General features: G+C 72.8%; 93 protein-coding genes, 4 tRNA genes and 1 pseudogene (1 of these 98 running past the window's edge). 51 read left to right on the top strand and 47 right to left on the bottom strand.

Annotated elements, in window-relative coordinates; all coding sequences use genetic code 11:
• The 6 genes from ACIA8Q_RS09770 to ACIA8Q_RS09795 form a co-directional block, all read left to right on the top strand.
• On the top strand, positions 1-803 hold an 803-nt coding region (locus ACIA8Q_RS09770; RefSeq protein ID WP_360212938.1), incomplete at its 5' end, for a beta-ketoacyl reductase.
• Complete coding sequence (gdnH, locus tag ACIA8Q_RS09775; RefSeq protein WP_396316972.1) at positions 800-6,973, top strand: guadinomine polyketide synthase module 4 GdnH; 6,174 nt, start codon at positions 800-802, stop codon at positions 6,971-6,973. The genes ACIA8Q_RS09770 and gdnH, both read left to right, overlap by 4 nt.
• Positions 6,970-7,995: a 2-oxoglutarate and iron-dependent oxygenase domain-containing protein gene (locus tag ACIA8Q_RS09780; protein ID WP_360212934.1), complete on the top strand. Its 1,026-nt coding sequence runs from the start codon at positions 6,970-6,972 to the stop codon at positions 7,993-7,995. The genes gdnH and ACIA8Q_RS09780 overlap by 4 nt, the downstream gene beginning before the upstream one ends.
• Before the next feature lie 100 nt (positions 7,996-8,095).
• On the top strand, positions 8,096-9,178 hold the full coding sequence (locus tag ACIA8Q_RS09785; RefSeq protein ID WP_360212946.1) for a glycine amidinotransferase: 1,083 nt from the start codon (positions 8,096-8,098) through the stop codon (positions 9,176-9,178).
• A gap of 22 nt (positions 9,179-9,200) precedes the next feature.
• Entirely contained in the window at positions 9,201-10,928 is a 1,728-nt protein-coding gene (locus ACIA8Q_RS09790) for a carbamoyltransferase C-terminal domain-containing protein (RefSeq protein ID WP_360212932.1), read from the top strand.
• A 51-nt stretch (positions 10,929-10,979) separates the two neighbouring features.
• Positions 10,980-12,167: a YqcI/YcgG family protein gene (locus tag ACIA8Q_RS09795; protein WP_360212930.1), complete on the top strand. Its 1,188-nt coding sequence runs from the start codon at positions 10,980-10,982 to the stop codon at positions 12,165-12,167.
• Positions 12,168-12,303: 136 nt separating this feature from the next.
• On the opposite strand, the gene ACIA8Q_RS09800 is transcribed toward ACIA8Q_RS09795, so the two are convergent.
• Genes ACIA8Q_RS09800 through ACIA8Q_RS09810 form a run of 3 tightly spaced genes read right to left on the bottom strand, consistent with a single transcriptional unit; the run spans position 12,304 to position 14,927 of the window.
• Positions 12,304-13,188 (bottom strand): ABC transporter permease, encoded by an 885-nt coding sequence (locus tag ACIA8Q_RS09800; protein WP_360212928.1) that lies wholly within the window; start codon positions 13,186-13,188, stop codon positions 12,304-12,306.
• A gap of 13 nt (positions 13,189-13,201) precedes the next feature.
• Positions 13,202-14,029, bottom strand: coding sequence for an ABC transporter permease (locus ACIA8Q_RS09805; protein WP_360212926.1), 828 nt, complete (start codon positions 14,027-14,029; stop codon positions 13,202-13,204).
• A 1-nt stretch (position 14,030) separates the two neighbouring features.
• The gene (locus ACIA8Q_RS09810; RefSeq protein ID WP_360212924.1) at positions 14,031-14,927 is read right to left on the bottom strand and encodes an ABC transporter ATP-binding protein; all 897 of its coding nucleotides are present in this window, start codon (positions 14,925-14,927) and stop codon (positions 14,031-14,033) included.
• Positions 14,928-15,370: 443 nt separating this feature from the next.
• Between ACIA8Q_RS09810 and ACIA8Q_RS09815 the strand changes: the two genes are divergently transcribed.
• Both ACIA8Q_RS09815 and ACIA8Q_RS09820 read left to right on the top strand, forming a co-directional pair.
• Entirely contained in the window at positions 15,371-16,642 is a 1,272-nt protein-coding gene (locus ACIA8Q_RS09815) for an ATP-grasp domain-containing protein (protein WP_360212922.1), read from the top strand.
• 257 nt (positions 16,643-16,899) lie between these two features.
• Positions 16,900-17,859: an RsmB/NOP family class I SAM-dependent RNA methyltransferase gene (locus ACIA8Q_RS09820; protein WP_360212920.1), complete on the top strand. Its 960-nt coding sequence runs from the start codon at positions 16,900-16,902 to the stop codon at positions 17,857-17,859.
• 48 nt (positions 17,860-17,907) lie between these two features.
• Here ACIA8Q_RS09820 and ACIA8Q_RS09825 read toward each other — a convergent pair whose 3' ends face one another.
• Genes ACIA8Q_RS09825 through ACIA8Q_RS09835 form a run of 3 tightly spaced genes read right to left on the bottom strand, consistent with a single transcriptional unit; the run spans position 17,908 to position 20,732 of the window.
• Positions 17,908-19,152, bottom strand: a complete 1,245-nt coding sequence (locus ACIA8Q_RS09825; RefSeq protein ID WP_360212918.1) for an ATP-grasp domain-containing protein — start codon at positions 19,150-19,152, stop codon at positions 17,908-17,910.
• Positions 19,153-19,170: 18 nt separating this feature from the next.
• On the bottom strand, positions 19,171-19,953 hold the full coding sequence (locus ACIA8Q_RS09830; RefSeq protein ID WP_360212916.1) for a 4'-phosphopantetheinyl transferase superfamily protein: 783 nt from the start codon (positions 19,951-19,953) through the stop codon (positions 19,171-19,173).
• Positions 19,950-20,732 carry a thioesterase II family protein gene (locus ACIA8Q_RS09835; RefSeq protein WP_396316973.1) on the bottom strand — a complete coding sequence of 261 codons (783 nt, stop codon included), beginning with the start codon at positions 20,730-20,732 and terminating at the stop codon, positions 19,950-19,952. The genes ACIA8Q_RS09830 and ACIA8Q_RS09835 overlap by 4 nt, the downstream gene beginning before the upstream one ends.
• A gap of 123 nt (positions 20,733-20,855) precedes the next feature.
• Between ACIA8Q_RS09835 and ACIA8Q_RS09840 the strand changes: the two genes are divergently transcribed.
• Complete coding sequence (locus ACIA8Q_RS09840; protein WP_360212914.1) at positions 20,856-22,100, top strand: biotin carboxylase; 1,245 nt, start codon at positions 20,856-20,858, stop codon at positions 22,098-22,100.
• A gap of 126 nt (positions 22,101-22,226) precedes the next feature.
• Here ACIA8Q_RS09840 and ACIA8Q_RS09845 read toward each other — a convergent pair.
• Positions 22,227-22,310: transfer RNA gene (locus ACIA8Q_RS09845), tRNA-Leu, on the bottom strand.
• A 419-nt stretch (positions 22,311-22,729) separates the two neighbouring features.
• Here ACIA8Q_RS09845 and ACIA8Q_RS09850 point away from each other — a divergent pair.
• From ACIA8Q_RS09850 to pknB, 6 genes are all read left to right on the top strand, one after another.
• A complete protein-coding gene (locus ACIA8Q_RS09850; RefSeq protein WP_396316974.1) occupies positions 22,730-23,593 on the top strand; it encodes an FhaA domain-containing protein in 864 nt (287 codons plus the stop codon).
• Between the two features lie 46 nt (positions 23,594-23,639).
• Entirely contained in the window at positions 23,640-24,200 is a 561-nt protein-coding gene (locus tag ACIA8Q_RS09855; protein WP_360212910.1) for an FHA domain-containing protein, read from the top strand.
• 53 nt (positions 24,201-24,253) lie between these two features.
• A complete protein-coding gene (locus ACIA8Q_RS09860; RefSeq protein WP_396316975.1) occupies positions 24,254-25,888 on the top strand; it encodes a PP2C family protein-serine/threonine phosphatase in 1,635 nt (544 codons plus the stop codon).
• A gap of 160 nt (positions 25,889-26,048) precedes the next feature.
• Positions 26,049-27,425 carry an FtsW/RodA/SpoVE family cell cycle protein gene (locus tag ACIA8Q_RS09865; protein WP_387900756.1) on the top strand — a complete coding sequence of 459 codons (1,377 nt, stop codon included), beginning with the start codon at positions 26,049-26,051 and terminating at the stop codon, positions 27,423-27,425.
• Complete coding sequence (locus ACIA8Q_RS09870) at positions 27,422-28,879, top strand: penicillin-binding protein 2 (RefSeq protein WP_360212906.1); 1,458 nt, start codon at positions 27,422-27,424, stop codon at positions 28,877-28,879. Before ACIA8Q_RS09865 ends, ACIA8Q_RS09870 begins: the two co-directional genes overlap by 4 nt.
• Before the next feature lie 257 nt (positions 28,880-29,136).
• Positions 29,137-31,272, top strand: coding sequence for a Stk1 family PASTA domain-containing Ser/Thr kinase (gene pknB, locus ACIA8Q_RS09875; RefSeq protein ID WP_396316976.1), 2,136 nt, complete (start codon positions 29,137-29,139; stop codon positions 31,270-31,272).
• Positions 31,273-31,405: 133 nt separating this feature from the next.
• Here pknB and ACIA8Q_RS09880 read toward each other — a convergent pair whose 3' ends face one another.
• The 5 genes from ACIA8Q_RS09880 to ACIA8Q_RS09900 all read right to left on the bottom strand — a co-directional run bounded on the left by ACIA8Q_RS09880 (position 31,406) and on the right by ACIA8Q_RS09900 (position 35,150).
• Positions 31,406-32,224, bottom strand: a complete 819-nt coding sequence (locus ACIA8Q_RS09880) for a class E sortase (protein ID WP_360212902.1) — start codon at positions 32,222-32,224, stop codon at positions 31,406-31,408.
• Positions 32,225-32,261: 37 nt separating this feature from the next.
• Positions 32,262-33,401, bottom strand: a complete 1,140-nt coding sequence (locus ACIA8Q_RS09885; protein WP_360212900.1) for a class E sortase — start codon at positions 33,399-33,401, stop codon at positions 32,262-32,264.
• 5 nt (positions 33,402-33,406) lie between these two features.
• Positions 33,407-34,072: an aminodeoxychorismate/anthranilate synthase component II gene (locus tag ACIA8Q_RS09890; protein ID WP_360212898.1), complete on the bottom strand. Its 666-nt coding sequence runs from the start codon at positions 34,070-34,072 to the stop codon at positions 33,407-33,409.
• A gap of 63 nt (positions 34,073-34,135) precedes the next feature.
• Positions 34,136-34,315: a hypothetical protein gene (locus ACIA8Q_RS09895; RefSeq protein WP_280673909.1), complete on the bottom strand. Its 180-nt coding sequence runs from the start codon at positions 34,313-34,315 to the stop codon at positions 34,136-34,138.
• Positions 34,316-34,385: 70 nt separating this feature from the next.
• On the bottom strand, positions 34,386-35,150 hold the full coding sequence (locus ACIA8Q_RS09900) for a DUF881 domain-containing protein (RefSeq protein WP_360212896.1): 765 nt from the start codon (positions 35,148-35,150) through the stop codon (positions 34,386-34,388).
• A gap of 172 nt (positions 35,151-35,322) precedes the next feature.
• On the opposite strand from ACIA8Q_RS09900, the gene crgA reads away from it, so the two are divergent.
• A complete protein-coding gene (gene crgA / locus ACIA8Q_RS09905) occupies positions 35,323-35,574 on the top strand; it encodes a cell division protein CrgA (protein WP_360212894.1) in 252 nt (83 codons plus the stop codon).
• A gap of 339 nt (positions 35,575-35,913) precedes the next feature.
• Here the strand turns inward: crgA and ACIA8Q_RS09910 are convergent, their stop codons facing one another.
• Positions 35,914-36,792, bottom strand: coding sequence for a rhomboid family intramembrane serine protease (locus tag ACIA8Q_RS09910; RefSeq protein WP_360212892.1), 879 nt, complete (start codon positions 36,790-36,792; stop codon positions 35,914-35,916).
• Between the two features lie 194 nt (positions 36,793-36,986).
• On the opposite strand from ACIA8Q_RS09910, the gene ACIA8Q_RS09915 reads away from it, so the two are divergent.
• A complete protein-coding gene (locus tag ACIA8Q_RS09915; protein ID WP_360212890.1) occupies positions 36,987-37,787 on the top strand; it encodes a DUF5324 family protein in 801 nt (266 codons plus the stop codon).
• A 106-nt stretch (positions 37,788-37,893) separates the two neighbouring features.
• On the opposite strand, the gene ACIA8Q_RS09920 is transcribed toward ACIA8Q_RS09915, so the two are convergent.
• From ACIA8Q_RS09920 to dnaA, 13 genes are all read right to left on the bottom strand, one after another.
• Positions 37,894-37,966 (bottom strand) — tRNA-Ala (locus ACIA8Q_RS09920).
• A gap of 211 nt (positions 37,967-38,177) precedes the next feature.
• Positions 38,178-38,306 carry a DLW-39 family protein gene (locus ACIA8Q_RS09925; protein ID WP_014137031.1) on the bottom strand — a complete coding sequence of 43 codons (129 nt, stop codon included), beginning with the start codon at positions 38,304-38,306 and terminating at the stop codon, positions 38,178-38,180.
• Positions 38,307-38,609: 303 nt separating this feature from the next.
• Positions 38,610-38,683: transfer RNA gene (locus ACIA8Q_RS09930), tRNA-Ile, on the bottom strand.
• Between the two features lie 126 nt (positions 38,684-38,809).
• Positions 38,810-38,886, bottom strand: a tRNA-Ile gene (locus ACIA8Q_RS09935).
• Between the two features lie 16 nt (positions 38,887-38,902).
• Positions 38,903-40,300, bottom strand: a complete 1,398-nt coding sequence (locus ACIA8Q_RS09940) for a cyclopropane-fatty-acyl-phospholipid synthase family protein (protein WP_360212888.1) — start codon at positions 40,298-40,300, stop codon at positions 38,903-38,905.
• 261 nt (positions 40,301-40,561) lie between these two features.
• On the bottom strand, positions 40,562-41,221 hold the full coding sequence (locus ACIA8Q_RS09945; protein WP_360212886.1) for a DUF3566 domain-containing protein: 660 nt from the start codon (positions 41,219-41,221) through the stop codon (positions 40,562-40,564).
• Positions 41,222-41,446: 225 nt separating this feature from the next.
• Positions 41,447-43,984 (bottom strand): DNA gyrase subunit A, encoded by a 2,538-nt coding sequence (gene gyrA / locus ACIA8Q_RS09950; protein ID WP_387900758.1) that lies wholly within the window; start codon positions 43,982-43,984, stop codon positions 41,447-41,449.
• Between the two features lie 133 nt (positions 43,985-44,117).
• Positions 44,118-46,133, bottom strand: a complete 2,016-nt coding sequence (gene gyrB / locus ACIA8Q_RS09955; protein ID WP_360212882.1) for a DNA topoisomerase (ATP-hydrolyzing) subunit B — start codon at positions 46,131-46,133, stop codon at positions 44,118-44,120.
• A gap of 257 nt (positions 46,134-46,390) precedes the next feature.
• Positions 46,391-46,933, bottom strand: a complete 543-nt coding sequence (locus ACIA8Q_RS09960) for a DciA family protein (protein ID WP_360212880.1) — start codon at positions 46,931-46,933, stop codon at positions 46,391-46,393.
• Between the two features lie 215 nt (positions 46,934-47,148).
• Entirely contained in the window at positions 47,149-48,282 is a 1,134-nt protein-coding gene (gene recF, locus ACIA8Q_RS09965; RefSeq protein ID WP_360212878.1) for a DNA replication/repair protein RecF, read from the bottom strand.
• A gap of 72 nt (positions 48,283-48,354) precedes the next feature.
• Positions 48,355-49,230 (bottom strand): phosphogluconate dehydrogenase (NAD(+)-dependent, decarboxylating), encoded by an 876-nt coding sequence (gene gnd / locus ACIA8Q_RS09970; protein WP_360212876.1) that lies wholly within the window; start codon positions 49,228-49,230, stop codon positions 48,355-48,357.
• 181 nt (positions 49,231-49,411) lie between these two features.
• Positions 49,412-50,542, bottom strand: a complete 1,131-nt coding sequence (gene dnaN, locus ACIA8Q_RS09975; protein ID WP_360212874.1) for a DNA polymerase III subunit beta — start codon at positions 50,540-50,542, stop codon at positions 49,412-49,414.
• Between the two features lie 941 nt (positions 50,543-51,483).
• Positions 51,484-53,346 (bottom strand): chromosomal replication initiator protein DnaA, encoded by a 1,863-nt coding sequence (gene dnaA / locus ACIA8Q_RS09980; RefSeq protein ID WP_396316977.1) that lies wholly within the window; start codon positions 53,344-53,346, stop codon positions 51,484-51,486.
• A 462-nt stretch (positions 53,347-53,808) separates the two neighbouring features.
• Between dnaA and rpmH the strand changes: the two genes are divergently transcribed.
• From rpmH to ACIA8Q_RS10025, 9 genes are all read left to right on the top strand, one after another.
• A complete protein-coding gene (rpmH, locus tag ACIA8Q_RS09985; RefSeq protein WP_030059672.1) occupies positions 53,809-53,946 on the top strand; it encodes a 50S ribosomal protein L34 in 138 nt (45 codons plus the stop codon).
• Positions 53,947-53,964: 18 nt separating this feature from the next.
• Complete coding sequence (gene rnpA, locus ACIA8Q_RS09990; RefSeq protein WP_360212870.1) at positions 53,965-54,393, top strand: ribonuclease P protein component; 429 nt, start codon at positions 53,965-53,967, stop codon at positions 54,391-54,393.
• The gene (gene yidD, locus ACIA8Q_RS09995; RefSeq protein WP_360212868.1) at positions 54,390-54,761 is read left to right on the top strand and encodes a membrane protein insertion efficiency factor YidD; all 372 of its coding nucleotides are present in this window, start codon (positions 54,390-54,392) and stop codon (positions 54,759-54,761) included. The genes rnpA and yidD overlap by 4 nt, the downstream gene beginning before the upstream one ends.
• On the top strand, positions 54,758-55,930 hold the full coding sequence (yidC, locus tag ACIA8Q_RS10000; RefSeq protein ID WP_360212866.1) for a membrane protein insertase YidC: 1,173 nt from the start codon (positions 54,758-54,760) through the stop codon (positions 55,928-55,930). The genes yidD and yidC overlap by 4 nt, the downstream gene beginning before the upstream one ends.
• 67 nt (positions 55,931-55,997) lie before the next feature.
• Entirely contained in the window at positions 55,998-56,528 is a 531-nt protein-coding gene (locus ACIA8Q_RS10005) for a R3H domain-containing nucleic acid-binding protein (RefSeq protein ID WP_360212864.1), read from the top strand.
• A 176-nt stretch (positions 56,529-56,704) separates the two neighbouring features.
• Complete coding sequence (gene rsmG / locus ACIA8Q_RS10010; protein ID WP_360212862.1) at positions 56,705-57,538, top strand: 16S rRNA (guanine(527)-N(7))-methyltransferase RsmG; 834 nt, start codon at positions 56,705-56,707, stop codon at positions 57,536-57,538.
• A gap of 200 nt (positions 57,539-57,738) precedes the next feature.
• Positions 57,739-58,791: a ParA family protein gene (locus ACIA8Q_RS10015; protein WP_396317042.1), complete on the top strand. Its 1,053-nt coding sequence runs from the start codon at positions 57,739-57,741 to the stop codon at positions 58,789-58,791.
• Positions 58,788-59,870, top strand: a complete 1,083-nt coding sequence (locus ACIA8Q_RS10020; protein ID WP_360212858.1) for a ParB/RepB/Spo0J family partition protein — start codon at positions 58,788-58,790, stop codon at positions 59,868-59,870. The genes ACIA8Q_RS10015 and ACIA8Q_RS10020 overlap by 4 nt, the downstream gene beginning before the upstream one ends.
• Positions 59,871-59,996: 126 nt before the next feature.
• Entirely contained in the window at positions 59,997-60,614 is a 618-nt protein-coding gene (locus ACIA8Q_RS10025) for a GNAT family N-acetyltransferase (RefSeq protein WP_360212856.1), read from the top strand.
• 134 nt (positions 60,615-60,748) lie between these two features.
• Here ACIA8Q_RS10025 and trxA read toward each other — a convergent pair whose 3' ends face one another.
• The 7 genes from trxA to ACIA8Q_RS10060 form a co-directional block, all read right to left on the bottom strand.
• Complete coding sequence (trxA, locus tag ACIA8Q_RS10030; protein WP_360212854.1) at positions 60,749-61,075, bottom strand: thioredoxin; 327 nt, start codon at positions 61,073-61,075, stop codon at positions 60,749-60,751.
• Between the two features lie 136 nt (positions 61,076-61,211).
• Positions 61,212-62,177 (bottom strand): thioredoxin-disulfide reductase, encoded by a 966-nt coding sequence (gene trxB, locus ACIA8Q_RS10035; protein WP_360212852.1) that lies wholly within the window; start codon positions 62,175-62,177, stop codon positions 61,212-61,214.
• A 250-nt stretch (positions 62,178-62,427) separates the two neighbouring features.
• The gene (locus tag ACIA8Q_RS10040) at positions 62,428-63,381 is read right to left on the bottom strand and encodes a hypothetical protein (RefSeq protein WP_360212850.1); all 954 of its coding nucleotides are present in this window, start codon (positions 63,379-63,381) and stop codon (positions 62,428-62,430) included.
• Positions 63,378-64,097 (bottom strand): RNA polymerase sigma factor SigM, encoded by a 720-nt coding sequence (sigM, locus tag ACIA8Q_RS10045; RefSeq protein WP_360212848.1) that lies wholly within the window; start codon positions 64,095-64,097, stop codon positions 63,378-63,380. Before sigM ends, ACIA8Q_RS10040 begins: the two co-directional genes overlap by 4 nt.
• Before the next feature lie 46 nt (positions 64,098-64,143).
• A complete protein-coding gene (locus tag ACIA8Q_RS10050; RefSeq protein ID WP_360212846.1) occupies positions 64,144-66,117 on the bottom strand; it encodes a serine/threonine protein kinase in 1,974 nt (657 codons plus the stop codon).
• A 305-nt stretch (positions 66,118-66,422) separates the two neighbouring features.
• Positions 66,423-68,888, bottom strand: coding sequence for a murein biosynthesis integral membrane protein MurJ (gene murJ / locus ACIA8Q_RS10055; protein ID WP_387900519.1), 2,466 nt, complete (start codon positions 68,886-68,888; stop codon positions 66,423-66,425).
• 57 nt (positions 68,889-68,945) lie between these two features.
• A complete protein-coding gene (locus ACIA8Q_RS10060) occupies positions 68,946-71,468 on the bottom strand; it encodes a DUF6049 family protein (RefSeq protein WP_396316978.1) in 2,523 nt (840 codons plus the stop codon).
• A 370-nt stretch (positions 71,469-71,838) separates the two neighbouring features.
• Between ACIA8Q_RS10060 and ACIA8Q_RS10065 the strand changes: the two genes are divergently transcribed.
• The gene (locus tag ACIA8Q_RS10065; RefSeq protein WP_387900762.1) at positions 71,839-73,245 is read left to right on the top strand and encodes a CCA tRNA nucleotidyltransferase; all 1,407 of its coding nucleotides are present in this window, start codon (positions 71,839-71,841) and stop codon (positions 73,243-73,245) included.
• 60 nt (positions 73,246-73,305) lie between these two features.
• On the opposite strand, the gene ACIA8Q_RS10070 is transcribed toward ACIA8Q_RS10065, so the two are convergent.
• From ACIA8Q_RS10070 to ACIA8Q_RS10090, 5 genes are all read right to left on the bottom strand, one after another.
• Positions 73,306-74,319, bottom strand: coding sequence for a hypothetical protein (locus ACIA8Q_RS10070; protein ID WP_360212840.1), 1,014 nt, complete (start codon positions 74,317-74,319; stop codon positions 73,306-73,308).
• A gap of 53 nt (positions 74,320-74,372) precedes the next feature.
• Positions 74,373-75,005, bottom strand: coding sequence for a hypothetical protein (locus ACIA8Q_RS10075; RefSeq protein ID WP_360212838.1), 633 nt, complete (start codon positions 75,003-75,005; stop codon positions 74,373-74,375).
• A gap of 96 nt (positions 75,006-75,101) precedes the next feature.
• The gene (locus ACIA8Q_RS10080) at positions 75,102-76,439 is read right to left on the bottom strand and encodes an MFS transporter (protein ID WP_360212836.1); all 1,338 of its coding nucleotides are present in this window, start codon (positions 76,437-76,439) and stop codon (positions 75,102-75,104) included.
• 134 nt (positions 76,440-76,573) lie between these two features.
• Complete coding sequence (locus ACIA8Q_RS10085) at positions 76,574-77,656, bottom strand: inositol-3-phosphate synthase (RefSeq protein WP_313764715.1); 1,083 nt, start codon at positions 77,654-77,656, stop codon at positions 76,574-76,576.
• A gap of 126 nt (positions 77,657-77,782) precedes the next feature.
• On the bottom strand, positions 77,783-78,484 hold the full coding sequence (locus ACIA8Q_RS10090; protein WP_360212834.1) for a PadR family transcriptional regulator: 702 nt from the start codon (positions 78,482-78,484) through the stop codon (positions 77,783-77,785).
• A gap of 353 nt (positions 78,485-78,837) precedes the next feature.
• On the opposite strand from ACIA8Q_RS10090, the gene ACIA8Q_RS10095 reads away from it, so the two are divergent.
• Both ACIA8Q_RS10095 and ACIA8Q_RS10100 read left to right on the top strand, forming a co-directional pair.
• Positions 78,838-81,498 (top strand): transglycosylase domain-containing protein, encoded by a 2,661-nt coding sequence (locus ACIA8Q_RS10095; protein WP_360212833.1) that lies wholly within the window; start codon positions 78,838-78,840, stop codon positions 81,496-81,498.
• 157 nt (positions 81,499-81,655) lie between these two features.
• Positions 81,656-83,233: a glycosyltransferase 87 family protein gene (locus ACIA8Q_RS10100; protein WP_360212831.1), complete on the top strand. Its 1,578-nt coding sequence runs from the start codon at positions 81,656-81,658 to the stop codon at positions 83,231-83,233.
• 19 nt (positions 83,234-83,252) lie between these two features.
• On the opposite strand, the gene ACIA8Q_RS10105 is transcribed toward ACIA8Q_RS10100, so the two are convergent.
• The 3 genes from ACIA8Q_RS10105 to ACIA8Q_RS10115 all read right to left on the bottom strand — a co-directional run bounded on the left by ACIA8Q_RS10105 (position 83,253) and on the right by ACIA8Q_RS10115 (position 85,898).
• Positions 83,253-84,287: an alanine racemase gene (locus ACIA8Q_RS10105; RefSeq protein ID WP_360212829.1), complete on the bottom strand. Its 1,035-nt coding sequence runs from the start codon at positions 84,285-84,287 to the stop codon at positions 83,253-83,255.
• Between the two features lie 13 nt (positions 84,288-84,300).
• A complete protein-coding gene (locus ACIA8Q_RS10110) occupies positions 84,301-85,419 on the bottom strand; it encodes a peptidoglycan bridge formation glycyltransferase FemA/FemB family protein (protein WP_360212827.1) in 1,119 nt (372 codons plus the stop codon).
• A 179-nt stretch (positions 85,420-85,598) separates the two neighbouring features.
• Positions 85,599-85,898: a hypothetical protein gene (locus tag ACIA8Q_RS10115; protein WP_360212825.1), complete on the bottom strand. Its 300-nt coding sequence runs from the start codon at positions 85,896-85,898 to the stop codon at positions 85,599-85,601.
• A 316-nt stretch (positions 85,899-86,214) separates the two neighbouring features.
• On the opposite strand from ACIA8Q_RS10115, the gene rpsF reads away from it, so the two are divergent.
• The 4 genes from rpsF to rplI all read left to right on the top strand — a co-directional run bounded on the left by rpsF (position 86,215) and on the right by rplI (position 87,983).
• Positions 86,215-86,505, top strand: coding sequence for a 30S ribosomal protein S6 (rpsF, locus tag ACIA8Q_RS10120; RefSeq protein WP_063348486.1), 291 nt, complete (start codon positions 86,215-86,217; stop codon positions 86,503-86,505).
• 96 nt (positions 86,506-86,601) lie between these two features.
• Entirely contained in the window at positions 86,602-87,204 is a 603-nt protein-coding gene (locus ACIA8Q_RS10125) for a single-stranded DNA-binding protein (RefSeq protein ID WP_360212823.1), read from the top strand.
• Between the two features lie 78 nt (positions 87,205-87,282).
• Positions 87,283-87,519, top strand: coding sequence for a 30S ribosomal protein S18 (gene rpsR, locus ACIA8Q_RS10130; protein ID WP_030304537.1), 237 nt, complete (start codon positions 87,283-87,285; stop codon positions 87,517-87,519).
• Positions 87,520-87,536: 17 nt separating this feature from the next.
• Complete coding sequence (gene rplI / locus ACIA8Q_RS10135; protein ID WP_360212821.1) at positions 87,537-87,983, top strand: 50S ribosomal protein L9; 447 nt, start codon at positions 87,537-87,539, stop codon at positions 87,981-87,983.
• A 132-nt stretch (positions 87,984-88,115) separates the two neighbouring features.
• Here the strand turns inward: rplI and ACIA8Q_RS10140 are convergent, their stop codons facing one another.
• Positions 88,116-89,456, bottom strand: coding sequence for an MATE family efflux transporter (locus ACIA8Q_RS10140; protein WP_360212819.1), 1,341 nt, complete (start codon positions 89,454-89,456; stop codon positions 88,116-88,118).
• 452 nt (positions 89,457-89,908) lie between these two features.
• Between ACIA8Q_RS10140 and dnaB the strand changes: the two genes are divergently transcribed.
• Positions 89,909-91,546: a replicative DNA helicase gene (dnaB, locus tag ACIA8Q_RS10145; RefSeq protein ID WP_360212817.1), complete on the top strand. Its 1,638-nt coding sequence runs from the start codon at positions 89,909-89,911 to the stop codon at positions 91,544-91,546.
• Positions 91,547-91,806: 260 nt separating this feature from the next.
• Positions 91,807-93,216 (top strand): acyltransferase, encoded by a 1,410-nt coding sequence (locus ACIA8Q_RS10150; protein WP_360205970.1) that lies wholly within the window; start codon positions 91,807-91,809, stop codon positions 93,214-93,216.
• A gap of 75 nt (positions 93,217-93,291) precedes the next feature.
• On the opposite strand, the gene manA is transcribed toward ACIA8Q_RS10150, so the two are convergent.
• Entirely contained in the window at positions 93,292-94,491 is a 1,200-nt protein-coding gene (manA, locus tag ACIA8Q_RS10155) for a mannose-6-phosphate isomerase, class I (protein WP_360205968.1), read from the bottom strand.
• Positions 94,492-94,815: 324 nt separating this feature from the next.
• Here manA and ACIA8Q_RS10160 point away from each other — a divergent pair, with 324 nt between their 5' ends.
• Complete coding sequence (locus ACIA8Q_RS10160) at positions 94,816-95,580, top strand: polyprenol monophosphomannose synthase (protein WP_360205965.1); 765 nt, start codon at positions 94,816-94,818, stop codon at positions 95,578-95,580.
• A 105-nt stretch (positions 95,581-95,685) separates the two neighbouring features.
• On the opposite strand, the gene ACIA8Q_RS10165 is transcribed toward ACIA8Q_RS10160, so the two are convergent.
• On the bottom strand, positions 95,686-96,081 hold the full coding sequence (locus ACIA8Q_RS10165; RefSeq protein WP_360205962.1) for a helix-turn-helix domain-containing protein: 396 nt from the start codon (positions 96,079-96,081) through the stop codon (positions 95,686-95,688).
• A gap of 107 nt (positions 96,082-96,188) precedes the next feature.
• Between ACIA8Q_RS10165 and ACIA8Q_RS10170 the strand changes: the two genes are divergently transcribed.
• The 11 genes and pseudogenes from ACIA8Q_RS10170 (at position 96,189) to ACIA8Q_RS10220 (ending at position 107,782) form a co-directional block, all read left to right on the top strand.
• Positions 96,189-96,824 carry an NAD(P)H-dependent oxidoreductase gene (locus ACIA8Q_RS10170; RefSeq protein WP_360205959.1) on the top strand — a complete coding sequence of 212 codons (636 nt, stop codon included), beginning with the start codon at positions 96,189-96,191 and terminating at the stop codon, positions 96,822-96,824.
• A 130-nt stretch (positions 96,825-96,954) separates the two neighbouring features.
• The gene (locus ACIA8Q_RS10175) at positions 96,955-97,911 is read left to right on the top strand and encodes an MBL fold metallo-hydrolase (RefSeq protein ID WP_360205957.1); all 957 of its coding nucleotides are present in this window, start codon (positions 96,955-96,957) and stop codon (positions 97,909-97,911) included.
• Positions 97,912-97,941: 30 nt separating this feature from the next.
• On the top strand, positions 97,942-98,523 hold the full coding sequence (locus tag ACIA8Q_RS10180) for a molybdenum cofactor guanylyltransferase (RefSeq protein ID WP_396316979.1): 582 nt from the start codon (positions 97,942-97,944) through the stop codon (positions 98,521-98,523).
• Between the two features lie 160 nt (positions 98,524-98,683).
• A pseudogene (locus ACIA8Q_RS10185) lies at positions 98,684-98,941 on the top strand (DUF6457 domain-containing protein); the annotation flags it as partial.
• Positions 98,942-98,964: 23 nt separating this feature from the next.
• Positions 98,965-100,179 carry a molybdopterin molybdotransferase MoeA gene (locus ACIA8Q_RS10190; protein ID WP_360205954.1) on the top strand — a complete coding sequence of 405 codons (1,215 nt, stop codon included), beginning with the start codon at positions 98,965-98,967 and terminating at the stop codon, positions 100,177-100,179.
• Positions 100,180-100,201: 22 nt separating this feature from the next.
• The gene (locus ACIA8Q_RS10195) at positions 100,202-101,248 is read left to right on the top strand and encodes a potassium channel family protein (protein WP_360205952.1); all 1,047 of its coding nucleotides are present in this window, start codon (positions 100,202-100,204) and stop codon (positions 101,246-101,248) included.
• 88 nt (positions 101,249-101,336) lie between these two features.
• Positions 101,337-102,314 (top strand): NAD(P)H-quinone oxidoreductase, encoded by a 978-nt coding sequence (locus ACIA8Q_RS10200; RefSeq protein ID WP_360205950.1) that lies wholly within the window; start codon positions 101,337-101,339, stop codon positions 102,312-102,314.
• 125 nt (positions 102,315-102,439) lie between these two features.
• Entirely contained in the window at positions 102,440-103,387 is a 948-nt protein-coding gene (locus ACIA8Q_RS10205; protein WP_360205947.1) for a hypothetical protein, read from the top strand.
• A gap of 257 nt (positions 103,388-103,644) precedes the next feature.
• Entirely contained in the window at positions 103,645-104,256 is a 612-nt protein-coding gene (locus ACIA8Q_RS10210; protein ID WP_360205944.1) for a bacterial proteasome activator family protein, read from the top strand.
• A 266-nt stretch (positions 104,257-104,522) separates the two neighbouring features.
• On the top strand, positions 104,523-105,959 hold the full coding sequence (locus ACIA8Q_RS10215; protein ID WP_360205942.1) for a protein kinase: 1,437 nt from the start codon (positions 104,523-104,525) through the stop codon (positions 105,957-105,959).
• Positions 105,960-106,072: 113 nt separating this feature from the next.
• Positions 106,073-107,782: a protein kinase gene (locus ACIA8Q_RS10220; RefSeq protein ID WP_360205940.1), complete on the top strand. Its 1,710-nt coding sequence runs from the start codon at positions 106,073-106,075 to the stop codon at positions 107,780-107,782.
• Between the two features lie 6 nt (positions 107,783-107,788).
• Here ACIA8Q_RS10220 and ACIA8Q_RS10225 read toward each other — a convergent pair whose 3' ends face one another.
• Positions 107,789-108,832: a phosphotransferase enzyme family protein gene (locus ACIA8Q_RS10225; RefSeq protein ID WP_387900764.1), complete on the bottom strand. Its 1,044-nt coding sequence runs from the start codon at positions 108,830-108,832 to the stop codon at positions 107,789-107,791.
• A gap of 126 nt (positions 108,833-108,958) precedes the next feature.
• Positions 108,959-109,618 carry a response regulator transcription factor gene (locus tag ACIA8Q_RS10230; RefSeq protein ID WP_360205934.1) on the bottom strand — a complete coding sequence of 220 codons (660 nt, stop codon included), beginning with the start codon at positions 109,616-109,618 and terminating at the stop codon, positions 108,959-108,961.
• A 426-nt stretch (positions 109,619-110,044) separates the two neighbouring features.
• Here ACIA8Q_RS10230 and pdhA point away from each other — a divergent pair, with 426 nt between their 5' ends.
• From pdhA to ACIA8Q_RS10245, 3 genes are read left to right on the top strand one after another with little or no spacing between them, the layout of a single operon-like run.
• Entirely contained in the window at positions 110,045-111,199 is a 1,155-nt protein-coding gene (pdhA, locus tag ACIA8Q_RS10235) for a pyruvate dehydrogenase (acetyl-transferring) E1 component subunit alpha (protein ID WP_360205931.1), read from the top strand.
• A complete protein-coding gene (locus ACIA8Q_RS10240) occupies positions 111,199-112,173 on the top strand; it encodes an alpha-ketoacid dehydrogenase subunit beta (protein ID WP_387900548.1) in 975 nt (324 codons plus the stop codon). Before pdhA ends, ACIA8Q_RS10240 begins: the two co-directional genes overlap by 1 nt.
• Positions 112,174-112,187: 14 nt before the next feature.
• Positions 112,188-113,621: a dihydrolipoamide acetyltransferase family protein gene (locus ACIA8Q_RS10245; RefSeq protein ID WP_396316980.1), complete on the top strand. Its 1,434-nt coding sequence runs from the start codon at positions 112,188-112,190 to the stop codon at positions 113,619-113,621.
• Positions 113,622-113,720: 99 nt separating this feature from the next.
• Here ACIA8Q_RS10245 and ACIA8Q_RS10250 read toward each other — a convergent pair whose 3' ends face one another.
• A complete protein-coding gene (locus ACIA8Q_RS10250) occupies positions 113,721-114,659 on the bottom strand; it encodes a hypothetical protein (protein ID WP_396316981.1) in 939 nt (312 codons plus the stop codon).
• 205 nt (positions 114,660-114,864) lie between these two features.
• Between ACIA8Q_RS10250 and ACIA8Q_RS10255 the strand changes: the two genes are divergently transcribed.
• Positions 114,865-115,343, top strand: partial view of a benzoate/H(+) symporter BenE family transporter gene (locus ACIA8Q_RS10255; protein WP_360205924.1) — the beginning only. The gene runs 745 nt beyond the window's last position; only the first 479 of its 1,224 coding nucleotides appear in the window; it begins with the start codon at positions 114,865-114,867; its stop codon lies off the right edge, out of view.

A 115,343-nucleotide genomic window follows, 5' to 3' on the forward strand; every position in this document is an offset into this window, starting at 1 on the left:
AGGTCGACGGCGCCCACGCCCTCGACCGCATCACCCGCGAACGCGGCATCCACCTCGACTTCTTCACCGCCTTCTCCTCCGTCGCCGCCCTGCTGGAGGACGGCGGCCAGGGCAACTACGCGGCCGCCAACGCCTACCTGGACGGCCTGATGGCCCGCCGCCGCTCCCTCGGACTGCCCGGACTCGCCGTCAACTGGGGCCCCTGGGCCGAGGTCGGCATGGCCGCGGACCTGGCGGACCGGATGACCCGCAGCGGCGTGGCGATGATCCCGGTCGAGCAGGGCCTGGCGGCGCTCACCGCGCTGCTCGGGGCGCCGGTCGCCCAGATCGGCGTCATGCCCACGCTCCGCCCGGCCCGGCCGCGGGCCGACGCCGCGGCCCCGCCCGCCGCGGCCGAACCGTGGCGCACCCGGCTGGCGCAGGCCCCGGCCGCCGAACGCGACGGGCTGCTCCGCCAGTACCTGGAGCAGCAGCTCACCGCGCTGCTCGAACTGCCCTCCGGGTACCGGGTCGACGGGCACACCGCCTTCTCCGAACTGGGCATGGACTCGCTGATGGTGGTCGAGTTCAGCAACCGCCTGCAGCGCGACCTGGACGTGGTGCTCGGTTCCACCATCGCCTTCAACCACCCCACGGTCGAGCAGCTCCAGGCCCACCTGGTCCGGGAGCTCGGCCTGGAGACCGCCACCGGATCCGACCCCGAGTCCGACACCCCGGACGAGTTCGAGCTGGACGACCTGCGCGCCAGCGTCGACCGCGAGCTCGACCTCCTGCTGAACGACGACGAGGACACCACGCCGTGACCGACCGACATGACAGCCCCGACGCGCTCAGGCTGCGGAAGGCCCTCACCGCCATCCGGACCCTGAAGACCCGGGTCAAGGAGCTGGAGCGCGACCGGGCCCAGCCGATCGCCGTCATCGGCATGGGCTGCCGCCTGCCCTCCGCCCCCGACCCGGACGCCTACTGGGAGCTGCTGCGCTCCGGCGGCGAGGCGATCCGCGACATCCCCGCCGACCGCTGGGACGTGGACGCCCACTACGACCCCGACCCCGCGGCCGAGGACCGGATGTACTGCCGCCGGGGCGGCTTCCTCGACGACGTCGCCGGGTTCGACGCGACCTTCTTCGGGATCTCGCCGCGCGAGGCCAAGCGCCTCGACCCGCAGCAGCGGCTGCTGCTGGAGGTGGCCTGGGAGGCGCTGGAGGACTCCGGACGCGACCCACGCTCGCTCACCGGCTCGCGCACCGGCGTGTTCGTCGGCATCTCGGAGGCCGAGTACCTGCAGCAGATGCAGGTCCGCGGCGCGGAGTCGGTGGAGATGCACGACGTCACCGGCACCGCGCTGAGCGTGGCCAGCGGCCGGCTCTCCTACCACCTGGGCCTGCGCGGCCCCAACCTGGCGCTGGACACCGCCTGTTCGTCGGCGCTGGTGGCCGTGCACCTGGCGGTGCAGAGCCTGCGCACCGGCGAGTCCGACCTGGCCCTGGCCGGCGGCGTCAGCCTGATGCTGTCCCCGGACGCCTTCATCGCCTTCTGCAAGGGCTCGGCCCTCGCCGCCGACGGCCGCTGCAAGACCTTCGACGCCCGCGCGGACGGCTACGCCCGCGGCGAGGGCGGCGGCGTGGTCGTCCTCAAGCGGCTCGACGACGCGCTCGCCGACGGGGACACCGTCCACGCGGTGATCCGGGGCACGGCCGTCAACCAGGACGGCCGCACCAACGGCCTGACCGCGCCCAGCGGGACGGCCCAGCAGGAGGTCATCCGGCAGGCGCTGGCGGACGCCGGGCTCGCGCCGCACGAGGTCGGCTACGTCGAGGCGCACGGCACCGGCACCCAGCTCGGCGACCCGATCGAGGTGGACGCCCTCGGCACGGTCTTCCGGGACCGCGGCACGGCCGGTCCGCTGCTGATCGGCGCCGCCAAGACCAACATCGGGCACCTGGAGGCCGCCGCCGGCGTGGCCGGCCTGATCAAGGCCGTGCAGGTGCTGCGGCACGGCGAGGTCCCGCCGAACCTCAACTTCGACCGGCCCAGCCCGCACATCGCGTGGGACCGGCTGCCCGTCGAGGTGCCGACCGAGGTCCGGGCTTGGCCCGAGGGCACCCGGGCGGCCGGCGTCAGCTCCTTCGGCTTCAGCGGCACCAACGCCCACATCGTCCTGGAGGCCGCGCCGACCGGCTCGGACACCCCCGGAGCCACGGACAACCCGGACAACCCGGAGACCACGGGCGCCCCGGACCGGCCGCACCACGTGCTGCCGCTGTCCGCCCGCAGCCCCGAGGCGCTGCGCGAGCTCGCCGGCCGCTACGCCGCGTCGCTGCGCGGCCGGTCCGCGGCGGAGCTCGCCGACACCGCGTTCACCGCGGGCACCGGGCGGACGGCCTTCGCCCACCGGCTCGCGCTGTCCGCCGCCGACGGGACCGCCGCCGCCGAGCTGCTGTCCGCGTTCGCCGAGGGCCGCCGCGCCCGGGTCTCGGTCGGGCACGCCACCGGCCGGCCCGCCGTCGCCTTCCTCTTCACCGGCCAGGGATCCCAGTACCCCGGCATGGGCCGGAAGCTGTTCGAGACCCACCCCGGCTTCCGCCGGACCCTGGAGCGCTGCGACGCGATCCTGCGCGAGCAGGGCCTGCTGGACGCCCCGCTGCTCGACGTGCTGTACCCGGCCCCGGACGGCCCGGGCACGGGACTGCTCGACCGGACCTCGCACGCCCAGCCGGCCATCTTCGCGCTGGAGTACGCCCTGGCCGAGCTGTGGCGGTCCTGGGGCGTCGAGCCCCGGGTGGTCCTCGGGCACAGCACCGGCGAGTACGCGGCCGCCTGCGTCGCGGGCTTCTTCTCCCTGGAGGACGGCCTGCGGCTGGTCGCCGGCCGGGCCCGGCTGATCGAGGCCACCACCACCGGCGGGGCGACCGCCGCCGTCTTCGCCTCGCCCGAGGAGGTCGCGCCGGTCCTCGCGGGGCTCGCCGGCCGGGTGAGCACGGCGGGGATGAACGGCCCCCGCGAGACCCTGATCGCCGGGGTCGCCGACGACGTCTCCCGGGCGCTGGCCGAGCTCAAGGAGCGCGGCCTGGACGGGCGGCCGCTGCGGATCCCGCACGCCCCGCACTCGCCGATGATCGAGCCCGCGCTGGCCGAGTTCGAGGCGCTGGCCGCCACCGTCGCCTACACCGCCCCCCGGATCCGGATGATCTCCAACGTCACCGGGACGCCGATCGACGCGGTGGACGCCGCCTACTGGCGCCGCCACATGCGCGAGCCGGTCCGGTTCTCCGACGGCATGGCGGTGCTCGCCGGCGAGGAGTGCGGCGCGGTGCTGGAGATCGGCCCGCAGCCGGTGCTCCAACTGCTCGGCCGGCAGAGCTGGACCGGCCCCGCGGTGCGCTGGCTGTCCTCCCTGTGGGAGGGCCGCGACGACTGGAAGCAGCTGCTGCACAGCGTCGCCGAACTGCACACCGCCGGGGTGGACGTCGACTGGGCCGCCTTCGACGCGGAGTACGCCCGCAGGCGGGTCCCGGCCCCGACCTACCCCTTCCAGCGCAGCCCCCACTGGTTCACGCAGAGAGAAGAAACCACCGTGCCCCAGCACACCACCCCCCTGGCGCAGGTCCCCGCCCAGGCCGCCCCGGCCACCGCGGCCGCCGCGGCCGGGCGGCGGGAGCTGATCCTGGCCGACCTGCGGGAGCGGGTCGGCGCGGGCCTGGAGTTGGCCCTGCAGGACGTCGAGCCCGGGGCCAGCCTGGTCGACCTCGGCGCCGACTCGCTGCTGATGGTGCGGATCATCCAGGACGTCACCGACCTGTACGGCATCACGCTGACCGTCGGGCGGCTCTTCGACGACCTGGACACCCCGGAGGCCCTCGCCGCCCACCTGGACGCCGAGCTCCCGGCCGGGCACCCGGTGCCCGGCGACCGGCCGGCCCCGGCCGCCGTCGCCGTCCCGGCACCCGTGGAGGCCCAGGCCGCCCCGGTGACCCCTCCGGCCGCCCGGCCGCTCACCGTCCAGGGCTCCGTCGGCGACCAGGGCTCGATCGGCGCGCTGATGGCCGCCCAGCTGGAGGTGATGTCCCGGCAGCTGGAGGTCCTCGCCCAGCACGGCGCCGCCCCGGCCGCCGCGGCCGTCACCCCGGCCGCGCCGGTGCCCACCGCGCGTCCGGCCCTGCCCGCCGTGCGCCCCGCCGCGCCCGCCGCGAAGCGCCCGGCCTCCGCCGGCGCCCCGCCCCGCGAGCTGACCGCCCGCCAGCAGCAGCACCTCGACGACCTGCTGGAGACCTACAAGAAGCGCACGGCCGGCTCGCTGGCCCGGGCCGTCGACTACCGCGCGCTGCGCGCCGACACCCGGATGCGCTCGGTGCGCCCGGAGACCCGGTCGGTCTCCTACCCGGTCATCGGCGAGCGGGCCAGCGGCGCCCACTTCTGGGACGTCGACGGCAACGAGTACATCGACGTCGCCATGGGCGTAGGCGTCCTGCTCTGCGGGCACGACCCGGAGTTCGTCACCGGGGCGGTCGCCGCCCAGCTGGAGCTCGCCCTGCAGACCGGCCCCATCTCGGCGCTCTCCGACGAGGTCGCGCAGCTGATCTGCGAGATGACCGGCATGGAGCGGCTGTTCTTCGCGGTGACCGGCACCGACGCGGTGCGCGGCGCGCTGCGGATGGCGCAGGCCAAGACCGGCCGGTCCCGGTTCGTGATGTTCTCCGGCTCGTACCACGGTCAGGACGACCGGGTGCTCGCCCTGCCGGACGTGCTGAACGACCCCTCGCACTCGGTGCCGATGGCCCCCGGCATCTCCCCGCAGGCCGCCCAGGACCCGCTGATCCTCACCTACGGCGCCGCCTCCTCCCTCAAGGCCATCGAGGAGCACGCCGACGAGCTGGCCGGTGTGCTGGTGGAGCCGGTGCAGAGCCGCAACCCCACCCTGCAGCCGGCCGAGTTCCTCCGGGAGCTGCGCGCCCTGACCACCCGCCTCGGCGTTCCGCTGATCTTCGACGAGGTGATCACCGGCTTCCGGGTGCACCCCGGCGGCGCACAGGCCCACTTCGGGGTCCGGGCCGACCTCGCGGCCTACGGCAAGGTCGTCGGCGGCGGTCTCCCGGTCAGCGTGGTGGCGGGCCGGGCCGAGTTCCTGGACCAGGTCGACGGCGGCGTGTGGGCCGACGGCCCGGGCCCCGACCCGGACAGCGAGAAGACCTACATCGGCTCCACCTTCGAGATGCACCCGCTGGCCATGGCCAGCACCCGGGCGATCCTGCTGCACCTGCGCGAGCAGGGCCCGGCGCTGCAGGAGCGGCTGAGCGCCCGCACGACCTACCTGGCCGAAACCCTGAACGCCTTCTTCGAGGCCGGGGAGGTGCCCATCCGGGTGCTGCACTTCGCCTCGGTCTTCCGGTTCGCCTGGAAGGGAAACGCCAGCTACGCCTACCAGCCGCTGGACATCGAGGTCTTCCACTTCCACCTGCTGACCCGCGGCATCTACCTGTGGGAGGGCCGGACCTGCTTCCTGTCCACCGCGCACACGGACGAGGACATCGAGGGCATCATCACCGCGGTCAAGGAGTCGATCGCGGCCATGCGCGACGGCGAGTTCCTGCCGCCCGCCCCCGGCACCACGACCACCGCCGCACCGCTCGGCGAGGAGCAGCGCGAGCTGCTCGCCCTGGAGCGGGCCGGTGCCGCCGGCGCGCCGTCCTGGGCGGTCCCCGAGTCGATCCGGCTGCGCGGCCCCCTCGACGTCGACGCGTTGCGCCGCGCGGTGAGCACGCTGACGGCCCGCCACGAGGCGCTGCGCACCGTGTTCCCCGAGGGCGGGGCGGCCGAGGTCCGGCCGGGCACCGTGGTGCCGGTCGAGGTCGTCGACCTCACCGCGGCCGCCGCCGGCCGCACCGACGAGGCGGTCGCCGACTGGTGGCACGCCGCGATGGCCGTGCCCTTCGACCTCGCCGCGGGCCCGCTGGCGCGGATCACCGTGCTCCGGCTCGCCGACGACCTGCACGAGCTGACGCTGCTCACCCACCACGTCGTCTCGGACGGCTGGTCGGTGTCGGTCCTGACCGAGGAGCTCGCGGCGCTGTACACCGCCGAGCGCCGGGGCACCCCGCACGGTCTGGCGCGCCCGTCCCAGCACCGCGACTTCACGGCCTGGCAGCAGCGCCGCCGCCCCGAGCTCGCCGAGCACCAGCAGTACTGGCTGGAGCGGTTCGCGGACGGCCTCCCGGACACCGTGCTGCCCGCCGACCGCGAGCGCCCCGCGGTGCCCACCCACCAGGGCGCCCGGATCACCATGACCCTGGAGCCCGAGCTCTGCGAGGCGCTGAAGAAGGTCGGCCGGGCCCACAAGGCCAGCCTGTTCATGACCCTCCTCGCCGCGTACGGCCTGCTCACCCACCGCCTGACCGGCCAGGGCGACGTCGTGATCGGCACGCCGCAGGCCAACCGGGCCTTCAAGGGCAGCGAGTCGGTGGTCGGCTACTGCGCCCACTTCCTCCCGGTCCGCAGCACGCTGGCCCCCGGTGCGACGCTCGCCGACCACCTCCGCCGCACCCGGGAGGAGGTGCTGGCCTCCTTCGAGCACCAGGAGGTGCCGTTCGCCCGGCTGCGCGAGGCGCTGGGCGCGGCCCCGGACGCCTTCCCGCTGCCGCTGCGCACGGTCTTCAACATGGACCGCTCCGCCCCGTGCCCGGAGTTCGACGGGCTGACGGCCGAGTACCGCCCGGTGCCGACCCGGTTCGCCCTGGTCGACTTCCGGCTGGACGGGCTGGAGCACGAGGGCGGCGTGCGGCTCGACTTCGACTACCGCACGGACCTCTTCGACGAGGCCACCGTCCGCGGCCACGGCGACCACTTCGTCGCCCTGCTGCGGGCCCTGGTGGCCGACCCGGGGCAGCGGGTCGACGGGCTGCCGGAGCGCATGGACGTGACCGATCCCGGCCGGGACGCCGGGGACGCGCAGAACGAGAACGGAGCGGAGCGTTGAGCGAACACAGCAGCGGAGCGGCCTTCAAGGAGGTCCCGGTCATCAGCATCGCCCCGCTGGTGACCCCCGACCCGGACCCGGCCGCGCTGCGGGAGACCGTGGAGCAGATCGGTGCGGCCTGCCTCGACGTCGGCTTCTTCTACGTCAGGGACCACGGGATCGCCGAGGCCGACAGCCGTGAACTGTTCGACGCCGCGCAGAAGTTCTTCGCCCTCCCGCTGGAGGAGAAGATGCGGATCCGGCTCGGCATCACCGAACAGTTCCGCGGCTACGTGCCGCTCGGCGGCGAGGTCACCGGCGGCAAGACGGACTGGCACGAGTGCCTGGACCTGCAGCCCCGCTCCGGCCGGAACGCCGACACCATCGCGAAGGCCGCGGCGGCCCGCAGCGCCGACGCCCACCCGCTCGACGACCCCGGCCAGTGGCCGCCGGCCCTGCCCGAGTTCCGCACCACCGTGATGCGCGCCTGGGACCAGCTGTACGGGCTGAGCGGGCGGATCGCGGCGGGCATGGCGCTCAGCCTCGGCCTGGACGAGCACCACTTCGCGCCGTACCACGGCGTGGAGTTGAGCGACCTGCGGATGGTCCACTACCCGCCGTACAACGAGACCGTCGGCCGGGCCGCCCCCGAGGCGCTCCCGATGGACGAGGTGGAGCACGGCTTCGGCGCCCACGTCGACTACGGGTTCCTGGCCGTCCTCCAGCAGGACGAGGTCGGCGGCCTGGAGGTGCGCAACCCGGAGGGCCAGTGGATCTCCGCACCGCACATCCCCGGCACCTTCCTGGTCAACATCGGCCAGATGATGCAGCGTTGGACCAACGACCGGTACCGCGCCACCTGGCACCGGGTGACGCTGCCGGGCACGGTGGACCGCTACTCGGTCCCCTTCTTCTTCGAACCGCGGTACGACGCCCTGATCGAGCCGCTCGCCGTCTGCTGCGACGCGGACAACCCGCCCCGCTACGAGGCCGTCGAGTTCGGCCCGTACGTGGTCGACCTCTTCTCCAAGGCGTACGACTGACCGACCGCGTAGAGCCCGCACACTCCGAGAGATAGGAAGCAGATCCGTGCAGACCTCAAGTGTTGTCAACTCCTGGAACGAGTGGGACCCGCTGCAGGAGATGGTCGTCGGCTCCGCCGACAACGCCAACTTCGAGCCCACCGAGCCCGGCAGCCGCCCCTCCGTCCGCAACGCCCCCGGCACCCCCTTCCCCACCGGCCCCAAGTCCAAGGAGGCCGTCGACCTGGCCAACGAGGAGCTGGCCGGGCTCGCCTCGCTGCTGGAGTCCCAGGGCGTCACGGTGCGCCGGCCCGAGCTGCACGACTTCTCGGCCCCGGTCCGCACCCCGGACTTCGAGGTGGAGAACCAGTACTGCGCCGTCTGCCCGCGCGACGTCATGATCACCATGGGCAACGAGATCATCGAGGCCACCATGTCGCGCCGGGCCCGGTACTTCGAGTACCAGCCCTACCGCAAGCTGGTCTACGAGTACTGGAACGCCGACCCCCGCGTCGAGTGGACGACGGCCCCCAAGCCGTCGATGGCCGACGGCATGTACCGCGAGGAGTTCTGGGACTGGCCGCTGGAGAAGCGGCACGAGGAGATGCACTCCTTCGAGTTCTGCATCAACCAGGACGAGGTCGTCTTCGACGCGGCCGACATGAGCCGCTTCGGCCGGGACATCCTGGTCCAGGAGTCGATGACCACCAACCGCGCGGGCATCCACTGGCTCAAGCGACATCTGGAGCCGCGCGGCTTCCGGGTGCACCCGGTGCACTTCCCGCTCGACTTCTTCCCCTCGCACATCGACTGCACCTTCGTGCCGGTGCGCCCGGGCCTGATCCTCACCAACCCGGAGCGGCCGCTGCGCGAGGGCGAGGAGAAGATGTTCCTGGACAACGACTGGGAGCTGGTCGACGTCCCGCAGCCGGTGCTCGGCAACGACGAGATGCCGCTGTACTGCCAGTCGTCCAAGTGGCTGTCGATGAACGTGCTGAGCATCTCGCCGACCAAGGTCATCTGCGAGGAGCAGGAGAAGCCGCTCCAGGACCTCCTCGACAAGCTCGGCTTCGAGGTCTTCCCCATCCCGTTCCGCAACGTTTTCGAGTACGGCGGCTCCCTGCACTGCGCCACCTGGGACGTCCGGCGCGAGGGCACCAGGGAGGACTACTTCCCCAACCTCGCCTACCAGCCGCTGATCTGACACCACACCAAGGGAGCCCCACATGTACATCCTCGGCATCAACTCGGTCTACCACGAGTCCTCGGCCTGTCTCCTCAAGGACGGCGCGGTCGTCGCCGCCGCGGAGGAGGAGCGCTTCAACCGCGTCAAGCACGGCAAGGAGGCCCGCGCCGACAACCCGGACGAGCTCCCGATGAACGCCATCGGCTTCTGCCTGGAGCGCGCCGGCATCACCATGGCGGACGTCGACCACGTGACCTGCGCGGCCGACCCCGACGAGATCCGGGCCGTCCTGGACGGCGGCCTGCCCTCGCCGTGGGACAGCGTCGAGAAGCAGTCGCTGTTCCTCGCCACGCTGCCCAACATCCCCAAGAAGTTCGCCGAGCTGGGCTTCGTCGGCGAGTTCCACTGGGTGGCCCACCACACCGCCCACGGCGCGTCCACCTACTTCGCGTCGGCGTTCCAGGACGCCGCGGTGCTGGTCGTCGACGCGCTCGGCGACGACGCCTACTCGACCCGGCTCTACCACGGCAAGGGCGCCAAGCTGGACTGCGTGCAGAGCGTCCGCTACCCGGCCTCCATCGGCTACCTGTGGGAGCTGGTCTCGGTCTTCCTCGGCTTCGGCGTCTACGACGCGGCCAAGGTGATGGGCCTCGCGGCCTACGGCGACCCGCAGCGCTTCGCCGCGGCCTTCGACCGGCTCGCCTGGACCACCGAGGACGGCGGCTTCGACATGCGCCAGGACCTGCTGAAGTTCAGCGACATCCTGTACTACCCGCCGTCGGCCGACACCTCGGGCCTGGAGTCCGTCCTCGGCGTCGCCCCGCGCGAGCGGGACGACGAGCTGCAGGACGTCCACCACGACATCGCGGCCGCGCTGCAGGAGAAGACCAACGAGCTGGTCCTGCACATGGCCCGCCACCTGCACGCGCTGACCGGGTCGAGCCGGCTCTGCCTGGCCGGCGGCGTCGCGCTGAACTGCGTCACCAACCAGGTCGCCTTCGAGCAGGGCCCGTTCGACGAGCTGTACGTGCAGCCCGCCGCGCACGACGGCGGCCTCTCGCTCGGCGCCGCCCTGCACGTGTGGAACGACGTGCTCGGCCAGGAGCGCGCCCCCGAGATGCGCCACGCCTACTGGGGGCCGTCCTACACCGACGCCGAGATCGAGGCCGAGCTCGCCTCCCGCGAGGGCCTGGAGGTCGTGCGCGCCGCGGACTTCGAGAAGGACGTCGCCAAGCTGCTCAGCGAGGGCAACGTCATCGGCCTGTTCCAGGGCTCGATGGAGCTCGGCCCCCGCGCCCTGGGCAACCGCAGCATCATCGGCGACCCGCGCCGCCGCGAGATGCGCGACGACCTCAACCACAAGGTCAAGCACCGCGAGTACTTCCGTCCGCTGGCGCCCAGCGTGCTCAGCGAGGAGGTGCCGGAGTGGTTCGAGATCGCCAAGGAGACCACCGCCGCCGACTACATGCTGATGGCGTACCCGGCGAAGGCCGACAAGCACGACCGGATGGGCGCGGTGCTGCACGTCGACAACACCTGCCGCATCCAGGCCGTCCGGGCCGACGTGAACCCGCGCTTCCACGGCATCATCAGCGAGTTCCGGGCCCTGACCGGGGTCCCGATGGTCCTCAACACCTCGTTCAACGACCAGGAGCCGATCATCTGCTCCCCGGCCGACGCGGTGAACACCTTCCTGGGGACCGAGATCGACTACCTGGCCATCGGCCCGTTCCTGGTCCGCAAGGCCCCGGTCGACGGCACGGTCTGACCGGCTGCGACGCACCACCGCACGGCACAGCACAGCAAGGGGGAACCAGAAGTGAAACTGCACGTGACCCGGCTCCAGGACGCGGTGCACCGCCTGGTCGAGGAGAGGGGCCACTACTGGGCCCCCCTCCCGACCGACGCGCACCTGGCCGCCGAGGTCGACGCGCTCGGGCGGCTCGCCGCCGGGGGCGCCGACCCGGCCGCGGCCAAGGGGCCCCTGGTCGAGATCGTGGTGGCCGCGCTCGCGCTCGCCAACGCCTACGGCGTCTCCATGCAGCAGGCCTGCAACGACGCCGCGATGCCGGCCGACCTGACCGACGCGTCCCTGTGGCGCGCCGGTCGGCAGGAGCCGGAGCAGGTCGCGGCCCTGGTGGCCGCGGCGGTCGAGCCGGTGCACTACACGATGGCGTTCTACCGCTCCGAGGCCCGGCAGGGCAGCGACCCCCGGGTCGTCGCCCTGCACGGCCTGATCCCGGGGGTGCTGCGGGCGGCGTTCGCCGGCTTCGACTCGCACGACGACCTGGGGGCCCACCTGAACGGGCACCTGGAGCACACCCGCACCCTGGACGGCCGGTCCCGGGAGACGGAGTTCGACCCGTCGCGCGCGGTGACGACGGAACTCATCCGTCCCATCCAGATGCAGACCTTCTGCCCCTTCGCCCAGAAGTCGGTCCTCTGGGGGCCGCCGTCCTACGACGAGGCCCTCTCGTTCGAGGACAACATGAAGGCGTCGCTGCCGACCCTGCGCCAGTTCATCCGGGTGCAGGACCACGACGTCATCGACGGGTACGTGTACGCGTTCCCCACCCGGGTTTTCGGTGAATCCTTCGAGGACCTCCAGCAGGTCTTCCGGAACTTCGTCGAATTCCTGCACAGGAATCTCACGGACGCCGCCCCGGCCGGACTGGACCCGGAAACCGCCACCGACCCGAAGTGGTTCCTCGTCCTCGAGGGCGAGGAATGCTTCATCAGCGTCTTCGCGCCGATCTACCCGCACGACCACTCGCGGTACATGAACGGGGTCGAGGGTCAATTCGTGTTCATGCTCCAGCCGGAGGCGGCCGTTCTCCGTCTACTGACCAAGAACGACTACAAGCAGCGCTCCGAGGCGATCCGGCACCGTTTCCGGGACGGCTTCCAGCGTTACGTCCTGGCCGACATAGAACTCCACCGGTTCCTGCTCCCGGTGCAGGCCGACCAGCCGCCGGTCAAGTGGTACGAATTGGCCCCCACCATTTAGCCGACCCGGTCAGCCGGCCCGTTCAGCGGGCCGGTTCGGCCGGCCCGCTCGACGGGCCCGCTTCCGCGGGAAACGCGGGGCGGGCGGCCGGGACTCCTCGTCCCGACCGCCCGCCCCGTCGCCGTACGCCCTCCGGTCAGCTCAGCAGCAGCTTGCCGATCCGGCGCGAGGCGCCGTACAGGCCCACCGCGGCGAGCGCCGCGAGGTAGCAGGCGTGCCCGATCATCGAGGGGTCGAGCGCGCCGACCGAGAACCCGCGGGCCAGCTCGATGCCGTGGTACAGCGGCGAGAGCTCCACCAGGAACCGCAGCACCGGCGGGTACACCGACATCGGGTAGAAGGTCGTGGAGAACAGGAACATCGGCATCACCACGACGTGGATGTAGTCGAACTGCGAGGACGACCTCAGCAGCGTCGCGCACACCATGCCCAGGGCCGCGAACGCCGTCGCGATCAGCAGCGCGGTGGGGATCAGCATCAGCGCCCAGGGCGAGGTCGCCAGGCCCATCGCCGCCATCACGCCGAGGAACGCCGTGGCGTACAGGCCGCTGCGCAGCACCGCCCAGGAGATCTCGCCGATGGCGACGTCCAGCGCCCCCATCGGGGTGGCCAGCATCATGTCGTAGAGCCGGTCGAAGCGCAGCTTGTAGAAGATGCTGAGCGTCTCGTAGACCGCACCGTTCATCGCGGAGGACACCAGCAGCGCCGGCGCGACGAAGGCCACGTAGGTCATCGGGCGGCCGTCCGGCCCGGTCACGCCGTCGATCAGCGAGCTGAAGCCGACCTGGAAGGCCAGCAGGTAGAACAGCGGCTCGAAGACGCCGGAGACCAGGACCAGCCAGGCCCGGGAGTAGACCAGCGCGGTGCGCTCCACCAGGCGGTGCGCGAGCCCGGAGTAGCTGCCGGCCGGCAGGATCCGCAGCAGCGGGCCGCCGCCGTGCCGGGCCTGCGCGGCGATGCGGCCGGCGGTGGGCCCCGACGGGGCCGGTGCCGCCGGCGCCGCGGGCGCGTCGGGAGTCATCTGCTTCTCCACGTCAGATCACCAGCCTGCGGCGGAAGCGCCGGCGGCCGACGTACACGCCGGCGACCAGCATGGCGAGCAGGAACAGCGCGTGCCCCAGTGCGGGCAGCGGCGCGAGGCCGTCCAGCGTGACGCCCCGGACCAGCTCGTTGCCGTGCCAGACGGGGGAGAGCCAGACCAGCGGCTGCACCACGGCGGGCAGCCGGTCGACCGGGAAGAACGTGCCGGCGAACAGCGTCATCGGCAGCACCACGAAGCGGTTCAGCGCGACGAAGGCGTGCCCCTCGCCCCGGGTGGTGGCGGCGAACGCCATGACCGGTGCCGCGCAGGCCGCCCCGATGAGCACCGCGAGCGGCAGCGCGAGCAGGACGCCGGGCCCGGTCCACGCCCCGAAGAACAGCGCGGCGACCCCGTAGATCCCCGCCGAGACCGCCAGCCTGATGACGATCCAGAGGAGCTGTCCGCCGAAGAGCTGCTCCGGCGTGATCGGGGTCGCGCTGATCGCCACGTAGTCCCGCTTCCACTTGAAGCCGGACAGGACGGGGTGCCCCGACTCGTTCACCGCCGTCGCGATGACGCCGCTGACCAGCAGCGCGGGGGCGATGTACTGCAGGTAGGTGATGCCGTCCGGGATCGAGCCGGCCTTGACCTGGGAGCCGAAGCCGAGGCCCATCGCCCCGAGGAAGAGCACCGGCTGGAGCCCGGAGGAGTAGAGGTTGGCCCGCCAGTAGCGCCGGTACCAGGCCCACTGGCCCTCGATGCGCAGGCCCATCGCCCGCCAGGGCCCGACCACCGCGCCGGTGGCACGGGCCTCCTGTCGCGTGTGCGTGTCGAGGGCCATGTCAGTCCACCAGCATTCGGCCGGTCAGGCGCAGGAAGACGTCCTCCAGGGTGGAGCGCCGCACCAGGGTGGAGAGCGGGTCGACGCCGCGTTCGGCCACCCGGGCCGCGGTGTCCTCGGCGTTCTTCGTGTACAGCAGCAGCCGGTCGGGGAGCACCTCGACCCGCTCCACCAGGCTGTCGACCTGGCCCACGTACTGGCCGGGGGTGCCGGGCCGGAACCGCAGTTCCAGGACCTCGCGGGTGGAGTACTGCTCGATCAGTGCGGCCGGCGAGCCCTCGGCGACGATCCGGCCCGCGTCCATCACCACCAGGCGGTCGCAGAGCTGCTCGGCCTCGTCCATGTAGTGCGTGGTGAGGATCAGCGTGACGCCGCTCTGCTTGAGCCGGAAGAGCCGGTCCCAGAGCAGGTGCCGGGCCTGCGGGTCGAGTCCGGTGGTCGGCTCGTCGAGCAGGACCACCTCGGGGTCGTTGACCAGGCCCCGGGCGATGGTGAGCCGGCGCTTCATGCCCCCGGAGAGCGGCTCCACCGCGTCGTCGGCCCGGTCGGAGAGCTGGGCGAACTCCATCAGCTCGACGGCCTTGCGCCGCACGTGCGCCCGGGACAGCCCGAAGTACCGGCCGTACGTCTGCAGGTTCTGCCGGACGGTCAGCTCGCTGTCGAGGTTGTCGGCCTGCGGCACGATCCCGATGCGGGAGCGGATCGCCGGGCCGTGCGTGTCGGGGTCCATGCCGAGCACCCTCAGGTCGCCCCCGGTCCGCGGGGACATGCAGGAGATCATCCGCATGGTCGAGGACTTCCCGGCGCCGTTGGGGCCGAGGAACCCGAAGGCCTCGCCCCTCGGCACGGTGAAATCGACGCCCCGGACCGCCTCGAAGTCCCCGAACCTCTTTTTCAAGCCCCTGGCCGAAATGGCCGCGGTGCTGTCGGCGCCCGCAGCTTTTGACTCGGTCACAACCCACCACCCATCATTTTTATATGACCTGAATCGTTATCCTATGAGGGCAGGTAAGGACCCGCAAGCAACCTCCGACCGTACCGCAGGTCCCTCCGGATTTCGTCGAACCCCCGCCGGGAAATCGAAATCCGCGTCCGGACCGGCCGGCGGGCGCCGGGGGCAACTCGCGGGAAATAATCCGTGATCGCCACAAGGGTCACGATTGTCCAGTTTGTCATGTTCCCAAAGAAACAGTTCAGGCCCAATAGTATGCGGACAACTTGGGCTCCGGCAGAGCCTTGTCGCACCTGCTGCCCGGTGTTAGCCTGACTCGCGTGAATGCATCGGATGAACTCAACTCCCCGTCCCTTACCGGGTATTTCGTCGAGGTGTCCATTCCGGGAATGGAACTCTGGCCGGAGTTGCGTAATCGGGCGCGAAGTCTGCGCGAGCACGGCGTCCCCGTCCTGTTCCTCGCCACCGAGGAGTTCGCCTCCGTCTACGAGGAGTGCGCCGACGAGGTGGTCATCTGCCCCGACGTCTTCTCCGAGGACGCGGTCGTGGAGGCCCTCACCCCCTTCCAGGGCAGGCTCGACCGGTTCTCGATCATCAACGACAAGATCTGGCCGGTGCAGCTGGGCGCCGCGCGCCGCCTCGGCATGGACTTCCCCGGCTTCCAGGGGCAGCTCAACTGCCGCATCAAGCCCCGGCTGCGCGAGGTGCTCGCCGAGCAGCTCCCGCTGCACACCGAGGTGTTCGCCGCCGCGGACCTCACGCCCGAGAACGTCGCCGCCGCGGTCGAGCGCCTCGGCACGCCGTTCGTCATCAAGCCGATCTGGGGCACCGCGAGCGCCTTCGTGGACATCGTGAAGGACCCGGCGCGTGCCTACGACGAGCTGGCCGAGACCTTCGAGAGCCTGCGCGCCGACCACCCGCACGGTCCGTTCGACGACGGCACCCGGGTCTGGGACCCGCGCAACGAGGTCCTCCTGGAGTCCTTCATCGGCGCCGGCCGGGAGCTGTCCTTCGAGGCCTTCGTCCAGAACGGCGACCTCGTCCCGCTGCTGATCCAGGAGAAGCTGCTCTGGGCCGAGCAGGACGGCTTCCGCCTGGAGACCGCCAACGTCTGCCCCACCCCCTTCGTCTCCGCCGAGGAGGAGGCGCGCATCCGCGACATCCTCGAGGAGGCGCTGCGCGAGCTCGGGGTCGACGACACCTTCGTCCACATCGAGCTCAAGTGGGACGGCGAGAACGTCTCCATCATCGAGATCAACCCGCGGATCGGCGGCGGCAGCGTCGCCAAGACCCTGATCGCCTGGCTCGACGCCGACGTCCGGGAGATGGGCCGCAAGCTGCAGATGGGCGAGCCGCTGCCGCGCAAGTACGCGCGGGTCAAGGAGGGCTTCCTCCTCGGCGTCTTCGTCAACGCGGTCGAGTCGGGCATCTTCAAGGAATTCACCGGTCTCGACTGGGTGCACGCGCAGCCCGAATTCGATTTCGAGCAGAGTTATCTGCAGGCGGGCCAGCGGGTGCCGGGCCGGGGCGAGTCGAAGGCCACCCGCGAGGGCTGGATGTACACCTACGACGCCTTTTTCCACGTCACCGACGAGGCGCGGATCGACGAGCTGCACGACGAGACCCGCAAGCGCGTCCTGCTGACGTTCGAAACGCCCTGAGGCATTCGCCGGCGCACCGCGCGGCGGCACGGCCGGCGGCGTCCGGACGGTCCCCACGGACCGCCCCGGACGCCGCCGGCCGACCGGTCGGCCCCCTGGACACCGTCCCGGGGGCCGTCGCCGTGCCACGGCCCGTGCGGTGCCCGGTCGGCCCACCTGCGGTTATTGGACGGCCCGGCCCCTTGCTGCCAAAATGTAGGGACTTGCCCCCAGACACAGCCGCCGGCCCCGTTGGTCACGGCGAGAGGAGCCCAGTCGTGTCCAACGCGCGAACCATCCGCCAGTTCGAGCAGCGCATGGCCGAGGTGCTCCGGATCCGCCCGAACCAGGTCAAGGACGTGTTCCGGGGCGCCCGCCCGACGTCGATCCGGGTCAACCGCCTCCTCGACGAGGCGAAATACCGGGAAACCCTCGACATAGTCCGCGAGAAGGCGCCCAGCGCATTTCCCGTCGAATGGTGCGACCACACTTTCCTGTGGCCCGAGAGCGACGGATTCGAGGACATTCTCGAACTCGCCCACGAAGGCCGCGTCTATCTGCAGAACGCGTCCAGCCTCATTCCCCCGGTGGCACTCGACCCGCGCCCCGGGGACAGCATTCTGGACGTGGCGTCCGCGCCCGGCGGCAAGGCCTTCCACCTCGCCGCCCGGGTGGGCAACGACTGCGACCTCTGGCTGAACGACGCCGCCGCGCCGCGCGCCCGCAAGCTCGGCGAGCTGGCCAAGACCTACGGCGTCAACTACGGCGAGCTGACCACGCACCAGGCCCAGTACATCGACAAGGAGCTGCCGGCCGAGTCCTTCGACCGGATCCTGCTCGACGTGCAGTGCTCGGGCGAGGGCCGGGTCGACATGCGCAAGCCGATCACGTTGCGCTACTGGTCCGAGGAGCGCATCGAGAAGTACAAGTTCCTCCAGCTGAAGATGCTCAGCGCGGCCTACACCCTGCTGAAGCCGGGCGGCGTGATGGTGTACTCCACCTGCACGCTCAGCCCGGAGGAGGACGAGTTCCCGGTCAGCAAGATCCTGCAGCGCCGCTCCGACCTGACGCTGGAGCCGCTCGGGTTCTCCGAGCCGTCGTTCCTGCCCGGGGTCACCTCCTGGCGCGGCACGAAGTTCGACGAGCGCCTCAAGCACGCGGTCCGGGTGGCCCCGAGCGACCTCTTCGAGGGCTTCTTCGTCGCCCGGATCGTCAAGGCCGGGCCCGCGGACGCGTAGGGCGCGACGGGTCGGCCCCGGGCCCGGCGGCCCGGGGCCGACCGCCGGTCAGCCGGTCAGCGGCTCGACGTCGGCGACGACCCGCTCCTGCGCGAGGTCGAGCGCCCGCCCGGTGCCGGCCTCGTCCCCCGCCACCGCGATCAGCGCCGCGAGCCGCGGGATCGGGTTCTTCGGGGGCAGCAGCAGCTGCGTACCGGGCCCGGCGAGCGCGGCCGTGTGGACGATGCCCGGCACGCTCCCCGCGGCCGTCAGGTCGACGGACCGCACCGTGCAGTCGTGCGGCGGGTAGACGAAGCGGACCTCCGCCGTGCCGCCCCCGCCGCCGCCGCGGGTGACCGGCTCCGGGTCGTGCCCGAGCGCGATCTCGGCGGCGGCCTTCACCAGGTCGATCCCGGTGGCCATCCGGCTGATCAGGGGTATCAGGTCCCCGCCGAGCCGGGCGTTCAGCTCGACCAGCCGGGGCCCGGCCGTGGTCAGCCTGACCTCGGCGTGGGTGACGCCGTAGTCCACGCCCAGGGTGCGGTGCGCGGCCCGGACGAGTTCGGCGACCTCCTGCGGCAGGGCGTCCGGGGTGGCGGCGGTGACGAGGTGGCCCACCTCCTCGAAGTACGGGGGGAAGCCGAGCCGCTTCTGCGCCACGTGGACGCAGTGCACCACGCCCTCGAAGACCACGCTGTCCACGCTGATCTCGGGGCCGTCCAGGTACTCCTCGACGAGGATGCCCTCACCGGCCGGCAGGGTGGCGTACGCCGCCCCGGTGGCCAGCTCGAACGCGGCGCGCACGGCGGCCGCGTCCTCGGCCCTGACCACCCCGATGCTGCCGGCCAGCGAGCGGGGCTTCACCACCACGGGGAAGCCGAACTCCTCCGCCGCGGCGACCGCCTCGTCGGCGGAGGACACCAGCCGGTGCGCCGCCGACGGCAGTCCGGCCCCGGCCATCAGCGACCTCGTCGCGTACTTGTCCCGGCACCGCGCGACGGCCGCGGACGACATGTGCGGCAGCCCGAGCTTCTCACAGGCCAGCGCCGTCGCCTCGAGGACCAGCTCGTCCCAGGTGAACACCCCGGACGGCCCCTGCTCCGGGGCCAGTTCGGCCAGCGCCGCGGCGATCGCGTCCGGGTCGGTGCAGTCGACCACCCGGTGGTCGGTGAGGTATTCGCGCTGCCAGGTCGGCTCAGCGGGGAGGACCGCCGACAACGCGTAGTCGCCGGCGAGGGACTGGTAGCAGTACTCCCGGTAGGGCTGCCCCCCGCTCCCGACGATGGTCAGCCGCGGCCTGCCTTGTTCCGTCACGTGCATTCCTCTCCGTCGTCACCCGGGGCCCCCGTCGGTGTCGAAGAGCTCCCGGCCGTATCTCCCCGGCGCCTGCCGGACCGGTGCGTCCCGGTCCAGCAGGAACGCCGCCGAAGCCGTGCCCCCGGGGGGCATGGCGCCGGTCGGTATCCCGAGCGGCAGCAGGACGGTCCGGCCGCCGCCCGGCGGGCGGCCCGGGTAGGCGGTCAGCCGGGCGGTCCCCGACTCCTCGCTCACCCCGACCGCGGTCGGCGGCACCCGGAGCCCCTCGCCGGTGGCCTTCAGGACCGCCTCCTTGTACGTCCACCGCCGCAGCAGCCAGCCGTCCCGCTCCGCCTCCGGGACGCGCCCCAGCTCGGCCGACTCCCGCTCGCCCAGGGCCCGCCGCAGGGCCGCCGACTGCCGCCGGGGCGAGGCCGCCGGGGCCTCGGCGTCCACGCCGACGACCGCCCCCGCGGTCACCGCGACCAGCACGACGTCCCCCGCGTAGGAGACCGACGCGTCCAGCGGGCCGGTGATCCGGGGCCGTCCGTGCGGCAGCGGGCAGTCCGGGCAGTCGCGCAGCACCTCGACCTCCCGCGGGCCGGTGCCCGAGAACTCCGCGGCGGCCAGCCGCAGCAGCGCGGCCGCCACGGTGAACCGGCGCCGGTCGGCCTCGGCCGCGTACAGGTCGCGCCGCACCGCCTCGGCCGGCGCGAGCAGCGCCTCCAGCCCCGGTCGGTGGTCCGCGGTGCGGGCCCACCAGACCCGGCAGGCGACGGCCCCGTCGGCCCCGTCCGCCGCGGCGGCCGTCGGTGTCACCGGGCGGGGTGCGGCAGCGCCGTGCGCGCCGACCGGACGTCCTCGACGAGGTGCCGCAGCAGCGGTGCCGGGTCGGCGCCGAAGTAGAAGTGGTCCCCGTCGAGCGTGCGCAGCCCGCGGAACGCGGTGGACTCCGCCTCCCAGGCGGCGACCCGGCCCGGGGTCGCGAGCGCGTCGTCGCGGCCGCGGAACACCGTGAGCGGCACCGGCAGCGGCTCCGCGTGCGCGGGCCGCCACTGCTCCACCAGTCGCAGGTCGGCCCGGATGATCGGGCCGAAGATCTCCCAGAGCCTCGGGTCGTCCAGCAACTGCTCCGGCGTGCCGCCGAGTTCGCGCACGTGCCGGCGCAGCTGAGCCTCGCTCAGGGTGTGCCGCAGGACGACCGGAGGCGCGGAGCGCGGGGCCCGGCAGGCGGAGATCCCGAGCCAGACCGGCGGCACGGCGCCCTCCCCGACCAGCCGGCGGGCCAGTTCGTACGCGACGATGCCCCCCATGCTGTGCCCGAAGAACGCGTACGGAACGTCGCCCCCGGGGCGCACCTGGTCGAGGAAGTAGCCCACCAGCCGGTCGAGTTCGTCGATCAGTTCGCGTCCCATCAGGCTGCCGTGCCCCGGCGCGTCCAGCGCCCGCACCTCCCAGCCCGCGGGCAGCCGGTCCTGCCAGCCGTGGAACAACGTGCCGGACCCCCCGGCGTGGTGAAATCCGAAAAGCCGGACCGTTGTCGCGCCATTCACCTCGAAGCCGCTCAACGACACCCCTCCCCACGGTGTTTCGGCCATTCCCCGGCCCAACTCTGCCAGATCAGCGGCCTGGCGTTAACGGGGGAAATGAATCATTGCCTCCCGCCTTCCCGGAGGATAGCTTGATCGGGCCATGACCAAGTCGTCCTGGAGGACGTTCTCATGCCGACTACGAGGAACGAGGACGCGGGAGCGCGCCGGCACGTGGTGGTCATCCACCGCTGGCGGGACGCGTACGCACACTACGACGACTACCTCGATCACGCGACCCACGCCGTCAGTTACGTGACCACCGAGGTGGGCGCGGCCGGTGTGCCCGCCGCCGCGGCCGGCGTCGTGCTGGTGGCCGCCACCGACGACCTGGTCGAGGTGCGCGAGGCGGTCTGGGAACTGACCCGGCGCCACGGCGCCCCGCAGGCCGTGGTCGCGCTCAAGGAGGACGACCTGCTGATCGCCGCGCAGTTGCGCGCGGAGTGGGGCCTGGCCGGCGCCACCCCGCAGGACCTGCTGCCCTTCCGCGACAAGCTGGAGATGTGCCGGCGGGTCCGGGACGCCGGGCTCCCCGTGCCCGCGTTCGCCGCGGTGTCCGCCGCCGCGGACGTGGAGCGGTTCGCGGCGCGGCACGGCTGGCCGCTCGTGCTGAAGCCCGTACGGGGCAGTTCGAGCGCGGGCGTGCGGATCGTGCACGGCCCGGCGGACCTCGCCGGGGTGCGCTGGGGCGACGAGGCGCCGCTGCTGGTGCAGGTCCGGCGGACCGACCCGATCTACCACGTCGACGGCCTGTTCCGGGACGGCCGCCTCGACGTCTGGCGCGCCTCCCGCTACGTCAACACCTGCCTGGGCTTCCGGGACGGCTCCTACCTGGGCTCCGTCGAGGAGACCGACCCGGCCGTCCTGGCCGCCGTGGAGGCCGCGGCCCCGCGCTTCCTCGCCGCGCTGACCGCCGCCCCGACCGTCTTCCACCTGGAGGTGTTCGTCGGCACCGGCCCGGACGGCACCCCGCACTGCTCCTTCCTGGAGGTCGGCGCCCGGGTCGGCGGCGCGGAGATCCCGTTCGTCTGGCGCGACCTGCACGGCTACGACCTGATGGAGGCGGCGTTCGCCCTGCAGCTGGGGGAGCAGCCGGCCAAGGGCCGGCCGGCCTCCGGGGCGGTCGGCGGCTGGCTGCTGGTCCCCGCGCCCGCGGAGCGGCCCTGCCGGATCACCGCCGTCACCCCGATGACGGGCCGGGTGCCGGGCCCGTACGCGGAGTCGCTGCTCGCCGCCGGGGAGGTGCTGCCCGCGGCGGACGCCTACTACGAGCACGTCGGCGGGCGGTTCCGGTTCCGGGGGGCGACCGGCGCCGAGGTGGAGGCCGCCATCCGCGCCACCGCCCGCGACTTCCGGGTCCGCGCGGCCCCCGCCTGACCGCCCCCGGGCGGGCGCGGCCCGGGTGGTGCGCCCGTCCGTCCGGGCACAGCGAAAAGGTCGGTACCGTGATCACGGTACCGACCTTTTCGTCGATGCTGCCGAACACCTCGCGGTGTTCCGTTGTGCGCGAGGGGGGAGTTGAACCCCCACGCCCTTTCGGGCACTGGAACCTGAATCCAGCGCGTCTGCCTATTCCGCCACCCGCGCATGGGTGTCGTCCTCGTTGCCGACCGATCTTCCGAACCGCTCGGTACCATGAGTACTTCGCGTTTCCTTGGACCGGCCTCCCTTTCGGGCGGCCCTTCCGACGTGGAAAACAGTAGCACGACCCGGGGGGCCGCTCCGAATCCGTTCCCGCGCGGAACCGACCGCATCCGAACGGATGCGCGACGAACGGGTGAGCGAGGGGTGCGGGGCCGCCCGGGCGGGCACATCTGGCGTGCCGTACCCGACATGCGTCACCCTGTGTGTCCGAGCCCACCCCCGGGCACCACGCTGTCCGGGAACCGTACGGAAGGGCCCGGCGTGGATACGATCAGTACGGAAGTACCGCAAGTAGGCGCGACCGACTCCCCGGGGGGATCCGGTCGGCAGGCAGGCGAACGAACCCTGGAAGGGGGTGCCCCATGGGAGTGCTGAAGAAGTTCGAGCAGCGACTCGAGGGTCTCGTCAACGGCACCTTCGCCAAGGTGTTCAAGTCCGAGGTCCAGCCCGTGGAGATCGCCGGTGCGCTGCAGCGCGAGTGCGACAACAACGCGAGCATCTGGAACCGCGACCGCACCGTCGTGCCGAACGACTTCATCGTCGAGCTGAGCCCGCACGACCACGAGCGGCTCAGCCCCTACTCCGGGCAGCTGGGCACCGAGCTGGCCGGCATGGTCCGCGAGTACGCCGAGGCCCAGCGGTACACCTTCATGGGCCCGCTCCAGGTGAACCTGGAGAAGGCCGACGACCTGGACACCGGGCTGTACCGGGTGCGCAGCCGCACCCTGGCAGCCGAGGAACCCCAGCAGTACTCCCCCCAGCAGCAGCAGCCCGGCTACGACCGCCAGCCGGCCGCACCGGCCCAGGGCGCACCGTGGCAGCAGCAGGGCGCCGGCCAGTACGGCACGCCCCCGCCGCCCGCCGCGCCCCCGGCGATGCCCCCGGGCCCGCCCGCGACCTCCGGCGGCAACGTCCGGGCCTTCCCGGGTGCCGGCCACGGCGCCTCGGTCCGCCGCTGGATCGAGGTGAACGGCGCCCGCCACCAGATCTCCGGCGCGGCCTGCGTCCTCGGCCGCTCGACCGAGGCGGACGTGCGGATCGACGACCCCGGGGTCTCCCGGAAGCACGCCGAGATCCGCCCCGGCACCCCTTCGATGGTCCTCGACCTGGGATCCACCAACGGCATCGTGGTGGACGGGCAGCACACCCAGCGCGCTACGCTCCGCGACGGCTCCCGCATCGTCGTGGGCTCCACCACCATCGTCTACCGACAGGTCGAAGGGTAGTGTCCGAGTTGTTCGCGCGCCTCACTCACCGACGGGCGGGCCGGCCATGTCAGAACTGACCCTCACGGTCATGCGGCTGGGCTTCCTGGCCGTGCTGTGGCTGTTCGTCATCGTCGCGATCCAGGTGATCCGCAGCGACCTGTTCGGGACCAAGGTGAACCCCCGGTCCTCGCGCCGCGGCGCCAACGCGGCCGCGAACGGCTCCGCGGCCACCACCGTGGCCACCGGCGCCCCCGGGGGCCGCCCCGCGCCCGCCCAGACCGCGCCCGCCCCCGCGGCGGGCCAGACCCAGGGCGGCGGGCGCCGCCGCGGCGCCCCGACCCAGCTCGTGGTCGTGCAGGGCTCGCTGGCCGGGACCACCGTCGCGCTGCAGGGCCAGACGATCACCCTGGGCCGCGCGCACGACTCGACCATCGTGCTGGACGACGACTACGCGTCCTCCCGGCATGCCAGGATCTATCCGGATCAGACTGGGCAGTGGACGGTCGAGGATCTAGGCTCCACCAACGGCACCTATCTGGACCGGCAGCGCCTGACCGCGCCCACCCCGCTCCAGCCGGGCATGCCGATCCGTATCGGCAGGACCGTCATCGAACTGCGGAAGTAGTAGCGCATGAGGGACAGCATCCCGTCCATGACCCAGAGGGGGGCACAGGTCGCATGACCCTGGTGCTGCGCTTCGCCGCCGGCTCCCACAAGGGACTGATCCGGGAGGGGAACGAGGACTCCGGCTACGCCGGGCCGCGGCTGCTGGCCGTGGCCGACGGCATGGGCGGCGCCGCGGCCGGCGAGGTCGCGTCCTCCGAGGTGCTCGGCTCGATCGTCCGGCTGGACGAGGACGTGCCGGGCGCCGACCTGCTGACCCTGCTGGGCGACGCCGTCCAGGGCGCCAACGACCGGCTCCGGCAGATGGTCGAGGACGACCCCCAGCTGGAGGGCATGGGCTGCACGCTGACCGCCATGCTCTGGACGGGCCAGCGGATGGGCATGGTGCACGTCGGCGACTCCCGCGCCTACCTGCTGCGCGACGGTTCGCTGGTGCAGATCACCCAGGACCACACCTGGGTGCAGCGCCTGGTCGACGAGGGCCGGATCACCCCGGAGGAGGCCGAGACCCACCCGCAGCGCTCGCTGCTGATGCGGGCGCTCGACGGCCGCGGCCAGGTCGAGCCCGACCTGTCGATCCGCGAGGTCCGGGCCGGCGACCGGTACCTGATCTGCTCCGACGGCCTCTCCGGCCCGGTCAGCCACCAGACCCTCCAGGACACCCTCGGCAGCTTCTACTCGCCCGAGCAGACCGTGCAGGAGCTGATCCAGCTCGCGCTGCGCGGCGGCGGTCCGGACAACATCACCTGCATCGTGGCCGACGTCATCGACGTCGGCGCCACGGACACCATGAGCGGCCAGTTCAACGACGTCCCGGTGGTGGTCGGCGCGGTCGCCGACACCCCGCCGTCCTCGGCCGCGGCCGACCGCTCGATCGCCGACACCCCGGCCGGCCGCGCGGCCGGCCTCGGCCGCAACCCGCAGGGCACCTTCGGCCCGGCCGAGGGCTACGAGGGCGAGTACGGCGGCCAGGGCGGCTTCGGCCCCGCCGAGGGCTACGAGGGCGAGTACGGCTACCCGGCCGAGCCGTCGGTGTACGGCACCGAGGAGTTCGACGAGCCGCGTCCGAGCCGGCGCAAGCGCAAGGGCCTGACCGTCTCGGTGGCCGTCCTGGTCACCCTCGGCCTGCTCGGCGGTGCCGGGTTCCTCGGTTACCAGTGGACCCAGGACCAGTACTACGTCGGCGAGGACGGCGACCACGTCGCGGTCTACCAGGGCGTCAACCAGAACCTGGCCGGCCTGAGCCTGTCCTCCGTCCACTCCTCGTTCAGCAACGTCAAGCTGAAGTTCCTGCCGCAGGACCAGCGGGCGCACCTCAGCAAGACCATCTCGGTCGGCAGCCTGAACGACGCCAACGCCACCGTCCAGGAGCTCGACGGCTGGTCCCAGCTCTGCCAGAAGGTCGCCCAGGCGGCCCAGGCCGCCCCGCCCGCGCAGGGCACCCCGGCGACGCAGGCCACCCACGCCGCGTTCCTGGCGAGCACACCCACCCCGGGCGAGAAGAGCCGCGGACCGGCCGCCGCCGTCCCCAGCGCCTCGCCCACGCCCGCGCCCACCACGAGCACGCCCGCCCCGAGCACGCCCGCCCCCTCGCCGAGCGCCACCGCGCCGGCCGCCGGTTCGCCGGGCGACCTGCCCGGGCTGACCGACGAGGAGCGCGGCCGGGCCGAGTCCTGCCCGAAGCCGTGACGTCCGTGATCCGACATAGGCCCGCCCCCTGCGGGACCGCCGGCCGTCAGGGGGCGGTCACCACGTGAGCACCTACGACCTGAGCGGCGACCCCGGCCGGACCGGCCGGCGTCGCGCGGCGGCCGAACCCGCCGCGCCCCGACGCCGGGGCAACACCACCATCTCCCCGCAGGGCGCGCCGAACCGGCGCAACACCGAGCTGGCCCTGCTGGCCTTCGCCGTCGTCCTGCCGATCCTCGCGTACGCCAACGTCGGCCTCGCGATGGACTCCGCGCTGCCCGCCGGCATGCTCGGCTACGGGCTCGGCATGGGCGCGCTGGCCCTGGTGGCGCACCTGCTGGTGCGCCGCTTCGCGCCGTACGCCGACCCGCTGATGCTGCCGATCGCCACGCTGCTGAACGGGCTCGGCGTGGTGATGATCTGGCGCCTCGACAAGGCCGGCAAGCTGCTCAGCGGCAACTACCCGGCGGCCCAGAACCAGCTGATGTGGTCGGGACTGGGGATCACGCTGTTCATCGGCGTGATGGTGTTCCTGAAGGACCACCGGGTCCTGCAGCGCTACACCTACATCTCGATGGTGGCGGCGCTGGTGCTGCTCGCCGCGCCGGCCTTCTTCCCGGCCCGGGCGGAGGACTTCGGCGCCAAGATCTGGATCCGGGTGGGCAGCTTCTCCATCCAGCCCGGCGAGTTCGCCAAGATCGTCCTGACGGTGTTCTTCTCCGGCTACCTGATGGTCAAGCGGGACGCCCTGGCGCTGGCCAGCCGCCGCTTCATGGGGCTGTACCTGCCGCGCGGCCGCGACCTCGGCCCGATCGTCGTCATCTGGCTGCTCAGCCTGCTGATCCTGATCTTCGAGAACGACCTCGGCACGTCCTTCCTGTTCTTCGGCCTGTTCGTGGTGATGCTCTACGTCGCCACCGAGCGGACCAGCTGGATCCTGTTCGGTCTGCTGATGTCGATCGGCGGCGCGGTCGCCGTCGCCTCGACCGCCGACCACGTGAAGGTCCGCATCAACGCCTGGCTCGACCCGATGGCCGCCTTCGCCCCGCACCCGCCGAAGGGCGCCACCGAGCAGATCGGCCAGTCGCTGATGGCGCTCGGCTCCGGCGGGGTGACCGGCTCGGGCCTGGGCCAGGGCCGCTCCTGGCTGATCAACTTCGCCGCCAAGAGCGACTTCATCCTGGGCTCGTTCGGCGAGGAGCTCGGACTGACCGGCCTGATGGCGATCTTCCTGCTGTACGGGCTGCTGGTGCAGCGCGGTCTGCGCACCGCGGTCGCCGCCCGCGACCCGTTCGGCAAGCTGTTCGCGGTCGGCCTCTCCTCGGCGATGGCCCTGCAGGTCTTCGTCGTCGCCGGCGGTGTCACCGGGCTGATCCCGCTGACCGGTATGACCATGCCGTTCCTCGCCCAGGGCGGCTCGTCCGTGGTCGCCAACTGGGCACTGGTCGCCATCCTGCTGAAGATCAGCGACAGCGCCCGCCGACCCGGGGCCGAACCGGCCCCCGCCACCGAGGGCCAGGGAGGACCCGTCCGATGAACAAGCCGATCCGCCGGGTCTCGATCTTCTGCCTCGTCCTGATCCTGGCCCTGATGGTCCGCACCAACTGGGTGCAGGGCGTCCAGGCCGACGCCTGGGCCGGCAACAAGAACAACAAGCGCCAGCAGTACGACCGCTACGCCCACCCGCGCGGCAACATCATCGTCGGCGGGCAGCCGGTCACCAAGTCCGACTTCGTCAACGGCCTGCGCTACAAGTACAAGCGCTCCTGGGTCGACGGCCCGATGTACGCCCCGGTCACCGGGTACTCCTCCCAGGTCTTCGGCTCCAGCCAGCTGGAGAACCTGGAGGACGGCATCCTCTCCGGCAGCGACGACCGGCTGTTCTTCCGCAACACCCTGGACATGCTGACCGGCGAGCAGAAGCGCGGCGGGGACGTCCTCACCACGATCAACGCCAAGGTCCAGAAGGCCGCCTTCGACGGCCTCGGCGACAAGAAGGGTGCGGTCGTCGCGATCGACCCGAAGACCGGCGCGATCCTGGCGCTGGTCTCCACCCCCTCCTACGACCCGAGCACCATCGCCGGCAGCGAGGGCACCGACTCCAAGGCCTGGACGGACCTCAACGCCGACCCGAACAAGCCGATGCTCAACCGGGCGCTGAAGGAGACCTATCCGCCCGGCTCGACCTTCAAGCTGGTCACCGCGACCGCCGCGTTCGAGAACGGCCTCTACCAGAACGTCGACGACGCCACGACGACGCCGGAGCCGTACATCCTGCCGGGCACCAGCACCCAGCTGAAGAACGAGAGCCCCAACGAGCGCTGCGAGAACGCCACCGTCAAGTCCGGCATGGACCAGTCCTGCAACACGGTCTTCGCCAAGATCGGCGCCGACCTCGGCAAGGAGAAGATGCGGGCGCAGGCCGAGAAGTTCGGCTTCAACAGCACGATCGACACCCCGGTCCGCTCCGAGAAGAGCATCTTCCCGGACAGCGCCAGCCTGGACGGCACCGCGCAGGACTCGATCGGCCAGCACGACACCCGCGCCACCCCGCTGCAGATGGCCATGGTCTCCGCCGCGATCGCCAACAACGGCAGCCTGATGCAGCCCTACCTGGTCGACCAGGAGCGCTCGGCCTCGCTGACCACCATCTCCAAGCACACCGAGAAGCAGTTCTCCCAGCCGATGAGCCCGGCCACCGCGCAGAAGATGCAGGACCTGATGGTCTCCGTGGTGGAGAACGGCACCGGCAAGAACGCCAAGATCCCGGGCCTGCAGGTCGGCGGCAAGACCGGCACCGCGCAGCACGGCGAGGACAACGCCGGACTGCCCTTCGCCTGGTTCACGTCCTGGGCCAAGACCTCCGACGGCCAGTCGGTCGCGGTCGCGGTCGTGGTCGAGGACGGCTCCAACAACCGCGACGGCATCAGCGGCGGCCGGCTGGCCGCCCCGATCGCCAAGGCGGTGATGCAGGCCGCACTCGGCAAGTAGGGCGCGGCTGCGGTGAGTGGAATGTCACGATCGGCACCCCCGTCCGGATACCGGTCTGATATCGGCCGACGGCTGACTCCGGTCCTCCGTGGTCCGACCGGTAGCGTATCCGCCAGCAGCGGGTGTGCCCGTTGCCGCCCGCGAGGCCGCGCACGGCCCGGCCGGAGAACCGGTCGAGTCCCGCGCGGCGTCACCCAGAGCGTGCGGGGACACCTACGTCACAACCTCACCGGCGGGTGAGGGAGAGGGTCGGAACTATGGAAGAGCCTCGTCGCCTCGGCGGCAGGTACGAGCTCGGCGGCGTCCTCGGGCGCGGCGGCATGGCCGAGGTGTACCTCGGCCATGACACCCGGCTCGGCCGTTCCGTCGCAGTGAAGACGCTCCGGGCCGACATGGCCCGGGATCCGTCGTTCCAGGCCCGCTTCCGCCGCGAGGCCCAGTCCGCGGCGTCCCTGAACCACCCCGCGATCGTCGCCGTGTACGACACCGGCGAGGACTACATCGACGGCATCTCCATCCCGTACATCGTGATGGAGTACGTCGAGGGGTCCACGCTGCGCGAGCTGCTGCACTCCGGCCGCAGGCTGCTGCCCGAGCGCGCGCTGGAGATGACGATCGGCATCCTGCAGGCGCTGGAGTACTCGCACCGCGCCGGCATCGTGCACCGGGACATCAAGCCGGCCAACGTGATGCTGACCCGGCAGGGCAACGTCAAGGTCATGGACTTCGGCATCGCCCGCGCGATGGGCGACGCCGGGATGACCATGACCCAGACCTCGGCCGTCATCGGCACCGCCCAGTACCTCTCCCCGGAGCAGGCCAAGGGCGAGCAGGTCGACGCCCGCTCCGACCTCTACTCCACCGGCTGCCTGCTGTACGAGCTGCTGACCGTCCGGCCGCCGTTCGTCGGCGACTCCCCGGTCGCGGTGGCCTACCAGCACGTCCGGGAGGAGGCGCAGCCGCCGTCCGTCTTCGATCCCGAGGTGCGCCCGGAGATCGACGCGATCGTGCTGAAGGCACTCGCCAAGGAGCGCGACTACCGCTACCAGACCGCCGACGAGATGCGCGACGACATCGAGCGCTTCCTCGACGGCCTGCCGGTGGCCGCCGCGCAGCAGGCCGCCGCCTACGGCATGGGCGCCGCCGGCTACGGCTACGACCAGAACGGCTACCCGCAGCAGCACGACCCGTACGGCCAGACCAACGTGCTGCCGCAGCAGCCCGGCGGCGGCCCGACCACCGTCCTGCCGCAGGCCGCCCCGCAGGCCGGCTACGGGCAGCCCGGGGGCTACCAGGACGACGGCTACGGCCAGACCTACGCCGGCGGCCCGTCCGGCGGCGGCCACGACGACGGCTACGGCCGCGAGGGCGGCCGGCGCGGCGAGGAGCCGCCGAAGAAGAACAACACCTCCTGGATCGTGCTGGCGGTCGCCGCCGTGCTGGTCCTGGTCGGCACCTTCTTCGTGGCCCAGGCGATGTTCAACGGCAACGACGGCGCCAAGAAGGAGTCGCCGAAGGTCGCCGTGCCGAGCCTGGTCGGCAAGAGCCTGGCGGACGCCAAGACGGCCGCCGCCGCGGCCGGTCCCAAGCTCGTGGTGGCCGAGGGCGACAAGGTCGCCTGCCCGGACAGCAACGTCAAGAAGGACCAGGTCTGCAGCCAGAGCCCGGCCGCCGCGGCGCAGGTGGCGGAGAACAGCACCATCACGGTGCAGCTCTCCTCGGGCCCGACCAAGTCGAACGTGCCGAGCGTGGTCGGCAAGACCAAGGACCAGGCGACGAAGGCGCTCGCCGACGCCGGCTTCACCAACGTCACCACCGAGTACAAGGACGACGACACCGCTCCGCAGGAGACGGTCACCGCCCAGGACCCGGCGGGCAACGCGGCCGGCGACCCGACCGCCCCGGTCAAGCTGACCGTGTCGCAGGGCAAGAGCAAGGTCGCCGTCCCTGGCGTGGTGGGCCAGCCGAAGGAGGCCGCCCAGGCCCAGCTGGAGCAGGCCGGCTTCCAGGTGGACGCCTCGAAGACCACCCAGACCAACGACCCGACCAAGATCAACACGGTCGCGTCGCAGTCGATCCCGGCGAACAGCAAGGCCCCGGCGAACTCGAAGATCACGCTGACGATCTACAAGGCCCCGGACAAGGCCACCGTCCCGCCGCTGCAGAACGTCAAGCTGTCGGACGCCATCGCCGCGCTCGGCAAGGCCGGCCTGGGCTACACCGTCACCGGCCCGTCCGACCCGAACGCGCTGGTCATGGGCAGCAACCCGCCGGCCGGCACCCAGCTGGACCCGAACAGCCAGGTCGCCCTGGTCACCAGGCCGGCGGAGCCGACCAAAGGGGGCGACCCCCTCCCCTCACCCACCAACACCAAAGGGCAGCCCAACAACTAAGCCCTGGTTCCCGTTCCTCTGAGGCCTGGTTGTCCCGAGCAGTACGCCGAGGGCCCGTCGCGATCACCGCGACGGGCCCTCGGGCGTTCCGGGCACCGGCCCCGGGCGGGCCGCCGGGCCCGCCGACCGGCCGTCAGGAGTGGCGCAGCTCCGGCGGCGGCGTCCGCTTGGCGTCCACGTCGTCCACCCGCACCAGGCTCCCCCACACCGCCATCCGGTAGCGCGAGGTGTACACCGGCGTGCAGGTGGTCAGCGTGATGTACCGGCCGGGCCCGGTGTAACCGGAGCCGACCGGGACGGGCGCGACGATGCCGGTGTCGTACTTGGAGGTCTCCGGCAGGGTGTTGTCGACCTTGTAGACGTACCACTTGTCCCTGGTCTCCACGACGACCGCGTCGCCCCTGTGGACGGCGTCCAGGTCGTGGAACTTGGCGCCGTGGCCGTCCCGGTGGGCGGCCAGCGCGAAGTTGCCGCTCGGGTCCCAGGGCATCGCGGCGCGGTAGGGCTGCTCGTACACCCCGGCCACGCCCTCGGCCAGGACGTCGCCGCCGGTGCCCATCCTGATCAGCACCTGGTAGTCCCGGCCCATCGCCGGGACGTGCAGGAAGCCGAGCGCGTCGCCGGCCGCGTACGGCGCGGCGGGCGCGGCGCCGGGCGCCGGCGTCGCACCGGGCGACGCCGGTGCGGGGGCGGCGGTCGGGCCCGCGGCCCAGGCGCCGCGCAGCCGGTCGGCGGCCGCGGCCGCGGTGCGGTCGGCCTCCACGTTGGTCCACCACAGCGAGTAGGCCACGAACAGGCCCAGCACCAGCCCCAGGGTGATCAGCAGCTCGCCGAAGACGCCGAGCGCGGCCAGTGCCCGGCCCGGGCCGCGCCGGGCCGGCTCCGGGCCCTCCCCGGGCGGCGGGAAGGCCTCCTGCACCGGCTCGGCCGACTGCGCCGTCTCGTCCGTCATCTGCGCTGCTCCCCATCCGTGCCGGGCGGCCGGGCGACTACCCGCCGATCGCGGCCGGCTTGCCCTGACTGCGCGGCCGTTCCTCGGTCATCTTGCCAAAGACGATGAGGCGGAACTTCGAGGTGAACTCCGGGGTGCAGGTGGTCAGCGTGATGTACCGGCCGGGGCCCGCGTACCCGGCGCCGTTGGGCACCGGCTTGATCACGCTCACGTTGCTCGGGGAGGTCTCCGGGATGCCGCCGGTGATCTCGTAGGTGTAGTACGAGGTGGCGGTCTCCACCACGACCTTGTCGCCCTTGGCGAGCTGGTTGATGTACCGGAACGGCTCGCCGTGGGTGTTGCGGTGCGCGGCCAGCGCGAAGTTGCCCGACTTGTCGGCCGGCATGCCGGTGCCCGTGTAGTGGCCGACCAGGCCCTTGTCGAGCACCGCCGACTTGGAGGTGCCCTCGGCGATCGGGAACTTCAGGCCCAGCTTGGGCAGGTAGATGATGGCGAAGCCCTTGCCGGGCTCGAACACCTCCGGCTTGGCCGGGTCCGGGGCCGGCTGGCCGGGAGCCGGCGCCTGCGCGGCGTCGAACTGCTGCTCCAGCTGGTTGCGGGCGCCGCTGGCGGCCGCGTCGGCCTGCACGTTGGTCCACCACAGCTGGTAGGAGACGAACAGCAGCATCACGACGCCGAGCGTGATGCACAGCTCGCCCACCATGCGCGCGGCCACCACGGCCTTGGACTCCTTGGGGCGCGCCCGCCCGGCCGCGCGGCCGTTCGCCCGGCGCCGCCCGTTGCCGGAGCGCACCGAGGTGCGGCCCTGCGCGGCCCGCCGGCGCTCGGCCCGGCCGCCGGTCGGCGGGGCGGGCTCGGCGGCCGGCCCGGCCTCGAAGGCCGGCAGCCGCAGCTGGAGGGTCTGGTCGGGCAGCCACGGGTACTCCGGGCCGGACGCCCCGGGCTGCGCGGCCTGCTCGTAGACGCCCCAGGCGTCCTCGGGAGCGCCCGGGCCCTGCCGGTACGGCTCCTGACGGTGCGGCTCGGCGCCGGCGCCGCCCCCGTACGACCCGTCCCCGTACGGGGCACCGCCGAACTGGGCACCGCCGTACTGCTGCTGCACCTCGCCGTACTGCTGCGCCCCGTCGTACGGGCCCGCCTCCGGCTGGTAACGCCCCTCCGGACGCAGCGTGGTCACGCCGCTCAGCCCCGGCCGATCACCGGGGCGAGCCCGGCCGACCGGTCCACGGCCTGCGGGTGACCGCACTCGGCCAGCCAGTTCGCGAGCATCCGGTGCCCGCCCTCGGTGAGCACCGACTCGGGGTGGAACTGCACGCCCTCGACGGGCAGTTCACGGTGGCGGAGGCCCATGATCACACCGCTCCCGGTGCGCGCGGTGACGGCCAGCAGGTCGTCCGGCACGGTGTCCGGGTCGACCGCCAGCGAGTGGTAGCGGGTGGCGGTCAGCGGCGAGGGCAGTCCGGCGAACACTCCGCCGTCCTCGTGCTCGACCAGCGAGGTCTTGCCGTGCAGCAGCTCCGGCGCCCGGCCGACCACCGCGCCGTACGCCACCGCGATCGACTGCAGGCCCAGGCAGACGCCGAAGACCGGCAGCCCGATCCCCGCGCAGTGGTGCACCATCTCGATGCAGACCCCGGCCTCCTCGGGCGCGCCCGGGCCGGGGGAGAGCAGCACCCCGTCGAAGCCTTCGTCACCGGACCGGCGGACGGCGTGCCCGACGGTCACCTCGTCGTTGCGCACCACCTCGCAGGTGGCGCCGAGCTGGTACAGGTACTGGACCAGGTTGAAGACGAAACTGTCGTAGTTGTCGACGACCAGGATGCGGGGCGGGGTCGGCTGGGTGGTCATTCTCGCGTGGTCTCCGTGGGATGCGGGGCGGGGTCGACTGGGTGGAGGGGCCGGGCCGTCGGTTCAGCCGGCCGCGGCACCGTCGCCGCCGTCCACTGTGACGTCACCGAAGGGGAGCAACGGTTCCGCCCACGGGAAGACGTAGGTGAAGAGGAGGTAGACGATCCCGACGACGAGGAGCAGCGAGATGACGGCCCGGACCAGGGTGTTCCCCGGGAGATGACGCCAGATCCAGCCGTACATGGTGCTCCCTCGACGTAGCGGACTGGGGTCAAGAGTAGACCCGGGATCAACGGCCGGGAGGCCGGTCCCGTCACTGCTGTCCGCCGGCCGATCGCAGCTCGGTGGTGCCGGTGTAGCCGGGAAGGGTCAGGTCGCCGCTCTCCTGGACCTTCCAGCCGAGCCCGTACGCCTGGACGTACTGCAGGTAGTTGCGGATCGTCGGATCGGTGTCCACGGCCGCCCGCAGGGCGTCGGTCCGGCCCACCGCCCGGACCACGTAGGGCGGCGAGTAGACCCGGCCCTGGAGCAGCAGGGTGTTGCCGACGCAGCGGACGGCGCTGGTGGCGACCAGCCGCTGGTCCATCACCTGGACGCCCTCGGCGCCGCCCCGCCACAGCGCGTTGACCACCGCCTGGATGTCCTGCTGGTGGATGACCAGGTCGTTGACGCCGGGCTCCGGGACGTTCGGGATCCGCGCGGTGGCGTTCGGCGGGGCGTCGTTGAGGGTGACGGTCAGGCCGCCGCCCTGCAGCGGTTCCAGGGCCGCGCCGAGCCGCAGGCCGTCCATCCGGGCGGCGTCGGCGGGGTTGCGGCCCTGCTGGCCGGTGAGCTCCTGGGCGCGGGCCTGGAGGTCGCTGAGCTGGGCCTGGGCCTGCTGGTTCTGCGCGCTGCGCTGGCGTATCACGTCGCCGAGGCTGAGCAGCGAGTTGTCGGTCCGCAGGTCGGTGCCGCGGGCGGTCTGCGCGCTGATGTAGAAGAGCAGTCCGGCGAGCGCGAAGACGGCGCAGGTCAGGGCACGTCCGACAATTCGGGTGCGGGAGCGGCGGGTGGCGGTCGGCCGAGGGGGAATCGACAAATTAGGCACCGTACCCTTATCTCCTTAAGACCCGCCGAGCCACTACGCTAACGGACGCCGGTGGCGACTGCGGGAACGGTCCCCGTAGCGTTCCCCACAGCCCACCACCGCCGACTCGAACCCCCGCTGCACCTCTGCGCGGTCTCACAGCGCATCGACAGGAGAGCTCCTCGTGCCGAAGTCTCGACTCCGCAAGAAGTCCGACTACACCCCGCCGACCACGGCCGCCGCGGTGAAGATCAGTTCGGGCCGTAGTTGGGTCGCGCCGCTGATGCTGGCACTGTTCCTGATCGGCCTGGTGTGGATCGTCACCTACTACGTGACCAGCGGCAGCTACCCGATCGAGAGCTGGCGGAACTGGAACATCCTGGTGGGCTTCGGGTTCATCGCCGCGGGGTTCGGCGTCTCCACCCAGTGGAAGTGACCTCCCGCTCGTCCTGAGGCCCGCACCGGGCCTCCCCTCCCGCCGCTCCGGACCGCGTGACCCGGGGCGGCGGTCAGGCGTGTCCGGGCCCGGACGCCCATCCGATGCGCTATCCCGACAATCGGGTTGTCGCGCTTATCCACATGGTTATCCACAGTGGGGAAAAGTCTCCCCAGCCTGTGGATAACCAGGTGTCCGCGGACTGTCCACAGCTGTGCACAACTCCCCCGGTCCGGGGGAACCGCACAGCAGGACACGCGTAGAACAGCAGTTCACCACGGGGGCGCGGAACAGCCTGTGCACAACCCCGCACCCGCTGTGGACAACCCCCCGGCGGCGTCACGCGCCGTAGCGGGCCATCCCGATCATCACCATCGCCGCCACCACGGCCACCGCCCCCAGCACGGTCAGCGCCTGGAGCGGGCCGCGCCGCTCGCGCGGCGCGTACATCAGCCCGGCCGCCGTCAGGCCGCCCACGAAGAGGCCGCCGAGGTGCGCCCGCCAGTCGATCACGTCCGACCGGGCGAAGGTGATCACCAGGTTGAACACCAGGAAGGCCACCACCCAGGCCAGCGGTCCCCGGTCGCGCAGCCGCATCACCACCGTGGCGCCGATCAGGCCGAAGATCGCGCCGGAGGCGCCCACCGTCCGCAGGCCGTCGCCCGACACCAGGAAGGCCAGGGCGCTGCCGCCGAGTCCGGAGAGCAGGTAGAGGGCCAGGAAGCGCAGCCGGCCGAGCGCCTCCTCCAGCTCGGGGCCGAGCCGGAGCAGCACCAGCATGTTCAGGCCGACGTGCCACCACTGGAGGTGCAGGAAGGCGGCGGTCAGCAGGCGGTACCACTGGTCCGGGCCGGCGGCCACGCCCTCCGGCCCGCCGGCGACGCCCCGCCCGACGCTGTACAGCTCCCAGACCTGCCCGAGCCGCGGCGCGAGGACGTAGGCGGCCAGGACGAAGACCACCGCGTTGATCCCGACCAGCACCCTGGTGACCAGTGCGTCGCCCGCGCCCGGGGCCCCGCCGAACCGGGTGGTCGCCCGGCGCGCCCCCCGGTGCCCGTCCCCGACGCACCCGGGGCACTGGAAGCCCACCGCGGCGGGCACCATGCACTCCGGGCAGATCGGCCGGTCGCAGCGGGTGCAGCGGACGCCGGTGGCCGTCCCCGGGTGCCGGTAGCAGCAGCCCGTCGCGGCCTCCGGTGTCCGATCGTCCGGGAGCATCGGCGTTCCCCTTCCCGTGCGCTACCAGCGAGGCCGTCAGCCTACTGCCGGGGCTTCGCGCCCCGGGCGCCCCGAGGGCCGGTACCCGGGCCCCGCAGACGGCCCACTCCGGAGTGCCGGTGGACAAATCAGGATGCATGATCAGCATTCAGGTGGATATGTGCGTAAAGGACGCCACCCAGGAGGAGAGACTCGTGACCTTTTCGGACTCGGCTCGTGAGACGGCCACCAAGACCCGGGACACCGCCGCGCAGTTCGCGGACGGCGCGAGGCAACGCCTGGGCCCCGCCATGGACGCCCTCGGGCCGAAGGCCGCCCAGGCCGCCCAGGGCCTCCGCGTCCAGTACGACCGGCACCTCGCGCCGCAGTTCGGTCACCTCTTCGCCAGCCTGCCGCCGGAGGCCCAGAAGAGCACCCTGAAGGCCCTCCACCGGGCCCAGGAGGCCGCTCTGGCGGCCCGGCTGTCCGCCGCCCACGCCGCCGACCAGGCCCGCTCCACGGTCGGCCCCAGGGTCGCCCAGGCCGTCGAGGACGCCCGGGCCGTCGTCGTCCCGGTCGCCCAGGAGGCGCAGACCCGCGGCGCCGCCGCCTTCACCGCCCTGCAGGGCAACGTCACCTCGGCCGAGATCAGCGACCTCGCCGCCCGCAACGCCCGGCGCCGGCACCGCAACCGCTGCGCCACCGGGCTCGCCGTGGCCGGCGCGGTGGCGGTCGGCAGCGGCGTGCTGGCGTGGCAGTGGTGGCGCCGGCACAGCAACCCGGAGTGGCTGGTGGAGCCCCCGACCGGGGCGGCCGGCCGGCCGGCCGGCGCCCACGCGGCGGGCGGCGCGGGCCCGGCCGGGGTCACCGCCGCGGACGCCGCGAACGGCCCGGCGGTCACCCCGCCGGCTGCCGGCAACGGCAACGGCACCGGGGACGCCGAACCCGGCCCGCCGCCCGGCCGGCCCGCCGAGGACGACCGCCCCAAGCCGCACGACCCGCGCAAGCACCACTGACCGCCGCAACGGCCCCGCCCGACCGGCGGGGCCCGCCGGAACGCAGATCGGCCGCTGACCCGGATTCAGGTCAGCGGCCGATCTGCGTCACGACTGCGTGGAACTGTGGAGCATAGGAGACTCGAACTCCTGACATCTGCCTTGCAAAGGCAGCGCTCTACCAACTGAGCTAATGCCCCTCGTCAGGCACCGCGGGTGCCGACGGGCACTAGCGTACCGGGTTCCGGCGCGTTTCCCAGCGCCGTCCCCCCGGGCCGACCGGACCAGCCGCCGAGGCGGTGTCCGGGCGGTGCCTGGGGCGCGGCCGATCCGGTCGGGTGACCGGGCCGGCCGGCCCGGGAGGCGCGGTCGTGCGCCTCCGGAGATCGTCGATCGTCAGATCGTCCGGGCTCAGCGACCGGCCGGAACCGGGTCGGTGGCCTCGGTCCACAGGTCCTGCTCGGCGCGGTCCGCCTGGACCTGACGGTAGACAAAGAAGCCGCCGAGGGCGACCAGGGCGACCAGGAGAAGCTTCTTCACCGCGGGACCTCGTCCTTCTTGCGTTGGCGGACTCAGGAGCCGGTGCTCCGGCCGGAGTGACCGGGCCGACGAGTCCAGATGTGTTTCGAGCGCAAACGGGCTGTCGGGTGCCGGACCGCCCTTGCGGCCGATGATACACACCGGTGTCCCAATCGTGACCAGCCACCGCTGCGGCCAACCCGGGGGTCCGGGCCGAGGATTGACGCCGCACCTCCTGTCGTACCGGTCGGGCCGCCCGGACCGGGCCGGGCCGGGGAAACGCCGAGGGGCCCGGAGTGCTGCACTCCGGGCCCCTCGTGGAGGTGGGCCTAACAGGACTTGAACCTGTGGCCTCTTCCTTATCAGGGAAGCGCTCTAACCGTCTGAGCTATAGGCCCCTGCCACGCGGCAAAGGTTACCGGAACAACCGGCCGGCGGTGACATCCGGTCGAACCCCCGGCTCCGGCCGGCGTCCGCGCGGAACGCCGAAGGGCCCGGAGCACATGGCTCCGGACCCTTCGCGGTGGTGGGCCTAACAGGACTTGAACCTGTGGCCTCTTCCTTATCAGGGAAGCGCTCTAACCGTCTGAGCTATAGGCCCTTGCCGCACTGAAAGATTAGCGGACCGATGGCCGATCCCCCAAATCCGGGTCGGCGGGGGCCGCCGCGCGGACTCCCCCGACCAGCGGCGACGCCCCGACGGCCGGGCGGCCCAGCAGCCACTCCCCGCGGGTCGGCGGGAGTCCGGCCGCGCCCGCGTCGGTGCTGCGGACGGCGAGGACCTGGTTGACCCCGATCCGGTTCTGCTCGAAGGCGAGCGCGCTGGCGGCCATGTACAGCCGCCAGACCCGGGCCCGGCCGCGGCCGACCAGTCCGACCGCCTCCGTCCAGCGGGCCTCCAGGTTGGCCACCCACTCGCGCAGGGTCAGCCCGTAGTGCTCGCGCAGCGACTCGACGTCCCGGACCTCGAAGCCGGCCTCCTCCAGCCGGGCCACGGTGGAACCGACCGGGGAGAGCTCGCCGTCGGGGAAGACGTAGCGGTCGATGAAGGGACTGGGGCGGTAGGGCTCGCCGGGGTGGTCGGGGCGGCGGGCGATCTGGTGGTTGAGCAGCCGGCCGCCGGGCACCAGCAGCCGGTACAGGCCCTCGGCGTAGGCCCGGTACTGCACGGAGCCGACGTGCTCGGCCATCCCGATGCTGGAGATCGCGTCGAAGGGGCGGTCGGGGACCTCCCGGTAGTCCTGGAGCCGGACCTCCACCCGGTCGGCCAGACCGGCCTCCTCGACCCGGTGGCGGGCCAGCGCGACCTGTTCCCGGGAGATGGAGACGCCGACGGCGGTGACGCCGTAGTGCCGGGCCGCGTGCAGCAGCAGCGAGCCCCAGCCGCAGCCCACGTCCAGCAGGCGCATGCCGGGGCGCAGGCCGAGCTTGCGGCAGACCAGGTCGAGCTTGGCCTCCTGGGCGGCCTCCAGGCTCTTCGCCTCCGGCGTCCAGTAGGCGCACGAGTAGACCATCGAGGGGCCCAGCACGAGCCCGTAGAAGTCGTTGCCGACGTCGTAGTGGTGGCTGATGGCCGCGCGGTCCCTGCCCCGGCTGTGCAGCCGTCCGCGGGCCCGGCGGACCTCCTCCGGCGGCGGCGTCGGCTCCGGGCCGAGCGCCCCGGCCCGCAGCACGGCCGTCAGGGCGCGCCGGCCCGGCTCGCCGAGCACCTCGCCCGGGCCGAGCCGCAGCGTGCGGATCTCCGGGAGCTCGCCGAACCGGCCGACGGCCGAGAGCACCTCGTAGAGGTCGGAGTCGGGGGCGACCTCCAGGTCCCCCGCGACGTAGGCCCGGGCCAGGCCCAGCTCGCCCGGCTGCCAGAGCAGCCGGCGCAGCGCCCGGCGGTTGCGCAGGACCACGGTGGGGGCTCCCGGCGGCCCGGCCGCGCTGCCGTCCCAGACCTGCAGCCGCAGCGGTGCCGGCACCCCCAGCAGCCCCTCCACGGCCCCGACCAGTCGATCTGCGAGCTTCGCCACGTGCGCCTCCGTCCAGCCGTCCTGCGGAACGTCCTCCGGCCCGGTCGGGCGGACCGGGGGGCGGCCTGCGGCACTCCCAGACCTGGACCGGGCGGCGTCCAGCTAAACCCACCGCGGCCGGCCCGTTTCCGGGCGGCACGCCGCGGGCGGCCGGCTGTCACCCGAAATGCCGACGGGCCCCACAGGCTGGAACAGCCTGCGGGGCCCGGTCATTCCGTCCGTGGACGGCGGGCTGAGCCCGGATCAGGAACCGACCCGGGGTCAGTCCTCCTCGGCCAGCGTCAGCTCGATGCCGCCGGTGAAGCCGGCCGCCGCGTTGTAGATGAACGCCGAGAGCGTGGACAGCGCGGTCAGCAGCACGACGTCGACCACGGCGATCAGCGCGGTGAAGGTCATCACCTTGCCGAAGCCCACGTAGTCCATCAGGTTCAGGCCGCCGGTGCTGTCCGAGCCGGTGACGTCCTTCAGGGTCTTGGTCAGCGAGTCGAAGACGCCGAGCGAGTCGAGCGTCATCCACAGCACCGCCGCGGCCACGATGATGATGATCCCGACCGCCAGCGACAGCAGGAAGCTGACCTTCATCACGGACCACGGGTCGGCCTTGGTCACCCGCAGCCGGGCCTTGCGGGTCCGGCCGAGGCCGGGACCGGCGGCCGCGGGGGCCGCGGCCGGACGGCGCGCGGCGCCCGGGACGGGCGTGCCGCCGGGCGGGGTGGTGCCGCCGGTCCGGGTGCCCCGGGCCGGGGTCGGCTGCCCCTTGGCGTAGGTGGTCGGCTGCGAGAAGCCGCCCGAGCCGGGCGCCGGTGCGCTCGGCGGCGGGGGCGTCTGACCGCCGTAGGTCGCGCCGCCCTGGCCCGCTCCGCCCACCGGTGGCATCAGCGAGGTGGACGCGGCCGAGTGCTCGGCCGGCGGCTGGGGCACGCCGTACCCACCCCCGCCCTGCGCGCCCGGACGGCCGCCGGAGGGTCCTCCCGCAGCACCCGTGGCTCCACTCACCTGGTCCTCCCGCACTTCCCACCAGGGCGGCGGCACCGCCCTGCTTCGTCACTCGTCATCCAGCGCCCGGCGGGATTGCCCGGAACTGGTCGGCGACCGGAGCCGCCGCGTCCTCTCTCTGGACGCGACGGCGCCGGTCCGCGGTTCGGTTCAGGCCTCGGCGTCGCCGCCGGCCACCGTCTCCGTACCCTCGGCCGTCTCGGTGGACGCGGTGTCCGCGACCTCGTCCTCCGCCGTCTCCTCGTCCTCGGCCTCCGCGTTGCGGGCCATGCCCACGACCGCGTCGCGCTTTCCGAGGTTGATCAGTTGGACGCCCATGGTGTCACGTCCGGTTTCACGAACTTCGGAAACCCTGGTGCGGATCACCCCACCCGACAGGGTGATCGCCATGATCTCGTCGGTGTCGTCGACCACGAGCGCCCCGACCAGCGAGCCCCGGCCCTCGACGATCTTCGCCGCCTTGGTGCCGTAGCCGCCGCGTCCCTGGACACGGTACTCGTCCACGCCGGTGCGCTTGGCGTACCCGCCGTCGGTCGCGGTGAAGACGTACGTCCCCGGCCGGACGACGTTCATCGAGAGCATCTCGTCGTCCTCGCGGAAGGCCATGCCCTTGACGCCGGAGGTGGCGCGGCCGGTCGGCCGCAGGGCGTCGTCGGTCGCGGTGAAGCGGATCGACTGGGCCTTCTTGGAGACCAGCAGCAGGTCGTCCTCGGAGGAGACCAGCTCGGCGCCGATCAGCTCGTCGTCCCGGCCCTCGTCGTCCTGGCGCAGGTTGATCGCGATCAGGCCGCCGGAGCGCGGGGAGTCGTAGTCCTTCAGCGGGGACTTCTTCACCAGGCCGGCCCGGGTGGCGAGGACCAGGTACGGCTTGTCCTCGTACGTCCGGACGGCCATCACCTGGGCGATGTGCTCCTCCGGCTGGAAGGCCAGCAGGTTGGCGACGTGCTGGCCGCGGGCGTCGCGCCCGGCGTCCGGCAGCTCGTAGCCCTTGGCCCGGTAGACCCGGCCCTTGTTGGTGAAGAAGAGGATCCAGTTGTGGGTCGTCGTCACGAAGAAGTGGTCGACGATGTCGTCCTGCTTCAGCTGGGCACCGCGCACGCCCTTGCCGCCGCGCTTCTGCGAGCGGTAGAGGTCGGAGCGGGTCCGCTTGACGTAGCCGCCGCGGGTGATCGTGACGACGATGTCCTCCTCGGCGATGAGGTCCTCGATGGAGAGGTCGCCGTCGGAGGGGATGAGGGTGGAGCGCCGCTCGTCGCCGTACTTCTCGACGATCGCGGTGAGCTCCTCGGAGATGATCTCCCGCTGGCGGGTCGGCGAGGCCAGGATCGCGTTGTACTCGTCGATCTTGCGCTGCAGCTCGTCGTGCTCGTCGGTGATCCGCTGGCGCTCCAGGGCGGCCAGGCGGCGCAGCTGCATCTCCAGGATGGCGTTGGCCTGGAGCTCGTCGATCCCCAGCAGGCCCATCAGGCCGGTGCGGGCGGCGTCGGCGCTCGCCGAGGCCCGGATCAGCGCGATGACCTCGTCGATCACGTCCAGGGCGCGCAGCAGGGCGCGCAGGATGTGGGCGCGCTCCTCCGCCTTGCGCAGGCGGAAGGTGGTGCGCCGGACGATGACCTCGACCTGGTGGTTGACCCAGTGCCGGATGAAGGCGTCCAGCGCCAGCGTGCGCGGCACGCCGTCGACCAGGGCCAGCATGTTGGCGCCGAAGTTGGTCTGCAGCTCGGTGTGCTTGTACAGGTTGTTCAGCACGACCTTGGCGACGGCGTCGCGCTTGAGCACGACCACCAGGCGGGTGCCGGTGCGGGACGAGGACTCGTCGCGGACGTCGGCGATGCCGGCGATCTTGCCGTCCTTGACCAGGTCGGCGATCTTCAGCGCGAGGTTGTCCGGGTTGACCTGGTAGGGCAGCTCGGTGATGACCAGGCACTGGCGGCCCTGGATCTCCTCGACCTCGACCACGGCGCGCATGGTGACCGAACCGCGGCCGGTGCGGCAGTAGTCGTCGATCCCGCGGCGGCCGACGATCAGCGCGCCGGTGGGGAAGTCGGGGCCCTTGATCCGCTCGATCAGCGCCTCGAGCAGCTCCTCGTTGGAGGCGTCCGGGTGCTCCAGCGCCCAGAGCGCGCCGGAGGCGACCTCGCGCAGGTTGTGCGGCGGGATGTTGGTGGCCATGCCGACCGCGATGCCGGTGGCACCGTTGACCAGCAGGTTGGGGATGCGCGCGGGCAGGACGGTGGGCTCCTGCGAGCGGCCGTCGTAGTTGGCGGCGAAGTCGACGGTCTCCTCGTCGATGTCGCGCATCATCTCCATGGCCAGCGGCATCATCTTGCACTCGGTGTAGCGCATGGCCGCGGCCGGGTCGTTGCCCGGGGAGCCGAAGTTGCCGTTGCCGTCGACCAGCGGCATCCGCAGCGACCACGGCTGGGCCAGCCGGACCACGGTGTCGTAGATCGAGGTGTCGCCGTGCGGGTGGTAGTTGCCCATCACGTCGCCGACGACGCGGGCGCACTTGTAGTAGCCCTTCTCGGGGCGGTACCCGCCGTCGTACATCGCGTAGAGCACGCGTCGGTGCACCGGCTTGAGGCCGTCGCGGACCTCGGGGAGCGCCCGGCTGACGATCACGCTCATCGCGTAGTCGAGGTAGGACCGCTGCATCTCGGTCTCGAGCTCGACCGGCTCGATGCGCATCGTCGTCTGGGCGGTGGCCTCGGCGGCCTGGGGGGTCTCGGGCTGTTCGCCGTCGGGACGGTTGTCGTCGACCACTGGTGGTCAGTTTCCTTTCACGCGGACTGGTACGTGCTCGCTGCCGGGTCGGGCGGCGTCACACGTCCAGGAAGCGGACGTCCTTGGCGTTGCGCTGGATGAAGGAGCGGCGCGCCTCGACGTCCTCGCCCATCAGCACGGAGAACAGCTCGTCGGCACGGGCGGCGTCCTCCAGGGTGACCTGGAGCAGCAGCCGGTGCTCGGCGTCCATGGTGGTGACCCGGAGCTCCTCGGCGTTCATCTCGCCGAGACCCTTGAAGCGCTGGATCGCGTCGTCCTTGGGCAGCCGGCGCCCGGCCTCCACGCCGGCCGCGATGACCGCGTCGCGCTCGCGGTCGGAGTAGGCGTACTCGAAGTCGTCCTTGCCCCACTTGATCTTGTACAGCGGGGGCATGGCGAGGTACACGTAGCCGGACTCGACCAGCGGCCGCATGAAGCGGAACAGCAGGGTGAGCAGCAGGGTGCGGATGTGCTGTCCGTCGACGTCGGCGTCCGCCATCAGGACGATCTTGTGATAGCGGAGCTTGGCGTCGTCGTAGTCCTCCTGGATGCCGCAGCCGAAGGCCGAGATCAGCGCCTGGACCTCGGTGTTCTGCAGCACCTTGTCGATCCGGGCCTTCTCGACGTTCAGGATCTTGCCGCGGATCGGCAGGATGGCCTGGGTGCGCGGGTCGCGGCCCTGCTTGGCCGAGCCGCCGGCGGAGTCACCCTCGACGATGAAGATCTCGCACTCGGACGGGTCCTTGGACTGGCAGTCGGAGAGCTTGCCCGGCAGCGAGGCGGACTCCAGCAGGCCCTTGCGGCGCGTCAGGTCGCGGGCCTTGCGGGCGGCGACGCGCGCGGTGGCGGCCTGGATGGACTTGCGGATGATGTCCGCGGCCTCGTTGGGGTTGCGGTCCAGCCAGTCGTTGAGCTGCTCGTGGACGACCTTCTGGACGAAGGTCTTGGCCTCGGTGTTGCCCAGCTTGTCCTTGGTCTGGCCCTCGAACTGCGGCTCGCCGAGCTTGACCGAGATGATCGCGGTCAGGCCCTCGCGGATGTCCTCGCCGGAGAGGTTGTCGTCCTTCTCGCGGAGCAGCTTCTTGTCCCGCGCGTAGCGGTTGACCAGGCCGGTCAGCGCGGCGCGGAAGCCCTCCTCGTGGGTGCCGCCGCCGTGGGTGTGGATGGTGTTGGCGAAGCTGTAGACCCCCTCGGTGTACGAGGAGTTCCACTGCATCGCGACCTCCACCGAGATCGCCTTGTCCTTGTCCTCGGCCTCGAAGTCGATCACCGAGGGGTGGACGACCTCGCCCTTGCGGGAGTTGAGGTGGGCGACGAAGTCGGCGATGCCGCCGTCGTACTTGTACGTGACGGTGAGCGGCTTGCCGTCCTCGTCGACGTGCTCGGGGCGCTCGTCGGTCAGCGAGATCGACAGGCCCTTGTTGAGGAAGGCCATCTCCTGGAAGCGCCGGGAGAGCGTCTCGAAGGAGTAGACGGTGGTCTCGAAGATGTCGCCGTCCGCCCAGAAGGTCACCGTGGTGCCCGTCCGGTCGGTCTGCTCGCCCTTGACCAGGGGGGCGACCGGCGCGCCCATCTTGTAGTCCTGGGTCCAGATGTGGCCGTCCTTGTGGATCTCCACGGAGAGCCGGGTGGACAGCGCGTTCACCACGGAGACGCCGACGCCGTGCAGACCACCGGAGACCGCGTAGCCGCCGCCGCCGAACTTGCCGCCGGCGTGCAGGACCGTGAGCACGACCTCGACGGCGGGCTTGTCCTGACCGGGGACGATGTCCACCGGGATGCCTCGGCCGTTGTCGACGACGCGGATCGCACCGTCGGGCATGATCGTGACGTCGATGGTGTCGGCGTACCCCGCCATCGCCTCGTCGACGGAGTTGTCCACGACCTCCTGCACCAGGTGGTGCAGGCCGCGCTCGCCGGTGGAGCCGATGTACATGCCGGGGCGCTTGCGGACGGCGTCGAGGCCTTCCAGCACCTGGATGTTGCTACCGGTGTAGGAAGCCTGGTCGGTCTGGTCTGGGGTCTGGCTGGGGTTGCCGGAATCGGCCACGAAGCGCCCTCTCTGGCACAGCACGGGCCGCATTCCCGCCCCGTGCGGGCGAGCGTGCGACCACGGCGTTTCGACTCGGTTGCCACTAGCAACAGTGTTTGGCTCTCAGTCTACCGGTACGACTGACAGAGATGGGCGTTTGGCAGCCCTTGAAGGCAGATACGCCGCCCTGAATCCCCTCTGCACATGTCCCGATACTCGCCCCGGGGGCCCAGAGCGCCTGGAAGGGCTGTCAGGGGTTCCGGAAGATCGTGGTCCGGTCGGGGCCGGGCCGGCACCGGTCAGCCCCAGGTGTCGCCCGGCCCCTTGCTCCCCGGCGCCCGCAGCCGGCCGTAGCCGCGAGCGGGTGCCGCCGGGCCGAGGACCTTGATGGTGCGGACCGTGCCGTGCCCCAGCTCGTGGTTCAGACGGGCCACCAACTGCTTTGCCAGCCACCGTAGTTGGGTGGCCCATGCGGTGGAGTCGCACTGCACGGTGAGGACCGCGGCGGTGTCGTCGAAGGAGGAGGGGTGGCAGTGCGCGGCGATGTCCGGGCCGACGATCTGCGGCCAGCGGCCCATCACTCCGCCGACCGCGGCCGAGGACTCCCAGCCGCGCTCGGTCAGCAGCCGGTTCAGTGCCGCACCCAGCGGGACGGGGTCGCGGCCGTCCGAGCGGGCGCCGCTGCGCAGGCCGTACCGCTTCGCCTCGCGCTTCTCCCGCACCTGCTCGCCGCGCTGGCGGGCGTTGGCCCGGGCCGCCCGCAGCGCCGAGCGGGCGAGGTCGGCGCCGGTGGGCGCCGCGTCACCGGGCCCGGCGGGCCGCTGCTCCGCGGACTCGCTCACGGCGATCTCCTTTTCCCCAGCCTGTGGACAACGGTCGCGGTCGCGCGCCGATGAGCCGTCCAGCCTACGGGAGCGCGCGGGCCCGGGGGACGGGTGTGACGGGTGGGAACCGGACGGACGGGGGCGGCGGCCCGACCGGGCGGAGGGGGGCCGGGCGCTCGGGTGCCCGGACGAGCGGGCGTTCGGGCGGCCGGGCGGGCAGGCGGGCGGGTGCCCTAGGCGTCGATCCGGCGGACGGCGCCGTCGGCGACCGCGAACCGGGCACCGGCCAGCGCCTTCGGCACGTCCTCGGCGACCGCCGCGGTGACCAGCACCTGCTCGCCGTCGGCGACCAGCTCGGCCAGCCGGTCCCGGCGGGCGGCGTCCAGCTCGGCGAACACGTCGTCCAGGATCAGCACCGGCTCCCCGCCGTCGGCGCGCAGCAGCTCGTACGAGGCCAGCCGCAGCGCCAGCGCGAACGACCAGGACTCCCCGTGGCTGGCGTAGCCCTTGGCCGGCAGCGGGCCGAGCTTGAGCACCAGCTCGTCGCGGTGCGGGCCGACCAGGGTGATCCCGCGCTCGACCTCCTGCTTCCGGACCGCCTGCAGCGCCCCCAGCAGCTGTTCCTCGGCCTGCTCCCGGCTGGTCGGCAGCTCGCCCTCGAAGGAGCTGCGGTACTCCAGCGCGGTCTCCCCGCCGCCGGGCGCCAGCCGCCCGTAGGCGGCCGTCACCAGCGGCTGCAGCGCGGCCACCAGCTGGATCCGGAAGGCCGTCAGCTCGGCTCCGGCCCTGGCCAGGTGGCCGTCCCAGACCTCCAGGGTGGAGAGGTCGGCGCCCTTGCCGCCGCCGGCCCGGCGGGCCATCGCGGCGGTCTTCAGCAGGGCGTTGCGCTGCTTGAGCACGCGCTCGTAGTCCTGCCGGACCCCGGCCAGCCGGGGGGCCCGGGCGGTCAGCAGCTCGTCCAGGAAGCGGCGGCGCTCGCCCGGGTCGCCCTTGACGAGGCTGAGGTCCTCGGGGGCGAACAGCACGGTGCGCAGCAGGCCCAGCACGTCGCGCGGGCGGACGTTGTCGGAGCGGTTGATCCGGGCCCGGTTGGCCTTGCCGGGGGCGAGCTCCAGCTCGACCAGCGTGGAGCGGCCGCGGTCCACCACCGAGGTGCGGATCACCGCCCGCTCGGCGCCCAGCCGGATCAGCGGGGCGTCGGTGGCGACCCGGTGGCTGCCCAGGGTGGCGACGTAGCCGATCGCCTCGACCAGGTTGGTCTTGCCCTGGCCGTTGGGACCGACGAAGGCCGTCACGCCCGGGTCGAGGGGAACCTCGGCCAGGGTGTACGACCGGAAGTCGGCGAGCGACAGGTGCGCGACGTGCATGGCTGTGGACTGCGCTCGCCTTCTGTGGACGTGCCCGCCCGGGGGAGGGCCCCCGGGCGGCGCGTTTCCTGCTTACTTGGACTCGACCGCGTGGCCGCCGAACTGGTTGCGCAGCGCGGCGATCATCTTCATCTGCGGCGAGTCGTCCTGCCGGGAGGCGAAGCGCGCGAACAGCGAGGCGGTGATCGCCGGCAGCGGCACCGCGTGGTCGATCGCGGCCTCGACCGTCCAGCGGCCCTCGCCGGAGTCGGCGGCCCAGCCGCGCAGCTTGGCCAGGTGCTCGTCCTCGTCCAGGGCGCGGACGGCGAGGTCCAGCAGCCAGGAGCGGATGACGGTGCCCTCCTGCCAGCTGCGGAAGACCTCGCGCACGTCGGTGACCTCGGGGGCGGCCTCGAGCAGCTCCCAGCCCTCGGCGAAGGCCTGCATCATCGCGTACTCGATGCCGTTGTGGACCATCTTGGCGAAGTGGCCGGCGCCGACCGCGCCCGCGTGCACCGAGCCGAAGTCGCCCTCGGGCTTGAGCGCGTCGAAGACCGGCAGGACCTTGGCCACGTGCTCGGCGTCGCCGCCGTACATCAGGGCGTAGCCGTTCTCCAGGCCCCAGACGCCGCCGGAGACGCCGCAGTCCACGAAGCCGATGCCCTTGGCGGCCAGCGCCTCGGCGTGCTTGACGTCGTCGGTCCAGCGGGAGTTGCCGCCGTCGACGACCACGTCGCCGGGGGAGAGCAGCTCGGCGAGCTCGTCGACGGTCGCCTGGGTGGCGGCGCCGGCCGGGACCATCACCCAGACCACCCGGGGGCCCTCGAGCTTGGTGACGAGTTCCTGCAGGCTCTCGACGTCGGAGATGTCCGGGTTGCGGTCGTAGCCGATGACGGTGTGGCCGGCGCGGCGGATCCGCTCGCGCATGTTGCCGCCCATCTTGCCGAGACCGATGAGGCCGAGCTCCATGACCAAGTCCTTACCTGTGGTGACGTGCCTGCCGGCGGCGCCGTTGCCGCACGCCCCGAGCCTACGCGGTGGAGCGGTGCCGGCTCCTGGTGGTCGGGCCGACCGGGGGAGACGTCCACAGGCTGTGCACAGCGGGTGTGCACAGCCTGTGGATCCCGCGCGGGCGGGCTCAGCCGCAGAGTCAGCCGGAGAGGCGGACCGGCATGATCAGGTACTGGTACGCCCGGTCCTCCTCGGCGTCCACCGAGGCCTTGCCGCTGAGCAGGGCGGGCTTGGTCGGGGTGGTGAAGCTGAGCTGGGCGTAGGCGGAGTCGATGGCCTTGAGGCCCTCCTCCAGGTAGCCCGGGTTGAAGGCGATCGAGATGTCGTCGCCCTCGAGGTCGGCGTCGATCCGCTCGGTGGCCTGGGCGTCGTCGCCCGAGCCCGCCTCCAGGGTCAGCACGCCCTGCTCGAAGCTGAGCCGGACCGGGGTGTTGCGCTCGGCGACCAGCGAGACGCGCTTGAGCGCCTCCAGGAAGGGCTGCGTCTGGATCGCGGCGACGGCGCTGAACTCGGTCGGGAAGAGGCTGCGGAACTTGGGGAACTCGCCCTCCAGCAGCCGGGTGGTGGTCCGGCGGCCGGCGCCCTCGAAGCCGATCAGGCCCTCGCCCGCGCCGCCCGAGGACAGCGCGATCGAGACGTTGTCGCCGCTGCCCAGGGACTTGGCGATGTCCTGCAGGGTCTTCGCCGGCACCAGGGCGACGGCGGAGATGTCCGACTGCTCGGGCTTCCACAGCAGCTCGCGGACCGCGAAGCGGTAGCGGTCGGTGGCGGCCAGGGTGATCCGGTCGCCCTCGATCTCGACCCGCACACCGGTGAGCACCGGGAGGGTGTCGTCACGGCCGGCGGCCACCGCGGCCTGGCTGACCGCGGAGGCGAAGACGTCGCCGGAGACGGTGCCGGTGGCGGTGGGCATCTGGGGCAGTGCCGGGTACTCGTCCACCGGGAGGGTGGGGAGGGTGAAGCGCGAGCTGCCGCAGACCACGCTGACCCGCTGGCCGTCGGTGGAGATCTCCACAGGCCTGTTGGGGAGGTTCCGCGAGATGTCGTTCAGCAGGCGGCCGGAGACCAGCACGGTGCCGGCCTCCTCGATGTCCGCCTCCAGCTCGACCCGGGCCGAGACCTCGTAGTCGAAGCCGGACAGCGCCAGGCTGCCGTCCTGCGCCGTCAGCAGCAGGCCGGCCAGCACCGGCACCGGCGGCCGTGCCGGGAGGCTGCGGGCAGCCCAGGCCACCGCCTCCGCGAGGACGTCACGCTCCACCCGGAACTTCACCGGTAACCGCCTCCTGGATCGAGCGCTCCCGCTCGCACTCTGGTTCGTCTGATCTTGATCGTCGGTCTGGCTGTCCGCCGAGCTCTGCCACTCCGCTTCCAGTCGCCGAGGACAGTCTGACGTACTCCGCCGACAGACGGGGCAGACGGGCGGAAGCAACCCGAACAGATGTCGGGGCGCGGTTGTCCACAGATTCGGGGCCCACCCACTTTCAAGCGAGTCGATGGGTCTAAATGTGTAGTGGTAGTAGTAGGGCCTGTGGAAACCGTGGATAACCCCGTTTCCGCAGGTCAAGGCCCGTTTTTTGTCCACAGTGCGTGTGGACGGCGGCTGTGGACGGACAGGGCCCGCTGTGGACAGCGGAGCGTTACCCACAGGGCACGTTGGGTATCCACAGGTTATCCCCAGGGCTTTCCCCAGATCCGGGCCCGGTTATCCACGGGCCTCGGTCAACTTCACGTGACGCCTTTCACACCAGGGTATGAACGGAGCCCCACGGTTGTCGAACTGTGGACCGCGCTGTGGACAACCTGGGGATAACCGGGGTGCCCCTGGGGACAACCGGTGGATAACCCGAACGGCCCACTGGCGGCCCGTCAATTGTCCACACCCTGTGGATAACCGTTGTGCACAAGTCCACAGGCACCTGACCTGCGCGGAAGAGCGTAGCGGTGACGGAGCTGTGGACGAATTCTGGATAACTCCGGACTCCCCGGCCTGTGGACCACGGGGACGGCTCCCACCCTGTGGACAACTGCCCTGCGCGGCCCCGGTTTTCGAATCACCGGTCAGATGTTCGGCGCTGGCTGTGGACTGGTGGAGCGTCCGTCGTGGACAACCCTGCCCAGCCGGTGCCCGGCGCACACCTGTGGATATGCGGAAAGGGCGTCAGGATCGCTCCTGACGCCCTTTCCCGGGGGTGGCCGGGCGGCCGGCCCCGGCTAGCTCTTGATGCGGTTGGTCAGCTCGGTGACCTGGTTGTAGATCGACCGGCGCTCGGCCATCAGCGAGCGGATCTTGCGGTCGGCGTGCATCACCGTGGTGTGGTCGCGCCCGCCGAACTGGGCACCGATCTTCGGCAGCGAGAGGTCGGTCAGCTCCCGGCACAGGTACATCGCGATCTGCCGCGCGGTCACCAGCACCCGGCTGCGCGAGGAACCGCAGAGGTCGTCCACGCCGAGTCCGAAGTACGCGGCGGTCTGCTGCATGATGACCTGCGCGGTGATCTCCGGCCCGGCGTCCTCGTCCCCGCCCGGGATCAGGTCCTTGAGGACGATCCCGGCCAACTCCAGGTCCACCGGCGCCCGGTTGAGGTTGGCGAAGGCGGTGACCCGGATCAGGGCGCCCTCCAACTCCCGGATGTTGCGGGTGATCCGGGACGCGATGAACTCCAACACGTCGGCCGGCGCGTTGAGTTGCTCCTGGATCGCCTTCTTGCGCAGGATCGCGATCCGGGTCTCCAGCTCCGGCGGGGTGACGTCGGTGATCAGACCCCACTCGAAGCGGTTGCGCAGCCGGTCCTCCAGCGTGGTCAGCAGCTTGGGCGGCCGGTCCGAGGAGAGGACGATCTGCTTGTTCGCGTTGTGCAGGGTGTTGAAGGTGTGGAAGAACTCCTCCTGCGTGGACTCCTTGCTCGCCAGGAACTGGACGTCGTCCACCAGCAGGATGTCCATGTCCCGGTAGCGGCGGCGGAAGGTGTCCGCCTTGCCGTCCCGGATCGAGTTGATGAACTCGTTGGTGAACTCCTCCGAGGACACGTAGCGCACCCGGGTCCCCGGGAAGAGGCTGCGCGAGTAGTGCCCGATGGCGTGCAGCAGGTGGGTCTTGCCCAGCCCGGACTCGCCGTAGATGAAGAGCGGGTTGTACGCCTTGGCCGGGGCCTCGGCGACGGCCACCGCCGCGGCGTGCGCGAAGCGGTTGCTCGCGCCGATCACGAAGGTGTCGAAGAGGTACTTGGGGTTCAGCCGGGCGGCCGGCTCGTCCTTGCGCGAGCCGCCGGCCGGGGGAGCGCCGGGCGGGGCGGGCACGCCGGGGACGGCGGGGCGCTCGGTGGCGCGCTCCGGCGCGGACTTCTCCGCGGGGCGGCCGCCGGCCGGGCGGGCCCCCGGGCCCCGGCGACCGGCGCCGGCCCGGGGCTGCTCGTTCGGGCCGGGGCCGTAGGCGCCGCCGAACAGGTCGCCCTGGGTGGTCGCGGGCGGGCCGGGCAGCGGGCGGGGTGCGGGCCGGCCCGCCGGCTCCTCGGGCTGGCGGTAACCGGGCGGCTGCTCCTGGTACCCGTGCTCGGGGTAGCCGCCGCCCTGCTCCTGGTAGCCGCCCTGCTCGGGGTAGCCGGACCAGGCCGGGCCGGGGCCCGGGCCGCCGTAGGGCGCGGGGCGCTGCTCGTAGCCGCCGGTGTCGTAGCGGGGCCGCTCGTAGTCCTGCTCGTAGGGCTGCTGGTAGCCCTGGCCGTCGTAGCCGCCGTCGTCCTCTTCCTCCGCGGACGGGCCGGGGTACGGCTCGGCCGGGGCCTGGGCGGGCGGCGCGGGGGTGGTCGGCACGGCGTTGGCGTCGACCATCACGGCGATCCGGACCGGACGGCTGAGCTCGCGGCTGAGGGCCTCGGTGAGCTGCGGCAGCAGCCGGCCCTCCAGCACCTGCTTGGCCCGCTCGTTCGGGGTCGCCAGCAGGGCGGTGTCGTGCATCATCCACATCGGCTGGGTGCGCTGCACCCACTGCTTGTCCATCTCCCCGACGTCAGGGTCGCTGACCAGCCGCTCGACGACCCTCGCCCAGACCGGGACGAGGTCGCTGTTGACATCAGCCACTGGTGCACGCTTTCTCGGTTCCCCGCGGCTCCAGCAGGGGGGTGGTGGATCAGGAGACAGTGGATCGGCGGGCCCGTCTCCGGCGGACCGACCCCAGGAAGAACAAACCAGACAAGTCCTGCAACGGTAGTCAGCGAACAGAGCCGGATCAAGTCGTTGTCCACAGGCTGTGGGCAAAGGGGGGCGGGGGTGCGTCGGAGCGGGCCGCGCCCCGGGGGCCGGTTTGACCCCCGTGCCCCGTCCCGCGTACCGTAACCAGGTCGAGTTGTCGATGGCCGCTGCCGCATGTCCGCGGGTCCACCCGCTCCATAAGGCGCGCAGCACGGGCGCCGTGGATTGCCCCGAACCCCAGCCGAACTGGGGTGATGGGGCCGGATTTCCGAATCAGGGGAGATCACGCGGACGCACGGTGACGGCCAAGCGATTCCCCGTCATCCTACGATTCACCTCAGGAGCCCCCGAGTGAGCAAGCGCACCTTCCAGCCGAACAACCGTCGTCGCGCGAAGACCCACGGCTTCCGGCTGCGTATGCGTACCCGCGCCGGCCGCGCCATCCTGGCCGCCCGCCGTGGCAAGGGCCGCGCCAGCCTGTCCGCCTGATCCGCACCAGAGTCTGTTGTGCTGCCCTCCGAGAATCGGCTGCGGCGGCGCCAGGACTTCGCGACCGCAGTGAAACGCGGTCGCCGGGCCGGCCGGCCCCTTCTGGTCGTCCATCTCAGCAGAGACGGTGACCCCAAGGGGCAGGTCGACCGGACCAGCGACTCCCGCCCGCACGTCGCCGAGGGGACTCCTTCGGCGCGTGCGGGTTTCGTCGTGAGCAAGGCCGTCGGCCCGGCGGTCGTCCGCAACCTGGTCAAGCGCCGGCTGCGGCACCTCGTTCGTGATCGTCTCATCAGGCTGCCCGCCGGTAGCCTGATAGTGGTGCGTGCGCTGCCCCAGGCCGCGACCGCCTCGTACCAGGACCTCGAACGTGACCTGGACGCGGCGCTGAAGCGGTTGCTGAAGGCGGAGCCCGCCATGACGGCGCCGACGGGAGCAGGGCGATGAAGTACCTGCTGATGGGTCTGATCAGGGTCTACCAGTGGACCATCAGCCCACTGCTCGGTCCGGTCTGCCGTTACTACCCCTCCTGCTCGCACTACGGCTACGAGGCCGTGAAGGTGCACGGGGCGGTCAAGGGCGGCGGTCTGACCGCCTGGCGCATCCTGCGTTGCAATCCGTGGACGCCCGGTGGGGTCGATCACGTCCCGCCGCGCAGGCATCCGGTGTGGCACCGGCGGCTGCGAGACTGGCTGAACAGCCGGTCCGCCACCGGACAGCCGGTGACCACCACCCCCGCCGGTCCGGACCCCGAGGGCCCGGCGACCATTGGCCCCGAGGGGCCAATCCACATGTCCAAGGAGCCTGACCGGTGACCTTCTCCTTCCTGAATCCCCTGTACACAGCGGTGTCCTGGATCATCGTCCAGTTCCACTCGCTGTACAGCCACATCTTCGACCCGGACGGTGGCTGGGCCTGGGGTCTGGCCATCGCCTCGATGGTGGTCGTCATCCGGATCTGCCTGATCCCGCTCTTCGTGAAGCAGATCAAGGCGACCCGGGCCATGCAGGCGATCCAGCCGAAGATGAAGGCCATCCAGGAGCGCTACAAGAACGACCGGCAGCGCCAGTCCGAAGAGATGATGAAGCTGTACAAGGAGGCGGGTACCAACCCGTTCTCCAGCTGCCTTCCCATCATCGTCCAGGCGCCGTTCTTCACCGCCCTCTACGGTGTGCTCGCCAAGGTCGCGAAGAACGAGCCGATCGGCGTCATCCACGGCGACCTGCTGGTGAGCGCCGGCAAGGCGCACATCTTCGGCGCCCCGCTGTCCGCGACCTTCCTGGGCAGCACGGAGACCAGCGTCAAGATCGTCACCGCGGTGATGATCATCCTGATGTCGCTGTCGCAGTTCATCACCCAGCGCCAGCTGATGACCAAGAACGTCGACCTCACGGTGAAGACGCCGTTCATGCAGCAGCAGAAGATGCTGATGTACGTCTTCCCGATCATGTTCGCCGTGATGGGCATCAACTTCCCCGTCGGTGTCCTGGTCTACTGGCTGACCACCAACGTCTGGTCCATGGGCCAGCAGCTGATCGTCATCCACAACAACCCGACCCCGGGCAGCAAGGCGTGGGCCGAGCGCCAGGAGCGGCTGAAGAAGGCCGGCCGGCTCAACCCGGACGGCACGGAGATCAAGGGCGCGCTCTGGGGCATGCTGCCCCCGTCGAAGGCCGCCGTGAGCGCCGCCTCGGCCGCGGCCGCGGTGGTGGAGGAGTCCGCCCAGGCCCGCCGCCAGCAGCCCCGCAAGCAGACCAAGGCGCAGCGCCAGCAGGGCGGCCACCAGCCGGCCGCCGACCTGACCAAGGACACCCCGGCCGAGGAGCCCGCGGACGCCGTTCCGGCCGACGCGGCCGCCGAGCCGGCGCCCGCCCAGCAGGGCACGGCCAAGTCCGGCGGTGCCAAGCCGGCCGCCGGCCGCCAGCAGGGCGCCCGGCAGCAGCCGAAGCGCGGTGGCGGCCAGCGGCCGAAGAAGAAGTCCTGACCCGGACCGCACGCAGAGCTTCGTCCCCGGCCCACCTACCCGGGCCCATCTCCGAAGGAGTCCATCAGTGACGGAAGGCACCACCTCCGCCGTCGAGGCCGAGGCCGCCGCCAGCGCCGACGAGAACCTCATCGCCCGACTGGAGCAGGAGGGCGACATCGCGGCGGACTACCTGGAGGGTCTGCTCGACATCGCCGACCTCGACGGTGACATCGACATGGACGTCGAGGGCGACCGCGCCCTGGTCTCCATCGTCGGTGACGGCAACGACCGCGCGCTGCAGCGCCTGGTCGGCCAGGACGGCGAGGTGCTGGAGGCGCTGCAGGAGCTGACCCGGTTGGCTGTCCACCGGGAGACCGGCGAGCGCAGCCGCCTCATGCTGGACATTGCCGGCTTCCGGGCCCGCAAGCGGTCCGAGCTGGCCACGATCGGCGCTCAGGCCGCCGAGCAGGCGAAGAGCACGGGCGAGCAGGTCAAGCTGCGGCCGATGACGCCGTTCGAGCGCAAGGTCGTCCACGACGCGGTCGCGGCGGCGGGTCTGCGCAGCGAGTCCGAGGGCGAGGAGCCCCAGCGGTGCGTGGTCGTGCTCCCGGCCTGAGCCGGCGGCACGACGACCGGCCGCCGAGGCGGCCGGTGGGTTCACCGGACGCGACCCCGTCCGCCTCGTGCGGGCGGGGTCGTCGTCCCTTCGCGGGGCCCGGGCCCGGCGCGAGATGTTTCACGTGAAACGGTGTGGAGAGCGGGTCGGTGGATCCGGGGATCGGAGAGGTCGAGATGGACACGGAGAACGCGGCCGACGGCCGGCCGGGGGCGGCTGACGTGGATCCGGCCGCCACGGGCCCGGACGCCGGGGCGGCGGACGTGCCCGAGCTGGCCGAGGCGCCCGCCGTCGCGCGGGAGGTCTTCGGCGACCGCTACGACGCCGCGGTCCGCTACACGGAGCTGCTGGCGACCGCGGGCGTGCGCCGCGGGCTGATCGGGCCGCGCGAGGTGCCCCGGCTCTGGGACCGGCACGTCCTGAACTGCGCGGTGCTCGCCGAGCTGCTGCCGCCCGGCTCCACCCTCTGCGACGTCGGCTCCGGCGCCGGCCTGCCGGGCATCCCGGTGGCACTGGCCCGGCCGGACGTCTCGGTCACGCTGCTGGAGCCGCTGCTGCGCCGGACCACCTTCCTGGAGGAGGTCGTCCGGGAGCTGGGCCTGGAGAACGTCACCGTGCTGCGCGGCCGCGCCGAGGAGATGGTCGGCAAGCTCGCGGTGGACGTGGTGACCGCCCGGGCCGTGGCGCCGCTGGACCGGCTGGCCGGCTGGGGGCTGCCGCTGCTGCGTCCGCACGGGCAGATGCTGGCGCTCAAGGGCGACAGCGCGGAGCAGGAGCTGGCCGACTCGCGGGCCGGGCTGACCAAGCTGGGCGCGGTCGAGTGGAGCGTCATCGCCGTCGGCGAGGGCACCCTGGAGACCTCCACCCGGGTGGTCCAGGTCAAGGCGGGGGAGAGCCCCGGCGGGGTGAAGGCCGCCACCCGGCGGGCCAAGGCGGCCCGGGCCGGGCGGACCGCGGGCGCGGCCCGGACGGGCGAGCGCGGCCGGAGCGGGCGGCGCCGCGGCCGCTGAGCCGGCCGGGCCCCGACACCTCCGCCGACGGGCGGGCACTTCCCCGGAGGGGGGAGCGCCCGCCCGTCGGCGTTCCGGTGACCGTGCGGGGGACGGCGGGTCGACGGCAGGACATCGGAGTGTCGCAACGTCAGATTTCCGACATAGCGGGCATGGTGTTTCACGTGAAACGTCGATCCTTGCTATCCGACAGTCTCGATCTGCGGCTTCGCCGCGGCCTCGGCCTCTTCCGGGCGGCGACTGTTGCCGCTCCGGTTTCACGTGAAACACTGACCCCCATGCAGGACTCGGAGACCGTCGACCAGATCGACGACACGCCCATCGCGCGGGCTGCCCAGGCTGCGGTCCAGGCGATCGGCCGAGCGGGTGAGGGCCTGCCCCGCCCCGCCGCCACCCGGGTGATCGTGGTCGCGAACCAGAAGGGCGGGGTGGGCAAGACCACCACCACCGTCAACATGGCCGCCTCGCTCGCCATGCACGGACTGCGCGTCCTGGTCGTCGACCTCGACCCGCAGGGCAACGCCTCCACCGCCCTCGGCATCGACCACCACGCCGAGGTGCCGTCCATCTACGACGTCCTGGTCGAGGGCAAGCCGCTGGCCGACGTGGTCCAGCCGGTGGTGGACGTGGAGGGACTGTTCTGCGTCCCCGCGACCATCGACCTGGCCGGCGCCGAGATCGAGCTGGTCTCCCTGGTGGCCCGGGAGAGCAGGCTGCAGCGCGCCATCGCCGCCTACGAGCAGCCGCTCGACTACATCCTGATCGACTGCCCGCCCTCGCTGGGCCTGCTGACCGTGAACGCCCTGGTGGCCGGCCAGGAGGTGCTGATCCCGATCCAGTGCGAGTACTACGCGCTGGAGGGCCTGGGGCAGCTGCTGCGCAACGTCGAGCTGGTGCGCGCCCACCTCAACCCGGCGCTGCACGTCTCGACCATCCTGCTCACCATGTACGACGCCCGGACGAGGCTGGCCGCCCAGGTCGCCGAGGAGGTCCGGACCCACTTCCAGCAGGAGGTGCTGAGCACGGCGATCCCGCGCTCGGTGCGCATCTCCGAGGCGCCCAGCTACGGTCAGACCGTGCTCACCTACGACCCGGGTTCGACCGGGGCGCTCTCCTACCTGGAGGCGGCGCGCGAACTCGCGCTGCGCGCGGTGAGCGCCGGAGGCGGCACACTGGTGGGCCAGCAGCGGGACGGCCAGCCGGGGCACGGAGCCCCGGTGGCACAGCACGGTACGACGGAGGGTCATCGGTGAGTGCGCGCAGGGGTCTGGGACGGGGGCTCGGGGCGCTGATCCCGGCCGTCACGCCGGCGGCGAACGGGACGGCACAGCCCGTGGAGGCCGCGCCCGTACCGGCCCCGGTGGCGGCCACCGGCACGGTGTCGCCGGTCGCGGTGCCGGTGCTGCCGACCGGTCGGGGCACGGTGGCGGCCAAGGCCGCCGCGGAGAGCCTGCGGGAGCAGGCCGACCGTGAGGCCGAGCTGGCCGAGGTCGCCGGGGCGCGCTTCGCCGAGCTGCCGCTGGACGCGATCCGTCCGAACCCGCGCCAGCCGCGTGAGGTCTTCGACGAGGACAAGCTCGCCGAGCTGGTCGCCTCCATCAGGGAGGTCGGCCTGCTGCAGCCGGTCGTGGTGCGCCAGGTCGGTGCCGAGCGCTTCGAGCTCATCATGGGCGAGCGCCGCTGGCGGGCCTCCCGGGAGGCGGGCCTGGAGCGGATCCCGGCGATCGTCCGGGCCACCGAGGACGACAAGCTGCTGCTGGACGCCCTGCTGGAGAACCTGCACCGGGCCGAGCTGAACCCGCTGGAGGAGGCCGCGGCCTACGACCAGCTGCTGCGGGACTTCTCCTGCACCCACGACGAGCTGGCCGACCGGATCGGCCGCTCGCGCGTCCACGTCTCCAACACGCTGCGGCTGCTGAAGCTCCCGCCGGCCGTGCAGAGCCGGGTCGCCGCCGGGGTGCTGACGGCCGGGCACGCCCGGGCGCTGCTCGGCGTGCCGGACCGCGAGCGGCAGGAGGAGCTGGCCAAGCGGATCAACGCGGAGGGACTCTCGGTGCGGACCACCGAGGAGATCGTCCGGATGATGGCCCAGGAGGAGAAGCCGAAGCGCCAGGCGCCGAAGGCGGGCAGGATCCTCTCGCCGGCCTTCAACGACCTCGCGAGCCGGCTCTCGGACCGCTTCGAGACCCGGGTGAAGGTCGAGGTGTCGCAGCGCGGCGGGAAGCTGGGCAAGGGCAAGGTGGTGCTGGAGTTCGGTTCGGTGGACGACCTCAACCGGATCCTGGACAGCCTGGCCCCGGGCGAGGACGGTCTGCGGCTGTCGCAGGGCTGAGCCGGGCCGAGGACGGAAACCCGATGGGTGCGTGTCCCACGTGAGCGCCGTTTCACGTGAAACACGCACCCGTCGGCGTTTCCGGAGGCATGCTCGACCCGTGACGTGGAGGAGGAGGTGCGGGGCATGGGACGCCGGATCGCTCCGCTGACGCTGGACAACCTCGCCGACCTGCCGACCACCTGCCGCTCCTGCGTGTTCTGGGAGCTGGACCCGGTCAGCGGGCGGGCGGCGGTGGAGTCCGGAAAGCCGGAGCCGGAGAAGGAGGGCTGGATCTCCGCGGTCCTGCTGGAGTGGGGGTCCTGCGGCCGGATCGTCTACGTGGACGACCAGCCGGCCGGCTTCGTGCTCTACGCGCCGCCCGCCTACGTCCCGCGGTCGCAGTCCTTCCCGACCAGTCCGGTGTCACCGGACGCCGTTCAGCTGATGGTCAGCCGGGTGCTGCCGGGGTACCAGCGGCAGGGGCTCGGCCGGGTGCTGGTGCAGACGGTGGCCAAGGACCTGCTGGGCCGCGGGGTGCGGGCGATCGAGGCCTTCGGCTCGGCCGGGCCCGATCCGGTCAGCTGCGTGTTGCCGGCCGACCACCTGCTCGCGGTCGGCTTCAAGACCGTCCGGCCGCACCACCGCTACCCGCGGCTGCGGCTGGAGGCGCGCTCCACGGTCTCCTGGAGGGGCGACGTGGAGGGGGCGCTGGAGCGCCTGCTCGGGGGAGCGCGCAAGGAGCCGGCACTGCGACCGTTCTGACGCCGCCCGGGGCCCTCACCGGGCCCGGGGGCGGAGCCGGGACGGGCCGGTACGACAGCGGCGGGGCCGGAATGACGACGGCGGGGCTCCCCACTCGGGGAGCCCCGCCGTCGTGCGGTTGTCGACCGGTGGACCTAGATGAGGCCGTCCAGCTCGCGCAGCAGCGCGGCCTTCGGACGGGCACCGGTGATGGACTTCACCGGCTCGCCGCCCTTGTAGAGGATCAGGGTCGGGATCGAGATCACGCCGTACTGGGCGGCGGTCGCCTGGTTGGCGTCCACGTCCAGCTTGGCGATGGTCAGCTTGTCGCCGTGCTCGGCCGCGATCTCGTCGAGGATCGGGGCGACCTGGCGGCACGGGCCGCACCAGGTGGCCCAGAAGTCGACCAGGACGGGCTTGTCGCTGTCCAGGACGTCGGCCTTGAACGTCGCGTCGGTGACGGTGGTGGTGGCGCCGGCCACGGGAACTCCTCGGGTTCGGACGGAGGGGGGCTGCTGCCGGGTCAACAACGGGTGGGCCCGTTCTGTTTCCGCCCGGCGGGGCGGGGGTGTTCCACGTGGAACACCCCCGCGGGGGGATCGGTCGGTGGCGAGGGGGTCAGACCGCGACGGCGGCGGCCTTGGCCTCCAGGTCGTCCAGCGCGGCGAGGTAGCGCTCGGCGTCCAGGGCGGCGGAGCATCCGGTGCCGGAGGCCGTGATGGCCTGGCGGTAGGTGTGGTCCACGACGTCGCCGGCGCCGAAGACGCCCGGGACGTTGGTCCGGGTGGAGGGGGCCTCGACCTTGAGGTAGCCCTCGGCGTCGAGGTCCAGCTGGCCCTTGAAGAGCTCGGTGCGCGGGTCGTGGCCGATCGCGATGAACAGGCCGGTGACTGGCAGCTCGCGGGTCTCGCCCGTGGTGGTGTCGCGCAGGGTGACGCCGGTCAGCTTCGGGTCGCCGTGGATGGCCTCGACCGCGCTGTCCCACTCGAAGCGGATCTTCTCGTCGGCGAAGGCGCGCTCCTGCATCGCCTTGGAGGCGCGCAGGGTGTCCCGGCGGTGGATGATCGTGACGCTCTTGGCGAAGCGGGAGAGGAAGGTCGCCTCCTCCAGGGCGGTGTCGCCGCCGCCGACCACCGCGATGTCCTGGTCGCGGAAGAAGAAGCCGTCGCAGGTGGCGCACCAGGAGACGCCGCGCCCGGAGAGCCGGTCCTCGTTCGGCAGGTCCAGCTTGCGGTGCTGGGAGCCGGTGGTGACGATCACGGCGCGCGCCTTGTGGACGTTGCCCTCGGAGTCGGTGACGGTCTTGACGTCACCGGTGAGGTCGACGGCGACGATGTCGTCCGGGATCAGCTCGGCGCCGAAGCGCTCGGCCTGCGCCCGCATGTTGTCCATCAGCTCGGGGCCCATGATGCCGTCCCGGAAGCCCGGGAAGTTCTCGACCTCGGTGGTGTTCATCAGCGCGCCGCCGGCGGTGACGGCGCCCTCGAAGACCAGCGGCTTGAGGGAGGCCCGGGCCGTGTAGAGCGCGGCCGTGTAGCCGGCCGGGCCGGAACCGATGATGATCACGTTACGGACGTCGCTCACTGCATCTCCTGGTTCGCATCGCGACCCGCGCTAGGTGCGGGGAGGGCGGTCCTGCTCCGCCGCCCGGGACAACGACTGACCAGTGTCTCGCATTCCCAGGCGGATCAGTACCAGGTGCCCGCACTGTGGGAGCGGCGTGCCGCCCCGGTCGTCGATCGCATGGGAACCGCCGGGCAGCTGCCGGGCCGGGGCGGGCAGGCGCCGTGACCGGGGCCGTGACCGGGCGCGGTGGCAGCGGGGCGGAGCGGGGTCAGCGGATCGGGACGGTGCGCTGCAGGACGACCGGGCCGCAGTCGGGGGAGCGCAGGTAGACGTCGGCGAAGCCGGGCCGACCGGGTGACGGGTAGACCAGGAGATCCACCGGGGCGCCCGCGTAGCTGCCGTGGTCGGTGGCCAGCGGGGTGCCCGCCGCGGGGGCTGGGCAGCCGGACGGGGAGGCGGAGCCGGAGCCCTGGGCGGGGAGCTCCTGCTGCCCCTCGGCGGGCAGCTCGGCGGAGGGCTTGCCCGGCCCGCTCGGGAGCAGGCCGGGGGCGCTGCCGGAGCCGGCCAGCAGCTGCTGGACCTGTGCGGCGAGCTGGTCCTCCCGGTAGACCGGCCCGGCGCTCGCGGCGTGGCCGCTGCGGGGGCTCTGCGGGGCGGCGGTCGTCGCGGGGCCCGCGGCGGTGACGCTCGGGCCCCGGTCGGCCCGGTCGGAGGGCAGCAACAGGGCTGCGCCCAGGCCGATCGCGGCCAGTGCGGCGGCCGCGCCGAGCAGCAGGCGGGCCCGCCGCCGGCGCCGGGTCCGGGGCCGGCCCGGGCCGGTGGGCGCGGCGGACCGGGCGGGCGGCGCCGGCCGGGCCGCGGCGGATGGCGTGGCGGACGGCGTGGCGGACGGTGCCGCGGGGGGCGTCGCGGGAGGGGCCGCCGGGGTGGCTCGGTGGGCGTCCGGCCGGGCTGTCCGTGCCGGGTCGGCGGCGGCGGCCAGCGCGGCGTCCAGCCGGGCGGCGACGTCGGCGGGCATCGGCGGGGCCTCGACGGCACCCAGCAGCGCCTGGACCTCGCCCAGCGCCTCGACCGTCCCGCGGCACTCGGCGCAGCCGTCCAGGTGCCGCTGCAGGGCCTCGGCGACGTCGGCGGACTCGACCAGTCCTTCCGCGAGGTCGGCGAGCTCGTCGATCTCGGGGTGGGCTCCGGCGGGCCCGGAGGAGGAGAGGTGGGCCGTCATCGCGTGCTCGCGTCCCCTTCCAGAATCGTCCGGCCGGTGCCGGGGCCTGTCCCTGTGACGGTGCGGGGGCCCGTCGGGTTCCCCGGGGCGCCGCGCCGGGGTGGCGGGGCCGAGCTCGGACCGTCCGGTGTTTCACGTGAAACGTCCGGCCCGCCCGCGTTCTCCCGCAGGTGGCGGACGAGCGGGAGCAGCCGGGCCCGGCCGCGCGCGCAGCGGCTCTTCACAGTGCCCACCGGGACGCCCAGCAGCTCGGCGGCCTCGGCCACCGGGTAGCCCTGCATGTCGACCAGGACCAGCGCGGCCCGCTGCTCGGCGGGCAGTTCGGCGAGCGCCGCGGTCACCTCGCGGTGCACCTCGGCCCGGACCACCGGCGAGTCGGCCGGCTCCGAGGCGCCGACCAGGGTGTCCAGGCGCTGCGGGTCCTCGTCGAGCGGGGTGGTGCGCCGGGTGGCGCTGCGCCGGGCCCGGTCCAGGCAGGCGTTGACCACGATCCGGTGCAGCCAGGTGGTGACGGCCGAGCGCCCCTGGAAGCCGGGGGCGGCGCGGAAGGCGGAGACCAGGGCGTCCTGGAGGGCGTCGGCGGCCTCCTCGCGGTCGCCTAGGGTGCGCAGTGCGACCGCCCAGAGGCGGTCCCGGTGGCGGTTCACCAGGAGGCCGAAGGCCTCCCGGTCCCCGGCGACGTGCCGGGCGAGCAGCGCCGCGTCGTCGTCCGCCACTGTCACCCCTTGCCCCCTGCCGTCGTCGCGCTGCGCGGGCGTGCGGTCAGCCGAAGACCTTGACCTCGGCGATCTGCCCGCGCCACTTGCCTTCCGTATCCTTCGGCAGACTGGTCAGCCAGATCAAGAGATAACGCGTGTTCGCCGGGTTGCCCAGGGTGAAGTCGGCCGTGGTGCCGGACTGCTTGTCGAGCACCGTGAAGGCCTCGGGCTGGGCCCCGGTCGGGTTGGCGGCGGCCTGGGCACCGGGGATCCGGAGCTCGGCCGTGGTGGTGCCGACGAACTGGACGCTCACCGAGCTGACCGACTGCTGCGAGCCCAGGTCGATGAGCAGGCCGGTGCCGTCCTTGAGCGGGGGCTTGGGACCGAAGGGGTCGAAGTACTGCTTGGTCGACCAGGCCGTGGTTGGGTCGCCGTCGAAGGCCTTCGGCAGCAGGTAGGTCGACTCCGGGGAGTCGCCCCGGGGGTTGTAGGAGATCGCTTCCTTGACGGGGATCGGCGTCGGTGCGTGCGTCGCCTTCTGGGCCGTCGGCGCGGCGCTGCTGGCGGTGGGCAGCGGGGAGGCCACGGCGCCGTTGTTGTTGCGCATGGCGTCGACGAACTGCCACGAGGCGAGGCCGATGGCGCCCAGCGCGACCGTCCAGGCGGTGGCCTTGACCACCCGGCGCAGCCGCCGCCGGGTGCGGCGGGCGGCGGTCGGCCGGGAGGAGGGCGGCAGCGGGGCGACCGCCGGGTCGGCGACCCGGGAGGGGTTGGGCGCGGTGGGCAGGGAGTGGGTGTTGTGCCGGGGCGGGGCCGGGTAGGCGGGCAGCTCCGGCTCGGGCTGACGGATCCGGGGCATCAGCGAGATCGCCCGGGCCAGCTCCTCCGGGGTGGTGATCGGCGCGGCGTGGTGCGGCGGGTGGTCGAACAGGGCCCTGGCGGCGAGCTCGGACAGGCCCTTGTGGACGCCGGCCCGGACCTGGTCCGGCGCGACGTTCTGGAGGCCCTTGGGGAGCCCCTGGAGGTCGTAGCGGTCCTCGGGGTAGGGCCAGCGGTGGGTGAGCGCGGCGAACAGCAGCGCGCCGATCGCACGGGTGTCGGCGCGCTGGGCGTCGTCGGTGTCGTCGTCGGCGGGGAGCCCGCGCAGCGCGGCGTCCACGGCGATGCCGTTGATCCGGTACTGGCCGCTGTCGGTGCGCAGCACGCAGCGCGGGGTGAGCCGCAGGTGGGCCTGGCCGCGCCGGTGGGCGGCCGCGACGGCGTCGGTGACCTGGCGGACCATCTGGTACGCCTCGTGCGGCTCCATCGGGCCGTCGGCGAGCAGCTTGGCCAGGTCGGAGGCGTGCGGCAGCCACTCCCGCACGACGTAGACCAGCTCGCCCTCCTGGACGGCGTCCAGGACCTGCACGAAGCGCGGGTCGCCCAGCAGGGCCGCGGACTTGGCGGCGGCCAGCACCTTGCGCGCCCGCTGGTGCCCGGAGGCCATCAGGTGGACGCCGACGGCGCGGCGCAGCTTCTCGTCGACGGCGCGCCAGCTGCTGAAGGTCTCGGTCTGGGAGATGCACTCCTCCAGCCGGTACCGGTGGCCGATCATGTCGCCGCTGTGCCGCAGCGGCGCGGGGAGGGTGCGGGGGAGGGTGGCGGTGTCGCGCGGGTCGACGGTGGGCTGCGGGTCGGTGGGGCGGCGCCGGGCGGCGGCCGGTTCGGCGGGGGCGGGCTTGCTCCGGGGGGTGCCGGCGGCCAGTTCGGCGGCGATCTCCCGGACGGAGAGCGGAGCGGTGATCTCCGAGGTCTCCTCCCCGGCGGGGGCGGCCGGGCTGTCCGGCCCGTCGTCCGAGTCGTCCGGGGCGTCGTCCGGGGCCGTGTCGCCGGCCTCCCGGTCGGTGCCCGCGGGGGAGTCCGGGGAGGGGGCGTCGGCGGCGCCCGCCGGGGCGGTCTTCCCGCCCGCGAGCCGGTCGATCGCCGCGGCCAGTGCGGCCTCGTCCGCCGCCGCGTCAGCTGCTGACGTGTCGACGACCGCCTTGGTGCCATCAGCCACCGTGGTCCTGCCTCCCCTTGTGTCGCCCCGGCCTGAGAGAGTCGCTGGAGCCCGCGGGTTGGGGGCCCCGTGCTCCAGGACAATTGTGCCCACTCTTCTCCACCGAGTACGACCTCTGAGGGGTCCGCTCGGTTGCACGATGGTGGAGAGATGTGGTGCAGATCCGACACCGGGCCGCCATCTCGCGGGCCCGGTGGGGCGGGGTGCGGAGGGCGGACCGACGGCGGCCGGACGGGCGGCGGGGGCGGTGCCCCCGGTTGACGCCCGGTCAGGGCGCCCGCTCGTCCGGCCGGTTGGTGCGACGGTCAGCGGCCCAGTCGGCCGCGGACCATGCCGAGCATGGCGTTGAGTTCCTCGATCCGCAGGCGTTTCGCGATGAACACAAAAACCACCATCTGGAGACCGCCGGCCAGCAGCACCGAGAGCACGCTGCCCGACCAGCCGCCGAGCACCCGCTGCACCGCCAGGCTGACGCCGAGGCCGATCACCGCGGCCGGCACGCAGGCGGCGGCCAGCCGGCTGTAGGTCTTGCCGATCCGCTTGGTGTCCAGGCCGCCGATCTTCTTCTTCAGCTTCGGCAGCGCGACCGTGACGCCGACCGCGTAGGCCAGGCCGTAGCCGAAGGCCATGCCGATCACGGTCCACTGGGCGGGCAGGGCGAACCAGCAGACGAGCGAGAAGCCGGCCTGGCAGACCGCCACCCAGACGGTGTTGGAGAACGGCGTCCGGGTGTCCTCGTAGGCGTAGAAGCCGCGCAGCATCACGTACTGGGCCGAGTACGGGATCAGCCCGAGCGCGAAGGCCGAGAGCATCAGGCCGACGTTGGTCGCGTCGTCCAGGGCCGTCGTGCTGCCGCCGACCGCGTAGATCGTGCGGCCGATCGCCGGGCCGAGCGACAGGAACAGGAAGGCGCCCGGGACGACCGCCACCGCGGTGGTGCGCAGCCCGTACGACAGGTCGTCGCGGACGGCGCCGGCGTCCTCGTCGGCCGCCGCCCGGGAGAGCCGCGGGAGCACCGCGCTCATGATCGAGACGGTGATGACGGCCTGCGGGAGCTGCCAGATCAGCAGGGCGTTGGAGAAGGCCGAGAGGCCGACACCGCCGTGGCCGCTCTTCTCCGCGGCGCTTCCGGCGGCGGTGGCCAGCTGGGTGATCACCAGGTAGCCGGCCTGGTTGGCGAGCACGAAGAAGAAGGTCCACTTGGCCAGCCGGGCGGCCTTGCCCAGGCCGTGGCCGCGCCAGTCGAAGCGGGGCCGGAAGCGGAACTCGGCGGCCCGCAGGTACGGGATCATCGCCAGGGACTGGACGACGAGGCCGAGCAGGGTGCCGAGGCCGAGCAGCCGGACGCCCTCGGGGGAGATCGTCTCGGGGGTCACCTGGGTGCCGCCGAAGCCGCCGTACACCCAGATGTAGGCGCCGAAGGTGAAGATCACCACGACGTTGTTGAGGACCGGGGTCCACATCATCGCGCCGAACCGGCCGCGGGCGTTCAGGATCTGGCCCATCACGACGTGGACGCCCATGAAGAAGATCGTGGGCAGGCAGTACCGGGCCAGCGCCACCGTGGTGTCGGCGCGGGCCGCGTTCTCCATCATCGGGTGCGCGATCAGCTGCACCAGGAGGGGCGCCCCGAGCACGGCCAGGAAGGCCACGCCGCCGAGTCCGACCATCACCAGGGTGAGCAGCCGGTTGGCGTAGGCGGTGCCGCCGTCCTCGTCGTTCTTCATGCTGCGCACCAGCTGCGGCACGAAGACCGCGTTCAGCGCGCCGCCGCCGATCAGGATGTACAGCAGGGTCGGCAGGGTGTTCGCGGCGTTGTACGAGTCACCCATCGTGACGACGCCGATGGCCGCGGTGATCACCATGGTGCGGACGAAGCCGGTGCCGCGGGAGACCAGCGTGCCCGCCGCCATGATCGCGCTGGAGTTGAGCAGGTTGGCGACCTTGCCGCCGCCGGCCGCCGGGGCGGGAGCGGTCGTCTGCGCCTGCTGCGCGGCGTGCTCCTCGGCGACGATGTCCGCCAGCGGCTCCACCGCCGGCGGCACCGCGACGGCGGCCACCTGCATGGTGGCCTCCTCCTCGGAGAGCGGCGGGTCGAACTCGATCGGGGGCACGAAGGGGCGGTGACCGTCCGGTCCGCCGTGCGGCGGCTGCTGCCCCGGGTAGCCGCCCGCCGGCGGGTACGGCGCGGGGGCGGTCGGCGGCGTGCCGAAGGGCGGCACGTGGCCGGCCGACGGGGCCGCCGACGGGGCCGGGGCGGGCTGGGGCGCCGGCGGCTGGGCGGCCGCCGGCGCCTGGGGCGCGCCGAACAGCGCGTCCACGCCGACGTACTCGGTGGTCTCGCTGTCCCAGGCCGAGTGCGCGGGGCCGGGCTCCCACTGCGGCCGGGGCTGCTCGGCGGCACCCCAGCGGTCGCCGCCGGCCGGGGCGTGCGGCTCCTGCCAGGCGGGCTGCGCAGGGGTGTCCCAGCCGGGCTGCACGGGCGGCACGGGGGCCGTGAACGGCGCCGGCGCCACCGGCGTCGGGTAGCCGCCGCCCTGCGGCGGCAGCTGCGGCGGAACGTCGTACGCGGTGGCCTGCGGCTGCGGTGCGGCGGGCCGGTCGGCCCGCAGGCCGTACGGGTCAGGACCGTCCTGCGGGTTGCCGTACGCGTCGGCCGCGTACGGGTCCTGGGCGTAGGTGTCGGCCACGTACCAGTCGCCGGACGGCGACTCGGCACCCGGCCGGCTCTCACCGCGGCCCGGGGGCCGCTCCTCGCTGCGCCCGGTCATGTCACCTCTTCGCTGTCGTGGGGGAGGCCGGCCCGGCGTTGCGGGGGGTCGGCGGTATCAAGGACCAACCTTCTCATCACTGGCGGCCCGATCCCGGCCATCCGCGCTGCTGCCGCGCGGTGTCCGCGCCGGCCCGTCACCGGTGGTGTCCTGGTCGGCGGCGTCCTCCGGGTGGCCCCCGGCTCCGGATCCGGCGCCGGTACCGTCCGCGGCGTCGTCCGCGGTCCCGTCCCCGGCCGGCTCCCGGGCGGCGCCGGCCGCCGGGCCCTCCACCGGCTGGTCGCCGTCGGCGTGCGGCTGCCCGGCGCGCCGCTTGCGCTGGCGGACGAAGCGCAGCGCGGCCAGCAGCAGCAGGACGGCGGCGCCCGCGAAGACGTAGAGCACCCCGTTGGTCACCGAGGTGACCTCGACCCGGAAGTTCTGCTCGTCGCCGTACTTCTCCGCGTTGGGGCCGGTGGTCCACAGCTGGGCGGTCATGGTGACCGGCCCGTTGTTGTGGGCCTCGGCCTGGAAGCGGAGGGTGATGCTGGCCGAGGCGGGGATGACCAGCTGCTCCTCGGTCTTCACCTTCAGCCGGTTCGGCTGGGTGGAGGTGAGCACCAGCTTGAGGTTGGTGACCGGCTGGGTGAGGTCGTTGCGGACGCTGACCTGCAGCAGGCCGGTGTCGCCGGAGAGGGTGACCGCGCTCTTCTGCGGCACCCGGACGGCCTCGATCAGTTCGTTCAGGTACACGGCGACGCCGGCGCGGTAGGCCGCCCCGGACGGTGCCTCGGCGCGCCACTCGGTGGACAGCGAGCGGACCATCGCGGCGCTGAAGGGGCCGCGCACCCGCTGCGGCAGGGTGAGCACCCGCATCAGCATGTCCAGGTTGTGCTGGATCCCGTCGGTGCTGGTCAGGGCTGCGGCGGGGAGTTCCGAGGCACGGGCCCGGGTCGGGTAGTCGGTGGCGGGGGGCACGGCCGTGGTGGCCTTCTGGTCCGCCGGGCCCTGGGCCAGGGTGTCCAGCTTGACCGGCGCCAGCCACTTGTCGGACGCCGCGGACAGGGCGCTCGCCAGCGCCTTGGCGGTGTTCACGGTCAGGTCGCGCGGCGGCATCACCAGCAGTCCGCGCTGGTTCTGCGGCTGCTCGTGGGTGATCGTGTAGGTCTCGGCGAGGAAGCGCTGGACGGCCAGGGTCTGCGCCTGCGGGGTGCCGAGGTCGCCCTGGAACAGCCCGGAGACCGTCTCGTCGGCGACCACCGCGTTCTGCCCGTTGCCGATCGGCCGCACCGCGGACGGCGTGTAGGTCATCGAGTCCGGCTCCGGCATGCTCGCGCCGTTGACCAGGACCAGGCCGCTGCCGGACTGCTGGGCGACGCCGGCGATCTGCTGGTCCAGGTAGCCCTGGTACGGCCAGGCCACGTCCGAGCGGGTGTCCACGGACAGCCGGCCCTCGACGGTCAGCCGGCCGGCGGTCGCCGCCTTGCCCAGGGCGGTGCCCATGCCGGCCAGGTCCGCGCCGTTGTGCGCGATCGAGGCGAGGTCCGGGTCGGCGTACGGCAGTGACACCACCTGGGAGCCCTGCTTGGCGACGGCCGCCCGCAGCTTGTCCAGCCAGGCCGTGGCGGCCGCGGAGCCGGTTCCGAGGAAGGTGTTGTCCTCCTTGGCGGGCTTGCCGTCGGCGCCCGGCTTCTGCACCCGGTACGGCTTGGTCATCGCGAAGGCGGTGTCCAGCAGGTCCGGGTCGACCACCCAGGTCAGCCCGTTCAGCTTGGCGCCGGTGTCCACCAGCTCGTAGAGCCGGCCGCCCGGGGCGAACTCGGCGGCCAGGCTGTCGTCCCGCAGCACCGGGACGGTCTGGTCGTTCTCGGCGTAGGTCTGCGCGGCCAGGACGGGCGCGTGCACCAGCGGCCAGAGCGTGGTGACCCTGGTCGGCTGGGCCTCGGCGGCGCCGCCCGGGTTGTACGGCAGGAAGGTCCGGGCGATGCCCAGGGCGCGCTCGCGCGGGTTGTCCGCGGTGGCGCCCCAGGCGTCCACCGCGAGCTCGTAGACGCCGCTCTCGGACATCCCGAGCTCGTTCACCGCGACGCCCAGGGTGTACGGCTGGCTCTGACCGGGGCCGAGCGGGGGCAGGGCGAACTGCGGGCTGTCCAGCTCCACGCCGTCCTGACCGGTCGGGACGGTCCGGCCGGCCACCAGGGACAGGTCGTTGCGCCGCTGCAGCGGCTTGCCCGAGTTGGGTTTGCGGACGGCCGCGTGGGCGTCCTTGAGCGCCGCCTTGCCGGCGTTGGTGACGTGCCCGGTGATGGTGACCACGCCGTTCGGGGCGGCCACCTGCGGCGTCATCGACTCGATGGTCATCACCACCGGGGACTCGGCCGAGACGCCGCTGTCCGCGGCCGGCCGGACGTTGCCGCCCGCGGGCAGCGCGGTGGCCGGGGCGGCCGCCGCGAACAGGGTCAGGGCGGCCCCGCAGGCGGCGGCGAGCCGACGGGCCGCGCGGCGCGCGCGCGTCCCGGGCCCGGGCCCCCCGGCGGGGTCGTCGGCCCGTCCAGACTGTCGGTGCGCCCCCAGGCCCGAGTGCCGTGCCGGCTCACTCACTCGTTCCGCCCTCGCCGTTCTCGATCGCTCGCTGCTGATGCTGTTCGCATGACGCTCTTCGCCTGACGCTCTTCGCCGCGTTGGTGCCGCGGATGCCCGACCGGTTCCGGCGCTCTGCTCCGCCGGTCGCGGTGGCACGCGACACCGCATCCCCAGTCCGGTGCCCGAACCCGTCCACCGGCATGGTAACGATGCAGCCCGGGATGCAGTGTTGCGGGCCTTGGGGTGAGACGCCCAAAACGCGCGGGCGGTTGACCTTCCGGGGCACGTACCCTTGTGAGCCGTGTCCACTGCCAATGAGTCCACCGCGCGCACCGACCGTTCCAGCACCGCCGTGCAGGCCGTCCCAGGCCTGAGCGAGGCCCAGACGATGGGGCTGCAAGAGCTGCTGCGGGTGTCGCCGGTCGCCGACGAGATCGCCCGCCGGTTCCAGGCGGCCGGTCACCGGCTGGCCCTGGTCGGCGGCTCGGTGCGGGACGCCCTGCTCGGCCGGCTCGGCAACGACCTGGACTTCACCACGGACGCCCGACCGGAGCAGGTGCTGAAGCTGGTCAGGGGCTGGGCGGACGCGGTCTGGGACGTCGGCATCGCCTTCGGCACCGTGGGCGCCCGCAAGGACACCCCCCAGGGCTCCTTCCTGATCGAGATCACCACCTACCGCTGCGAGGCGTACGACCGGACGTCCCGCAAGCCCGAGGTCACCTACGGCGACACCATCGAGGAGGACCTGGTCCGCCGGGACTTCACGGTCAACGCGATGGCGGTCGACCTGCCCGGCCGCGGCTTCGTGGACCCGCACCACGGCCTGGAGGACCTGGAGGCCCGGGTGCTGCGCACCCCCGCCACCCCCGAGGAGTCCTTCTCCGACGACCCGCTGCGGATGATGCGCGCGGCCCGGTTCGCCGCCCAGCTCGACTTCGACCCGGCCCCCGAGGTCGTCGCGGCGATGACCGCGATGGCCGAGCGGATCGCCATCGTCTCCGCCGAGCGGGTCCAGGCCGAGCTGAACAAGCTGCTGCTCGCCAAGCACCCGGTCAAGGGCCTGCGGCTGCTGGTCGACACCGGCCTGGCCGACCACGTGCTGCCCGAGCTGCCCGCGCTTCGGCTGGAGCGCGACGAGCACCACCGGCACAAGGACGTCTACGAGCACTCGCTGACCGTCCTGGAGCAGGCCGTCGACCTGGAGCAGGAGGGCCCGGACCTCACCCTGCGGCTGGCCGCACTGCTGCACGACATCGGCAAGCCGCGCACCCGCCGGTTCGAGTCGGACGGCCGGGTCTCCTTCCACCACCACGAGGTGGTCGGCGCGAAGATGACCCGCAAGCGGATGCGCGAGCTCAAGTACTCCAAGGAGCTCACCGAGGACGTCTCGCGCCTGGTCGAGCTGCACCTGCGCTTCCACGGCTACGGCGGCGGCGAGTGGACGGACTCCGCGGTGCGCCGCTACGTCACCGACGCCGGCCCGCTCCTGGAGCGCCTGCACAAGCTCACCCGCTCCGACTGCACCACCCGCAACCGCAAGAAGGCGGCGGCGCTGTCGCGCACCTACGACGGCCTGGAGGAGCGGATCACCGAGCTCAAGGCGCGGGAGGAGCTGGACGCCGTCCGCCCGGCGCTGGACGGCAACCAGATCATGGAGCTGCTCGACCTCAAGCCCGGGCCGCAGGTCGGCAGGGCCTACAAGCACATGCTCGAGCTCCGGCTGGAGCACGGCCCGATGGAGCACGACGAGGCGGTCGCCGCGCTGCGCGCCTGGTGGGCGGCGCAGCAGGGCTGAGCACGCCGGAGGGGGCGGCCCCGGCCGCGGCCGGAGCCGCCCCCTCCGGGCGGGTGCCCGTCAGCCGTTGACGCTCTGCAGGCAGAGCACGTAGCTCAGCGCCGTCAGGTTGGAGTAGGTGCGGGTGTAGGTGCTGTCCGACTTCGGCTGCTTCTCGCAGACCTTGTCGTCGGAGGTGGCGAAGTACTTCCAGACCACCTTGTACTGGGCGCGGGAGTCGCTGCAGGGCAGCATGGTGATCTTCGGGCTGGCGTCGTGGGTGGCGCCGGTGCCGTTCTCGTTGCGCAGGCAGTCGCCGATCTTGGCGTCGTCGATGCCGTCCGGAGTGGCGCTGGGGGTGGCCACCGGCGGGAGCGTGAACGTCGGCGTGGGCACCGGCCGCGGGGTGTACGTCGGCAGCGGCGGCGGCGAGAAGGTGGTCACCGGGGGCACCGTCACCGTGGGCACCGAGACCGGCGTGACCGGGTCGTCCTTCTTGGGGCCGAGCACCCCGGTGGCGGCCAGCACGATCGTCAGGACCAGCGACAGCGGCAGCAGCAGCGCCAGCATGTGCGGCCGCCGGGTCAGCGGGACGCCGGGGTCGAGCTGCGGTCCGTGGCTGCCCGGGACGGGGTACGGCAGCTGCTTGACCCGGCCGTTGGGGATCAGGTTCAGCAGCAGGGTGATCGGGGCCAGCAGCACCGAGACCGGGCTCCACCAGCCCTGGACCAGGGTGCGGGCGGACATGTCGCGCACCGTCGCCGTCCCGCAGGTGCGGCAGAACGGGCCGGACATCCGCAGCATCCGGTAGGCCAGGACCAGGCCCTGGTGGCCGCGGACGGTGGTGTCCACGGCCGGGAATCCGCCGCAGAAGCGGCAGGTGGGCCCGTCCTGCGGCCCGGGCTGCGGGTACCCGTAGCCGTAGCCGGGCGCGGACTGCTGGGGGTAGCCGTACGCCTGGTCGGGCGGCGGCGGGGCGGCCGGGTAGCCGTAGCCGGGCGGGCCCGACGGCGGGGGTGGCGGAGTCGGCTGGCCGTACGGGTTACCGGTGGCGTACGGGTTGCCGTCGTTGGGCGGCTGCGCGCCGTACGGCATCTGGGGCGGCGGAACGGACAAGAGGTCCCCCGGGGACGGTGGTGGCGGAGAGGTCAGGACTTCCCGACCGGCGGGGTGCCGGTGCGGGCCAGCGGGCCGAGGCAGAGCACGTACCGCTTCTTGTTCCAGCGGCGTCCGCTCTTGCCCGACACGGCACTGGTGGTCTGCGGCGTCTGCTTGCAGCGGTTCACGTCGGTGGTGTTGTCGAACGTCGACAGGACGCGGTAATTCGCTTTGGAGTCAGTGCACTTGGCGATCTCGACGTCGCGTGAACCGCTCACCTTGACGCAGTCGCCGGGCTTGGCGCTGCTGACGCTCGGACCGCTCACGAAGTAGCCGACGGCCAGGGCGATGCAGCCGCCGACCAGCCCGACGGCCTTCAGCTTGGCCTTGGTCCCGCGCTTCTTGGCGGGTGCCGCGGGGGCCTGGCCGGCCGGTCCGGGCTGCGGGTACCCGTAGGGCCCGGCGGGGGGCTGCTGCCCGTACGGCGGCTGGGCGCCGGGCTGCGGCGGGCCGTACCCCGGGGGCGGCCCGTAGCCGGGCGCGGGCTGCGGCGGGGCCGGCTGCGGGTACCCGTACGGCCCCGCGGGCGGCTGCTGTCCGTACCCGGGCTGCGGCGGCCCGTAGGCCGGCTGAGGCTGGCCGTACGCCGGCGGCGGCCCGTACGGGTTGGGCGGTGTGCTCATCAGTTCGTCCCCCGAGACCGAGTGCTGTCGCTCCGACAGGTCTGACGTACCTTAGCGACTCGCTCGGACGCCGTCGGTCCCGAGGGCCCGGGGGGGTCAGGAGGACGGGCCGCCGGGGAGGGGCTCGTCCCGCCGGGCGGCGCGCAGGTAGAGGGCCGCGGAGATCGCGTACACCGCGGACACCCCGCCGACCACCGCGACCGAGCGGCCGGACAGCGGCAGCACCAGCGCGGTGACCAGGGCGGCCGCCACGAAGGCCACGTTGAACAGCACGTCGTAGATGGCGAACACCCGGCCGCGGTACTCGTCCTCGACCGACTCCTGGACCACCGTGTCGGCACAGATCTTGGTGCCCTGGGTGACCACCCCGAGCAGCAGCGCCGCGACCAGGCAGGGCACCAGGGAGAAGCTCAGGCCGAGCGCCGGGACGAAGACCACCGGCGCCGCGAGGCAGACCGTCATCCAGCCGGCCAGTCCGAGCCGGCGGGTGCACCAGGGGCTGATCACCGCGGCGATGAAGAACCCGGCGGCGGAGAGGCCGACCGCCTGGCCGAGGGTGACCAGCCCGGCCGCGCTGTCGGCCGGGTCGTTGAAGGTGTAGCGGGCGAGCATCACCACGACCACGATCAGCACGCCGTAGCAGAACCGGGCCGCGGTGACGGCCGCCAGCGCGTGGACGGCGGGCCGGCAGTCCCGGGCCAGGTGGCGGACGGCGGCACCGAGCTCGACGGCGGCCCGGACCAGGGCCTGGCCGAGCGCGGGCCGGTCCCCGTGCTGCTCCGGGCCGAGCAGGTCGCGGTCCATCCGGCGGGCGGCCAGCGCGGCCGACAGGTAGAGCAGCGAGGCCACCGTCACCAGCGCTGCGTCCGCCCGCGGCCCCGGGGCCATCACCTGGTGCAGCAGGAAGCCGATGCCGCCGCCGGAGGCCGCGGCGACCGTGCCCAGGGTGGGGGAGAGGGCGTTGGCGGTCACCAGCCGGTCCTGCTCCACCACCCGGGGGAGGGCGGCGGACAGGCCGGCCAGGATGAACCGGTTGAGCGCGGTGACCAGCAGCGCCGAGGCGAAGAACAGCCAGGTCGGCGCCTCCGCCAGCAGCAGTGCGCCGGTGCCCAGCCCGAGCCCGAAGCGGGCCAGGTTGCCGTAGTAGAGGACCTGGCGGCGGCGCCAGCGGTCCAGCAGCACGCCGGCGAACGGGCCGATCACCGAGAACGGCAGCAGCATCACGGCCAGCACCGAGGCGATGTCGGCGGGGGAGGACTGCTTCTCCGGGGAGAACACGACGTAGGCGGCGAGCGAGACCTGGAAGACGCCGTCCGAGAGCTGGGAGAGCACCCGGGCGGTCAGCAGCCGCCGGAAGTCCCGGCCGCGCAGGAGACCGAGGAGCGTGGCACGGTGCGGGGACTGGTGGGTGCTGCCGTTCTCGGTGATCGCCACCCGCTCAGGGTGCCATGGATCCGTCCGTTGTTTCACGTGAAACATCGGCCGGGAAACGGTGAAGGGCCCACGATCCGGTGATCGTGGGCCCTTCGGAGCCGCTACGGGCGGTCACCCGCGGTGCAGCTCAGCGCTCAGCGCTCGACCTCGCCGCGGATGAACTTCTCGACGTTCTCCTTGGCCTCGTCGTCGAAGTACTGGACCGGCGGGGACTTCATGAAGTACGAGGAGGCCGACAGGATCGGGCCGCCGATGCCGCGGTCCTTGGCGATCTTCGCGGCGCGCACGGCGTCGATGATGACACCGGCCGAGTTCGGGGAGTCCCAGACCTCGAGCTTGTACTCCAGGTTCAGCGGGACGTCGCCGAACGCGCGACCCTCGAGGCGGACGTACGCCCACTTGCGGTCGTCCAGCCACGCCACGTAGTCCGAGGGGCCGATGTGGACGTTCTTGGCGCCCAGCTCGCGGTCGCGGATCTGCGAGGTGACGGCCTGCGTCTTGGAGATCTTCTTGGACTCCAGGCGCTCGCGCTCGAGCATGTTCTTGAAGTCCATGTTGCCGCCGACGTTCAGCTGCATGGTGCGCTCGAGGATGACACCGCGGTCCTCGAACAGCTTGGCCATCACGCGGTGCGTGATGGTGGCGCCGACCTGGGACTTGATGTCGTCACCGACGATCGGCACGCCGGCCTCGGTGAACTTGTCCGCCCACTCCTTGGTGCCCGCGATGAACACCGGCAGGGCGTTCACGAAGGCGACCTTGGCGTCGATGGCGCACTGCGCGTAGAACTTGGCCGCGGCCTCGGAACCCACGGGCAGGTAGCAGACCAGGACGTCGACCTGCTGGTCCTTGAGGACCTGGACGACGTCGACCGGGGCCTCGTCGGACTCCTCGATGGTCTCCAGGTAGTACTTGCCCAGGCCGTCGAGGGTGTGGCCGCGCTGGACGGTGACGCCGGTCGGCGGCACGTCGCAGATCTTGATGGTGTTGTTCTCGCTGTTGCCGATGGCGTCGGCCAGGTCGAAGCCGACCTTCTTGGCGTCGACGTCGAACGCCGCGACGAACTCCACGTCACGGACGTGGTAGTCGCCGAACTGGACGTGCATCAGCCCGGGGACCTTGCCGGCCGGGTCGGCGTCCTTGTAGTACTCGACACCCTGCACCAGCGACGCGGCGCAGTTGCCCACGCCCACGATGGCTACGCGAACCGAACCCATTCCGGTTGCTCCCTGTGATCTCATGAGCACCGCCGGGGTCGACGGCACTCGTCCTGCTTCTTCGATGACTGCTTGTACGGGCGCGAGGCGCCCACTCCTGCCGCGCGGCACGGGGCTGGCGCGGTGTCAGCGCTCCTGGGCGGAGCGCCCCGGGCGGTCGTACGGTGGCCCGGGCGGGTCCAGGGACCCTTCCTCCTGGCCACGGCCGTCCGAAGTCCTGTGGGGTGCGGCGGTGGTGCCGCCGCCGGTGGCGGGCCCGGTCCGGCCGGTGCGGTTGGCCCGCTCGGTCTCGATCAGCTCGTTGAGCCAGCGGACCTCGCGCTCCACCGATTCCAGTCCGTGCCGCTGCAGCTCGACGGTGTAGTCGTCGAACCGCTCGCGGGCCCGGGCCAGCGAGTTGCGCATCTTCTCCAGACGCTCCTCCAGCCGGCTGCGCCGCCCCTCCAGGACGCGCATCCGCACGGCCCGGTCGGTCTGGCCGAAGAACGCGAAGTGGACGCCGAAGTGCTCGTCCTCCCAGGCGTCCGGCCCGGAGTCGGCGAGCAGCTCCTCGAACCGCTGCTTGCCCTCGGGGGAGAGCCGGTAGACGGTCTTGGACCGCTTGCCGTTGAGCGCGGTGGCCGGGACGTACTCGACGTCCGGGTTGTCCTCGACCAGGAAACCCTGGGCGACCAGGCTCTTCAGGCACGGGTAGAGCGTTCCGTAGGAGAACGCCCGCAGCGTGCCGAGCAGGACGTTGAGGCGTTTGCGCAGCTCGTAGCCGTGCATCGGTGCGTCGTGGAGCAGGCCGAGAACGGCGAACTCCAACACTCCTGAGCGCCTGCCCACTGCCGTCGTCCTCCTCCCTCTCGACCCTCGTCCGGCCGCTGCATCGGGCGGTATGCCGTCTCGATGTATCGGCTCGATATATCGAGAACAGTAAACCGGGCCCTCGAAAGGGGCAAGGGGGGCACGCGTGAATGTGATCACAAGCCGACGCGCGGGGGAGATTGGCAACGGGCGTGTAATGATCTGCTGCCGTTTTGCGGTTATTGGCGACTGATGCCCGATTAGTTGCGATTCTCTGCTGCGTACGCTGTCGCGTGTGCACGAGGACCACCTCCGGGGTTAGGGCGGTTGGCGGGCATCGGACGTGAACCCTGCCTTCAGGCTGGAACCGCCTGGCGAGGAGTGGCTGCAACATGAGCGAACGACGGCGAAGGACGCCCGACCCGGGCGGTGACGGGCAGCAGCCCCCGGGTGGCGGTGGCCGTCAGGGCGGACCCGGCCGTGACGAGCTGAGCTCGGACGGGATCGGCCGCCGGCGCCCTCCGGGCGTCCGGGAGACCGCCCAGCAGCCCCGGATGGGTCGCGCCGAGATGCGCAAGGCCGCGCAGAAGGGCGGCAAGGGGGGTCGCCGCGGTGCCGCCGCGGCCTCGGCCGCTGCCGCCGCCGACCCCGGGAAGAAGCGCTTCATCGACTACCCGCGGTTCGGCAAGACCGGCGTGCGGCGCTGGCTGCCCTCCTGGAAGCAGTGGCTGACCGCGTTCCTGACGGTCTTCGCCGCCTGCGTCGGCGTCGTGTTCTACCTCTACCAGACCACCGAGATCCCGCAGCTCAAGGACCTGGTCAAGGATCAGAACACCATCTACTACTGGGCCGACGGCACGGAGATGACCCGCAAGGGCGACACCAACCGCCAGATCGTCGAGCTCGCCGACATCAGCCCCACCCTGCAGAACGCCGTCATCGCCGCGGAGAACGAGACCTTCCGCACCGACAGCGGCGTCGACCCCAAGGGCATGCTGCGCGCCGTCTACAACATGGCGAAGGGCGGGGAGACCCAGGGCGCCTCGACGATCACCCAGCAGTACGTCAAGAACGCCTACCTGAGCCAGGAGCAGACCCTGACCCGCAAGGTCAGGGAGTTCTTCATCACGCTGAAGATCAATCAGAAGATGGAGAAGCCCGACATCCTGAAGGGCTACCTCAACACCAGCTGGTTCGGCCGCAACGCCAACGGCGCGCAGGCCGCCGCCCAGGCGTACTACGGCGTCAACGCCAAGGACCTCAACCTCTGCCAGAGCGCCATGCTGGCCGGGCTGCTGAAGGGCGCGAACTACTACGACCCCACCAAGGCCGCCAACCGCCAGCGCGCCGAGGACCGCTGGAAGTGGATCCTCGACCGGATGGTGGAGACCAAGAACGCCACGGCGGAGGAGCGGGCGAAGTGCACCACCTTCCCGGACCCGGTCCCGCTGAAGCCCAGCTCCAACATGAACGGTGAGGTCAGCTACCTGGTCGACACCGCCAACAAGTACGTGATGGCCACCGACAAGACGATCACCCAGCAGATGATCGACAAGGGCGGCCTGAAGATCTACACCACGTTCGAGAAGGACAAGGTCGACGCCCTGAAGAAGGCCGTCGACGACGTCAAGAACGAGAACCTCAACCTGCAGAAGCGCCCCGACCAGGACAAGTGGGTGCAGTTCGGCTCCGCCAGCATCCGCCCGGGCGACGGTGCGATCGTCGCCCTGTACGGCGGCGACGGCGTGGAGAACGGCCACTTCGACAACAACGCCGACGCCATCGGCGTCCAGGTCGGCTCGACCTTCAAGCCCTTCGTGCTGGCCACCGCGATGCAGGTCGGCGTCCAGACGGCCACCGACGACAAGGGCAAGCCGAAGCGGATCAACGCCGACAGCCGCTACCTCTCCGACGACATGTCCGAGATCCGCAAGCCCGACGGCTCGCTGGTGATCGGCGACGACGGCAAGCCCTACCGGCAGAAGAACGAGGACAGCGGCAAGCGCGGCTACGTCTCGCTGCGGCAGGCCATGCAGTGGTCGTACAACGTGCCGTTCGTCCAGCTCAACCAGGACGTCGGCGGCCAGAACGTGGCCAACATCGCCGAGCAGATGGGCATCAAGAAGGAGAGCTTCGCCGACCCGAAGACCCCGACCTTCGCCCTCGGCACCTCCACCATCAGCCCGATCCGGATGGCCACCGCCTACGGCACGCTGGCGGCCAGCGGCAAGGAGTCCGAGCCCTACTCGGTCACCAAGGTCGAGGTGGACGGCAGGGAGCGCGCGGGCTTCGGCAAGAAGGACGCCAAGGTGGCGCTGGAGCCGGCCGTCGCGGACAACGTCACCGACGTGCTGGTGAACGTGGCCAAGAACGGTACGGGTAGCAAGAGCAACGCGCTGGGCCGCCCGGTGGCCGGCAAGACCGGTACCACCGACCAGAACAAGTCGGCCTGGTGGGTCGGCTACACCCCGCAGCTGGTCACCAGCGTCGCGATGTGGCGCGAGGACCCGACCAAGCACGAGCGGCTGTCGCTCAACGGCACCGGCGGCAAGGAGTCCATCCACGGTGGTGACATCCCGACCGACGTCTTCACCCGGTACATGAAGGCCGCCCTGGCCAACGAGAAGAAGATGGACTTCCCGACCCCGCAGCCCGTCGGCACCGAGGTGGACTCCTCCGGCGCCCCGAGCACGGCGTCCCCGACGGCCTCGCCGACGATGACCGACACCCCGACGGCCCCGCCGACCCAGCAGCCCGGCCCGACCCAGACGCAGCCGGCCGGCGGCAACAACCCGCCGCAGCCGCCCGTGCCCACCCAGGGCGGCGGGAACTGCGTCCCGGGCGTGGACTGCCCGGCCCCGCAGCCGACCCAGACGCAGCCGACCAAGACCCACCCCGGTCCGACGAACACCTGCATCCTGCCCGGCCTGTGCAACTCGACCCAGCCCACGACGACGCCGACCGACCCGCCCACCACCACGACGTCGCCGACCAAGTCGGGCAAGCCCACCAGCACCCCGGGAGGCGGCGGCCAGGTCGCCCCGGCGGGCTGATCCACCTCCCGTCGAACGGGCGAACGGCGGCGGCGGTCCTCTGCGGAGGGCCGCCGCCGCCGTTTCGTCATGATTCGCCGCCGACCGCCGCGGCCGCGGCCGCACCGGAACGGGGTCCTCCTCGTCCCGGTCGGGCCGGTGCGGCAGGATGTCCGGCATGACGTCGAGCGATCGTGACGAATCCGCCGCCCCGGTCGGGACCGGCGACGCCGCAGGGCCGGCCCAGCCCGCCGTCGGCACGGCCGCCCCGCCGGCCAACACCGTGGTCGTCCCGGCCGACGAGGACCCGGTGGCGGCGGCCGGCAGCGAGGTGATCGGCGGCCCGCCCGGCCGCCGGGCGCTGCTGGGCGTCTCCTGGTGGATCCCGGCGCGCTTCCTGGCGCTGGCGGTGATCGTGGTCTCGGTGCTCGGGATGCTGCAGAAGGCGCCCTGCTACCAGCAGGCCTGGTTCCAGCCGGGTTCGCCGCAGTACATCCACGCCTGCTACAGCGACATCCCGCACCTGTTCTCCGGCCGCGGCTTCTCGGCCGGGCTGCACCCCTACGTGGACCGCATCCCGGGCACCTCCGGAGACCTCCAGTATCTCGAGTACCCGGTGCTCACCGGGCTGTTCATGCAGCTGGCGGCCTGGCTGACGCCGGGCGGCGGCACCCAGCAGAGCCAGGAGCAGTGGTTCTGGGCGATCAACGCCGGGATGCTGATGGCCTGCGCCGTGGTGGCCGTGGTGGCGCTCTCGCGCACCCACCGCCGGCGCCCGTGGGACGCCCTGCTGTTCGCGCTGGCCCCCGTGCTGCTGCTGAACGGCACGGTCAACTGGGACCTGCTCGCGGTCGCGCTGGCCGCCGTGGCGATGGCCTGGTGGGCCGGCTCCCGGCCCGGCTGGGCGGGCGTCTTCATCGGCCTGGCCACCGCGGCCAAGCTCTACCCGGTGCTGCTGCTGGGCCCGCTGCTGGTGCTCTGCTGGCGGACCGGGAAGTGGCGCGAGTTCCGCGCGGCGCTGGGTGGCGCGCTCGGCGCCTGGCTGGTCGTCAACCTGCCGATCATGATCGCCAACTGGCAGGGCTGGTCGACCTTCTACGTCTTCAGCAAGCACCGCGCCGAGGACTACGGCTCGTTCTGGGTGATCCTGATGCAGAACCGCGGGGCGGGCCTGGCCGACCTCGACCTCTACATCGGCGTGCTGATGGTGCTGGGCTGCCTGGCCGTCACGTGGCTGACGCTCTCGGCGCCGCGCCGCCCGCGCTTCGCGCAGCTGGCCTTCCTGGTGGTCGCCCTGTTCGTCCTGGTCAACAAGGTGTACTCGCCGCAGTACGCGCTCTGGCTGCTGCCGCTCGCGGTGCTGGCCCGGCCGCGCTGGCGGGACTTCCTGGTCTGGCAGGCCTGCGAGGTGCTCTACACCCTGGGCATCTGGTCCTACCTGGGCTTCGTCACCGGGCCCAAGCAGCACGGCATCGGCGAGGCCTGGTACCAGTTCGCGGTCGTGCTGCACCTGCTGGGGACGCTCTACCTGGTCGTCATGGTGGTCCGCGACGTCCTGCTGCCGGACCGCGACCCGGTGCGCTGGGACGGCACCGACGACCCGTCCGGCGGCGTGTTCGACCGCGCCCCGGACGCCTTCGTGCTCGGCACCGCCCGCCGGCTGCGCGAGGAGGAGAGCTACGCCGGGTACGCGCCGGCCGGCGCCGAGCAGTGGCTCGGTGAGCCGCAGCTGCTGGAGCCGGCCGACAAGCCGTAGGCCCCGCCCGGACGGACGGTCAGCGGTCCACCACGCGGTCGAAGTGCGTGGTGGTGTGCCGCACCTGGAGACCGAGCTCCTCGCCGATCGCGGGGGCCTTGGTCTCCCCGTCCAGGAACAGCAGCGAGACCTGCATGTGCGGCGGCTCGGCGAACCAGAGCTGCTTGCCCGCCCAGTGGAACGGCGACTTGGTCTTGTTGACCGTCGCCAGACCGGCCCGGGCGATGCCCTTGGCCCGCGAGGACATGCCCTGCACGTACTTGGGCGCCTCCAGGCCGATGCCGTGCGCGGTGCCGCCGGCCACGACCACGATGTGGCCGTCGGACGGCGCCGGGTGCTGGCGGTAGCCGTAGCGGTCGCCCTTGCGCACCGGGGTGACGTCCAGCACGGTGGCCCGGACCTCCAGGGCGCCGTGGTCGCCCAGCCAGAGCCGGGTGCCGATCCGGGCGCGGAAGACGGTGTCCGGGTAGCGCTGGGCCAGCTGTTCCATGCCGGCCGCGCCCAGGTGGCTGACGTACACGGTGTGCACCGGCAGCCCGGCGGCCCGGGCGGTGTCCACCCAGTGGGCGACCTCCTCGACCGGGCTGGAGCCGTCCGGCCGGTCCATCGGCAGGTGCAGGGCCAGGCCCTCGAAGGCCACGCCGTCCAGCTCGGCGGCGACCGCCGGGAGCTCGGCGGCGGAGACCCCGTGCCGGCGCATCGTGGTCATGCACTCCACCACCACCCGGGCGCCGGGCAGTGCCCGCAGGGCGTCCAGGTTCGCCACCGTCCGGATCACCCGGGCGTGCGGCAGCGGCAGCACCTCCTCGCCGACCCGGTACGGGGTGAGGACCAGCAGCTCGCCGCCGTACCACTCGGCGGCGTCGGCCGCCTCGTACGCGGTGCCGACGGCCAGCACGCCGGTGCCGAGCAGCGTCGCCTCCTCGGCCAGCCGGTGGTTGCCCAGGCCGTAGCCGTTCCCCTTGGCGACCGGCACCAGTCCGGGGAACTCGGCCAGCACGGTGCGCTGGTGGGCGCGCCAGCGTTCGGTGTCGAGGTAGAGCGACAGCGTCATCGGGTCAGCCTCCTCAGCGGCGGGACATGTAGAGGTCGAGGGCCTTGTGCAGCAGCTTGTTGAGCGGGAAGTCCCACTCGCCGAGGTACTCGGCCGCCTGGCCGCCGGTGCCGACCTTGAACTGGATCAGGCCGAACAGATGGTCGTTCTCGTCCAGGGTGTCACTGATGCCGCGCAGGTCGTACACGCCGCCGCCGAGGGCGTAGGAGTCGCGCATCATGCGCCACTGGATCGCGTTGGAGGGCTTGACCTCGCGCTTGTGGTTGGCCGAGGCGCCGTACGAGTACCAGACGTGCTCGCCGACCACGAGCATCGTGGTCGCGGCCAGCGGCTCGCCCTCGTGGTAGGCGATGTAGAGCCGCATTCGGTTGGGGTCCTCGGCGGTGAGGGCCTTCCACATCCGCTGGAAGTAGGACAGCGGGCGCGGGGTGAAGCGGTCGCGCTCGGCGGTGACCAGGTAGAGCTGGTGGAAGATCGGCAGCTCGTCGTAGCCGCCCTGGAACACCTCGACGCCGCTCTTCTCGGCCTTCTTGATGTTCCGGCGCCAGAGCTGGTTGAAGCCCTTCTGGATGTCGTCCAGCGAGCGGTTGGCCAGCGGCACCTGGAACACGTAGCGGGGCTGGACGTCGCCGAAGCCGGCGCCGCCGTCCTCGCCCTGCAGCCAGCCCGCCTTGCGCAGCCGGTCGGCCACCTCGAAGGCGCGCGGCTCGTACCAGTCGGCCTCGATGTCGCGCAGGCGCTTGGCCTGCTTGGCGGCGATGGCCTCCTTGATGGTGGGGGCGTTCCAGCGGCGGATGACCACCGGCGGGCCCATCTTCACCGAGAAGGCGCCCTGGGACTTCAGGTGCGCCAGCATCGGGGAGAGCCAGCGGTCGAGGTCGCGGTCGAACCAGTCGATGACCGGGCCCTCGGGCAGGTAGGCGAGGTAGCGCTTGACCTTGGGCAGCTGCCGGTAGAGCACCAGGCCGGCGCCGACGAGCTGGTTGGCCTCGTCGAACCAGCCGATCGACTCCGATCGCCACTCGGCCTTCACGTCGCCCCAGGACGGGACCTGCATGTGGCTGGCCGAGGCACGGCTCCTGATGAAGGCGAGGTGCTCCTCGCGGGTGATCGTCCTCAGGCGCAGGCTCATGCTCGGTGCTCCTCGTCGGTCGGGCTGCGGTGAGCCCCAGGTTCTCGGGCTGACCCTATCGTCCGGGGCCCGGACGCCCGAGTCCCCGGGCGTGACGGCGCCCCCGTCGCGTACCTGTCTCCTTGCAGATACGCCACGGGGGCGCCCAGGGTTCCGCGCGGGGCGGCCGGGGGCCGGGTTCAGCCCCAGAGTCCCCCGCGGGCCATCCCCAGGTAGAAGCCGACGGCCGAGGCGCCGAGGCTGACCATCAGCACGAACCGCTCGGCCGTGGTGACCGAGACGAACACGCCCAGCAGCCCGGTGACGATCCCGAACAGACCGGTCCACGAGGTCAGCAGGTGGAGGTTGTGGAAGAACGAGGTCGTGAAGGCGATCACTCCCAGCACGGCCGTGAGGGCCACCAGGGTGTTCTCGCGGGGGTGCGGGTGGCCGTCGGTGTTCAGCGTGAGGGCCGGCATGTGGTGGACGGACTGGGCCATGTGTCCCACCTCCTGGCGTGGAGACGAACGAGCAGGAATCCCGTTCCGTCCAGATTGCGGCGGTTGGGCCGCTCTCACAACCCCTATGCGTTTTGTTCGGCCGTACGGGTGCGGGTAGGGTTGGCCGTCTGCACTGGTGTAGTTGTGCCCCCTTGCGCCCTCTTCCGGGCGACCACCCCCTCCGGGGTGAGCGGGGCCCGCTGTCGGACCCGGCCGCTACGGTGGCCGGTGTCGTCACTGCTCCGGTGCCGACGCTGCACAACCCTCCTGCCACGGAGAGACCGTGGCCGTTGAGTCCAAAGGAGGTGGGTTACCCATGCGTCACTACGAGGTGATGGTCATCCTCGACCCCTCGGTCGAGGAGCGCGCTGTCTCCCCCCTGATCGAGAACTTCCTCACCGTCGTCCGCAACGCCGGCGGCAAGGTGGAGAAGGTCGACACCTGGGGTCGTCGCCGTCTGGCTTACGAGATCAACAAGCAGTCCGAGGGCATCTACTCGGTCATCGACCTGAAGGCCACGCCTGAGGTCGTCAAGGAGCTCGACCGCCAGATGGGCCTGAGCGAGTCGGTTCTGCGGACCAAGGTCCTGCGCCCGGACACCCACTGAGCCACCTCTGAGGCCTTCGGGTCTCGGGTAGCTCGCGTCCGCTGTTTCACGTGAAACAGCGGTGAACGGACATCTTCCCGAGAGGTCATCACCACCATGGCAGGCGAGACCGTCATCACCCTCGTCGGCAATCTCGTCGACGACCCCGAGCTGCGCTTCACCCCGTCGGGTGCGGCGGTCGCGAAGTTCCGTATCGCGTCCACCCCCCGCACCTTCGACCGTCAGACGAACGAGTGGAAGGACGGCGAGAGCCTCTTCCTCACGTGCAACGTCTGGCGGCAGCCGGCGGAGAACGTGGCCGAGTCGCTGCAGCGGGGCATGCGCGTCATCGTGCAGGGCCGACTGCGCCAGCGGTCTTACGAGACCAAGGAAGGCGAGAAGCGGACGGTCTTCGAGGTCGAGGTCGACGAGGTCGGCCCGAGCCTGCGCTCGGCGACCGCCAAGGTCACCCGGGCCAACCGGTCCGGCGCTCCCGGTGGCGGCTTCGGCGGCCAGCAGGGCGGCGGCCAGGGTGGCGGCAACTGGGGAGGCGGCGGCGGCCAGCAGGGCGGCGGCGGCTGGGGTGGAAACTCCGGCGGCGGCCAGTCCGGCCCCTCCGACGACCCGTGGGCGTCCAGCACTCCGTCCGGCGGCCAGCAGGGCGGCGGCAGCTGGGGTGCCCCGTCCGGTGGCGGCTACTCGGAAGAGCCCCCGTTCTAAGAGCTGACAGATTTCGTGCGGCCCGGCCGCGGCGTCCCAGGACGCCCGCCGGGCCGTGAACCCCAAATGGAGCACACAATGGCGAAGCCGCCTGCTCGCAAGCCGAAGAAGAAGGTTTGCGTCTTCTGCAAGGACAAGGTCAACTACGTTGACTACAAGGACACGAACCTGCTGCGGAAGTTCATCTCCGACCGTGGCAAGATCCGTGCCCGCCGGGTCACCGGCAACTGCACCCAGCACCAGCGTGACGTCGCCACGGCCGTGAAGAACAGCCGTGAGATGGCGCTGCTGCCCTACACCAGCACCGCGCGCTAAGAGAGGGTGACCAAGTAATGAAGATCATCCTCACGCACGAGGTGCCGGGTCTCGGCTCCGCCGGCGAGGTCGTCGAGGTCAAGGACGGCTACGCCCGCAACTTCCTGGTCCCGCGTGGCTTCGCCATCCGCTGGACCAAGGGCGGCCAGAAGGACGTCGACGCCATCCGTCGCGCCCGCAAGATCCACGAGATCCAGACCCTCGAGGCCGCCAACGAGGTCAAGGGTCAGCTCGAGGGCGTCCAGGTCAAGCTGGCCGTCCGCTCGGGTGACGCCGGCCGCCTGTTCGGCTCGGTGACCCAGTCCGACGTCGTCGAGGCCATCAAGGCCGCCGGCGGCCCGGCCGTGGACAAGCGCGCCGTCGCGATCGCCTCGCCGATCAAGACCGTGGGCACCCACAAGGTCTCGGTCAAGCTGCACGCCGACGTCCAGGCCAACCTCGACGTCGCCGTCGTCGCCGCCTGAGTTCCGTAGCAGTGGCCTGAGGGCCGGGCTCCTCCGGGAGCCCGGCCCTCAGTCGTTCCCTCAGTCGTACCCGCGGCTGCTCGGGCGGTCGACGCCGCCCCGGGAAGGCCCGGTGGAGCGGCCCGGAGCGGCCTACGCCCGGACGGCGCCGGTCACCAGCCAGCGCCCGCCGCGCGCCCGGCCGACCAGGAAGGCAGCCCGGACCAGGATGAACAGGTTCATCGCCCACCAGAGCCCGGCCAGCCCGGCGCCGGTGGCGGGCACCGCGACGGCCACCGGGGTGAACACCACCAGGGTCGCGATCGCAGCCCGGGCCAGGTAGGGGCCGTCCCCGGCGCCCATCAGCACGCCGTCCAGCACGAAGACCAGACCGGCCACCGGCTGGCTCAGCGCGAGCAGCAGCAGGGCGGTGTCCAGCTGGCCCTGCACCGCCGGATCGGGCGTGAACAGCGGCACGTAGAGCGGGCGGGCCACCACCACCAGCAGGCCGAGCACCACCCCGGAGCCGATCCCCCACTCGACCATCCGTCTGGTGGCGGCCCGGGCTCCCGGCACGTCCGAGGCGCCCAGGTAGCGGCCGATGATCGCCTGCCCGGCGATCGCGATGGCGTCCAGGGCGAAGGCCAGGAAGCTGAACAGGGTCATGGTGATCTGGTGGGCGGCCACCTGGTCGTCCCCGAGCCGGGCGGCCACCGCGGTGGCGATCATCAGCACCGCGCGCAGGCTCACCGTGCGCACCAGCAGCGGGCCGCCGGCCCTGGCCCCGGCCCGGATGGCGGCCGCGTCGGGCCGCAGGGAGGCCTGCTCGCGGCGCGCCCCGCGGACCACCACGACCAGGTAGGCGGCGGCCATCCCGGTCTGCGCCAGCACGGTGCCCCAGGCCGAACCGGCCACCCCGAGCCCGGCCCCGTAGACCAGTCCGGCGTTCAGCCCGATGTTGGCGGCGAAGCCCGCGACGGCCACCAGCAGCGGGGTCCGGGTGTCCTGGAGGCCGCGCAGCACGCCGGTGGCCGCGAGCACCATGAGCATCGCCGGGATCCCCAGGGCGCTGATCCGCAGGTAGGTCACGGCGTAGGGGGCGGCGGTGGGCGAGGCGCCCAGGACGTCGGCGGTCCAGGGGGCCAGCAGCAGGGTGAGCAGGACCACCGGGACGGCCAGGCCGAGGGCCAGCCAGATGCCGTCGACGCCCTGCTGGACGGCGCCCCGGCGGTCCCCGGCCCCGATCCGGCGGGCCACCGCGGCGGTGGTGGCGTAGGCGAGGAACACGAACACGCCCGTCGCGGTGGAGAGCGCGGCGGCGGCCACCCCGACACCGGCCAGCTGCGGGGTGCCGAGGTGCCCGACGATCGCCGAGTCGGCCATCAGGAAGAGCGGCTCGGCGACCAGCGCACCGAAGGCCGGGACGGCCAGCGCGAGGATCTCCCGGTCGTGCCGGCGTCTGGACGGGGTCGGGGCGGTGGGCGAGACGGTCATGGGCTCCAGGCTACTCATCCACAGGTAATGGTTGCCAGGGCCAGGCGATCATTACTCGAATTCTTGAGCGACGCGCCCGGCCCGCTCGGTGCCCACAGCCGTTCGGAGGTGTGTGAAGAATTTCTCATGCACAGGCCCGGATCGAGGTAGTCCCAGGTCAACGGGTTGACGGTGGATCGATGGTCGGGTTATCCACAGGACCTTCCACAGGGGTGTCCACAGCTTTGCGGCACTTCTCCACAGGACGGCGGCGCTCGTCCACACCCCCTGTGGATAACCGCCTTGGCTGAACGGCTCCCGGCGCCTTAGCGTGGGCCCTCCGCCCGACACTCCAGCCCGCCCCGGCGTCCGATTTGTCGGAGCCGTGGCGTACAAAGAGGAGCGGCTCAGCTCCACCCAGCCACCGGCAAGGCCCGCTCCATCTCGCACCACTCGCTGAACGGGGAACACGCGTGACCGGCCCCCAGTACGACGACCACGACGCCCCGCCGCCGGAGGAGGACTGGCCGACCGCGGAGGACCCCTTCCCGGCCGGTGCCTTCGACGACGCGCCGTTCCCGGACGGCCCCGGCGACCGGCTCCCGGTCTCCCGCGCCCGCGGCGGCCAGGGTGGCGGTCAGGGGGGCGGCCAGGGCGGCCGTGACGGCGGCTTCCAGAAGGGCGGCTTCCAGGGCGGCAAGGGCGGCAAGGGCGGCTCCCAGCGCGACGGCGGCCGCGAGGGCGGCTGGCAGCGCCGCGACGACGAGGGCCAGGGCGGCGGGGACGGCTTCGAGCGGGTCCCCCCGCAGGACCTCGCGGCCGAGCAGTCCGTCCTCGGCGGCATGCTGCTCTCCAAGGACGCCATCGCCGACGTGGTCGAGGTCCTCAAGCCGGCCGACTACTACCGGCCCGCGCACGAGCTGGTGCACGGCGCCATCCTCGACCTCTACGCCCGCGGTGAGCCGGCCGACCCGATCACCGTGGCCGGCGAGCTCACCAAGCGCGGCGAGCTGCAGCGCGTCGGCGGGGCGTCCTACCTGCACACCCTGGTCAACTCCGTCCCGACGGCCGCCAACGCCGAGTACTACGCCCAGATCGTCCACGAGCGCGCGGTGCTGCGCCGGCTGGTCGAGGCCGGCACCCGGATCGCCGGCATGGGCTACGCGGCCGAGGGCGACGTCGACGAGATCGTCAACGCCGCCCAGGCGGAGATCTACGCCGTCACCGAGCAGCGCACCAACGAGGACTACGCGCCGCTCGCCGACATCATGGAGGGCGCGCTCGACGAGATCGAGTCGATCGGCTCCCGCAACGGCCAGATGTCCGGCGTCCCGACCGGCTTCGCCGACTTCGACGCGCTCACCAACGGCCTGCACCCCGGCCAGATGATCGTCATCGCCGCCCGTCCCGCGATGGGAAAGTCGACCCTGGCGCTGGACTTCGCGCGGGCCTGCTCGATCCACCACAAGCTGCCGAGCGTGATCTTCTCGCTCGAAATGGGCCGCAACGAGATCGCCATGCGCCTGCTGTCGGCCGAGGCCCGGGTCGCGCTGCACCACATGCGCTCCGGCAGCATGACCGACGACGACTGGACGCGGGTCGCCCGCCGGATGCCGGACGTCAGCGAGGCACCGCTGTTCATCGACGACTCGCCGAACCTGTCGATGATGGAGATCCGGGCCAAGTGCCGCCGGCTCAAGCAGCGCAACGACATCAAGCTGGTCGTCATCGACTACCTCCAGCTGATGCAGTCCGGCGGCTCCCGCCGGGCCGAGAACCGCCAGCAGGAGGTCTCCGACATGTCGCGAAACCTGAAGCTGCTGGCCAAGGAGCTGGAGGTGCCGGTGATCGCGCTCTCCCAGCTGAACCGTGGCCCCGAGCAGCGCACCGACAAGCGCCCGATGGTCTCCGACCTGCGCGAGTCCGGCTCGATCGAGCAGGACGCCGACATGGTCATCCTGCTGCACCGCGAGGACGCGTACGAGAAGGAGTCCCCCCGGGCGGGCGAGGCCGACCTGATCGTCGCCAAGCACCGAAACGGCCCCACCGCCACCATCACGGTGGCCTTCCAGGGCCACTACTCCCGTTTCGTCGACATGACCCGGGACTAGGGCGTGTCTTTCGGATCACGCCAGGCGGTCGCCGCCGGGGCACGCACCTCGCCGGCTTCTCGTCAGTCGCCGATGCTCCGCATGGACTCCCTCCTCGGCGCCGCCGATGCACGCACCCCAACGACGCCCGCTGATCCGACGTGATCCGAAAGACACGCCCTAGGGTCCGTCCGCTCCCCGTCCGCTCCCCGTCCGCGGCCCGGGCCGGCCGGAGGACAGCCGGGGACAGGGGTGTGGCGCGATGGACTACTGTCCCTGCCGTGAAGACGATACGACAGCTGTCCGCCCGCCGGGCCGGGGGAAGCGCGAAGGCCCAGGCCGGCGGGGCAGCCGCCAGGCTGGGCTGGCTCGACGCGCTCCGCGGCGTGGCCGCCCTCGTGGTCGCCCTGCACCACTTCGACGTCCTGAAGCTGCTGCCGGACCGGCTGGCCGCCTTCATCTGGTGGCACGGGGACCTGGGCCTGTACGGCGTCATGCTGTTCTTCCTGGTCAGCGGCTACATCATCCCGGCCTCGCTGGAGCGCCGGGGGGACGTGCGGGCGTTCTGGCTCGGCCGGTTCTTCCGCCTCTGGCCGCCGGTGATCGTCGGCATCGTGGTGGCGCTGGCCATCATCCCGAAGGGTGACGGTTCCGTCGCACTCTTCGCGACCGGCCACAACTACGTGGCGGTGGCCGCCAACGCGACCATGCTGCAGGACTTCATGGGCGTCTGGAACGGCCTGGGCGTCATGTGGACGCTGAGCTACGAGATGGCGTTCTACTACATGGTCACCGCGCTCTTCGCGATCGGTCAGCACCGCCGCAGCGGCCCGATCGCGGTGGCCTTCGCCGCCGTGGCGCTGATCTTCGGCACCTCCATCGCGTCCCACACGATGACCGTCGACGCCGCCTCGACCCACAACCTGGTCTGGGGCGTGGTGCTGATCGTGCTCTTCGCCTTCGCGTGCGTGCTGAGCGGCCGGGCGAACCTGACCCGGATCGGGGCGATCACGCTCGGCGTGCTGGCCTTCGTGCTGATGTACAACAACAGCCGGGCGCCGATGTTCGAGACCCTGATGATCTTCGCGACGATGTTCGCCGGCACCGTGATCTACCGGGCCGAGCGGGGCCAGATCGACCGCATGCAGGCCGTGCTCTGCTGCGGCTTCGTGATCGCCGCGGGCGTGGCGATCGGCTTCTTCTTCAACCACAGCGGCATGGAGAACAACACCTGGACGGCCGGTCCGCGCGCCTGGGTCGGCTCCTACCTCGGGGCCTGGATCAGCTTCGGGATCGGCTTCGCGCTGCGCAAGCGCCGCTTCCCGAAGCCGCTGACCTGGCTCGGCGGGATCAGCTTCTCGCTCTACCTGCTGCACGTCCCGGTGCTGCACACCCTCCACCACCTGCTGGACGTGCCCAAGGTGCCCCCGACGACCGGCGGCAAGCTCATCTGGACCGTCGAGTACCTCGCCGTGATCATGCTGGTGAGCTGGGTGATGTACAAGCTGGTCGAGCTGCCCGTGCAGAAGCTCGGCCGCAGGGCGAGCAAGGCGGTCGAACGCCGTTGGCCCTCCGGCGACCCGCTGACGGCCCCCGTGACGGCCGCGCCCGCCACGGGCGCGGTGGCCCGCCCCGAGGAGCCGGTGCCGGCCGAGGTCGGCGCCGGGGGCCCGGGGCAACGGGTCGGCTGACCGTCCGGACGGACGCGCGAAGGGCTCCCCTCCCGCTCGGGAGGGGAGCCCTTCGGCGTGCGGCGCCGGACGCCGTCAGACGGTGACGGTGGCGCGGAAGAGCGTGGTGCCGGTGCCGGCGAGTCGGGTCGGGGCGCCGGTGGCCGGGAGGAAGGCCGACTGGCCGCGGGCCAGGTCCAGGGTGGTGCCGTCGGCCGAGGTGAGTCGGGCGGTGCCGGCCGTGCAGAGCAGGATCTGCGGGGTGCGGCCGTCGATCTCGCGCTCCCGGCCGTCCAGGGTGAAGCGGGAGAGCCGGAACTCGTCGATCGGGACGGGGTACAGCTCCTCGCCCGGGGTGCCCTCGACCGGGGCGGGGTGCAGGACGTCGGGCGCGCCGGCCTCGAAGACCACGACCTTCAGCAGCTCCGGCAGGTCGACGTGCTTGGGGGTGAGGCCGGCCCGCAGCACGTTGTCGGAGTTGGCCTGCAGCTCGACGCAGACGCCGGACAGGTAGGCGTGCGGCACGCCGGCGCCCAGGTAGAGGGCCTCCCCGGCCCGCAGCCGGACGTGGTTGAGCAGCAGCGCCGCGATGAGGCCGCGGTCGGCGGGGAAGTCCTTGGCGATCCGGGCGTACGGAGCGTAGACGCCGTCCGGGTCGAGGCCGTCGCGCTCCGCCAGCACCTCGGCGGTCTCCCGGACGGTCCGCCCGGCCGCCGGGCCGTCCATGGTGAGGATGGCGGCCAGGGTGGTGCGCAGCGCCTCGGTCTCGTCCTCGGCGGCCAGTAGGCCGATCAGCGGGTCGAGTCCGGGCACCGCGAGCCCGGCCAGCACCCGGGCCGCCTCGGCCGGCCGGCGGAAGCCGCAGAGGCCCTCGAACTCGCCCAGCGCGCAGACCATTTCGGGCTTGTGGTTGGCGTCGCGGTAGCTCCGCTCGGGGGCGTCCAGCGGGATGCCGAGGGCGTTCTCGGCGGCGAAGCCGGCGCGGGCCTGGTCGAGCGTGGGGTGGGCCTGGATGGACAGCGCGGTGCCCGCGGCGAGGACCTTGAACAGGAACGGCAGGGTCGGGCCGAACCGGGCGACGGCCGCGGCGCCGAGCTCGCCCTCCGGGTCGGCCGCGATCAGCTCGTCCAGCCGGCGGGGCCCGTCGCCCCGGTCGGCGCGGGACGGGTCGCCGGGGTGGGCGCCCATCCACAGCTCGGCCTGCGGTTCGCCGGTCGGCTCCTGCCCGAGCAACTCGGGCAGGGCGGTCGGGGAGCCCCAGGCGTACGGGCGGACGGTGTTGACGAGCCTGTCCATGCGCGCGGTCCTACTCCTTCGCTGGGTGGCGGGTGTGCCGGATCACCGGGTGCGGGCCCGGCGATGCGGGGGTCCGGGCACAGGCAGGGCATCGACCCTAGCGGACCGGTGTCGCCGACGGGGAAACGGTGGGCGACCGTGGGGAGTGCCGCGGCCGGACCGGCGGTTCCCGGGCGCGGTAGTAGGATGCCAGGACGCAGTAGTCTCCGCCCCGCAGCAGTCTCCACCGTGGTCATCCCGCAGGCGGGCTGCCGGTGGAGCCGCGTTCCAGAGTGCGGGCGACGGTGTTCTGACACTCCCCGTCATCGGCCGAGAGGTTTGTACGTGACCGTGAACCAGCAGAGTTTTGCTGATCTCGGCAGGGTCCTGGTGATCATTCCGACCTACAACGAGGCGGAGAACGTCGAGCGGATCGTCGGCCGGGTCCGGGCCGCGGTGCCCGAGGCCCACGTGCTGGTCGCCGACGACAACAGCCCGGACGGCACCGGCGAGCTGGCCGACAAGCTGGCCGCCGAGGACCCGCACGTGCACGTGATGCACCGCAAGGGCAAGGAGGGCCTGGGCGCCGCCTACCTCGCGGGCTTCCGCTGGGGCATCGACCACGACTACGACGTCCTGGTGGAGATGGACGCGGACGGCTCCCACCAGCCCGAGGAGCTCGACCGGCTGCTGGCCGCGCTGCGCGGCGCCGATCTGGTCCTGGGCTCGCGCTGGGTGCCCGGCGGCCGGGTGGTGAACTGGCCGAAGTCGCGGCTGCTGCTCTCCCGCGGCGGCTCGACCTACTCGCGGCTGATGCTGGGCGTGCCGATCCGGGACGTCACCGGCGGCTACCGGGCCTTCCGCAAGGAGACCCTGCTGGGCCTGGGCATGGACGAGGTGGCCTCGGCCGGGTACTGCTTCCAGGTCGACCTGGCCTGGCGCACGGTGAAGGCCGGCTTCAAGGTGGCCGAGGTGCCGATCACCTTCGTCGAGCGCGAGCTCGGTGCGTCCAAGATGAGCCGCAGCATCGTGGTCGAGGCGCTGTGGCGGGTGACCTCCTGGGGTCTCTCCGACCGGCTGGCCCGGCTGCGCGGCGGCGCCGGGCGCTGACCCGGCCCCGCCCCCACGTTCACGCCCGGGGCCCGTCCGTCTTCCCGACGGACGGGCCCCGGGCGTTTTCGCGCACGTGCGGCCCCGGCGGGAACCGGACACGCCTCAGCAGCCGCCCGGGTGCAGGGCGCTCTCGGGCAGGTGGCGGTCGGCCCAGAGGGCGAGTTCGGTGAGCGCGGGCTTCAGCGCGACGCCGGCCTCGGTGAGCCGGTAGCTGACCCGCAGCGGCGGTCCGGCGTCGACCTCGCGCAGGACCAGCCCGGCCTCGGCGAGTTCGGTGAGCCGGTCGGAGAGCATCCGTTCGCTGATGCCGGGGATGGTGCGCCGCAGCTCGGAGAAGTAGGCCGGCCCGTGGCTGAGCACGGCGACCACGATGCCCGTCCAGCGCTTGCCGAGCAGTCCGAAGACCCTGGTCAGGGCGGGGGAGGCGGCCGCGCAGTGCCCCGTGGGCACTCCGGGAGGGGCCTGGAGCCGGTCGGTCGCTAGCTCGTGGTCGGACATGCCACCAGCGTACCGGACCCTTCGCTAGTGACTGCAGAAAAGTAAGCTGCTACGGTAGTTGCAGCTGCAGGGGAAAGAGCAGCTGCTAATTCTATGGAGGCCCCACCATGCCCACGCTCCTGCACATCGACTCCTCGGCCGTCGTCGACGGATCCGTCTCCCGCGAGGTCACCGCCGCCTTCCGGGCCGCCTGGGAGGCCGAGCACCCCGGGGGCACCGTCGTCTACCGCGACCTCGCCGTCGAGGACATCCCGCACCTGGACGCGCACGGCATCGTCGCCGGCTTCGTCCCGGCCGAGGGCCGCAGCGCCGAGCAGGCCGCCGCCTTCGCCCTGCGCGAGCAGCTGATGACCGAACTGGAGCAGGCCGACGCCGTGCTCATCGGCAGCCCGATGTACAACTTCACGATCCCGTCCAGCCTCAAGGCCTGGCTGGACCAGGTGATCCTGGTCGGCCGCACCGCCGGCGAGAACCCCTCCGCCAAGGGCACCCCGGTGACCGTCGTCGCCGCCCGCGGCGGCTCCTACGCCCCCGGCGCCCCGCGCGAGCCGTACGAGTTCGTCACCACCTACCTGGAGAAGGTGCTGACCGGCATGCTCGGGCTGGAGGTCGACTTCATCGTCCCCGAGTTCACCCTCGCGCCGAGCGTCCCCGCACTCGCCGACTTCATCCCGCAGGCCGCCGAGTCCAAGGCGCGGGCCCTGGAGGAGGCCGCCCGCCGGGCCAAGGGGCTGGCCGCCTGAGCCCGGGCCGCCCCGGGTGACCGGTGCCGGAAGGCGCGCCCCGACGGGCGCGCCTTCCGCGCAATCGGGTGCCCGTGCTCCCATGCTGTAGGGCGCAGGAAACCCGACCGCAGAACAGAGGGAGCAGCCAGTGACGTCGTCCCCGCCCGAGGAGGGCCCCGGCGCGGACCGCACGGACGCCGGAGCCGCCGGCGGCCCGGACGGCCAGCGGCCCACCCCGCCGCTGGAGGTCGCCGTCTTCACCGGCCCCGAGACGGCCTTCTTCGCCACCTCCACGCTGATCGTCGGCGAGCACACCGCGATCCTGGTCGACGCCCAGCTCACCCGCAGCGCCGGCCGCGAACTCGCCGAATGGGTCGCCGGCAAGGGCCGCCGGCTGCTCGCCATCGTCGTCACCCACCAGCACCCCGACCACTACTTCGGCGCCGAGGAGGTGCTGAAGCTCTTCCCCGACGCCCGGCTGCTCGCGGCGCCCGCCGTGGTGGACGGCATCCGGCGCACCGCGGCCGCCAAGGTCGCCCAGTGGAAGCCGGTCTACGGCGACGACATCCCGGACCGCCCGCTGATCCCCGCCCCGCTGCTGCCCCAGCCGCTGATGCTCGACCGCCAGGTCATCCCGGTGCTGCTGCTCGGCCAGGCCGACTGCGGCGACTCGACCGTCGTCCACGTGCCGAGCATCCGGACCGTCATCGCCGGGGACTTCGTCTACAACGGCACCCACGTCTGGACCTCCGACACCACCCCCGCCCAGCGGACCACCTGGGGCCACAACCTCGGCCGGATCGCCGACCTCGGTGCCGACCGGGTCATCGCCGGCCACCGCGCCCCCGACCGGGGCGACGACGCCGCCCGGGTGCTCGCCTTCACCGGCGAGTACCTGCAGGACTTCGACCGGCTGCTGGCCGAGCACCCGGACGACCCGGAGGCGCTGGTCACCGCGATGAACGCCCGGTACGGGGAGCTGACCCTGCCGGTCATCCTGGAGCTGGGCGCCGCCGCCAACACCGCGCGCACGTCGGCGGAGGCGGAGGAGGGGCCGTCGGGGGAGGAGCCCGGGGAGGATCCGGGCGAGGACCGGGCCCGGTAGGACCCGGCCCCGGGGGCGGATACTGGCCGCATGACGCCGTACGACGTGATCGTCCCGGCGGGCGGCGCCGCCCGGCGCCTCGGCGGCGCCGACAAGCCCGGCCTGACCGTGGGCGGGACCACCCTGCTCGACCGGGTCCTCGCCGCCTGCACGGGGGCCCGCACCACCGTCGTGGTCGGCCCCGCCCGGCCGACCGCCCGCGACGGCGTCCGCTGGACCAGGGAACGGCCGCCCGGAGGCGGCCCGGTCTCAGCCGTCGCCGCCGGGCTCGACCTGGTCACCGCGCCGACCGTCCTGCTGCTCGCCGCCGACCTGCCCTTCCTCGACCGGCGGACCGTCGACCGGCTGGTCGCCGCCCTCGACCGGGCCGGACCGGACGTCGACGCCGCCGTGCTGGTCGACGCCGGCGGCCGCGACCAGCCGCTCGCCGCCGCCTACCGCACCGGCCCGCTGCGCGCCGCGCTCGCCGGGCTCGGCGCCCCGGACGGCCTCCCGCTGCGCCGCCTCACCGGCGGCCTCGCCCGGCTGCGGGTGGCCGACACCGACGGCGTCGCCCACGACTGCGACACCTGGGAGGACCTGGCACAGGCCCGCGAGCGCGACCGCTCGTAGCCCCCGCCGACCCCTGCCGGCCCCCTGCAGCCCCCCTTCCGGGCCGTTCCGGGGTCGCTCCTCACGGCCGGTGCGCCCGGGCGTGCGGGAAACGAAGCGCGTCGCACACGGGGTGAACACCTCGGGGTAACCGCCGATCAGGCAGCATGGGCGCATGGAGCGCACGCTGGAGGACTGGATCGCCGAGGTCAGGGCCGACCTGGGCATCGACCTGGACGTCGACGTCCGGGGACTGCTCGACCTGACCAGGGTGGTCGCACACGGGGTGGCCCGCCCGGCCGCGCCGCTGACCGCCTTCCTGATCGGCTACGCGGCCGCCCAGCAGGGCGGTGGGCCGGAGGCCGTGGCCGAGGCCGCCCGCCGGACGGCCGTGCTCGCCGAGCGCTGGAGCGCCGCCGCCGGGCCGGGCGAGCCGTGACCACCGCGGAACGGACCCCCACCATGGCCGCCCCGTCCACCGGCCCCGCGGCGTCGAGCTGGCCCCGGGCCCGCGAGACCGCCCGTCGGGCCGGGCTCCGCCCGCTGCCGGCGGTCGCACTGCCGCTCGCCGAGACGCTCGGCCGCACGCTCGCCGAGCCGCTCACCGCGCTCACCGACCTGCCCGCCTTCGACACCTCCGCGATGGACGGCTGGGCGGTCGCCGGGCCCGGCCCCTGGCGGGTCGCCGGGCGGGTGCTGGCCGGCCGGGTCGAGGTCGCCCCGCTCGCCGACGGCGCCGCCGTCGAGATCGCCACCGGCGCCCAGCTGCCGCCGGGCGCCACCGCGGTGCTGCGCCGCGAGCACGGCCGCACGGACGGCACCCTGCTGCGCGACCACGGCCCCCAGCCGCTCACCACCGGCCAGGACGTCCGGCCGCGCGGCCAGGAGTGCCGGCGCGGCGAGACCCTGCTGCCCGGCGGCACCCCGGTCGGGCCGTCCGTGCTCGGCCTGGCCGCCGCCTGCGGCCACGACCGGCTCGCCGTCCGCCGCCGCCCGGTGGTCGAACTGCTCGTCCTCGGTGACGAGTTGCTCTCCACGGGGGTGCCCGGTCCGGGCCTGGTGCGGGACGCCCTCGGGCCGCTGCTGCCGCCCTGGCTGCAGGCGGCCGGCGCCGAGGTGGCCGACGTCCGAGCCGTCCGCGACGACTACGGGATGCTCCGGGACGCGCTGCGGCACTCCACCGCCGACGTCGTGGTCACCACCGGTGGGACGGCGGCCGGCCCGGTCGACTTCCTGCACCGCGCCCTCGCCGAGGCCGGGGCCCGGCTGCTGGTGGACGGCGTCGCCGTCCGCCCCGGCCACCCGATGCTGCTGGCCGAACTGCCCCAGTCCGGCCCGCCCCGGTCCGAGCCGGCCGGCACCCGCCACCTGGTGGGGCTGCCCGGCAACCCGCTGGCCGCCGTCGCCGGGACGGTCACCCTCGCCCTGCCGCTGCTGCACGCCCGCAGCGGGCGGGCGCTCGGTGCACCCGTCCTCGCGCCGGCCGCCGTCGTCCTGCCCGGGCACCCGGTGGACACCCGGCTGCTCCCCGTCCGGCACACCGCCGCCGGCGTCGTCCCGCTGGCCTTCGACGGGCCCGCGATGCTGCGCGGCCTCGCCCGGGCCGACGCGCTGGCCGTCGTCCCGCCCGGCGGTGCGGCGGCCGGCGACCCCGTCGAACTACTGGAGGGGCCGTGAGCGGACAGGACGGGGTCAGCGGATGAAGGGGCGGCGCAGGGAGCCGACGCCGGGCACCGAGCCCTGGGCGGACGCCGGGATCGTGCTGCCCGCCCGGCGGGCCGCCCCGGCCGTCCGCCAGGTCGGCTCCCGGCTGCTGGTGGCGTTCGCCGTACTGGTCGCCACCACGCTGATCGTCTACGTCGACCGCGGCGGCTACAACGACAACGCGGGCGGCGGCGTCAGCTTCCTCGACGCGGCCTACTACGCCACCGTGACGCTCTCCACCACCGGGTACGGCGACATCACCCCGTTCAGTGACGGCGCCCGGCTCACCAACATCTTCGTGATCACCCCGCTGCGCGTGCTGTTCCTGATCATCCTGGTCGGCACCACGCTGGAGGTGCTCACCGAACGCACCCGCCAGCAGTGGCGGTTGAACCGCTGGAGGTCCACCGTGCGCGAGCACACCGTCGTCATCGGCTACGGCACCAAGGGCCGCAGCGCCGTCGACACCCTGCTCGGACAGGGGGTGAAGAAGGAGGAGATCGTCGTCGTCGACCCGCAGCGCAAGGTGATCGACCAGGCCGCCCAGCACGGGCTGGTCGGCGTGGTCGGCGACGCCACCCGCACCGACACGCTGCTGCGCGCCGCGCTGCCCGCCGCCGCCCGGGTGGTGATCGCGCCCGAACGGGACGACACCGCCGTCCTGGTCACCCTGACGGCGCGCCAGCTGAACAAGGCCGCCACCGTGGTCGCGGCCGTCCGGGAGGACGAGAACGCCCCGCTGCTGAGGCAGAGCGGAGCGGACGTCGTGGTGACCAGCTCCAGCTCGGCCGGCCGGCTGCTCGGCATGTCGATGCTCAGCCCGCACGCCGGCGAGGTGATGGAGGACCTCCTGACCTACGGCAACGGCCTGGACGTGGTCGAGCGCCCCGTCACCCGGGCCGAGGCCGGGCACGGTCCGCGCGAGTGCGAGGACCTGGTGGTCGCGGTGGTCCGCGGCCGCCGGGTGCTCAACTACACCGAGCCCGAGGCGGCCGTGCTCCAGCTCACCGACCGGGTGATCGTCATCCGGCCGGCCGGCTGACCGGCCCCGCCGCACCGGCGGGTGAGCGGCGTGCCGGGCCCGGGGGCCCGTCCGCCGGAAGCGCCCTGACGCGCAGTAGGTTCGGGGCATGCATGCGATGACGATTCCCGTACCCGGCGGCCCCGAGGCACTGGTGTGGGCCGAGGTGCCCGACCCGGTGCCCGGCGAGGGCGAGGTCCTGGTCGAGGTGGCGGCCACCGCCGTCAACCGTGCCGATCTGCTCCAGCGGCAGGGCCACTACAACCCGCCGCCCGGCGCCTCGCCCTACCCCGGGCTGGAGTGCGCCGGGCGGATCGTCGCGCTGGGCCCGGGGGTGTCGGGCTGGGCGGTCGGCGACGAGGTGTGCGCGCTGCTGTCCGGCGGCGGCTACGCGCAGCTGGTCGCGGTGCCGAGCGGGCAGCTGCTGCCGCTGCCCGCGGGCCTGGGCTTCGAGGAGGCCGCGGCGCTGCCCGAGGTCGCCTGCACGGTGTGGTCCAACGTGTTCCTCACCGCCCACCTGCGGCCCGGCGAGACGGTGCTGCTGCACGGCGGCGCGAGCGGCATCGGGACCATGGCGATCCAGCTGGCCAAGGCGGTCGGGGCCCGGGTCGCGGTCACCGCGGGCAGCGCCGCGAAGCTGGCCCGCTGCGCCGAGCTCGGCGCCGACGTCCTGATCGACTACCGCGAGCAGGACTTCGTCCGGGCGCTCGCGGAGGCCACCGACGGGGCCGGGGCCGACGTGATCCTCGACATCATGGGCGCCAGGTACCTGCAGCGGAACGTGGACGCGCTGGCGGTCAACGGGCGGCTGGTGATCATCGGGCTGCAGGGCGGGGTGAAGGGCGAACTCGACCTCAACGCGCTGCTGCGCAAGCGCGCCGCGGTGATCGCCACCAACCTGCGCGGGCGCCCGCTGGCGGAGAAGGCGGCGATCGTGGCGGCGGTGCGCGAGCACGTGTGGCCGCTGGTCGAGTCCGGGGTGGTGAAGCCGGTGGTCGACCGGGTGCTGCCGCTGGGCGAGGCCGGTGCGGGGCACCGGGTGCTGGAGGCGGGGGAGCAGGTCGGGAAGGTCGTGCTCAAGGCCTGAACCGGGCCCGGCCGGGGGGATGCGTGTCCGAAATGCCTTGATTGTCGGAATGTGTGAGGCTGGTCCGGAGCTGTCCCGCCGCCGACCCCGCCCCGCGCGGTCGGCCGTCGGAAGGACCTCCGACCGTGGCCGCACCAACGCACCCCCTCGGGCCGCTGCCCACCGCGCCGCACCACCGTCGTACCCGCAGTGCGGACCCGGGCCGGGCCCGCCGGCTGATCGCGGCGGCCGTGCTGGGGCTCACGCTCCCGCTGGCCGCCGCCTCCGTGGCGGCCGCCGCGCCGTCCCCCGCGTCCGTCCCGGCGACCACACCGTCCTCGTCCTCGCCCGCGGGGGAGGACGCGGCGGAGCCGACCGGTGCCGCCGAGCCCGCCGAGCAGGCGGAGGTCACCGGCCCGGCCGCGCCGACCGCCGGGCCGGTCCGCTCCGGCTCGCCCTCGGCCGTGCCGAGCGCCCCGGCCACCGGCACGGACCCGGGCACCGCCGCGACCCAGGAGGCCACGGCGCCACCCGCCCCGAGCACCGCCGCCCCGACCGGCACCCGCCCGACGGCCGCGGCCCCGGCGGTGCCCGCCGCCGCACCCGTCCCGGCCGCCGCGCCGCCGCAGCACGCGGTCGCCCGGCCGCGCCCCGACGACGAGCCGCGGGCGCACCGCCACCGCCCCGCCTCGGCGCCCGAACGCGCCGACCGTGCCGACGCCGCCCCGGGCCAGGTGCCCGGCCAGGTGCCCGGGCAGGCCCCCGCACAGGCGCCGGACCAGGCTCCCGGCCAGGCCGCCGAACAGCCGGCCGAGCAGGCCCCCGGGCAGGCGCCGGACCAGGCCCCGGACCAGGCCCCGGCCGGCGGCACGGACCGCGCCGAGGCCGACCCGGGCACCCCGGACCAGGCGGACCCGGCCGACGACGCCGCCCCGCAGGCCGTCACCACCGCGAGCGGCCAGAGCCTCGCCGCCCCCGCCGTCCTGCCCGCCCGCTGGCGGGACGCCTCCACGGTGCAACTGCCGCTGGGCGCCGGCCTGGGCCTGATCGGCTGCGGGCTGGCGCTGATCGGTGTGCGGCTGCGGAAGGGCTGAGACCGCGCCGACCGCCGGGGGCGGGGGAGGTTCGGTGAGGGGTCCGTGTCGACGGCCGGCCGGCCGCCCGCGGACGGACCGGGCGGGCCGGGAGGGCCGCGGGGCCGAGCGGGGCGCGGTCCGGCCGGGGCCGGAACTGAGTACCCGTACGGATTCCGGCGCGGCGCCCGGGGGCGTACCGTCGTCAGCGGTGGCTCGGGTCGGCGGGCGCACGGGGGCTTCCGCCCGACCAACCCCAGTGAGAGAGAATGTTGTTCATGACGAATCCGATGAACGAGCGCTCGTCGCAGCAGCCCTTCCAGGCGGCCGGCGGGCAGTCGCACGACGGCCAGAAGGTGCTGATCGTCGGACCGGACGGGCTGCCGGTGGGCCAGGGGTTCGCCGGGCCGGCGGGGGACGACGACGAGGGGGAGCTCCCGCGCGAGCTCCCGGTGACCGAGATGGTCGAGCAGCCCGCCAAGGTCATGCGGATCGGCAGCATGATCAAGCAGCTGCTCGAGGAGGTCCGGGCGGCGCCCCTCGACGAGGCCAGCCGGGCCCGGCTGAAGGACATCCACGCCAGCTCGATCAAGGAGCTGGAGCTCGGCCTGGCCCCCGAGCTGGTGGCCGAGCTGGAGCGGCTGTCGCTGCCGTTCACCGAGGACAGCATCCCGACCGAGGCCGAGCTGCGGATCGCCCAGGCCCAGCTGGTCGGCTGGCTGGAGGGGCTGTTCCACGGCATCCAGACCGCGCTGTTCGCCCAGCAGATGGCGGCGCGGGCCCAGCTGGAGCAGATGCGCCGGGCCCTCCCGCCCGGCCTGCACGGCGGCGACGCGGACGAGGACGAGCCGGGCCAGGGCCGAGGCATCCGTTCCGGCCCGTACCTGTAGGACACCCGTAGGACACGCCGGAACCGGACGTACCACGACGATCCGCCCCGGGCCGAGGCACCGCCGGACGGTGCCGGCGGCCCGGGTCCAGGACCGGCCCTGGACCGATCACCGTCGGCGGGAGCCGATACCCTGGCCCCTGCCGCAGGCCGGTCGGACCGCCGCGGCAGGGGTTCGCCGGGCCAGCGGGCCGGGCCACCACGCACGGACGAGACCGAACGTCACGGTCGCGGCGCCACGGCCGCGCCGAGGGGGAGCAGAGGACCATGAGCGAGCACGGGAACGCGGCGGTCGAGGGCTTCTCCCTGGGCAACGGCCGCTACGTCCTCCAGCGGCTGCTGGGCGAGGGCGGCATGGCGTCCGTGCACCTCGCCTACGACAGCGTGCTGGACCGGCAGGTCGCGCTGAAGAGCATGCACAGCGAGCTCGGCCGGGACGACTCGTTCAAGGAGCGGTTCCGCCGCGAGGCCCAGGCGGTGGCCCGGCTGGAGCACCCGAACATCGTCACGGTGTACGACAGCGGCGAGGACGTCGCGCCCGACGGCTCCAGCACGCCGTACATCGTCATGCAGCTGATCGACGGCAAGGGCCTGCGCGAGGCGATCAACGAGGCGGTCGCCCAGTACGGCGCGATGCCGACCGAGGAGGCCCTGCGGGTCATCGTCGGCGTGCTGAACGCGCTGGAGGCCTCGCACGACATGTCGCTCGTGCACCGCGACATCAAGCCCGGCAACGTCATGTTCGACCGCAAGGGCAACGTCAAGGTCATGGACTTCGGCATCGCCCGGGCGCTGGAATCGGGCGTCACGTCGATGACGCAGACCGGCATGGTGGTCGGCACCCCGCAGTACCTGTCGCCCGAGCAGGCCCTCGGCAAGCCGGTGGACGCCCGCTCCGACCTCTACTCGGTCGGCGTGATGCTCTTCGAGATGCTCACCGGCCAGCTGGTCTTCGACGGCGACTCGGCGTTCTCGATCGCCTACAAGCACGTCCAGGAGGAGCCGCCCGCGCCGTCCACCCTCAACCGGTCGGTCACGCCGGCGGTGGACGCCTTCGTCGCCCAGGCGCTGCGCAAGGACCCGGCCCACCGGTTCCAGAGCGCGGCGGCGATGCGCGACGAGGCGGAGCGGCTGATCGCGGCCGCCAAGGGCGGCGGCAGCGGGCACCCGCTGCAGGCCAGCACCCCGCTGGTGATCAACGAGGGCCCGCGCTCGGTGCACGCCGCGCCGCAGGCCCCGCAGACGCCCCACCCGCAGTACCTGCAGGGCCAGCAGCCGCAGTACCAGACGCCGCCGCCGGCCTTCCAGCAGCCGCACCCGCAGGCGCCGCAGACCCCGCACCCCTTCCCGCAGCAGCCGCAGTACCAGACCCCGCCGCCGGCCTTCCAGCAGCCGCGCCCGCAGGCCCACACCCCGCACCCGCAGTACCTCCGGCAGGGCGGGCCGCAGCCGGCGCACACCCCGCCCCCGCAGCCGATGCCGCCGTACCAGCAGCCGAAGGCGCCCAGCGGCGGCGGCTGCTCGACCGCCGTCGTGGTGGTCGGGATCATCATCGGCGTGCTCGTGCTGGCCGGCATCATCATCGCGATCGTGGTCAACAAGGCCCAGGACAAGCAGAAGGCCAAGACCGGCCACACCACCGGGGCGCGTCCCGCGGCGGTGCTGGTGGTGGACTCCCCGGCCGACCGGAATGGCCTGCTCTGACGCTTTGCGGCCGGTTCGGGCGTGCTACGGGCCCGCTCGGGAAGCGGTAGCGTTCGGGGAATACGTAAGCGACAGGGCACCGCGATCCGAGCGAACGCCCGGGGCGAGGAGCGATGGCACAGACGCAGCATCCGGACGACGACGAGGGTGCCTACCCGCCGGTCATCGGGGCGCCCGGTGCCCAGACCCCCGGGCGCGGCACCGCCGCCCCGCTGGGTACGGTCGGTGACGGCCGCTACCGGCTGACCCACCGGCTCGGCCGCGGCGGCATGGCCGAGGTGTTCGCCGCCGAGGACGTCCGGCTGGGCCGGACCGTGGCGGTCAAGCTGCTCCGCGGCGAGCTGGCCCAGGACGACATCGCCCGGCTGCGCTTCACCCGCGAGGCACACGCCGTCGCCGCGCTCAACCACCACTCGATCGTCGCGGTCTACGACACCGGCGAGGAGTACGTCGGGGACGAGTCCACGCCGTACATCGTGATGGAGCTGGTCGAGGGCCGGACGGTCCGCGAGCTGCTGATGGACGAGCAGGAGCCGCCCGTCGACCAGGCGCTGATCATCATCGCCGGGGTGCTGGAGGCGCTCGCCTACAGCCACCGGCACGGCATCGTCCACCGCGACATCAAGCCCGCCAACGTCATCATCACGACCGCGGGCGCGGTCAAGGTGATGGACTTCGGCATCGCCCGGGCGCTGACCGGCACCGCCAGCACGATGACCCAGACCGGCATGGTCATGGGCACCCCGCAGTACCTGTCGCCGGAGCAGGCCCTCGGCAAGCCGGTCGACCACCGGTCCGACCTGTACGCGGCCGGCTGCATGCTCTACGAACTGCTGACGCTGCGCCCGCCGTTCACCGGCGACACCCCGCTGTCGGTGGTCTACCAGCACGTCCAGGACATGCCGGTGCCGCCCTCGCACGCCAACGGCCGGGTGCCGGCCGGGCTCGACCAGCTGGTGCTGCGCTCGCTGGCCAAGAACCCGGACGACCGCTTCCAGGACGCCGACGAGTTCCGCGCGCACGTCCAGCACGCACTGCGCGAGATGCACGGCGCGGCCGGGGCCGGCTGGGCCGGCGCGGCGGCCGGGCTGGCCGCCGCCGGGCAGGGCAACACCGGTGCCACCCAGGTGATCCGGCCGGACCAGACCGCGGCCACCGCGGCCTTCGGCGCGGTCGGCCCGGGGGACCAGACCTCGGTGATGCACCGGGCGCCGGGCGGCCCGCACACCCCGTCCGGGCCCTACCAGGGGGCCGGCGGCCCGTACGGCGGCGGTCACGGCGACGGCGGTGACGAGGACGACCACCCCCGTCGGCGCGGTCCGTGGGCCTGGGTGGCCGGGATCGCGGCCGTCCTGGTCGCCTCCGGGGTCGGCATCGCGTTCGCGCTCAGCGGCAGTGGCGGCGGCGACGTGAAGACGCCGCCCTCGCAGACCGTGCCCGCCCCGATGACCAGCACCACCGAGCCCGGTACGCCGACCCAGAGCGGCGTCCAGACCCCGCCGGCCACCAACACCGGCACCCGGCGCCCGCAGCAGCCGACCGACAACGGCAACTACAGCGGTGGCAACAACGGCGGCAACAACATGTCGCCGGCGCCGACTTCGGGCCGGCACTCGCCGACCACGACGCCGAGCACGACCCCGTCGCACACGGCGACCGGCACCCCGACCGGGACGGGCACGCCCACCACGGCGCCCAGCGCGTCGAGCACGGGCGGCGGTGGCAGCTCGCCGACCTCGCAGCCGGTGCCGACCCAGCCGTCGAAGCCGCCCGTCACGGTGCCCGCGCCGTCGGGCACGGCCGGCGCGGTGGGCGGCAACTGACGGCGTTCAGTTCGCGAAGGCGTCCAGGACCTGCTCGTACTCCTGGCACCACCACGCCAGCTGGCCCGCCGAGGCGGGGTAGAGCGGGTCGGCCCGGTGGTCGGCCCGCTGGTACCGCCACTGCAGCATCCAGAAGTCGTTCAGCCGCTCCCACCAGACCCGGTGGGCGGCGGCGGCGAGGTGCTCGGCGGTGGCGGCCCCGGTGGCCCGGTAGGCCTGTGAGTAGTGGCGGACCCGGACCAGGTCGAGGGCGCCGGACGCCCGGTCGTTGAAGAGCAGGGTGGCGGCGCGGACGGCCTCCTCGGCGCGCGGCTGCGGGCTGAGCTTGTCCCAGTCCAGGACGGCCGCGACGGGGCCGTCGTCCGGGAGGCCCCCGCCGTACAGCAGGTTGAGCCCGTGGAAGTCGCCGTGGGTCCAGCCGGTGGGCGGGGCGGCCAGGGGGCCGGGGCGGCGGTGGGCGTGCTCGGCGAGCAGTTCCAGCCGTTCGGAGAGCCGCCGCTCGACCAGCGCGTCCAGATCGCCGTGCGGGCGGTGGTCACGGGCGAGGCGCCGCAGTTCGCGGGCGAGGTCGGCGCTGTCGACGGCGTCCGCGCTGCGGTAGCCGGCGGGCGGTTCGAGGGGGGCGCACACGTCGTCGAGCGCGCCGTGCAGCCGGCCGAGCAGCGCGCCGAGGGCGTCGCACTGCGGCAGGGAGAGGTCGGTACCGTGCCGGTGTCGGCCATCCACCCACGGGAACAGCGCGAACAGCCGGCCGTCGTGGCCCGCCACCGTGCCGGTCCGTCCGGTGCAGCTCAGCGGGGGTGCCACGGGCAGTCCGAGGGCCTGTAGCCCCGCCATCGCGCGGTGGTGGGCGACGATCCTCGGCCGGTTGGCGGTGGCGGCGTCGACGTAGCACTTCAGGAAGTACGTGCCGGCCTCGGTGGTGACCCGGTAGCCGCGGTTCAGCAGGCCCTCGGCGACCGGCTCCGCGGTCAGCGGCAGGCCCACCGGGTAGCGGCTCAGGACCTCGGTGAGCACGGCGCGCGGGACGGGTGGACTGAGCGTCCCCATCGGCGGAGCGGAGAGGTCGGGGCGGGCCGGTGGACAGGCGAGGGTCTGGCTGAAAGTCACAGCCAGAGGGTATGGCCCCCTGGCGGGGGCCCTTGACAAACCGTCAGGTCTGTGCAAACGCCCCGATCAGTGCTGCTGGTCCGCCTGGTGCCGTGCCACGAAGGCCGCCGCCTGGGTGCGCCGCTCCATGCCCATCTTGGCGAGCAGACTGGAGACGTAGTTCTTCACCGTCTTCTCGGCCAGGTGCAACTCGTTGCCGATCTGACGGTTGGTCATCCCCTCGCCGATCAGATCGAGGATCCGGCGCTCCTGCTTGGTCAGCTGGGCCAGCCGTTCGTCCTCCTTCTCGCCGCCGTCCCGCAGCCGGGCCAGCACCCTGCTGGTGGCGACCGGGTCGAGCAGCGACCGGCCGGCCGCGACGTCCCGGACGGCGGTGATCAGGTCGGTGCCGCGGATCGCCTTCAGGACGTAGCCGGAGGCGCCCGCCATGATCGAGTCGAAGAGCGCCTCGTCGTCGGAGAACGAGGTCAGCATCAGGCACTTGATCTCCGGCAGCCGGGACCGGACCTCGCGGCAGACCTCGACGCCGTTGCCGTCCGGCAGCCGGACGTCGAGCACGGCCACGTCCGGGTGGACCGCGGGGATCCGGGTGATCGCCTCGGCGGCGGTGCCGGCCTCGCCGACCACCTCGATGTCGTCCTCGACCGAGAGCAGATCGTGCACGCCCCGCCGGACGACCTCGTGATCGTCGAGAAGGAATACCCTGATTTGTCCGTTATCGCTCACGCCCAAAGCCTCCCATATCACCGTAGGAAAGACCTATCGTCTTTACCTGCACACTGACGCGATCCGGCCAGAGCGGTCCAAAACCGATACCGAGAACCCCCTTACGCAGGAGCTCCCGCCCGGATAACGTGCGCTGGTGTCCTGAAGGCGCCCGAATTGAGAGCTGCGTCACGCCGTCCGTCACCCCCACCCTTCCGACGGCGCGCTGCACGCGGCACCCCCGGGGTCGTAGGCCCCGAACAAGTAGGACGTCCTAGCGCAAGCGCGCCAAGGGCGGACGCTGGGTAACGTTCTCGTGAGGGACGCCGTCGGAACAGGATCACCACCTGCCCCGCAGTAGGTGCGCACACCCACGCGCGCCCCGCGAGGCGGTGACCGGACCGGTCACCGGCGACCCCGGGCGGCCGGACAGACCGAGGAGTGAACGTGACCGTCAAAAGCACGGCGAGGGCTCGCAAGAAGGCGGCCCCCGGCGTCCCTGACACCTCCCGCGCCACGGGGACGGACGCCCAGCCGGAGCTCGTACAGCTGCTCACCCCGGAAGGCGAGCGGGTCGAGCACCCGGACTACCCGCTCACCACCACCCCGGAGGAGCTGCGCGCCCTCTACCGCGACCTGGTGCTGGTGCGCCGGTTCGACGGCGAGGCCACCTCGCTCCAGCGCCAGGGCGAGCTCGGCCTGTGGGCCTCGCTGCTCGGTCAGGAGGCCGCCCAGGTCGGCTCCGGTCGCGCCATGCGCACCGGCGACTACGCCTTCCCCACCTACCGCGAGCACGGTGTCGCCTGGTGCCGCGACGTCGACCCGCTCAACCTGCTCGGCATGTTCCGCGGCGTGAACCACGGCGGCTGGGACCCGAACGAGAAGAACTTCCACCTGTACACCATCGTGATCGGCGCGCAGGCCCTGCACGCCACCGGTTACGCGATGGGCATCAGCAAGGACGGCGCCGACGACGCGGTCATCGCGTACTTCGGCGACGGCGCCTCCAGCCAGGGCGACGTCAACGAGGCCTTCACCTTCGCCTCGGTCTACAACGCCCCCGTGGTGTTCTTCTGCCAGAACAACCAGTGGGCGATCTCCGAGCCCACCACCACCCAGACGAAGATCCCGCTGTACCGCCGCGCCTCCGGCTTCGGCTTCCCCGGCGTCCGGGTCGACGGCAACGACGTGCTGGCCTGCCTGGCCGTCACCCGCTGGGCCCTCGACCACGCCCGCAGCGGCAACGGCCCGGTGCTGATCGAGGCGTTCACCTACCGCATGGGCGCGCACACCACCTCCGACGACCCCACCCGCTACCGGCCCAGCGAGGAGACCGAGGCCTGGAAGGCCAAGGACCCGATCGCCCGGCTCCGCGCGCTGCTGGAGAAGGAGGGCCTCGCCGACGAGGACTTCTTCGCCGCGGTCGACGCCGAGAGCGAGCAGCTGGGGCTGCGGGTGCGCGAGGGCGTGCGCAGCATGCCGGACCCGGACCCGACCCTGATCTTCGACCACGTGTACAGCGAGCCGCACGCGCTGGTCGATGAGGAACGGGCCGAGTACGCCGAGTACGCGGCCTCCTTCGAGGCGGGGGAGAACCTCTGATGGCCGGTCAGCTCAGCATCGCCAAGGCGCTCAACGACGCCCTGCGCAAGTCGCTGGAGAGCGACCCGAAGACCGTCCTGATGGGCGAGGACATCGGCAAGCTCGGCGGCGTCTTCCGGATCACCGACGGCCTGCAGAAGGACTTCGGCGAGGGCCGGGTGATCGACACCCCGCTCGCCGAGTCCGGCATCGTCGGCACCGCGATCGGCCTGGCCCTGCGCGGCTACCGCCCGGTGGTGGAGATCCAGTTCGACGGCTTCGTCTACCCGGCCTTCGACCAGATCGTCTCGCAGCTGGCCAAGATGCACGCCCGCGCGCTCGGCCACGTCAAGCTGCCGGTCACCGTCCGCATCCCCTACGCGGGTGGCATCGGCGCGGTCGAGCACCACAGCGAGTCCCACGAGGCGTACTTCGCGCACACCGCCGGCCTGCGCGTGGTCAGCCCGTCCAGCGCGCACGACGCCCACTGGATGCTGCGGCAGGCCATCGCCTCCGACGACCCGGTCGTCTTCCTGGAGCCCAAGCGGCGCTACTGGGACAAGGGCGAGGTCGGCGCCGCCGCCGACCTGGGCCTGCACGAGGCCCGGATCGTCCGCCCCGGCACCGACGCCACGCTGCTCGCCTACGGCCCCATGGTCAAGGTCTGCTTGGAGGCCGCCGCGGCCGCCGAGGAGGACGGCCGCCGCCTGGAGGTCATCGACCTGCGCTCGCTCTCCCCGGTGGACTTCGCCACCCTGGAGGAGTCGGTCAAGCGCACCGGTCGCGCCGTCGTGGTGCACGAGGCGCCGGTCTTCATGGGCATGGGCGCCGAGCTGGCCGCCCGGCTCACCGAGCGGTGCTTCTACCACCTGGAGGCCCCCGTCCTGCGGGTCGGCGGCTACCACGCGCCGTACCCGCCGTCCCGGGTCGAGGAGGCGTTCCTGCCCGACCTGGACCGCGTGCTGGACGCCGTCGACCGCGCGTTCGCGTTCTGAGCCGGGGAGCGAAGATGACCACCGAAGTTCGCTCGCTCCGCGAGTTCAAGATGCCCGACGTGGGCGAGGGCCTCACCGAGGCCGAGATCCTCAGCTGGTACGTCAAGCCCGGTGACACCGTCACCGACGGGCAGGTCGTCTGCGAGGTGGAGACCGCCAAGGCGGCGGTGGAGCTGCCGATCCCGTTCAACGGGGTCGTCGAGCAGCTCTTCTTCCCCGAGGGCGCCACCGTCGACGTCGGCACCGTGATCATCTCGGTCGCGGTCGCCGGGGCGCCCGACGCCGCGGCCCCGGCCGCCGCGCCCGCCGCAGCCGTGCCCGCGCCGGCCGCGCCCGCGGCGGAGCCGGCCGAGCCGGAGCGGCGCGAGGTGCTGGTCGGCTACGGCCCGCGCACCGGCACCGCCCAGCGCCGCGCCCGGCGGACCACCACGACCACGGTGACCGCCACCCCGGTCGCGCCCGCACCGGTCGCGCCGGTCGTGCCGGTGGCTCCGGTCACGCCCGTGGTGGCCGAACCGGCCGCCGGCGAGCGGCCGTTGGCCAAGCCCCCGGTCCGCAAGCTCGCCAAGGACCTCGGCATCGACCTGCGCGCGGTCGTCCCGACCGGCCCGGACGGCGTGATCACCCGCGAGGACGTGCACGCCCACGCGTCGGCGCAGGCCGCCGTGCAGGCCGCCCCGGCCGCGGCGCCCGCCGTCGTCGAGGCAGCAGAGACGCCCGCCGTCCCGGTGCCCGTCACCACCACGGGTGACGTCCGGGTGCCGATCCGCGGCGTCCGCAAGGCGACCGCGCAGGCGATGGTGGCCTCGGCCTTCACCGCCCCGCACGTCACCGAGTTCGTCCAGGTCGACGTGACCCGCACGATGAAGTTCGTCCGCCGCCTCAAGGAGAGCGGCGAGCTGGGCCGGGACGTCCGGGTCAGCCCGCTGCTGCTGGTCGCGAGGGCGCTGCTCACCGCGATCAAGCGCCACCCCGAGATCAACGCCCAGTGGGACGAGGCGGCCCAGGAGATCGTCATCAAGGGCCAGGTGAACCTCGGCATCGCCGCGGCCACCCCGCGCGGCCTGATCGTCCCCAACATCAAGGACGCCGGGTCGAAGACCCTCTCGGGCCTCGCCGTCGCACTCGGCGAGCTGGTCGACACCGCCCGCCAGGGCAAGACCTCGCCGGCCGACATGCAGGGCGGGACGGTCACCATCACCAACGTCGGCGTCTTCGGCGTCGACACCGGCACCCCGATCATCAACCCGGGAGAGGCCGCGATCCTCGCGGTCGGCACCATCCGGGAGATGCCGTGGGTGCACAAGGGCAAGGTGGTCCCGCGTCAGGTGACCACGCTCGCGCTCTCCTTCGACCACCGCCTGGTGGACGGGGAGCTCGGCTCCAAGGTGCTGGCCGACGTGGCCGCCCTGCTGGAGCGCCCGAAGCGCCTGATCACCTGGGGCTGACGGGCGCGTAGCGCGCGACATCCGGAGGAATGGACGAAGGGGTCCTCGCTCCACACCGCCGTGTGGAGCGAGGACCCCTTCGCCGTGCCCGTTCGTCGACTAGCGCTGGGGACGGAGTCGACGGACGGCGATCAGGACGCCGGAGCCGAGGGCGAGGAGCGCGGCGGCGGAGGCGGCGAGGAAGGTGTCGGCGGGGCCGGAGCCGGTCTGGGCGAGCTCGGGGGTGCCGGCCGGGGCACTGGTCGCGGGGGCGGCGGTCGGGGTGGCCGCCGGGGCCTTGGTGGCGGGCGCGGCGGGCGCGGCCGGGGTCCGGTCGGCGGCGGGCGCGGCGGGCGCGGCCGGGGTCCGGTCGGCGGCGGGCCGTGCGGGTGCGGGCTTGGTGGGCGCGGGCTTGGACGGGGACTTCGGGGCGGGCGCGGGGGAGACGGCCATGTCCTTGAGGACGCCGTCGGCGCTCTGGCCGTCGCCGTCGCCGTCGATGGAGACCTGGACGTGGGAGGCCTTCGACGCAGCCTTGGCCGACAGGCCGATCCGGAAGGTGAAGTGGGCGGCCCGACCGTCCTGCAAGGTCTCGCCGTACGGGGTCACGGCGCCGGTCCACCCGTCCGAGGAGCTGCCGAGGGCCAGCTTCTGCCAGCCGCCCTGCGGGGTGTGCGCCTCGATGGTGAGGTAGTCGTCGCCCAGGCCCACGGGCGCGGCCCCCACGATGCCGCGGAGACTGACGGAGGCCTTCACGTCCTGGTACGGCGCCCCGGTGAAGTTGACGACCGCGACGGGGATCTCGACCTTCGGGCCGCCGGCGGTGATGCTCAGCGACGGCGTCATGTGGAGCCCGGCCCGGAGATGCCCGGTGTGGGCGGCGGCGGGCGCCGTCGCCGCGGTCGGGGCGGCGGCGGGCGAGGCGGCCCAGGCGGTGTCCACGGCGAGCACCTGGACGCCGCCCGCGAGGACGGCCGCGGTGGCGGCGAGGACGGCGACGCGGCGGCCGGAGAGCGCGAGGTCGTTCTTCGCGAATCGGTTGATAACGGGCATACGCATGACGTGACTCCCCAGGGTCATGAATCCGACGTGTGTGGTGAAGACGACCGGCTCCGCTGCTCGCGAGCGGAAGCGCCCCCCGGGCTCCGCCGGTCTCGCTCTCCGTGCCTTCATCTGTATGGACGTGCATCCCCGCCGGGGGTTGCAGGTGGGTTCCGAAGTTTTTTCCGGAGGTTCTCGACGGGGTGTTCGGGATACTTCCGGGATGACGGATGAACTGACGGTCGGACCGGAAACGGTGCCGGCCGGGGGCGGGGAGCGGCGGTCGCTGCGGCGGGACGCGTCGGGGCCGGCACTGCTGGCGGGGTTGGTCTGCGTCGCGGTCTCGTTCTCCGGCCCGCTGGTCGTGGTGCTCGCGGCCGCCGCCGCCGGGCGGCTGGACCCGGCGCACACGGCCTCCTGGATCTGGGCGGTGTCCATCGGCAGCGGGCTGAGCGGCCTCCTGCTGAGCTGGTGGACCAGGACGCCGGTGATCACCGCCTGGTCCACCCCCGGCGCCGCGCTGCTGGTGACCGGCCTGGGCGCTTACCCGTACCGGGAGGCGGTCGGGGCCTTCCTGGTGAGCGCCGCGGTGGTGACGCTGTTCGGGGTGACCGGCTGGTTCGGCCGGCTGATCGCGGCGGTGCCGGTCGGCATCGTCAACGCGATGCTGGCGGGCATCCTGTTCTCCTTCGGCGCCGGGGT

The organism is Kitasatospora sp. NPDC051705 (genome assembly GCF_044453265.1).
In the GTDB taxonomy this organism is placed as follows: Bacteria; Actinomycetota; Actinomycetes; order Streptomycetales; family Streptomycetaceae; genus Kitasatospora.

What these genes read in the sequence shown, in the direction of transcription:
- ACIA8Q_RS09785 (WP_360212946.1), top strand. Translation starts at nt 8,096, where the DNA reads ATGGTCGTCGGCTCCGCCGACAACGCCAACTTCGAGCCCACCGAGCCC.
- ACIA8Q_RS09790 (WP_360212932.1), top strand. Translation starts at nt 9,201, where the DNA reads ATGTACATCCTCGGCATCAACTCGGTCTACCACGAGTCCTCGGCCTGT.
- ACIA8Q_RS09800 (WP_360212928.1), bottom strand. Translation starts at nt 13,188, where the DNA reads ATGACTCCCGACGCGCCCGCGGCGCCGGCGGCACCGGCCCCGTCGGGG.
- ACIA8Q_RS09805 (WP_360212926.1), bottom strand. Translation starts at nt 14,029, where the DNA reads ATGGCCCTCGACACGCACACGCGACAGGAGGCCCGTGCCACCGGCGCG.
- ACIA8Q_RS09815 (WP_360212922.1), top strand. Translation starts at nt 15,371, where the DNA reads ATGGAACTCTGGCCGGAGTTGCGTAATCGGGCGCGAAGTCTGCGCGAG.
- ACIA8Q_RS09835 (WP_396316973.1), bottom strand. Translation starts at nt 20,732, where the DNA reads ATGGCCGAAACACCGTGGGGAGGGGTGTCGTTGAGCGGCTTCGAGGTG.
- ACIA8Q_RS09840 (WP_360212914.1), top strand. Translation starts at nt 20,856, where the DNA reads ATGCCGACTACGAGGAACGAGGACGCGGGAGCGCGCCGGCACGTGGTG.
- ACIA8Q_RS09850 (WP_396316974.1), top strand. Translation starts at nt 22,730, where the DNA reads ATGGGAGTGCTGAAGAAGTTCGAGCAGCGACTCGAGGGTCTCGTCAAC.
- ACIA8Q_RS09855 (WP_360212910.1), top strand. Translation starts at nt 23,640, where the DNA reads ATGTCAGAACTGACCCTCACGGTCATGCGGCTGGGCTTCCTGGCCGTG.
- ACIA8Q_RS09860 (WP_396316975.1), top strand. Translation starts at nt 24,254, where the DNA reads ATGACCCTGGTGCTGCGCTTCGCCGCCGGCTCCCACAAGGGACTGATC.
- ACIA8Q_RS09870 (WP_360212906.1), top strand. Translation starts at nt 27,422, where the DNA reads ATGAACAAGCCGATCCGCCGGGTCTCGATCTTCTGCCTCGTCCTGATC.
- pknB (WP_396316976.1), top strand. Translation starts at nt 29,137, where the DNA reads ATGGAAGAGCCTCGTCGCCTCGGCGGCAGGTACGAGCTCGGCGGCGTC.
- ACIA8Q_RS09880 (WP_360212902.1), bottom strand. Translation starts at nt 32,224, where the DNA reads ATGACGGACGAGACGGCGCAGTCGGCCGAGCCGGTGCAGGAGGCCTTC.
- ACIA8Q_RS09890 (WP_360212898.1), bottom strand. Translation starts at nt 34,072, where the DNA reads ATGACCACCCAGCCGACCCCGCCCCGCATCCTGGTCGTCGACAACTAC.
- ACIA8Q_RS09895 (WP_280673909.1), bottom strand. Translation starts at nt 34,315, where the DNA reads ATGTACGGCTGGATCTGGCGTCATCTCCCGGGGAACACCCTGGTCCGG.
- ACIA8Q_RS09910 (WP_360212892.1), bottom strand. Translation starts at nt 36,792, where the DNA reads ATGCTCCCGGACGATCGGACACCGGAGGCCGCGACGGGCTGCTGCTAC.
- gyrA (WP_387900758.1), bottom strand. Translation starts at nt 43,984, where the DNA reads ATGCGCATCGAGCCGGTCGAGCTCGAGACCGAGATGCAGCGGTCCTAC.
- recF (WP_360212878.1), bottom strand. Translation starts at nt 48,282, where the DNA reads ATGCACGTCGCGCACCTGTCGCTCGCCGACTTCCGGTCGTACACCCTG.
- gnd (WP_360212876.1), bottom strand. Translation starts at nt 49,230, where the DNA reads ATGGAGCTCGGCCTCATCGGTCTCGGCAAGATGGGCGGCAACATGCGC.
- yidD (WP_360212868.1), top strand. Translation starts at nt 54,390, where the DNA reads ATGAAGTACCTGCTGATGGGTCTGATCAGGGTCTACCAGTGGACCATC.
- rsmG (WP_360212862.1), top strand. Translation starts at nt 56,705, where the DNA reads ATGGACACGGAGAACGCGGCCGACGGCCGGCCGGGGGCGGCTGACGTG.
- ACIA8Q_RS10025 (WP_360212856.1), top strand. Translation starts at nt 59,997, where the DNA reads ATGGGACGCCGGATCGCTCCGCTGACGCTGGACAACCTCGCCGACCTG.
- ACIA8Q_RS10040 (WP_360212850.1), bottom strand. Translation starts at nt 63,381, where the DNA reads ATGACGGCCCACCTCTCCTCCTCCGGGCCCGCCGGAGCCCACCCCGAG.
- murJ (WP_387900519.1), bottom strand. Translation starts at nt 68,888, where the DNA reads ATGACCGGGCGCAGCGAGGAGCGGCCCCCGGGCCGCGGTGAGAGCCGG.
- ACIA8Q_RS10065 (WP_387900762.1), top strand. Translation starts at nt 71,839, where the DNA reads ATGGGGCTGCAAGAGCTGCTGCGGGTGTCGCCGGTCGCCGACGAGATC.
- ACIA8Q_RS10070 (WP_360212840.1), bottom strand. Translation starts at nt 74,319, where the DNA reads ATGCCGTACGGCGCGCAGCCGCCCAACGACGGCAACCCGTACGCCACC.
- ACIA8Q_RS10075 (WP_360212838.1), bottom strand. Translation starts at nt 75,005, where the DNA reads ATGAGCACACCGCCCAACCCGTACGGGCCGCCGCCGGCGTACGGCCAG.
- ACIA8Q_RS10085 (WP_313764715.1), bottom strand. Translation starts at nt 77,656, where the DNA reads ATGGGTTCGGTTCGCGTAGCCATCGTGGGCGTGGGCAACTGCGCCGCG.
- ACIA8Q_RS10095 (WP_360212833.1), top strand. Translation starts at nt 78,838, where the DNA reads ATGAGCGAACGACGGCGAAGGACGCCCGACCCGGGCGGTGACGGGCAG.
- ACIA8Q_RS10100 (WP_360212831.1), top strand. Translation starts at nt 81,656, where the DNA reads ATGACGTCGAGCGATCGTGACGAATCCGCCGCCCCGGTCGGGACCGGC.
- ACIA8Q_RS10105 (WP_360212829.1), bottom strand. Translation starts at nt 84,287, where the DNA reads ATGACGCTGTCGCTCTACCTCGACACCGAACGCTGGCGCGCCCACCAG.
- ACIA8Q_RS10110 (WP_360212827.1), bottom strand. Translation starts at nt 85,419, where the DNA reads ATGAGCCTGCGCCTGAGGACGATCACCCGCGAGGAGCACCTCGCCTTC.
- ACIA8Q_RS10115 (WP_360212825.1), bottom strand. Translation starts at nt 85,898, where the DNA reads ATGGCCCAGTCCGTCCACCACATGCCGGCCCTCACGCTGAACACCGAC.
- rpsF (WP_063348486.1), top strand. Translation starts at nt 86,215, where the DNA reads ATGCGTCACTACGAGGTGATGGTCATCCTCGACCCCTCGGTCGAGGAG.
- ACIA8Q_RS10125 (WP_360212823.1), top strand. Translation starts at nt 86,602, where the DNA reads ATGGCAGGCGAGACCGTCATCACCCTCGTCGGCAATCTCGTCGACGAC.
- rpsR (WP_030304537.1), top strand. Translation starts at nt 87,283, where the DNA reads ATGGCGAAGCCGCCTGCTCGCAAGCCGAAGAAGAAGGTTTGCGTCTTC.
- rplI (WP_360212821.1), top strand. Translation starts at nt 87,537, where the DNA reads ATGAAGATCATCCTCACGCACGAGGTGCCGGGTCTCGGCTCCGCCGGC.
- ACIA8Q_RS10140 (WP_360212819.1), bottom strand. Translation starts at nt 89,456, where the DNA reads ATGACCGTCTCGCCCACCGCCCCGACCCCGTCCAGACGCCGGCACGAC.
- manA (WP_360205968.1), bottom strand. Translation starts at nt 94,491, where the DNA reads ATGGACAGGCTCGTCAACACCGTCCGCCCGTACGCCTGGGGCTCCCCG.
- ACIA8Q_RS10165 (WP_360205962.1), bottom strand. Translation starts at nt 96,081, where the DNA reads ATGTCCGACCACGAGCTAGCGACCGACCGGCTCCAGGCCCCTCCCGGA.
- ACIA8Q_RS10170 (WP_360205959.1), top strand. Translation starts at nt 96,189, where the DNA reads ATGCCCACGCTCCTGCACATCGACTCCTCGGCCGTCGTCGACGGATCC.
- ACIA8Q_RS10180 (WP_396316979.1), top strand. Translation starts at nt 97,942, where the DNA reads ATGACGCCGTACGACGTGATCGTCCCGGCGGGCGGCGCCGCCCGGCGC.
- ACIA8Q_RS10190 (WP_360205954.1), top strand. Translation starts at nt 98,965, where the DNA reads ATGGCCGCCCCGTCCACCGGCCCCGCGGCGTCGAGCTGGCCCCGGGCC.
- ACIA8Q_RS10195 (WP_360205952.1), top strand. Translation starts at nt 100,202, where the DNA reads ATGAAGGGGCGGCGCAGGGAGCCGACGCCGGGCACCGAGCCCTGGGCG.
- ACIA8Q_RS10200 (WP_360205950.1), top strand. Translation starts at nt 101,337, where the DNA reads ATGCATGCGATGACGATTCCCGTACCCGGCGGCCCCGAGGCACTGGTG.
- ACIA8Q_RS10210 (WP_360205944.1), top strand. Translation starts at nt 103,645, where the DNA reads ATGACGAATCCGATGAACGAGCGCTCGTCGCAGCAGCCCTTCCAGGCG.
- ACIA8Q_RS10215 (WP_360205942.1), top strand. Translation starts at nt 104,523, where the DNA reads ATGAGCGAGCACGGGAACGCGGCGGTCGAGGGCTTCTCCCTGGGCAAC.
- ACIA8Q_RS10220 (WP_360205940.1), top strand. Translation starts at nt 106,073, where the DNA reads ATGGCACAGACGCAGCATCCGGACGACGACGAGGGTGCCTACCCGCCG.
- ACIA8Q_RS10225 (WP_387900764.1), bottom strand. Translation starts at nt 108,832, where the DNA reads ATGGGGACGCTCAGTCCACCCGTCCCGCGCGCCGTGCTCACCGAGGTC.
- ACIA8Q_RS10240 (WP_387900548.1), top strand. Translation starts at nt 111,199, where the DNA reads ATGGCCGGTCAGCTCAGCATCGCCAAGGCGCTCAACGACGCCCTGCGC.
- ACIA8Q_RS10245 (WP_396316980.1), top strand. Translation starts at nt 112,188, where the DNA reads ATGACCACCGAAGTTCGCTCGCTCCGCGAGTTCAAGATGCCCGACGTG.
- ACIA8Q_RS10250 (WP_396316981.1), bottom strand. Translation starts at nt 114,659, where the DNA reads ATGCGTATGCCCGTTATCAACCGATTCGCGAAGAACGACCTCGCGCTC.